The following is a 114015-nucleotide window of genomic DNA, read 5'->3' on the forward strand; positions in this document are numbered from 1 at the left end:
CCGGACGTCGTCGTCACCGCCAGCGAACCGCCGAACGCCGCGCCCAGCGCCGCGCCGATGCCGGCGATCTCGTCCTCCGCCTGGAAGGTCCGCACACCGAAGTTCTTGTGCTTGGACAGCTCGTGCAGGATGTCGGAGGCCGGGGTGATCGGGTACGACCCGAGGAACAACGGCAGATCCGCCTGGCGCGACGCGGTGACCAGGCCGTAGGCCAGCGCCAGGTTCCCGGAGATGTTCCGGTACGTGCCGACCGGGAAAGCGGTCGTCGCCGGGGCGATCTCGTACGAGACGGCGAAGTCCTCGGTCGTCTCGCCGAAGTTCCAGCCCGCCCGGAAGGCCACCAGGTTGGCTTTCATGACCTCGGGCTTGCGGGCGAACTTCTGCTGGAGGAATCTCTCCGTGCCCTCGGTCGGCCGGTGGTACATCCACGACAAGAGGCCGAGCGCGAACATGTTCTTGCTGCGCTCGGCCTCTTTGCGGCTGAGGTCGAATTCCTTGAGTGCCTCCACGGTCAGCGTGGTCAGCGGCACCGGGTGGAGGCTGTAGCCGTCGAGTGAGCCGTCCTCCAGGGGCGAGGTCGCGTAGCCGACCTTCTGCATCGCCCGTTTGGTGAACTCGTCCGTGTTGACGATGATCTCCGCGCCGCGCGGCAGATCCCCGATGTTCGCCTTCAACGCGGCCGGGTTCATCGCGACCAGCACGTTCGGCGCGTCACCCGGGGTGAGGATGTCGTGGTCGGCGAAGTGCAACTGGAACGACGAAACCCCCGGCAGAGTGCCTGCGGGGGCCCGGATCTCGGCGGGGAAGTTCGGCAGGGTGGACAGATCGTTGCCGAAGGACGCTGTCTCCGACGTGAACCGGTCACCGGTGAGCTGCATACCGTCACCCGAGTCCCCCGCGAACCGGATGATCACCCGATCCAGGCGCCGTACGGATTTCACACCGCCCGGCTTGCGCTGCTCTCCCACGACGGTTCCGTCGGCCTGTTCCGTTGTCCTGCTGACCTGGCTGGTCACTGAACTGGACCTCCTTCGAGGCGGCTGTCCGGGCGTGGCCGTCCCACGGACCATCCCGCAATCAACCCTACGTCGGTTAGGGTCGCCTTCCCGTGCCTGCTCGCATGCTGGACGGAGTTCTGAGACGACCTGTCGCCCTGACTTGTCACGATTTTCCCTCCCCCTGGCCGCCTTCCGGTGCCGACACGGTGCCGTCGGCCCGTCAGGAGTTCAGATAGGTCAGAACGGCCAGAACACGCCGGTGGTCACCGTCGCTCTGGGAGAGGCCGAGCTTGAGGAAGATGTTGCTGACGTGCTTCTCGACGGCTCCGTCGCTCACGACCAGCTGGCGCGCGATCGCCGAGTTCGTCCGCCCCTCGGCCATCAGCCCCAGAACCTCCCGCTCCCGCGGGGTGAGGCCCGCAAGGACGTCCTGCTTCCGGCTCCGCCCGAGCAACTGTGCGACGACCTCCGGATCGAGCGCCGTACCGCCCTCGGCGACCCGCACCACGGCGTCCACGAACTCCCGCACCTCGGCGACCCGGTCCTTCAGCAGATACCCCACGCCCCGGCTGGAACCGGCCAGCAGTTCGGTGGCGTAGCGCTCCTCCACGTACTGCGACAGCACCAGCACCCCGAGCCCCGGATGTGCCTTCCGCAGCCGTACAGCGGCCCGCACGCCCTCGTCGGTGTGTGTCGGCGGCATGCGCACATCCGCGACGACGACGTCCGGCAGCGCATCCTGCGCGTCCAGCTCGGCGATGGTCTTGACCAGCGCCTCCGCGTCCCCGACGCCCGCGACGACGTCGTGCCCCCGGTCGGTCAACAGCCGGGTCAGTCCCTCCCTGAGCAGCACGGAATCCTCGGCGATGACCACCCGCACCCTGTCCTCCACGATCTCCCGGCCCCCCACCCCGTCCGGCGTACATGCCTGCCCTGTCCGAAAGTCCAGCATTCCAGCATTCGGATCGGAGCGCGTGCGGGTAACGAGACGGGGCGCACCAAATCAGGCCGCGGGGTCCTCCCTCCCACCAGCCCGTCCGGCGTCTGAGGACGACGACCGGCCGGCACCACATTCCAGCCCGTCCGGCGTTTGAGGACAACGACCGGCCGGCACCACATTCCAGCCCGTCCGGCGTCTGAGGACGACGACCGGCCGGCACCACATTCCAGCCCGTCCGGCGTTTGAGGACGAGGCCTCAGGCCGAAGCGGGGGTTCGGGGGCGGCAGCCGCCCGAAACGGGCGGCCGAAGCAGGGGGTCGAAGGGGGCCCACCCCCTGGAGGACGGGACGGGTAGGGGCGGCGGGGGCGAGAACCCGCCCTCAGCCCCGCCAGGGCAGCTCCGCCGTCACCCGCGTAGGCCCGCCCACCGGCGAGTCCACCACCAGGATCCCGTCGACCGCGTCCAGCCGCTCGGCCAGCCCCGCCAGCCCCGACCCCCTCGCCGTGTCCGCACCCCCCACCCCGTCGTCGAGGACCTGCAGCATCAACCGGTCCTCACTCCGCCACACATCCACCGACGCCTCACGCGCCCGCGCGTGCTTGCTGATGTTCTGGAGCAGCTCGGACACCGTGAAGTACGCGATCCCCTCGATCGCCGCCGCCGGCCGCTCCGCCAGGTCGACCTCCACCCGCACCGGCACCGTGCACCGCGAGGCCACCGAGGACAGCGCCGCATCCAGCCCCCGGTCGGTCAGCACGGCCGGATGGATCCCGCGGGCCAGGTCCCGCAACTCCTGCAGCGCGGTCTTCACCTCACCGTGCGCCTCGTCCACCATCCGCGCCGCGACCTGCGGATCCTCCCGCAGCTTCTCCTTTGCCAGCCCCAGATCCATGGCCAGCGCCACCAGCCGCGCCTGCGCCCCGTCGTGCAGATCCCGCTCGATCCGCCGCAGGTCGGCGGCGGCCGTGTCCACGACGACCCCCCGGTCCGACTCCAGCTCCACCACCCGCGACGCCAGCTTCGACGGTCCCAGCAACCCGTTCACCATCACCCTGTCCACCAGCGTCAGCGCCCGGACGATCCACGGCGTGGCCAGCGTGAACAGCAGTCCCACCAGCGCGGTCACGGTGATCTCGAACGGGTTGTCGAGGTAGATGCTGTGGTGCGCGTCGCTGTACAGCTGGATCCCGCCCTGCCCGGCCCACATCGGGAACACCCAGAACCACAGGGGATACGTCAGCAGGGCCCAGCCGTACGCCCAGAAGTTGAGGGCGACGACGAAGGAGAACATCGACCAGGGGAACTGCAGGACCGCGTACAGCAGATGACGCCAGGACGTGCCGCTCTTCAGCACCGCGCCGATCCAGGCGAAGAACCCCGGCTTACGCATCCGCAGCGGCTCCGGGTCGGCCACCTCCAGCTTCAGCAGCCCACGCGCGCGTGCCCGTTCCAGCGCTCCGAAGCCGCGGCACCCGGCGAGGGCCACCGCCAGCAGCGGGATCCCGATGAACGTCACCAGCAGACCCACGCCCAGGGACAGCATCGTCACGGTCCACACGAACAGCGTGACGCCGACCGGCAGGCCCAGCAGGACATAGCCGAACTCACGCCAGCTGCGCGCCTCGAACGGCGCCCGCAACACCGCCGGCACCCGATGCCGACGCTCGCCGTACGGCTCGTAGCCGTATCCGTGGTCCTGCCCGTACCCGTACTCGTGTCCGTACTCCGTGGCCATCGGCGCCGTCCCCTCCTGTCCTGTCCAGCCCTGCTCTGCCTCATGGGCTTCGTCGGCCTGCCCTGCCGTATCTCCACCCTGCTGCACCGCAGGTCCACGGACCATGGAGTCCGTCGGCGTCTCGAACGGGGGGTTTTCCCCACCCTCCCGGCGCTGCCCTACGCCCGGTCGCGCCAGGGCAGCTCCGCGGTGACCGTCGTGGGACCGCCGGCCGGTGAGTCGACGACGAACAGGCCGTCGACCGCGCCCAGCCGGTCCGCGAGCCCGCGCATCCCGGAGCCGCCGTCCAGACTCGCCCCGCCGCGCCCGTCGTCCCGTACCTGGATCAGCAGCCGGTCGTCGGCCCGCCACACGTCCACCGAGGCGGTACGCGCCCCGCTGTGCTTGCTGATGTTCTGGAGCAGCTCGGAGACGGTGAAGTAGGCGATGCCCTCGATGGCGGGTGCCGGTCTGGAGGGCAGGTCGGCGGTCACCTGGACCGGCACCGTGCAGCGGGAGGCGACCGACGACAGCGCCGCGTCCAGCCCCCGGTCGGTCAGCACCGCCGGGTGGATGCCCCGGGCGAGATCCCTGAGCTCCTGAAGCGCCAGCTTCACCTCGCCGTGCGCCTCCTCGACCATCGCGGCGGCCGCGTCGGGATCCTCCAGCAGCTTCTCCTTCGCCAGACCGAGCCCCATCGCCAGATTGACGAGCCGGGCCTGCGCGCCGTCGTGCAGATCCCGCTCGATGCGCCGCAGGTCGGCGGCGGCCGTGTCCACGACCACCCCCCGGTCCGACTCCAGTTCGGCGATACGGCGCTCCAGCTCGTCGGAGGGCGACAGCAGCCCGCGGACCATCGCCCGGTCCACGTTCGCCAGCCCACGCGCGAGGAACGGCAGCACCGGCCACAGCACGAACAGCGAGACCAGCGTGATGCAGAAGGTGAGGACGCCCCACGGCAGCCGGATGAAGTCGTACAGCAGCGTCCGCCAGCCCACCGGGTCCTTCAACGTCATCCACAGCCGCCCGGTGCCCGCACCGCGCCTGGTCCACGGCAGCGGGGTCGGCTCCTCCACCCGCACCCCGAGCAGCGCACGCGCGCGTGCCCGCTCCAGCTTCCCCAGCTGCCGAGCGCCCAGCAGGGTCGCGGCGAGCAGGGGAATGCCGATCACCGTCAGTGTCAGCACACCGCTCACCCACACCGTCGTGACGACGTAGACGAAGCCGAACAGCGACATCGGCAGGTTCAGCAGGAGGTGCGCGATCTCCTTCCAGGTGTGACCGTCGAGGGCGAAGCGCACGGGCGGCAGTCGTTCGCGGTCCTCTTCGCCGTCGGCGAGGCTGAGGGATCGGGGTGCGGGTGCGGTCATATGCGCCAGCGTGCCGTGTGCCGTGGCGCGACGCCATGGAGTTCCCCGCCGGGCCGCCCCTGGGGAAAACCCCACCAGCCGACTCCGGTCTTTGTGTCTCCACCGGGTCCCCCGTGTGACGGGCTGCTTACCGTGTCTTTATCAGGGCCTAGACTCCCGTGCGTACAGATCGTCGAATCAAGAGTTGACTGAGGTCACGGCATCGGGCCGGGCCGGGCCGGGTCGGGCCTGTGGTCTGTCGAGGGAGTGAGGGACGGGCGATGCGGGAGACGGTGGGTGGTGAGCCGACCGTGGCCGTCGCGGCGGGCTACTTCGCGTCCTACTCGGTCGTGGGACTGCTGGCACTGGTCGGCGTGGTCTTCGTCGCCGTCGCCTTCGGCGCCGGCCGGCTGCTGCGCCCGGTGGTCCCCACGCCCGAGAAACTCCTCACCTACGAGTGCGGTGTCGACCCCGTCGGCGAGGGCTGGGCCCACACCCAGGTCCGCTACTACGTCTACGCCTTCCTCTACGTCATCTTCGCCGTCGACTCGATCTTCCTGTTCCCCTGGGCGACGGTCTTCGCCGCCCCCGGCTACGGCGCGACCACGCTCGTGGAGATGTTCGTCTTCCTCGGCTTCCTCGCCGTCGGCCTGCTGTACGCATACAAGAAGGGCGTCCTGACATGGACGTGACGCCGGACGCGACCGCGTCGGAACCTGTTCTGCTGCCGGAGCCGAAAAGGCTGGGCACGCTCGCCCGCCTCGCCCCCGAACCGATGAAGGTCGTCCTCAACTGGGGCCGCCGCTACTCGCTCTGGGTCTTCAACTTCGGTCTCGCCTGCTGCGCGATCGAGTTCATCGCCGCGTCGATGGCCCGCCACGACTTCATCCGCCTCGGCGTGATCCCTTTCGCGCCGGGCCCCCGCCAGGCGGACCTGATGGTGGTCTCGGGCACGGTCACGGACAAGATGGCCCCGGCGGTCAAGCGCCTGTACGAGCAGATGCCCGAACCGAAGTACGTCATCTCCTTCGGCGCCTGCTCGAACTGCGGCGGCCCCTACTGGGACTCCTACTCCGTCACCAAGGGCGTCGACCAGATCATCCCCGTGGACGTCTACGTCCCCGGCTGCCCGCCGCGCCCCGAGGCGCTCCTCCAGGGCATCCTCAAACTCCAGGAGAAGATCGCGGCGGAATCCCTGGGCGAGCGCTACGGCACCCCCCGCCCGTCCGCCGCGGCTCTCCAGAGCGGCCTGGTCCGGCCACCGGCCCCCACGGGGGCCGCGGGTGAAGGGGACGCGCGATGACGGCCCCGGCCGGCTGGCTGCCGGCTCCCGTCGAGGAACTCTTCGGCACGGACGCCACCGCCGACGAGTCCTACGACGTCCTGACGGTCGACGTTCCTCCCTCGTCCTGGCTCGCCGCCCTGGAGATCGCCCGTACGGCCCTCTCCTGCACCTACTTCGACTGGCTGAGCGCGGTCGACGAACCCGGCACCGGCTTCCGCGTCTGTGCCCACGTCGTCGCCCTCGCCCCGGTCCGCCGCCTGCTCCTGCGCACGACCGTCCCGCACACCGCGCCCGAACTCCCGTCCGCCGTCGGCGTCTACGCGGGCGCCCGCTGGCACGAACGCGAGACCCACGAGATGTTCGGCGTCCGCTTCACTGGCCACCCCGGACTTGACCACCTCCTCCTCCCGGAGACCTTCGAAGGCCATCCCCTCCGCAAGGACTTCGTGCTCGCCGCCCGCGTCGCCAAGGCCTGGCCCGGTGCCAAGGAACCGGGCGAGTCCGACCATGGCGGCCCCAAGCGCCGCCAGATGCTCCCTCCAGGCGTCCCCGACCCGAACGAGTGGGGCCCCCTCAAGGGCCAACTCCCGCCTGCCCCCGCCCGCCCGGCCCGCACCGCAGCAGGCCGCGCAGCCGGCGAACGCCCGCCCCGTGCGGCCGGCGACCGCCCGGTGCGCCGCTCACGCACAGCCGCGGAGGGCTCGACGAGCCAGGCGACCGAGGCAGCCGAGGCAGCCGAGACGACCGGGGCGACCGGGGCCGCTGAGCCGACCACGACGTCGGGTGCGGCGAGGCCGACGGCCGCTCCGCGCAGGGCACGGAGTGCGGGCGAGGGGTCCGCTTCGCAGCGGACAGCCTCCGGTGCGGAGGACGCGTCCGCTCAGGACATCGCTCAGGACATCGCTCAGGACATCGCTGAGGAGACCGCCGCGGAAGGCGCCGACGTGCAGGGGCCCACTCCGGCGGCGGGGCCGTCGGCTGCTCCCCGGGGGCCACGCCGGACGCGTACTGCCTCGGGCGGCTCCGCTTCCCAGCGTGCGCAGGAGACGGAATCGCCGGCGGTGCCGGCCACCCCGGCCCGCCCCGCAACCCCCCGCAGTTCGGACGCGCCGTGGCACCACGCCCGTCCGGCCTTCGACGAACCGGAGGCCGGGAAGCCACGCGGGACGACGGCCGACCCGACGGAGGAAACCGGGACCGGGACCCGGGCCGAGGAGTCGGGGGCGGTGTCGGGTTCGGGTTCGGCCGAGTCGAGCCCCACCCCGCCCGAAGAGCCTGGGTCGAACCCCGCCGAGCCTGCCGCACCCGAGGACTCCGGCCCTGAACCGTCAGCCCCGGAGGCCCCGGAGGCCCCGGAGGCCCCGGAGGCCCCGGAGGCCCCGGAGGCCCCGGAGGCCCCGGAGGCCCCGGAGGCCCCGGAGGCCCCGGAGGCCCTGGAGGCCCTGGAGGCCCCGGTCTCCAAGGTCCCGCCGGAGACTTCGGCATCCAAGGCCCCCGCCGCCCCTGAGCCCACCCCCGAAGCCCCGACCCCCGACGACACCGCTCCTGAACGCCCCGCCCGCCACGACGACCCCCCAGGAGGCCCGCAGTGAACGACGCTCTGGACGTCGCCCTGCGACTCCTCGTCGTGTTCGTCGTCTTCCTCACCTTCCCTCTGATCGTCGGTCAGACCGAGCACAAGGTGATGGCCCATATGCAGGGCCGCCTCGGCCCGATGTACGCCGGTGGTTTCCACGGCTGGGCCCAGCTGATCGCCGACGGCGTGAAGTTCGCGCAGAAGGAGGACGTGGTCCCGGCCGGCGCGGACCGCCGTGTCTTCCAGCTGGCCCCCGCGGTGGCCCTCCTGCCGTATCTGCTCGTGCTGCTCGCCATCCCGATCGGCCCAGGAGAGGGCGCGGTCGGCCAGGTCCTGGACGCGGGTGTGTTCTTCGTACTGGCCGTGATGGGCGTCGGCGTCCTCGGCTCCCTCATGGCCGGCTGGGCGAGCGCCAACAAGTTCTCCCTCCTCGGCGGCCTGCGCACCGCCGCCCAGCTCCTCGCCTACGAACTCCCGATGCTGCTCGCCGCCGCCTCCGTGGCGATGGCGGCCGGCACCGTCTCCCTGCCGGGCATCGTCGGCTCCTTCCACTGGTGGTGGCTGCCCTGGCAGATCACCGGCGGCCTGGTCTTCTTCGTCGCCGGCCTCGCGGAACTCCAGCGGCCCCCGTTCGACATGCCCGTCGCCGACTCGGAGATCATCTTCGGCGCGTACACCGAGTACACGGGTCTGCGCTTCGCCCTGTTCCTGCTCGCCGAGTACGCCGGGATCGTCGTCCTGTGCGGCCTGACCACCGTCCTCTTCCTGGGCGGCTGGCACGGCCCGTGGGGTGCCGACGGCCTCGGCTGGCTGTGGACCCTCCTGAAGACGGCGCTCCTCGCCTTCGTCGTGATCTGGCTCCGCGTGACCTACCCCCGGCTGCGCGAGGACCAGTTGCAGAAGTTCTCCTGGACCCTTCTCGTCCCCCTCTCTCTCGCCCAGATCGCCCTCACCGGCATCGTCAAGGTGGTGATCTCCTAGTGGCCCCCATCCCTGGCTCAGGCCTCGCCAAGGGTCTGGCCGTCACCCTGCGCACGATGACCCGGAAGTCGGTCACCGAGCAGTACCCGGACGCCCTTCCCGACCTCCCGCCCCGCACCCGCGGTGTGATCGGGCTGTTCGAGGAGAACTGCACGGTCTGCATGCTCTGCGCCCGGGAGTGTCCCGACTGGTGCATCTACATCGACTCCCACAAGGAGACCGTCCCGGCGGCGGTCCCGGGCGGCCGTGAACGCAGCCGCAACGTCCTGGACCGCTTCGCCATCGACTTCTCCCTGTGCATGTACTGCGGTATCTGCATCGAGGTGTGTCCTTTCGACGCCCTGTTCTGGTCCCCGGAGTTCGAGTACGCCGAGACCGACATCCGCGAACTCACCCACGAGCGAGACAAGCTCCGCGAGTGGATGTGGACGGTCCCGGCCCCGCCCGCCCTCGACCCCGGCGCGGAGGAACCGAAGGAGATCGCCGCCGCCCGCAAGTCCGCCGAGAAGCTCGCCGCCGCCCAGGCCGCCCAGGCTGAGCAGGCCGGCGACCGGGTCGAGCCGGGGGAGGAGGAGACGTGAGCCCGCTCGCCCAGGCGCCGCACGGCTTCCTGTCCCCGACCGGTGTGGAGATCGCCTTCTTTCTCGTCGGCCTGGTCACCTTCGGCGCCGCCGTCGTCACGGTCACCACCCGCCAGCTGGTGCACGCCGCCCTGTGGCTGGTGGTCGCCCTCGGCGGGCTCGCCATCGAATACCTCCTGCTCACCGCCGAGTTCATCGCCTGGGTGCAGGTCCTCATCTACGTGGGTTCCGTCGTCGTCCTCCTTCTCTTCGGTCTGATGCTCACCAAGGCCCCGATCGGCCGCTCCCCGGACGCCGACTCCGGAAACCGCTGGGTCGCGCTGGCCGTCGCCATGACCGCCGCGGCCGCTCTGGTCTGGGTGGTCGTGGACGCCTTCCGTGCCACCTGGATCGACCTGGACGGCGCCGCCGCCGGCTCGACGAAGGTCACCGGCGCGAGCCTCTTCCAGAACTGGGTCCTGCCCTTCGAGGCCCTCTCCGTCCTCCTCCTGGCGGCCCTGGTCGGCGCGATCGTCCTGTCCCGGAAGGCGAAGGCGGAGTCGGCCCCGCCCCCTGTGAACGGCCGGGCCGTCACGCAGAGTTCCCCCTCCGTCACGGATTCCGGGATTCACCCGATCGAGGAGGAAAGCGATCAGGAGAACGGGTGGGAACCCGAGCAGGAGTCCGAGCAGGAAGGCGCCCGCTGATGCACCTCGCCTATCCGGCGGTTCTCTCCGCTCTCCTCTTCTGCACGGGCCTGTACGGCGTCCTCGCCCGCCGCAACGCGATCCTTGTCCTGATGTCGGTCGAGCTGATGCTCAACGCCGTCAACCTCAACCTCGTCGCCTTCGACGTCTGGCTGAGCAAGGCCGCCCGGGACACCCTGCACTCCGGCCAGGCCCTGACCCTGTTCACCATCGCCATCGCCGCCGCCGAGATCGGCATCGGCCTGGCGATCGTCCTCGCCGTCTACCGCAACCGCGGAACCTCCGACATCGACCGGCTCCGCGACACCGCCGAGAGCCACGAGGACGGCACGCCCTCGGCCGGAGCGTCCGACGAGAAGGCTGAGGCCACCGAGTGACCACGACCACCCTCGCCGTCCTCGTTCCCCTCCTGCCGTTCCTCGGTGCCGCCGGCGGCCTGCTCCTGGGGCGCACCGCCCCCAGGTTCGTCCGCCCGCTGGCGGTCCTGCCGACGCTCACCGCGCTGGCCCTCGCCTGCACGGTCGCCGCCGACCAGGGCGGCGGCCAGGCCGTGGACGCCCACACCGAGCTCACTCCGACCGGCTCCGTCCCGATCGAACTCGCCCTGCACATCGACGGCTTCGCCGCCCTCGTCGCGGTCCTGGTCGCCTTCGTCGCCACCTGCGTGCAGATCTACTCCACCGGCTACCTCCGCGACGACCCGCGCTACCCCTCGTACGCCGCGCTCGTCTCCCTGTTCACCTCCGCGATGCTGCTGGTCGTCTACTCCGGCGACCTGATCGTGCTGCTGGTCGGCTGGGAAGTCATGGGCATCTGCTCCTACTTCCTGGTCGGCCACTACTGGGAGACCCCCGAGGCACGTGCCGCCTCCGTCAAGGCCTTCCTGGTCACCAAGCTCGGTGACGTGCCGTTCCTGATCGGCCTGTTCGCGCTGGCCACCGACGCCGGGTCGTTCCGCATCACCACGGTCCTCAGCACCGTCGCGAACGGCGGGCTGCACCATCCCACCCTGGTCGGCCTGCTGCTCCTGTGCGGCGTGGCCGGCAAGTCCGCGCAGTTCCCGCTGCACACCTGGCTCCCCGACGCGATGGCCGGCCCGACCCCGGTCTCCGCGCTGATCCACGCCGCGACGATGGTCGCCGCCGGTGTCTACTTCGTCGCCCGTCTCCTTCCAGTCTTCGAGGCCAGTGCGGCCGTGATGGTCGTCCTCGCCGCCATGGGCGCCGTCACGATGGTCGGTTCGGCCCTCGCCGCGCTCGCCCAGGACGACATCAAGCGCGTCCTCGCCTACTCGACGATCGGCCAGCTCGGCTACATGACCGGCGCCCTCGCCGTCGGCGACCGCGGTGCCGCCGTCTTCCACCTCCTGTCCCACGGCGCCTTCAAGGCGCTGCTGTTCCTCGCGGCCGGCGTGATCATCCACGCCGCCGGCACCAACTCGCTGGCCGTCATGTCCCGCACCTCCGGCCTGCGCGACCGCGTCCCGGACGCCTACTGGACGATGACCGTGGCCCTCCTCGCGCTCGCCGCGATCCCGCCCTTCAGCGGCTTCTTCTCCAAGGAGTCCGTCCTCGGCGCCGCCGAGCACGCCGCCACCGGCCACACCGAGCACGCCCCCGGCAGCGCCGGCTGGATCGTCCTGGTCGCGGGCCTGGCCACCGCCCTGCTCACCGCCGCGTACGCGACCCGGCTGTGGCTGCTGACCTTCCGGGGACGGGGGGCCGAGGCACCGGACCACGGCAGGCAGCCGCTGTCCATGACCGTGGTCCTGTGGGTCCTGGCCGTGCCGTCCCTCGCGTTCGGCGGGTTCGCCTACCGGTCGCTGCCCGGCTGGTTCGACGGCCGCGCCCTCACCCCGACCCTCACCACCTCGATCCTCGGCACCGGCCTCGCGCTCGTCGGCGGACTCGTCACCTACGGCGCCTGGCAGCGCACCAGGACGCTGGCCGCCCGCGCTCCGCTGGGTGCCGTCGCCGCCCACCCGGAGGGCGACGCCGGACTGGTCGAGGCCGAGGCCATCGCGGCCCACAAGCCCGCGTTCGGCGACGTGGCCTACGCCCCCGACCCGGCGGACCCCGGCCGGCTGCTGCTCGGACCACTGCACCGGCACGCGGCCGAAGGCTTCCACCTGGACGCCGTCTACGACGTGCTGTTCGTCCGCCCGGTCCTGGCCGCAGCGAGCCTCGTCCAGTTCCTCGACCGCGAGGTCGTCGACACCTACGTCCGTGGGGCAGGAGCACTTCCCCGCCTGCTCGGCGCCGCCGTACGGCGCGCCCAGACCGGCAACGTCCAGACCTATGTGAGCGCGCTGCTCGCCGGCACCGTCGTCCTGGCGGTCGCCGTCCTCCTCGTCGCCACGGGAGTGTGAGCAGGCGTGATCGATATCAGCGAGTCCGTGATGCAGTTCCTTCTGGCATTGATCGTCGTCGGCCCGCTTCTCGGCGCCGTCGCCGCCCTCCTGCCCGCCCCGCCCGGGCTGCAGGGAAAGTCGCCCGAACAGGCCGTACTCCGCCACGGCGTGACCGTGACCGGCGCGATCCTCGTCGCCGCGATCGTCCTCGCGCTCGGCTTCGACCAGGACCATCCGTCGAGGATGCAGGCCACGACCGACATCAGCTGGATCCCCGCACTCGACGTGCGCCTCCACCTCGGCATCGACGGCATCTCCCTCCCCCTTGTGGTCCTGACCGCGCTCCTGACCTTCCTCTGCGCGCTCTACTCGTACTTCAACCCGCCCGCGGGCGGGTCCCCGAAGGCCTTCGTCGCCCTGCTGCTCGTCCTGGAGTCCGGCACACTCGCGAGCTTCGCCGTCCTCGACCTGCTGCTGTTCTTCCTCGCCTTCGAGACGGTGCTCATCCCGATGTACTTCCTCATCGCCCGCTGGGGCGGCGAGGGGCGGACCCGGGCCGCCTGGAAGTTCATCCTCTTCACGCTGCTCGGGTCCGTCGTCATGCTGCTCGGCCTGCTCCTGATCGGAATCAAGGCGGGCACGTTCGACATGGTGGCACTCGCCACTGACAACGGCCGGTCGCTGACCGCATCCGTGCAGGTCATCGCCGTTCTGGCGATCGGGATCGGGCTCGCGGTCAAGACCCCGATGTGGCCCCTGCACAGCTGGCTGCCGGACGCCCACACCGCCGCGCCGACCGTCGGCTCCGTGCTGCTCGCCGGTGTCCTGCTGAAAATGGGCACGTACGGGTTCGTCCGGATCCTGCTGCCGGTCGCGCCGGACGGCTTCCGCACCTTCGCGCCCTACCTCGCCGCCTTCGCCGTCGTGGGGATCATCTACGGGTCCCTGGCCTGCCTGAACCTGGCCAAACGGGGAGCGAAGGGCGACCTCAAACGGCTGATCGCCTACTCCTCCGTCGGCCACATGGGCTTCGTCCTGCTCGGCATCGCCACCATGACCCCGACCGGCGTCAACGGCGCCCTGTTCGCCAACATCGCCCACGGCCTCATCACCGGCCTGCTGTTCTTCCTGGTCGGAGGGCTGAAGGAGCGCACCGGGACGACCGACCTGGACACCCTGGCCGAGGAGACGGGCGCCGCGCTCTACGGCAAGGCACCGCGCCTCGGCGGACTGCTCGCGTTCGCCGCCGTCGCCTCGCTCGGGCTGCCGGGACTCGCCGGGTTCTGGGGCGAGATGCTGGCCCTGTTCGGCGCGTTCGAACCCGCAGCCGGCCTCAGCCGCCCGGCCTTCCTGACCTTCATGGCGATCGCCGCCTTCGGCACCCTGCTGACAGCCGCGTACATGCTGGCCGTGGTCCGCCGCGTCTGCATGGGCGCCGCATCCCAGGAAGTGCCGAAGCTCGCGGACGTCCGCAGCTACGAGTTCGCGGCCTGGACCCCGCTCGTCGCCCTCACCGTCGTCGCCGGACTCTGGCCGAGGGCCCTGCTCGGCCTGACCGACCCGGCCGTGCAGCAACTCCTCGCAGGAGGCACCCGATGAGCGCCCTGGCCCAGCCGCCGGCCGCGAACCTCGTCCAGTCCGTCGACTGGCTCGCCATCGCCCCGCCCACCCTCACCGCGGTCGTCGGCCTGGTCGTCCTGGTCGCCGACCTGTTCGTACCCGAAGCCAGGAAGCCGCTCCTCGGCCGGCTCTCGGTCGCCGGACTCGCCGCGTCTGCCCTCCTGCTGCTCCCGCTCCTCGGCCACGACCGCAGCACCTTCTGCCTGACGGGCACCACGCGCGCGTGCAGCTACACAGCCGACCGGTTCACCCTGGTCGTGCAGTTCCTCGTCCTCGGCGGCGCCCTGCTCACAGCCCTGTTGTCCGTCACCACCCTGAAGGACGGCAGCCGCCGCTACCCGCAGGGCGAGTTCTGGTTCCTGCTGCTCTCCTCGGCCGCCGGCGCCGCCCTGCTCCCCGCCGCCCGCGACCTCGCCACCCTGGTCGTCGCCCTGGAAGTCGCCTCCCTGCCCGCCTTCGCCCTCGTCGGCATCCGGCACGGCGACAAGAGGTCCTCCGAAGCGGCCCTGAAGTTCTTCCTGTCATCGGTGACCGCCACCGCCGTCAGCCTCCTGGGCATCAGCTTCGTGTACGCCACCACCGGCAGCCTCTACCTCACCCAGGTCGCCGACCGGATCCAGCACGTCGACGGACAGCTGCACACGCTCGCCCAGACGGGCGTCGTCCTCACCCTTGTGGGTTTCGCGTTCAAGACGGCCGCCGTCCCCTTCCACTTCTGGGTCCCCGACACCTACGTCGGCGCCCCGCTCCCGATCGCCGCCTATCTGTCGGTCGTCGGCAAGGCCGTCGGCTTCTCCGGCCTGATCCTGGTCACCGTTGTCGCCTTCCCGTCGTACGCCGACGTCTGGGGACCCGCGCTCGCGGCCCTGGCCGCGCTCACCATGAGCGTCGGCAACGTGGCGGCCCTGCGCCAGCAGGCCACGCGCGCGTACAGCGCGGTACGACTGCTCGCCTGGTCGTCGGTGGGCCAGGCCGGCTATCTGCTGGTGCCGATCGCAGCCGCCGGATACGCCGAGGACGCCCAGAAGGCCGTCGGCTCCACCGTCGCCTACGCCCTCATGTACGCCGCCGTGAACCTCGGCGCCTTCGCGGTGGCCGCCGCCGTCGCCCGTACCGCGCGGCTCAACCGCATCTCCGACTACCGCGGCCTGTACGCCAGGAACCCACTCACGGCACTGCTCCTGGCGTTCTTCCTGCTGTGCCTCGCCGGACTCCCGCCCGGCATCGTCGGCCTGTTCGCGAAGGTCACCGTCTTCTCGGCGGCCGTCGGCGCCGGCCTCGGCTGGCTCGCCGTCGTCATGGCCGTCAACGTCGTGATCGCCCTCTACTACTACCTCCAGTGGACGGCCCTGCTGTTCCGCGCCCCCGAGGGCGAGCCCGCCAGGCACCACCTCCCCGCCCCTCTCACGGCCGCGCTCGCCCTCACCGGCACCCTCGGGGTCGTCCTCTCCGGGGCGCCGCAACTGGTGCTCCGCTTCGCCGCCTCCGGCCTGTTCTGACGCCCCGCACGCGCGCGTGCGGACCCTCCGCGCGCCCGGTGCGGCTCTCACCCGGACGGCTCACGCGGCGCACAGCGGACACAAGGGAACTAGTGGCCGTCGCCTGGCGTTGACCAGTGCGGGAGGGTCCACTGGACGTGACACCACGACACCGGTGGCATCGCAGATCGGAAGGCAGCACCGCAGGCAAAGGGTTCCCCTGCCGCATGACTTGGAGGGCGTACCGTGCACCGCCGGCACAACGGGCTCAGGACCGCAGTTCTCCTCGGGGGACTGTCGGCACTCATCATCGTCATCGGCAGCTTCTTCGGCCGAACGGGTCTGATCGTCGCGGTCCTCGTCGCCCTCGGCACGAACGCGTACGCGTACTGGAACAGCGACAAACTGGCGCTACGCGCGATGCGCGCGCGCCCCGTGAGCGAGTTCGAGGCCCCGGCCCTGTACCGGATGGTCCGCGAGCTCTCCACCCAGGCCCGGCAGCCCATGCCCCGCCTGTACATCTCCCCGACGGAGGCACCGAACGCCTTCGCCACGGGCCGCAATCCGCGCAACGCCGCCGTGTGCTGCACGGAGGGCATCCTGCGCATCCTGGACGAGCGGGAACTGCGCGGCGTCATCGGCCATGAACTCAGTCACGTCTACAACCGGGACATCCTCATCTCTTCGGTCGCCGGCGCCCTCGCCTCGGTGATCATGTTCCTTGTCAACTTCGCCTGGCTCATCCCGGTCGGCCGTTCGGACGACGACGACGGCCCCGGCTTCCTCGGCCTGCTGCTGATCATGATCCTGGGGCCGCTCGCCGCCAGCCTCATCCAGCTCGCCATCAGCCGCTCCCGGGAGTACGAGGCGGACGCCTCCGGAGCCCAGCTCACCGGTGACCCGCTCGCCCTCGCCAGCGCCCTGCGCAAGCTGGACGTCGGCACCAAACAGCTCCCGCTGCCCCCCGAGCCCCGGATCGAGACCGCGAGCCACATGATGATCGCGAACCCCTTCCGTCCGGGTCAGGGGCTGTCGAAGATGTTCTCGACGCACCCGCCGATGGCGGAACGGATCGCCCGCCTGGAGAAGATGGCGGGCCGCCCGCAGTGAAGACCGTCTTGAACGTCAGTCACTCCTGCAGACCTGCCCCCGCCCGGTCGGTGAGTGCCCGGGTGAGTTCGGCGTCGTACTGATCGGCGGCAAAACAAAACGCCGGGGGCCGCACCTTGTCCGTGGGAACCTGCCAGTCGGACCACTCCACAACCCCGCCGTGACGCTGCACGAACACCGACAGGTAGCCACAGCATCCGCCCGTGCAGTCGGGTTCGCCGAGCACGACACGTCGCCCCTCGCCAGTCGCCCAGAGGGCACCGTGACCGTCGGTGGGCAGCGCATCCGCCACGAACGGGCCGCGGCCGCCCTCTCCGACCGCCTCCGCCACCACTTCCTCGCCGTCGATCCGGAACTGCAACCGGGCAGCCCAACGGGGTCCCGGTGGCAACGTACTGACCTCAAGCCGATTGAACACCCGAGCACCCTATGCGGGACCTGGCCGCCACAGGTCCCTTCCTACGATCGGGTGCTCCGTCCCGGTGGCCCTCAGCGGCCGCCGAAACCCTGGTCCGTCGGTACGACTTCGCGTCCCAAAGGCATGAGGGAGATCGGGATGAGCTTCAGGTTGGCCCACCCGAACGGGATCCCGATGATCGACAGGAACAGCGGGATGCTCGTGATCAGGTGGGCCAGAGCCAGCCACCATCCTGCGAAGATCACCCAGATCACGTTGCCGATGAAGGACCCGGCACCGGCGTCCGGCCGTTCCACCGTGGTCCGTCCGAACGGCCACAGGACGTAGCCGGCGATACGCAGGGACGCGATGCCGAACGGGATGGTGATGATCAAGACGAAGCAGATCAGTGCTGCGATCAGGTAGCCGAGCGCCATCCAGAAGCCGCAGAAGACGAGCCACAGGATGTTGAGCAGCAGGTTGAACACCTTCATGGTCGGTACCCTCTCCAGGTCACTCCGTCGGCATGCCTGCTGCCACAAGTATCAGCCGGTCAGGCGCCCGGGCGGAAGCGCAGCGCCCTTGTGGCGTGATTGGGAACGTCCTGAGACGATCTTCTTCGGCACGGCTGCCTTTCGCCTTCCGTTCGGCATCGCGGACTTCAGGCCGATCCAGGTCTCCCTGCCCCAACCCGGCGCCTCCGGCTCACGAGTTGTCCACAGGTCGGAGCGCCGGTGGGAGGCTGTCCACAGGCCGGCGCGATTGTCAGTGGCGGCCTGCATCATGAAGCCATGACCGAGTTCGAGCAGTTGCTGACACGGGTGACCGTACAGGCCCGCAACTCCCGTCCGTGGGGCTGGCCTTCGCTCCCCGCGCCGGTCGACGCCGCCACGCTCGACCGCGCCGGTCGGACCCTGGGCTTCCCGCTCCCACCCCTCCTCGCCGCGCTCTACGAGCAGGTGGGCGACGGCGGTTTCGGCCCGTCGTACGGCCTGCTGCCCCTGCTCGATTCCGCGCCCTCGGGAGAACCGGCCGCCGTCACCCAGTACCTCACCAACCGCGAGTACGGCCGCAAGAACCCGGACTGGCCCTGGCCCGAGGGCGTCCTGCCGATATCCCACTGGGGCTGCGGCATGTACGCGTGCGTGGACTGCCGGACCCCGCAGGCCACGGTCCTGCTCTACGAGCCCAACGCCGACGACGCCGACGGCGCCTGGTTCGTGGACGCGCCCAGTCTCACCGACTGGCTGCACGTCTGGCTGGAGGGCTCGGGCTGGTACGAGGAGACCGACGAGGGCACCGATCTGGCACCCTGGGCCGACTTCCGGACACGCACGGCCCCGGAGCAGGCCTGCTGAGAGACGGGGGTTCCCGAGCGCGACAGCCGCCGTCCCAAGCGGTAGCTCGCGGGCGCCGTCGTCGTTGCGGCCGGCGCGTCTATCGGGCGGCCACCCACCGTCGTACGGCGTATGCCGCCGCACCCACCGCCAGTACGGCCACCCCCGCGATCACCGAGGCCACCGGCAGCGCGAACGCGAGGATCACGCACCCGAGCAGTCCGGCCACCGGAACCACCCGCGCCCGCGGCGCCGGATCCAGTGTCCACGCCGAGGCGTTGGCCACGGCGTAGTACGCCAGGACACCGAAGGAGGAGAAGCCGATGGCACCCCGGACGTCCGCGGTCGCCGCCACCACGGCGACCACCGCGCCCACGGCCAGCTCCGCGCGGTGCGGGACCTGGAAACGCGGGTGCACGGCGGCCAGCGCCGGAGGCAGATGGCCGTCGCGGGCCATGGCCAGCGTCGTCCGCGACACCCCCAGGATCAGGGCCAGCAGCGAGCCGAGCGCGGCCACCGCGGCCCCCACCCGCACCACGGGCACCAGCCCAGGGACCCCGGCCGCCCGCACCGCGTCGGCCAGCGGCGCGGCCGCCCGCCCGAGCCCGTCCGTGCCCAGCACCGAGAGCGCGGCCACCGCAACGCACGCGTACACCACCAGCGTGATCCCCAGGGCCAGCGGGATCGCACGCGGAATGGTGCGCGCCGGGTCCCGTACCTCCTCGCCCAGGGTCGCGATCCGCGCGTACCCGGCGAACGCGAAGAACAGCAGGCCGGCCGCCTGAAGCACCCCGCCCACGCCCGACGACAGCCCGATGTCCAGCCGCCCCGCGTCCGCCGCCCCGGACGTCAGGCACACGACCACCACGGAAGCGAGGACCGCCAGCACCACGGCCACGATCACCCGCGTCAGCCAGGCCGACTTCTGGATGCCGCCGTAGTTCACAGCGGTCAGCGCCACCACGGCGGCGACCGCCACCGCGTGCGCCTGCCCCGGCCAGACGTAAGCACCCACGGTGAGCGCCATCGCCGCGCAGGACGCCGTCTTGCCGACGACGAACGCCCAGCCCGCGAGGTACCCCCAGAAGGCGCCGAGCCGCTCCCGCCCGTACACGTAGGTGCCGCCCGACTGCGGGTACCGGGCGGCCAGGCGCGCCGAGGACATGGCGTTGCAGTAGGCGACCAGGGCGGCGACGGCCAGCCCGGGAAGCAGCCCCGACCCGGCCGTACGGGCCGCGGGGCCCAGGGCGGAGAACACGCCGGCACCGACCATCGAACCGAGGCCGACGATCACCGCGTCTCGCACGCCCAGCGTGCGCCGCAGAACGGAAGGGGAGGAAGCCACCCGCCGCACCCTACTGATCACTGCAACCGTGCGGTATCGCCCAGGCGTCCTCGTCATCGACAGGGAACGAACACACGCGCGACGGACACATGCGGACGGCTCGGACGGTCCGGACGGCCCGTCCGGCGCGACCTGTTCCGGCACAGCCGGCCCGGATCGAAATCACAGGGCCGGAACAGTGCGAACACAGCGCGGAAGGGCAGGTTCAGGTCATGGGCATCATCAGCTGGATCATCCTGGGACTGTTGGCCGGCGCCATCGCCAAGTTCCTGCTGCCGGGACGCGACCCGGGCGGCTTCATCGGCACGACCCTCATCGGCATCGTGGGTGCGTTCCTCGGCGGCTGGATATCGGCCCGCTGGCTGGACCACCCGATCACCAAGAACTTCTACGACGGCGCGACCTGGGTGGCGGCGATCGGCGGCGCGCTGGTCCTGCTGATCGCCTACCGCGTCCTGTTCGGCAACTCGCGCGACTGAGCGCCCTCGGCCGGAGCCGACGCACGAGAAGGGCGGGCACGGCGCGGTGCCCGCCCTTCTCGTGCTTCGAAGGCGCTGCCTACCGGTAGTTCACGAACTGGAGCGCGAAGTCGAAGTCCTGGCCCTTCAGGAGCGCGATCACGGCCTGGAGGTCGTCGCGGCTCTTGGAGCTGACACGCAGTTCGTCGCCCTGGACCTGGGCCTTCACACCCTTGGGGCCCTCGTCGCGGATGATCTTCGCGACCTTCTTCGCGTTCTCCTGGGAGATGCCCTCCTCGATCGACGCGAAGATCTTGTACTCCTTGCCGGAGAGCTGCGGCTCACCCGCGTCCAGCGCCTTCAGCGAGATGCCACGCTTGATCAGCTTCGACTGGAAGACGTCGAGGATCGCCTTGACCCGCTCCTCGGAATTCGCCTGCATCAGGATCTTCTCGCCGGACCAGGCGATCGAGGCGCCCACGCCCTTGAAGTCGTAGCGCTGCGAGACCTCCTTGGCGGCCTGGTTGAGGGCGTTGTCGACCTCCTGCCGCTCGACCTTCGAGACGATGTCGAAACTGGAGTCGGCCATGTCCTGTGGCTCCTTGTATCGGGGGGCGTAACGGGATGCGTTCCGGCGCGCGGCGGCGGCCGTCCAGCCCGGGGTGGGGACCGGTCCGCATCCGCACCAGCCTAGCCATCCCGCGTCCCGCGAGCGGCGATCAATCGGGTGGCGGAGCACCCCGGTGGATCGGGTATTGTTTACGTCGTTGCCAGGGAGCACCGCCGAAAAGCGGATCGACCTGGTGGCGAAACCCCGGCGGTGTGCCCGAGCGGCCAAAGGGAGCAGACTGTAAATCTGCCGGCTCAGCCTTCCCAGGTTCGAATCCTGGCGCCGCCACACGGGAACGAAGGGCCCGTGACCTGCGATCAAGCAGGTCACGGGCCCTTCGTCATACCCGTGCGTACGCCTCGGCGTGGACCGAGCCGTGTGGACGCGGGGGCGTGATGAAGATCATGTAGGTGCTTCGTCGGTGCGGCGGCCGGGCAGTGGTCCGTCGGGGGTGTGCCGCGTCGGGGCACACTGAACACATGTCCTCCCGACGCAGATCCTGCCCGGTGTGCCGCCGTGAAATCGCCGTCGTCGCGGGCCGTTTCGCGCGGCACGACCCGCCCGGGGCCCGTGGGGCCGGGGAACTCGTCTCCTGCTCCGGGTCGCGTCAGCAGGCCCGGCTCGGGGCCGTACCGCCCTCGTTGGACGGTTACGTCGTGCCGGAGTTCCCCGGTCAGCTGCCGCTGTTCTGAGAACTCAGTTACCGGCCACCGACTTCACGGCCACCGAGACCGGCGTCGACCCGCCGATCAGCTCCAGGGTCAGGCCGGCCGTCGCCGAGGTGTCCACCAACTCCGCCAGTACGGCGGCGACGTCGTCGCGCGTGACCGCACCGCGGCCCGTGTGCGCCTCGAGCCGCACCAGACCGGTGCCCGGAGCGTCCGTCAGCGAACCGGGGCGCAGGATCGTCCAGTCCAGGGCGCTCTGCCGGGTCACATACGCGTCGGCCTCGCCCTTGGCCCGCAGATACACGTCGAAGACACCCTCGCCCCGGTGCGCCGGATCCGCGCCCATCGAAGAGACGACCACGAAACGGCGTACGCCCGCGCGCACGGCCGCGTCCGCGAACAACACCGCCGCGCCCTTGTCCACCGTCTCCTTGCGGGCCGTACCGCTGCCCGGGCCCGCGCCCGCCGCGAACACCGCCGCGTCCGCCCCCTGCAGATGCGCGGCGACCTCCTCGAGCGACGCCGACTCCAGGTCCAGCAGCACCGGTTCGGCGCCGGCCGTCCGCAGGTCGTCGGCCTGCTCGGCCCTCCGGATGATCCCCGCGACCTCGTCCCCGCGCGCGGAGAGCAGCCGCTCCAGCCGCAACGCGATCTGACCATGACCACCAGCGATGACAATGCGCATGTTTCAGACCGTACGCCCGAAGCCCCGCATCCGCTGCACGACTTCATGCGCCCCACACGCCCGGGTGGTTCCGCCGGGCGCGCCGGTCCGGTTCGAGCGCGCTGCGGCGATCCCCCGCTCCCTGCCGCGCGCTCCCGCGCCCCGGCCTGTGCGTCGGGGCCCGTGCTCCCGCGCCCCTCAGGACAACTCTCCCCGCCCCTGCCGCGGCAACCCCAGTTCCGCTGCCACCGCCGAGTTGCAGTACTCACGGACCGCGCTCGTGCGTGCCACCACGCGCCCCCGGTGCACCACGATCCGGCTGTAGGCGAGGGAGAGCGCGCCGGCCAGGTGGTCACCGCGTACCGCGAGGAGTTCGGCGGGGAAGCCGGCCTCGACGCGGACCTCGGGAAGGCCGAGGGCGGCGCGGGCGGCGGCGCTGACGGCGTCGTAGGCGTCCTCGGGGCGCAGGCCGTGCCGGGAGGCCAAGAGGTAGGCCGCCTCCAGGGGGTCGCCGCGGCCGACAGGGTTCGACAGGTCGCGCAGGGCACCGCTGCCGGCGGCGATCCGCACCCCGGCCGCGCGCAGCAGCCGTACCGGAGCCGTGCCGCGGCGGTCCACGGAGCCGCAGCCGCCCTGGGGCAGGCACACCACCGTGATGCCGGCCGCGGCGAGCTGGTCCGCGACCCGCGCCGCCACCTCGGCGGGCAGGCGCGCGAGCCCGGCGCACGGTCCGAGGGTCACGCCGGGGCGCATGCCGCCCGCCATCGCCGCGAGCCTTGCCAGCCTGGCCGGGTCGAGGGCGTCCGTGTGCAGGTCGACCGGACAGCCGTGCTCGGAGGCCACCTCCAGGACCGCCTCCACGTAGCCCGTGGGGTCGGGGTCCAGGTCCGGGCAGCCGCCCACCACGGAAGCGCCCATCTTCGCGGCGTCCCGCAGTATCGCGAGTCCGTCGGCGCCGGCGATCCCGGTCAGCACGCGCGGCATCGCGACCGCCGTGAGCTCCGCGAGCCCGCGCAGCGAACGGCGCACCTGGAGGACGGCGGCAAGGGCGCCGAGCCCCTGGACGTCCCCCACGCGCACGTGCGCGCGTACCGCCGTCGCGCCGTGCCCGAGCTGCAGCAGGGCCGCCTCGGTGGCGCGGCGCTGGACGTCCTCGGGTTCGTACGAGACGGGGCCGTCGTGCTCGGCGGAGAGTGCGGTGTCGCCGTGGGCGTGCGGTTCGGCCGGGGCCGGGAGGAGGAGGTAGCCGGTCAGGTCCACGCGCGTGCCAGCCGTGCGGGCCGGGCCCGGTGCCAGGCTGCCGGCCGTACCGACCGCCTCGATGCGTCCGCAGCCCAGCCGTACGTCCACGGCCCGGCCGTCGGTGAGCCGTGCCCCGCAGAGCAGAAGCGCGGCGGGGTCGGGCTGGCCCGAGGAACCCTGCGGGTTGGACGACGACGAGGGCGGCTGCGGCTGGCTGTCGGGCATCGCGCTCCATGAAGGTCGGTCCAGGCATTGGACTCAAGATCACGCAGAGTGAGTCGAGCCTAGGGTGGCGAGCCGCGTGGGGCGGGGAGGAGCGCAATAGTCGTACCGGAGCCGTCGGACCTGCGGGGAACGGTCCGGCACGCGCGCGTGGGGAGTGCCGGAAGGGGCCCGGGGGGCCGTCGTGAGCCGTGCGGAAGGGACCGGGAAGGGCGGCGGGAAACGGATTTGGGCGAACGGCGGCCGAGCGTGTAATGTCTTCATCGCTCGCCCCAATAGCTCAGTCGGCAGAGCGTCTCCATGGTAAGGAGAAGGTCTACGGTTCGATTCCGTATTGGGGCTCTGGTGTGAGAGGTTCCCGTCGCGAGGCGGGGGCCGATCTCATCAAAGCGGTGTAGCTCAGTCGGTAGAGCAAGCGGCTCATAATCGCTGTGTCACCGGTTCAAGTCCGGTCACCGCTACTGACAGTAGCCGATTGCGGGGTCGGTCCTTCGATCGGCTACTCTTTCTTGCGTTGAATCAGTCCATCCGTTCGTCTTAGGAGCACTCACGTGGCTGCCACCGACGTCCGCCCGAAGATCACGCTGGCCTGCGTGGAGTGCAAGGAGCGGAACTACATCACCAAGAAGAACCGGCGTAACAACCCGGACCGTCTTGAGATGAAGAAGCACTGCCCGCGTTGCAACGCGCACACCGCGCACCGCGAAACGCGATAACAAACAGGCTCGTCCGTGAGGCCGTCCCCGACTCGGGGGCGGCCTCACGGCGTTTCGGCCGATGCCTTCCCGCTAGTTTGTGGGACAGCACAGCAGACATCAGGAGGTGCCGGGCCAATGGCGCTCGACCAGTCCTTCGTGGGACGGACCTACCCACCCACCGAGCCCTACGAGGTGGGCCGGGAGAAGATCCGTGAGTTCGCCGAGGCGGTGGGTGACACCAATCCCGTGTACACGGACCCGGAGGCCGCCAAGGCGCTCGGCTATTCCGATGTGATCGCCCCGCCGACTTTTGTTTTCTCGATCACCTTCCGTGCGGCCGGCCAGGTCGTCGAGGACCCGCAGCTCGGCCTGGACTACAGCCGGGTGGTGCACGGGGACCAGAAGTTCGCCTACCGGCGTCCGGTGCGTGCCGGCGACCGGCTGACCGTGACCTCGACCATCGAGGCCGTCAAGTCCCTCGCGGGCAACGACGTGATCGACATCCGCGGTGACGTCCACGACGAGGCGGGCGAGCTCGTGGTGAGCGCCCTGACCAAGCTGGTGGCCCGCGCGGCCGACGAAGAAGGCGGGGCGTGAGGATCCGATGACGTCGAAGATCGCGTACGAGGACGTCGAGGTCGGCACCGAACTGCCGGCGCAGACCTTCCCCGTGACCCGCGCCACGCTGGTGCGGTACGCGGGCGCCTCCGGGGACTTCAACCCGATCCACTGGAACGAGAAGTTCGCCAAGGAGGTCGGACTGCCGGACGTCATCGCCCACGGCATGTTCACCATGGCCGAGGCGATCCGTGTGGTCACCGACTGGACCGGCGACCCGGGCGCGGTCGTCGACTACGGCGTCCGCTTCACCAAGCCCGTCGTCGTCCCGAACGACGACCAGGGCGCCCTGATCGAGGTCAGTGGCAAGGTCGCGGCCAAGCTCGACGACAACACCGTGCGCGTCGACCTGACGGCGATGAGCGCCGGGCAGAAGGTGCTGGGCATGTCACGGGCGGTCGTTCGGCTGGGCTGAGTCCCGGTCACGATCGGGTAAGGGGCGCTCCGCAGTGCGGGCGCCCCTTACGCGTCGTGGGAGGACACGTCGTGGAAGCACTCCGCGGGCGGGGCTTGACTTAGTTAGTAATTGAGCACTAACTTCGTCTCATGGTCAGGATGAGTGCTGAGGAGAGGCGCGAGAGCGTCATCCGCGCGGCGATCGCCGAGTTCGCGCAGAGGGGCTACTACGGCACCTCCACCGAGGCGATCGCCAAGCGGGTCGGTGTCTCGCAGCCGTATCTCTTCCGGCTCTTCCCGGGCAAGAAGGCGATCTTCGCCGCGGCTTCGCAGCGCTGCATCGACGACATGCGGCAGGCCTTCGAGGAGGCGGCCGAGGGGCTCAAGGGCGAGGAGGCCCTGCGCGCCATGGGTGAGGCGTACGTGCGGCTGATCCAGGAGCGGCCGGAGCGGCTCCAGATGCAGATGCAGACGTACATCACCGTCGCGGCCGCGGAGGCGGAGGGCGAGCACGAGTTCGGCGAGCTGGTGCGGGCGGGCTGGACGCGGCTCTGGGACGCCGTCCATCTGTTCTCGGGGGTCGATGTCGAGGCCACCACGGCGTTCCTGGCCAAGGGGATGCTCATCAACACCTACGCGGCCATGGGGTTTCCGCCCGAACACCGGGTCTGGCAGGGGATGTTCCCGGACGCCAGGGCCACGGGGCGGCTGGAGAAGTGCGGCGACGAATGAGGGGGCGCTTCGCCGTCCCCGGCCCGGGGCTTTTCCTGCGCCAGAAAATTAGTGATCAATAACTAATCAGTGCAGACCACGCTTCTGGGGGAGCGATGTCAGAAGAAACCGCACGTCGTGGGGGCGCCGGATGGGCGCTCGTCATCACCAGCGTCGCCGGGTTCATGGCGGCCCTCGACAACCTCGTCGTCACCACCGCCCTGCCCTCCATCCGCAAGGACCTCGGCGGAGCCCTTGACGACCTCGAATGGACCGTGAGCGCCTACACGCTCACCTTCGCCGTCCTGCTGATGTTCGGCGCCGCCCTGGGTGACCGTTTCGGCCGGCGCCGGCTCTTCCTCGCCGGGCTCACCGTCTTCACCGGCGCCTCCGCCGCCGCGGCCATGGCGCCCGGCATCGACTCCCTGATCGCCGCCCGCGCGGTGCAGGGCGTCGGCGCGGCCATCATGATGCCGCTCACCCTCACCCTGCTGACGGCCGCCGTGCCCGAGGCCAGGCGCGGGATGGCGTACGGCATCTGGGGCGCCGTCAACGGGCTCGCGGTCGCCTCCGGGCCGCTCATCGGCGGCAGCCTCACCGAACACGTGTCCTGGCATTGGATCTTCTGGCTGAACGTACCGCTCGGCCTCGCCCTGCTGCCGCTCGCCCGCCTCCGCCTCGCCGAGTCCCACGGCACCGGCGCCCCGCTCGACGTCCCCGGCACCCTGCTCGCCAGCGGCGGCCTCTTCGGGATCGTCTACGGCCTGGTGCGCGGCCCCGCCGACGGCTGGACCAGCCCGCTCGTGCTCACCGGGCTGTTCGCGGGAGCCGCCCTGCTCGTCGGCTTCGTCATCCACGGCAGCCGCGCCAAGAACCCCATGCTGCCGATGCGGCTCTTCCGCTCCCGCGCGTTCTCCGGGATCAACGCGGCCAGCCTGCTGATGTTCCTCGGGATGTTCGGGTCGATCTTTCTGCTCAGCCAGTACATGCAGGGCGTGCTCGGCTACTCGCCCACCGAGGCGGGCCTCAGGATGCTGCCCTGGACCGGCATGCCGATGATCGTCGCGCCGATCGCCGGGATCCTCTCCGACCGCATAGGCGGCCGCCCGGTCGTCGCGGCCGGGCTGTTCCTGCAGGCCGCCGGGCTCGGCTACCTGGCCTCCGTCGTCACCGCCGACGCCTCCTACGGCGCCCAGCTGCCCGGCCTGATCGTCAGCGGCATCGGCATGGCCCTGTACTTCGCCCCGGCCGCCAACCTGGTGATGTCGGCCGTACGTCCGCAGGAACAGGGCATCGCCTCCGGCGCCAACAACGCGCTGCGCGAGGTCGGCGGCGCGCTCGGTGTCGCGGTCATGTCGTCGATCTTCTCCGCCCAGGGCGGCTACGAGAGCGCCCAGAGCTTCGTGGACGGGCTGAAGCCCGCCCTGGTCACCGGTGCGGCCGTGGTGGCCCTCGCCGGGTTCGCCGCCCTGGCCATCCCCGGCCGGCGGCGCGCCGCGCGGCTCGTGACCGAGGGGGAGCCGGCCCCGGCGCTGGAGACCGTGGGCGGCTGACGACAGCTGACGGCAACGCACGCGTGGGGCCCCGTTCCGGTGTGGACGGGGCCCCACGCGTGCGTGCCGCACGTGGCGGCCGGGCCGGTGGCGTCTCGTAGTCTTGGGCGCGTGCAGGAACTCCACGACGCCCCCCTCGCCCCCCTCACCACCTTCCGGCTCGGCGGTCCCGCCACCCGGCTGGTCACCGCGACCACCGACGCCGAGGTGATCGCTGCCGTCCGCGCGGCCGACGGCAGCGGGACGCCGCTGCTGGTCATCGGCGGCGGATCGAACCTGGTCATCGGCGACAAGGGCTTCGACGGCACCGCCCTGCGGATCGCCACCACCGGTTTCGAACTGCGCGGCACGACGCTGGAGCTGGCGGCCGGCGAGGTGTGGACCGACGCGGTCGCCCGCACCGTCGAGGCGGGCCTCGCGGGCATCGAGTGCCTCGCCGGGATCCCGGGGTCCGCGGGGGCCACGCCCATCCAGAACGTGGGGGCGTACGGGCAGGAGGTCTCCGCCACCGTCACCGAGGTCGTCGCGTACGACCGGCGGACCGGCGAGACGGTGACGCTGGCCAACGAGGAGTGCGCGTTCTCGTACCGGCACAGCCGGTTCAAGGCCGACCCCGAGCGGTACGTCGTCCTGCGCGTCCGGTTCGGGCTCGAGGACGCGGGCGGTCTTTCGGCGCCGGTGCGGTACGCGGAGGCCGCGCGGGCGCTCGGGGTGGAGCCGGGTGACCGGGTGCCGCTCGCCGACGCCCGCGAGACCGTGCTCAAGCTGCGTGCCGGGAAGGGGATGGTGCTGGATCCCGAGGACCACGACACCTGGTCGGCGGGGTCCTTCTTCACCAACCCGATCCTCACCGAGGAGCAGTTCGCCGCCTTCCACGCGCGCGTGCGGGAACGGTTGGGCGACGCCACCGAGCCGCCCGCCTACCCCGCCGGGGACGGACGTACCAAGACCTCGGCAGCCTGGCTGATCGACAAGGCCGGGTTCACCAAGGGGTACGGCAGCGGCGCGGCCCGGATCTCCACGAAGCACACACTGGCGCTGACCAACCGCGGCGGGGCCACGACCGAGGATCTGCTGGAGCTGGCGCGTGAGGTCGTCGCCGGGGTCCGGGAGGCCTTCGGCGTGACCCTGGTCAACGAGCCGGTGACCGTCGGCGTCAGCCTCTAGAGAGACAGGCGCGAGGCCGCAGGCTCGCCGGTGGCTCAGTACGCCACCCCCACCCCCTGCTTCACCGTCCCCGCGTCCTCGATCATCGCCAGCATCGCGTGGGCCACGTCCGCCCGCGCGATGAAGCGTCCCTTGCGCGGGAAGCCGCCCACCACCGTGCGGTAGGTACCGGTCAACGGCTTGTCCTGCAGACGCGGCGGGCGTACCGAGGTCCAGTCGGTGCCGCTGCGGGCCAGCTCGGCCTCCATCTCGCGCAGGTCGTCGTAGACCGGCTTGAGGACGGTGGAGACCAGACCGCGCATGGTGCGGTCCAGGAGGCCGTCGTCCGGTTCCGGACCCACCGGCGCGGCGCTGACCACCAGCAGCCGTCGTACGGCCTCCGCGTCCATGGCGGCCAGGACCGTACGGGTCAGCCGGGCGGCGACGCCGGCGTCTCTCCGGCCGCGCGGGCCCAGGCCGGACAGGACCGCGTTCCGTCCGGTCAGCGCCGGGCGGATCACCTCCGGGTCGGTGAGGTCCGCGCGGACCACCTCCAGGCCCGAGCCGGTCACGGTCAGCCGGGCGGGGGCGCGGACGACCGCTGTGACCCGGTGGCCGGACGCCAGCGCCTGACGGACGATCTCCCGGCCGATCCCGCCGGTCGCGCCGAACACAGTGAGATTCATGACTGCTCCCGTTCCAGCACAGCAATGGTGGTGGGTGAGTGTTCACTCACCCCTGCGCCCCTCTAGAGTGGGTAAGTATTCACTCACCAGTCAAGGCCCTTAGGGGAAGTCCGTCGAAGCCGCTGGAAGGGGCATGTGATCCTTGGATGCCATGGAGCAGAAACCGGCCCGCGTCCGCATCCTCGACGCCGCTCACGAGCTGATGCGCACCGTCGGCCTCGCCCGCGCCACCACCAAGGAGATCGCCAGGGCGGCCGGCTGCTCCGAGGCAGCCCTCTACAAGTACTTCCCCAGCAAGGAAGAGCTGTTCGTGCACGTCCTCACCGAGCGGCTCCCGCGGCTCCTCCCGCTGCTGGGCGAGCTCACCGTCGAACCCGGCCGGGGCAGCCTGCAGGACAACCTCACGCAGATCGCCCGTCAGGCCGCCCTCTTCTACGAGGAGAGCTTCCCGATCACCGCGTCCCTGTACGCCGAGCAGCAGCTCAAGCGGAAGCTCGACGACACGCTGCGCACCATCGGCGCGGGACCGCATGTGCCGATGGTGGCCCTGGACGGCTATCTGAGCGCCGAGAAGGCGCACGGCCGGATCCGGCCCGACGCCGACACGTCCGCGGCCGCCGCCCTGCTCCTCGGCGCCTGTGTGCAGCGCGTCTTCTCCTACGAGGCGACGGCGACCGGCGAGCGCCCGCCGGTGGACACGTTCGCCGCCCGCATCGCCCGCACCCTGCTCGGCGGGCTCTCCGGCGCCGAGGAGCCCGCCCGCCCGTGACGGGAGTCAGGACACCGGGGCGACCAGCCAGGCGTCGATGTCCGCCAGGAGCCCGGCCTTCACGTCCTCCGGAGCCGCCGACCCCCGTACCGACTGGCGGGCCAGTTCCGCCAGCTCGGCGTCCGTGAAGGCGTGGTGCACGCGCGCGATGTCGTACTGCGCGGCGAGCCGGGAGCCGAACAGCAGCGGGTCGTCGGCGCCCAGGGCCATCGGGACGCCCGCCTCGAAGAGGGTGCGCAGAGGGACGTCCTCGGGCTTCTCGTAGACACCCAGGGCCACGTTGGAGGCCGGGCACACCTCGCAGGTGATCTCCCGGTCCGCCAGGCGCTTGAGCAGCCTCGGGTCCTCCGCCGCCCGGACGCCGTGCCCGATCCGGGAGGCGTGCAGGTCGTCCAGGCAGTCCCGGACCGACGCCGGGCCGGTCAGCTCGCCGCCGTGCGGGGCCGCCAGCAGGCCGCCCTCGCGCGCGATGTGGAACGCCCGGTCGAAGTCCCGCGCCATGCCGCGCCGCTCGTCGTTCGACAGCCCGAAGCCGACCACACCCCGGTCCGCGTACCGGACGGCGAGGCGGGCCAGCGTGCGCGCGTCCAGGGGGTGCTTCATACGGTTCGCGGCCACCAGGACGCGCATGCCGAGGCCGGTCTCCCGGGAGGTCGTCTCCACCGCGTCCAGGATGATCTCCAGGGCCGGGATCAGACCGCCGAGGCGCGGGGCGTACGACGTCGGGTCCACCTGGATCTCCAGCCAGCGCGAACCGTCCTTCAGGTCCTCCTCGGCGGCCTCCCGGACCAGGCGCCGGATGTCCTCGGGCTCTCTCAGGCAGGAGCGCGCAGCGTCGTACAGGCGCTGGAAGCGGAACCAGCCCCGTTCGTCGGTGGCCCGCAGCCTCGGTGGTTCGCCGCTGGTCAGGGCGTCGGTCAGTGCCTCGGGGAGGCGTACGCCGTACTTGTCGGCCAGTTCCAGGACGGTTCCCGGCCGCATCGAACCGGTGAAGTGCAGATGCAGATGAGCTTTCGGCAGCTCAGAGACATCACGTACGTGCTCCATCCCAGGATCCTGCCGTACGCGGCTGCCGTACCGGTAGCGGATTCCCCGTTAGTGGCCTTGCTCGCACACGAGAACGCCCATCAGAACTCCCACGAGAACGCCATGAGAATGGGCCGCCTCCCCGGAGGGAGACGGCCCGTACGCGCGCGTGCAGCGCGAAGAGGCGCCAGGCGTCAGTCCTTCGCCTCGGCCAGCAGCTTCTGCATCCGGCTCACGCCCTCGACGAGGTCCTCGTCACCCAGCGCGTACGACAGGCGCAGGTAGCCGGGCGTGCCGAAGGCCTCGCCGGGGACGACCGCGACCTCGGCCTCCTCGAGGATCAGCGCGGCCAGCTCGACCGAGTCCTGCGGGCGCTTCCCGCGGATCTCCTTGCCGAGCAGGGCCTTGACCGACGGGTAGGCGTAGAACGCGCCCTCGGGCTCGGGGCAGACCACGCCGTCGATCTCGTTGAGCATCCGCACGATCGTCTGGCGGCGCCGGTCGAAGGCCTCGCGCATCTTCGCGACGGCCTCCAGGTCGCCGGTGACGGCGGCGAGGGCGGCGACCTGCGCCACGTTGGAGACGTTGGAGGTGGCGTGCGACTGGAGGTTCGTGGCCGCCTTGACGACGTCCTTGGGGCCGATGACCCAGCCGACCCGCCAGCCGGTCATGGCGTACGTCTTCGCCACGCCGTTGACGACGATGCACTTGTCGCGCAGCTCGGGCAGGATCGCCGGCAGCGAGGTGAACTTCGCGTCGCCGTAGACCAGGTGCTCGTAGATCTCGTCCGTGAGGACCCACAGACCGTGCTCGACGGCCCAGCGGCCGATCGCCTCGGTCTCGGCCTCGCTGTAGACGGCGCCGGTCGGGTTGGACGGGGAGACGAAGAGCACGACCTTCGTCTTCTCGGTGCGGGCCGCCTCCAGCTGCTCCACGGAGACGCGGTAGCCGGTGGTCTCGTCCGCGACGACCTCGACCGGGACACCGCCGGCCAGACGGATCGACTCCGGGTACGTCGTCCAGTACGGAGCGGGGACGATCACCTCGTCGCCCGGGTCGAGGATCGCGGCGAAGGCCTCGTAGATGGCCTGCTTGCCGCCGTTGGTGACCAGGACCTGGGAGGCGTCGACCTCGTAGCCGGAGTCGCGCAGCGTCTTCGCGGCGATCGCGGCCTTCAGCTCGGGCAGACCGCCGGCCGGGGTGTAGCGGTGGTACTTCGGGTTCTTGCAGGCCTCGATGGCGGCCTCGACGATGTAGTCCGGCGTCGGGAAGTCGGGCTCACCGGCGCCGAAGCCGATCACCGGGCGCCCGGCGGCCTTGAGGGCCTTGGCCTTGGCGTCCACGGCGAGGGTGGCGGACTCGGAGATCGCGCCGACTCGGGCGGAGACCCGGCGCTCGGTGGGAGGGGTTGCAGCGCTCATGGGGCCCATCGTTTCAGACCGGAAACCTGCCCGGCACGCCGGTTTCACGGACTGAACAACTACGGGCCGAACCATGAACAAGCGTGCGGATCCGCCCCCGGGCCAGGACGATCTTCTCTACGGTCGGCCCGGACTGCCGCTTTCTGTTCGACGCGGCGCCGCGGACCACGTACACTCTCCACTCGTTGGCCTTCAGCGGCCGTGCCTGAGCCGGTGCACACCGAGCACCCGGTCGGATGCGGTACGTTGGGGACACAGCAAAGGGTCGTAGCTCAATTGGTAGAGCACCGGTCTCCAAAACCGGCGGTTGGGGGTTCAAGTCCCTCCGGCCCTGCTACACACACCGCCAGGATGTGTGCGCATGTACGTACAAGCATTGCACCGCCGTGCGGCTCCAGAAACCGGGCGCGGCACGGCCATGACCCGGGACCAGGTGAGGACGAATGACGGACGCCGTGGGCTCCATCGACACGCCTGATGCCGATGAGGTGCAGGAGTCCAAGAAGAAGGGCCGCAAGGGCGGCAAGCGTGCCAAGAAGGGCCCGCTGAAGCGTCTTGCCACTTTCTACCGCCAGATCATCGCGGAGCTCCGCAAGGTCGTCTGGCCGACTCGAAACCAGCTGACGTCGTACACCACCGTGGTGATCTTCTTCGTCGCCATCATGATCGCTCTGGTGACCGTGATTGACTATGGACTCAACCACGCGGCCAAGTACGTCTTCGGCTGAGCACAGAGCGAAGGGCGCCGTGGTACCGGCGCCCGTTTTCGCATGTTCCACCCCTATGTATCCAGGAAGAAGCAGCCATCGTGTCTGACCCGAACCTGAACGACGCCGTCGAGGCCGTCGAGCCCGAAGAGGCCGTCGAAGACGAGCTGGACATCGTCGAGGGCGCGGACGAGCAGGACGAGTTCGAGGCTGCCGAGGCCGAACTGGGGGAGCCGGCCGAGGAGACCGCGGTCCACGTCGAGGGCGAGGGCGCGGCGGAGGACGAGGAAGCCGACGAGACCGATGAGGTCGAAGAGGTCCTCGAGGAAGAGCCCGCCGAGCCGGTCGACCCCGTCCAGGCGCTGCGCGAGGAGCTCCGTCTGCTCCCCGGCGAGTGGTACGTCATCCACACGTACGCCGGCTACGAGAACCGCGTGAAGACCAACCTGGAGCAGCGCGCCGTCTCGCTGAACGTCGAGGACTACATCTTCCAGGCCGAGGTGCCGCAGGAAGAGGTCGTCCAGATCAAGAACGGCGACCGCAAGACCATCAAGCAGAACAAGCTGCCCGGTTACGTGCTGGTCCGCATGGACCTGACCAACGAGTCGTGGGGTGTCGTCCGCAACACCCCCGGCGTCACGGGCTTCGTCGGCAACGCGTACGACCCGTACCCGCTGACCCTGGACGAGATCGTCAAGATGCTCGCGCCGGAGGCCGAGGAGAAGGCGGCACGCGAGGCGGCGGAGGCCGAGGGCAAGCCGGTGCCGCAGCGCAAGGTCGAGGTCCAGGTGCTGGACTTCGAGGTGGGCGACTCGGTGACGGTGACCGACGGTCCGTTCGCCACGCTGCAGGCGACGATCAACGAGATCAACCCGGACTCCAAGAAGGTCAAGGGTCTGGTGGAGATCTTCGGGCGTGAGACGCCGGTGGAGCTTTCGTTCGACCAGATTCAGAAGAACTGAGTCGGTCGTTCGTCGGCTGCGGGCCGGTGGGGGTTGTTCGCGCCCGCGCGGCGGAGCCGCATGTCAGATGCGGCCCCGCGCCCCTAAGTAAGACAGGTCAGGGTTGGCCCCACAGCGGACCCCCTGACCTGTTCGTTTTTGGCCGCGCATCCATACCCGTTATCGTTGTGCGGTATGCCTGCATCCAGGAGAGAAACCTGGCGCAGGCAGGACCCGGATGAAAGGACCCGGAGAGCTATGCCTCCCAAGAAGAAGAAGGTCACGGGGCTCATCAAGCTCCAGATCAACGCCGGTGCGGCGAACCCGGCCCCGCCGGTCGGCCCCGCGCTCGGCCAGCACGGCGTCAACATCATGGAGTTCTGCAAGGCCTACAACGCCGCGACCGAGTCGCAGCGCGGTTGGGTCATCCCGGTGGAGATCACGGTCTACGAGGACCGCTCCTTCACCTTCGTCACCAAGACCCCGCCGGCCGCGAAGATGATCCTCAAGGCCGCCGGTGTCGAGAAGGGCTCCGGCGAGCCCCACAAGACCAAGGTCGCCAAGATCACCCAGGAGCAGGTCCGGGAGATCGCCCAGACCAAGCTTCCCGACCTGAACGCCAACGACCTGGACGCCGCCGCGAAGATCATCGCCGGTACCGCACGTTCCATGGGCGTCACGGTCGAGGGCTGAACCCCACCTTCGTAGAACCACCGTGGTAGGGCCTGCTCGGCCCGTACACCACGACTCCTTCAGAACACACAGGAGCAAGTTGTGAGCAAGCGCAGCAAGGCTCTCCGCGCTGCGGACGAGAAGATCGACCGGGAGAAGCTGTACGCCCCGCTCGAGGCCGTCCGTCTCGCCAAGGAGACCTCCACGACCAAGTTCGACGGCACCGTCGAGGTCGCCTTCCGCCTGGGTGTCGACCCGCGCAAGGCCGACCAGATGGTCCGTGGCACCGTGAACCTCCCGCACGGCACCGGTAAGACCGCCCGGGTCCTGGTCTTCGCGACCGGTGACCGTGCCGAGGCCGCACGCGCCGCGGGCGCCGACATCGTCGGCGCCGACGAACTGATCGACGAGGTGTCGAAGGGCCGTCTGGACTTCGACGCCGTCGTCGCCACCCCGGACCTCATGGGCAAGGTCGGCCGCCTCGGCCGTGTCCTCGGCCCGCGTGGTCTGATGCCGAACCCGAAGACCGGCACCGTGACCCCGGACACCGCCAAGGCTGTGACCGAGATCAAGGGCGGCAAGATCGAGTTCCGCGTCGACAAGCACTCGAACCTGCACTTCATCATCGGCAAGACGTCCTTCGACGACGACAAGCTGGTGGAGAACTACGGCGCGGCGCTGGAGGAGATCCTCCGTCTGAAGCCGTCCGCCGCCAAGGGCCGCTACATCAAGAAGGCCGCGGTCAGCACCACCATGGGCCCCGGCATCCCGGTCGACCCGAACCGCACCCGCAACCTCCTCACCGAGGAGGACCCGGCCGCCGTCTGAGCCCCGCGCTCGGTCCGGTAGCCGCGTCAGGGACGCGACACCACCAGGACGGGCCCCGCAACCCTTTCGGTTGCGGGGCCCGTCCTGCTGTTTGTGCGACTCCCGGCGCGTCGTCGGTGCCCTGGGTTAGCGTCGGGGGACAGGAGCTTCATGGGGGTGGGCGGGATGAAGAGCCGGCGGGTGCGCCGTACGGCCGTCTCGATCGCGATGGCGGCCGCGCTGACCGGAGTGGCCGCCTGCAGCTCCGCGGGGGGCTCCGGGGGCTCCGGTCAGGAGGACCGGGCCGCCGCCCGCGCCGCGACCGGGGTCGGCCCCGTCGCGGCGCTGCGCTCCGCGGAGAAGACCACCGAGAACGCCGACTCCGCCCGGGTCCGCTCCACCACCACCATGGGCTCCCTGCTGTCCATGACGACGGACGGCAGCCTCGCCTGGGACGACGTCATCTCCGGCACCGTCACCATCACCTACACCGGCGGCAGCACGGCCGAGCTGATGCGAAGGCTCGGTACGACGTCGATGGAGGCCCGCTATCTGCCCGACGCCTACTACGCGAAGATGAGTGACACGTTCGCCGCGCAGACGGGCGGCAAGCACTGGATCCGGTACGGGTACGGCGACCTGGCCTCCGTCGCGGGCAGCTCGGGGGCCCTGCTCAAGGACCAGATGCAGAACACCACGCCCAACAAGTCGGTGCAGATGCTGCTGGCCTCGGGCGACGTGCAGAAGGTCGGAGAGGAGAAGGTCGACGGCCAGGCCACCACCCACTACGCGGGCACGGTGGACGTGACCGGCCTGGCCGGCCTGGCCGGTCGGAGCAGCGGCCTCACGGCGAGCCGGCTGGCCGCCCTGAAGAAGCAGCTCACCCAGGCCGGCGTCAGCACCGAGACCGTCGACATCTGGGTCAACGACCAGGACCTGCTGGTCAAGAAGACCGAGAAGGCCGCCACGGCGAACGGCACGATGAGCCAGACCGCGCACTACAGCGACTATGGCGTGAAGGTCAGCGCCCAGAAGCCCCCGGCCGGCGACACCGAGGACTTCAAGACGCTCCTCACGAACCAGGGCGCGACCGGGCTGACCTCCTGAGCAGCCGACCTCCTGAGCTGCTGACCTCCTGAGCAGTCAGCCTCCTGAGCAGTCAGCCTCCTGAGCCGCCGGCCGACCCCGGAACCGCCGGGCTGCTCCTGTGGGCTGCCACCGGCCGGGGACCGATTTGCTCGACAGTGCACCGGTCCCGTACTCTCCTACAGAAGCCAAAGACCGCTGGTCGTTGCCGTGTGCTCGCGAGAGTGTGCGGTGGCCGAAGGATCCGCTGAACCGCGGACGACCCGCGCAGGTGACTGTGGAAGTGCTCCCGGAGACGCATGCATCGCGTGTGTGACTTCGGTCGAGCAACGCCCCGTGCGCCTGCGCCGGGGCGTTTCGTTTTCCCCAGCCCCTTCCGAGCGGTCCTCATCACCCGGAAGGAGGCCGACGCTCTATGGCAAGGCCCGACAAGGCTGCCGCGGTAGCCGAGCTGACGGAGCAGTTCCGCAGCTCGAACGCCGCCGTGCTGACCGAGTACCGGGGTCTCACCGTGGCGCAGCTCAAGACGCTGCGCCGGTCGCTCGGTGAGAACGCCCAGTACGCCGTGGTGAAGAACACGCTGACCAAGATTGCGGCCAACGAGGCCGGGATCACGACGCTCGACGACCTGTTCAACGGTCCGACGGCGGTCGCCTTCGTCACCGGTGACCCGGTGGAGTCGGCGAAGGGTCTTCGTGACTTCGCCAAGGACAACCCGAACCTCGTCATCAAGGGCGGTGTCCTTGACGGCAAGGCGCTGTCCGCCGACGAGATCAAGAAGCTTGCGGACCTCGAGTCCCGCGAGGTTCTGCTCGCCAAGCTGGCGGGCGCCCTGAAGGGCAAGCAGACGCAGGCTGCTCAGGTCTTCCAGGCGCTCCCGTCGAAGCTCGTCCGCACCGTGGACGCGCTTCGCGCCAAGCAGGACGAGCAGGGCGGTGCCGAGTAACTCGGCTCGCGAAATGACCGCCGCCTGAGGCAGCCCGCCGAAGGCAACGGTCGTAGCGGGCCGAACGTACGCCCGCCAGACATGTACATACGGCACCAGCCGAATTAGTGGAAGGAAAGCCATCGTGGCTCTCACCCAGGACGAACTGCTCGCCGAGTTCGAGGGCATGACCCTCATCCAGCTCTCCGAGTTCGTGAAGGCGTTCGAGGAGAAGTTCGACGTCACCGCCGCCGCCGCGGTCGCCGTCGCGGGCCCGGCCGGCCCGGCCGCCCCCGCCGAGGCCGTCGAGGAGAAGGACGAGTTCGACGTCATCCTCACCGGCGCCGGCGACAAGAAGATCCAGGTCATCAAGGTCGTGCGTGAGCTGACCTCGCTCGGCCTGAAGGAGGCCAAGGACCTGGTGGACGGCGCCCCGAAGCCCGTCCTCGAGAAGGTCGCCAAGGACGCCGCCGAGAAGGCCGCCGAGTCCCTCAAGGGCGCCGGCGCCTCCGTCGAGGTCAAGTAACACCTCCGAGGTCGACCAAGACCTCTGTGCGCTGAAACACCCCCTCGGGGGCTGTAACGCGCAGACCGCGAAGAGCGATCATCCATCCGGGTGGTCGCTCTTCGGCGTTCCTGGAAGGCCGACCACGGTTACCTTGCACCCGCCCCGGCGGGAGGTATGGTGATCTTCGTCGTGTCACCGGGCGCACCGGGTTTGCGCAGGGGGGCCTTGACGAACCGCACGCAGCGCGCAATTCTCAGGACGCGTCGCCAGAACGGTCCGAATCCGAGGCATGGATCGGCGACGAAGAGGGCAGTATCAACGTGCGTTGAGGGCAGGCATGACGCAGGCGTTGACGATGAAGAGGGTCTCAGAAAATGGGGACTGGACATCAGTGTGCCAAGTGGCTACACTGACCCTTTGCGCTGCCTGTTAGCCTTCCCCTGCCCGTCACCAGGGGTCTGCCCTCACCCGAATGCCGACGACCGAACCTCCTCTGAACTGGGGTTTCTGTCTCTGTGTCCGGGAAGGGACCGGGGAGCGCGTAGTGAGTCCGAGCCCTCGGAAGGACCCCCTCTTGGCCGCCTCGCGCACTGCCTCGAACGCGAATATGAACAACGGCGCCAGCACCGCCCCGCTGCGCATCTCCTTTGCAAAGATCAAGGAGCCTCTTGAGGTTCCCAACCTGCTCGCGCTGCAGACCGAGAGCTTCGACTGGCTGCTCGGCAACACCGCCTGGCAGAGTCGGGTCGAGGAGGCTCTGGAGTCCGGTCAGGACGTCCCCACCAAGTCCGGTCTGGAGGAGATCTTCGAGGAGATCTCCCCGATCGAGGACTTCTCCGGGTCGATGTCGCTGACGTTCCGCGACCACCGCTTCGAGCCGCCGAAGAACAGCATCGACGAGTGCAAGGAGCGCGACTTCACGTACGCCGCCCCGCTCTTCGTCACGGCCGAGTTCACCAACAACGAGACCGGTGAGATCAAGTCCCAGACGGTCTTCATGGGCGACTTCCCGCTCATGACGAACAAGGGCACCTTCGTCATCAACGGCACCGAGCGTGTCGTGGTGTCGCAGCTGGTCCGTTCGCCCGGTGTCTACTTCGACTCGTCGATCGACAAGACGTCCGACAAGGACATCTTCTCCGCCAAGATCATCCCTTCCCGGGGTGCCTGGCTGGAGATGGAGATCGACAAGCGCGACATGGTCGGTGTCCGTATCGACCGCAAGCGCAAGCAGTCCGTGACCGTCCTCCTGAAGGCGCTCGGCTGGACCACCGAGCAGATCCTCGAGGAGTTCGGCGAGTACGAGTCGATGCGCGCCACCCTGGAGAAGGACCACACCCAGGGCCAGGACGACGCGCTGCTCGACATCTACCGCAAGCTGCGTCCGGGCGAGCCCCCCACGCGCGAGGCCGCGCAGACGCTGCTCGAGAACCTGTACTTCAACCCGAAGCGTTACGACCTGGCCAAGGTCGGCCGCTACAAGGTCAACAAGAAGCTGGGCGCGGACGCCCCGCTGGACGCCGGTGTGCTGACCGTCGAGGACGTCATCTCGACGATCAAGTACCTGGTCAAGCTGCACGCGGGCGAGACCGAGACGGTCGGCGACAGCGGTGGCACGATCGTCGTCGAGACCGACGACATCGACCACTTCGGCAACCGTCGTCTGCGCAGCGTCGGCGAGCTCATCCAGAACCAGGTCCGTACCGGTCTGGCCCGTATGGAGCGCGTCGTCCGCGAGCGCATGACCACCCAGGACGTCGAGGCGATCACGCCGCAGACCCTGATCAACATCCGGCCGGTCGTCGCCTCCATCAAGGAGTTCTTCGGCACCAGCCAGCTGTCCCAGTTCATGGACCAGAACAACCCGCTGTCGGGTCTCACCCACAAGCGCCGTCTGTCGGCTCTTGGCCCGGGTGGTCTCTCCCGTGAGCGGGCCGGCTTCGAGGTCCGTGACGTGCACCCGTCGCACTACGGCCGCATGTGCCCGATCGAGACCCCCGAAGGCCCGAACATCGGCCTGATCGGCTCGCTCGCCTCCTACGGCCGGGTCAACGCGTTCGGTTTCGTCGAGACGCCGTATCGCAAGGTCGTCGACGGCCAGGTCACCGACGAGGTGGACTACCTGACCGCCGACGAGGAGGACCGCTTCGTCATCGCGCAGGCCAACGCCGGCCTCAACGACGACATGCGTTTCTCCGAGGCCCGCGTGCTGGTCCGCCGCCGTGGCGGCGAGGTCGACTACGTCGCCGGTGACGACGTGGACTACATGGACGTCTCGCCGCGCCAGATGGTGTCGGTCGCGACCGCCATGATCCCGTTCCTCGAGCACGACGACGCCAACCGTGCCCTCATGGGCGCGAACATGATGCGCCAGGCCGTGCCGCTGATCAAGAGCGAGTCCCCGCTCGTCGGCACCGGCATGGAGTACCGCTCCGCGGTCGACGCCGGCGACGTGGTCAAGGCCGAGAAGGCCGGTGTGGTCCAGGAGGTCTCCGCGGACTACATCACCACCGCCAACGACGACGGCACGTACATCACCTACCGCCTGGCCAAGTTCGCCCGGTCCAACCAGGGCACCTCGGTCAACCAGAAGGTCATCGTGCTGGAGGGCGACCGGGTCGTCGAGGGCCAGGTCCTCGCCGACGGTCCCGCCACCCAGAACGGCGAGATGGCGCTCGGCAAGAACCTGCTCGTGGCGTTCATGCCGTGGGAGGGTCACAACTACGAGGACGCGATCATCCTGTCGCAGCGCCTCGTGCAGGACGACGTCCTCTCCTCGATCCACATCGAGGAGCACGAGGTCGACGCCCGTGACACCAAGCTCGGCCCCGAGGAGATCACCCGGGACATCCCGAACGTCTCCGAGGAGGTCCTCGCCGACCTCGACGAGCGCGGCATCATCCGCATCGGCGCCGAGGTCATCGCCGGTGACATCCTCGTCGGCAAGGTCACCCCGAAGGGTGAGACCGAGCTGACGCCGGAGGAGCGCCTGCTGCGCGCGATCTTCGGTGAGAAGGCCCGTGAGGTCCGTGACACCTCGCTGAAGGTGCCGCACGGCGAGACCGGCAAGGTCATCGGCGTGCGCGTCTTCGACCGCGAGGAGGGCGACGAGCTGCCGCCGGGCGTGAACCAGCTGGTCCGCGTCTACGTCGCGCAGAAGCGCAAGATCACCGACGGTGACAAGCTCGCCGGCCGCCACGGCAACAAGGGTGTCATCTCCAAGATCCTGCCGATCGAGGACATGCCGTTCCTGGAGGACGGCACCCCGGTCGACATCATCCTGAACCCCCTGGGTGTGCCGTCCCGAATGAACCCGGGACAGGTCCTGGAGATCCACCTCGGCTGGCTCGCCAGCCGCGGCTGGGACGTCTCCGGCCTCGCCGACGACTGGGCCCAGCGGCTCCAGGCCATCGGCGCCGACCAGGTCGCCCCGCGCACCAACGTCGCGACCCCGGTCTTCGACGGTGCCCGCGAGGACGAGCTGGCGGGTCTGCTGCAGCACACCATCCCGAACCGCGACGGCGACCGCCTGGTGCAGCCGACCGGCAAGGCGCGGCTGTTCGACGGCCGCTCGGGTGAGCCGTTCCCGGACCCGATCTCCATCGGCTACATGTACATCCTGAAGCTGCACCACCTGGTCGACGACAAGCTGCACGCCCGGTCGACCGGCCCGTACTCGATGATCACCCAGCAGCCGCTGGGTGGTAAGGCCCAGTTCGGTGGCCAGCGGTTCGGCGAGATGGAGGTGTGGGCGCTGGAGGCTTACGGCGCCGCGTACGCCCTCCAGGAGCTGCTGACCATCAAGTCCGACGACGTCACCGGCCGCGTGAAGGTCTACGAGGCCATCGTCAAGGGCGAGAACATCCCCGAGCCCGGCATCCCCGAGTCCTTCAAGGTCCTCATCAAGGAGATGCAGTCGCTCTGCCTGAACGTGGAGGTGCTGTCCAGCGACGGTATGTCCATCGAGATGCGTGACACCGACGAGGACGTCTTCCGCGCTGCGGAGGAGCTCGGCATTGACCTGTCCCGGCGCGAGCCGAGCAGCGTCGAAGAGGTCTGACGGGAGTCCGGCGGGCCCTGAGGAATCAGGGCCCCGCCGACCCCCAGGCCCCCGTTTCAGACCACAGACTTACAACCCTGAGAGGGATTGACGCATAGTGCTCGACGTCAACTTCTTCGATGAGCTCCGGATCGGCCTGGCCACGGCTGACGACATCCGTCAGTGGAGCCACGGCGAGGTCAAGAAGCCCGAGACGATCAACTACCGCACCCTCAAGCCGGAAAAGGACGGGCTCTTCTGCGAGAAGATCTTCGGCCCCACCCGGGACTGGGAGTGCTACTGCGGCAAGTACAAGCGTGTCCGCTTCAAGGGCATCATCTGTGAGCGCTGCGGCGTCGAGGTGACCCGCGCCAAGGTGCGCCGTGAGCGGATGGGCCACATCGAGCTGGCCGCGCCCGTCACGCACATCTGGTACTTCAAGGGTGTCCCGTCGCGCCTCGGCTACCTGCTGGACCTGGCGCCCAAGGACCTCGAGAAGGTCATCTACTTCGCGGCGTACATGATCACGTTCGTCGACGAGGAGCGCCGTACCCGCGACCTGCCCTCCCTGGAGGCGCACGTCTCCGTGGAGCGCCAGCAGGTCGAGAACCGCCGGGACGCCGACCTGGAGGCCCGTGCCAAGAAGCTGGAAAGCGACCTGGCCGAGCTGGAGGCCGAGGGCGCCAAGGCCGACGTGCGCCGCAAGGTGCGCGAGGGTGCCGAGCGTGAGATGAAGCAGCTGCGCGACCGTTCGCAGCGCGAGATCGACCGCCTCGACGAGGTCTGGACCCGGTTCAAGAACCTCAAGGTCCAGGACCTGGAGGGCGACGAGCTCCTCTACCGCGAGCTGCGTGACCGCTTCGGCACGTACTTCGACGGTTCGATGGGTGCCGCGGCGCTGCAGAAGCGCCTGGAGTCCTTCGACCTCGACGAGGAGGCCGAGAAGCTCCGCGAGATCATCCGCACCGGCAAGGGCCAGAAGAAGACCCGTGCGCTCAAGCGCCTGAAGGTCGTCTCCGCGTTCCTGCAGACCAGCAACAGCCCCAAGGGCATGGTGCTCGACTGCGTGCCGGTCATCCCGCCGGACCTCCGCCCGATGGTGCAGCTGGACGGTGGCCGCTTCGCGACCTCCGACCTGAACGACCTGTACCGCCGTGTGATCAACCGCAACAACCGCCTGAAGCGGCTTCTCGACCTCGGCGCGCCCGAGATCATCGTGAACAACGAGAAGCGCATGCTCCAGGAGGCCGTGGACGCCCTCTTCGACAACGGTCGTCGTGGTCGCCCGGTCACCGGTCCCGGCAACCGCCCGCTGAAGTCCCTGAGCGACATGCTCAAGGGCAAGCAGGGTCGTTTCCGTCAGAACCTGCTCGGCAAGCGAGTCGACTACTCGGCGCGTTCCGTCATCGTCGTCGGCCCGCAGCTGAAGCTGCACCAGTGCGGTCTGCCCAAGGCCATGGCGCTGGAGCTCTTCAAGCCGTTCGTGATGAAGCGCCTGGTCGACCTGAACCACGCGCAGAACATCAAGTCCGCCAAGCGCATGGTGGAGCGCGGCCGCACCGTCGTGTACGACGTCCTCGAAGAGGTCATCGCCGAGCACCCGGTGCTGCTGAACCGTGCGCCCACCCTGCACCGCCTCGGCATCCAGGCCTTCGAGCCGCAGCTGGTCGAGGGCAAGGCCATCCAGATCCACCCGCTCGTCTGCACCGCGTTCAACGCGGACTTCGACGGTGACCAGATGGCCGTGCACCTGCCGCTGTCCGCGGAGGCGCAGGCCGAGGCCCGCATCCTGATGCTGTCCTCGAACAACATCCTCAAGCCCGCCGACGGCCGTCCGGTGACGATGCCGACCCAGGACATGGTCCTCGGTCTGTTCTTCCTCACCACCGACTCCGAGATGCGGGACGTCAAGGGCGAGGGCCGGTCCTTCGGCTCCGCGGCCGAGGCGATCATGGCGTTCGACGCGGGCGAGCTCTCGCTCCAGTCGAAGGTCGACATCCGCTTCCCGGTGGGCACCATCCCGCCGCGCGGCTGGACCCCGCCGGCCGTCGAGGAGGGCGAGCCGGAGTACCAGACGGGCGACAGCTTCCGGCTGCGTACGACGCTGGGCCGCGCGCTCTTCAACGAGCTGCTGCCCGAGGACTACCCGTTCGTCGACTACGAGGTCGGCAAGAAGCAGCTCTCCGAGATCGTCAACGACCTCGCCGAGCGCTACCCGAAGGTCATCGTGGCGGCGACGCTCGACAACCTGAAGGCGGCCGGCTTCTACTGGGCCACCCGTTCCGGTGTCACCGTGGCCATCTCCGACGTCGTCGTTCCCGAGGCGAAGAAGGAGATCGTCAAGGGTTACGAGGCGCAGGACGAGAAGGTCCAGAAGCAGTACGAGCGCGGTCTGATCACCAAGGACGAGCGCACGCAGGAGCTCATCGCGATCTGGACCAAGGCGACCAACGAGGTCGCCGAGGCGATGAACGACAACTTCCCGAAGACCAACCCGATCTTCATGATGGTGAACTCGGGTGCACGAGGCAACATGATGCAGATGCGTCAGATCGCCGGTATGCGTGGTCTGGTGTCGAACGCGAAGAACGAGACGATCCCGCGTCCGATCAAGGCGTCGTTCCGCGAGGGTCTGTCGGTGCTGGAGTACTTCATCTCCACGCACGGTGCCCGTAAGGGTCTGGCGGACACCGCTCTGCGTACCGCCGACTCGGGTTACCTCACCCGTCGTCTGGTCGACGTCTCCCAGGACGTCATCATCCGCGAGGAGGACTGCGGCACCGAGCGCGGCCTCAAGCTGCACATCGCGGAGGTCGGCGCGGACGGCGTGCTGCGCAAGGCGGACAACGTCGAGACGTCCGTGTACGCGCGCTGCCTCGCCGAGGACATCGTGGTCGACGGTCAGGTCCTGGCCCCGGCCGGCACCGACCTCGGTGACGTGCTCATCGACGAGCTGGTGGCCCGTGGCGTCGCGGAGGTCAAGACCCGTTCGGTCCTGACCTGCGAGTCCGCCGTCGGCACCTGCGCCATGTGCTACGGCCGTTCGCTGGCCACCGGCAAGCTGGTCGACATCGGTGAGGCGGTCGGCATCATCGCCGCCCAGTCCATCGGTGAGCCCGGTACCCAGCTGACGATGCGTACCTTCCACACCGGTGGTGTGGCCGGTGACGACATCACCCAGGGTCTGCCGCGTGTCGTCGAGCTCTTCGAGGCCCGTACCCCGAAGGGTGTCGCCCCGATCTCCGAGGCCCAGGGCCGGGTGCGGATCGAGGAGACCGAGAAGACCAAGAAGATCGTCGTCACCCCGGACGACGGCAGCGACGAGATGGCCTACCCCATCTCCAAGCGCGCCCGTCTCCTGGTCAGCGAGGGCGAGCACGTCGAGGTGGGCCAGAAGCTCACCGTGGGTGCCACCAACCCGCACGACGTGCTGCGCATCCTGGGTCAGCGTGCCGTCCAGGTCCACCTGGTCGGCGAGGTCCAGAAGGTGTACAACTCGCAGGGTGTGTCGATCCACGACAAGCACATCGAGATCATCATCCGGCAGATGCTGCGCCGTGTGACGATCATCGAGTCCGGCGACGCCGAGCTGCTGCCCGGCGAGCTGGTCGAGCGCTCGAAGTTCGAGCACGAGAACCGTCGTGTGGTCCAGGAGGGCGGTCACCCGGCTTCGGGTCGTCCGCAGCTCATGGGTATCACCAAGGCCTCGCTGGCGACGGAGTCCTGGCTGTCGGCCGCCTCCTTCCAGGAGACGACCCGAGTCCTGACGGACGCGGCGATCAACGCCAAGTCCGACAGCCTCATCGGCCTCAAGGAGAACGTCATCATCGGTAAGCTCATCCCGGCCGGTACGGGTCTGTCCCGCTACCGCAACATCCGGGTCGAGCCGACCGAGGAGGCGAAGGCCGCGATGTACTCGGCCGTCGGCTACGACGACATCGACTACTCGCCGTTCGGCACCGGCTCCGGCCAGGCCGTTCCGCTGGAGGACTACGACTACGGTCCGTACAACCAGTAGTAGTTGGTTCTGAAGGGCGGTCACCCCGTTTCGTACGGGGTGGCCGCCCTTCGGCGTGTTCCGACTCTGCACACGGAGCCGATCCGAATCGTGGGAACAACGATTAATAATCATGGCGAGGCGGCCAATATTGATCATGTTTCACCATTGAGCGGTGAATTTATCCGCTGAGGCAGCGTAAAAGCTACGGTATTAATCCCGTCCATGAATCGTTCAACTGTGAGGGATAGATGCCTACCGCCGAGTCGAACCCGAGCGATTTTCCGGCTCCTCGTCGCTGGACGCAGCGATCGAGTTCCATCCCCTGGGTTCCCGGCAACGTGGACCAAATGGTCCCGAACTTGTGTGGGCTGTTGCGGGACGTCGAGCGAGACGGGGAGGTGGAAAGGGCGTTCACCTGGCCCGCCACCGGTGCCGGAACGACAATCAAGGCGGCCGTCCACGGCCTTGGATCCTGTGGACTCATCGTGAAAGCAGGGGACACGCTGAGCCTGACGCGGGAAGCCCGTTTCTTCCTCGATGGTGAGGATGCCGACTACTTGGCCGCAGTCCTTCATGCGAACGTACGGTTCATGGGAGAGATGCTGAGGGGTATTGGTTCGGGACGGAGCCATGCCGAACTCAACGAGGTGGCCGAGAATTCATATGGTTTGAAGTGGGGCACTCTCGACCAGGTACGCCGACGTTCGAGTTGGTTCCGGGCCCTCGGTCTTGCGGAGCTGTGGAGTCACAGTAACCAGGTGGTGCTGACCGATCGCGGCCATTCTCTGTGTACCGCTCTCCAGTTGGCGCAGACCAATGAAATCCCGGGTTTCGCAGACTTGCATCAGAAAACACCCGAGCTGAAACCCGCAGGGCCTCTTGCGCTCGCGGAAACGGCGGCTCTCGACCAGAACGTGCTGGTCAACCGAAAGCCGCAGTGGGGATACCTCGCCGGCGGCGGGTCGCTGGATAACTTCCGGATTCTTACGGATCTGGCGTTCCCTCGCACGACCAAAGACGACTATATTCGACAATGCGCTGAACAATTCACCGTCAAGGAATCTTCGGCCGAGCAGACACTGTGGACGCTCCGGGCCCTGAACATCCTCGAACAGGTCGGCATGCACACCTTCGCCCCTACGCCGGTGGCCGTCGAGTGGCTCGAGTCCGGGAACCCGCTTGACCTGGTGCGCATCCTGCATTCCAAGGTCGCGTTGGTCGGCGAGGTCCTGTCGGCTCTCTACGAGGAGTCGGACACCGGCGCGATCCTACGCTGGCTGACTCTCGGGTTCCCCGCCCATCGGCTCTCTCGTGGGGAGCTGACGCGGCGGCTCGCCATTCTGAACGACGCGGAACTCGTCGAGCGCATCGGCCACACACGGTACCGGATCACCCCCCTGGGGGAACTGTTCCACGATGCTCTTCCATGCCTGGAGCCAGCCGGATCCCACCACTCATCATCTCGGGCGATCGAGGAAGCCGGGCCGTCCGAAGCCTCGGCCGCGGAGATTGTCAACCATGGGCAGGAAGTCCTTGACGCCGCCGTCGACAGCGCCAATCCCCGACGGTTCGAAGAAGCCGTTGCCACATCCTTTCGTCTGCTGGGGCTGAACGTCGAACAGTACGGTGGGCCCGGAAAGACAGACCTGGTCGTGGTCTTCTGGATCTCGCCCACCAAGCGGTGCCGTGTGACGGTCGAGGTCAAGACGGACTCGGCCGGTGTGGTCCATGAAAATGACATCAAATTCGACGCTCTGGAGGAGCACCGGAAGATTCATGATGCGGAGCGGGTCATCGTGGTCGGCCCCGACTTCGGGGGGCGACTTCCGCAATGGGCCATGAGTAAAAGCATCCCTCTGATCTCCGCCGGCAACATCGCCGAGTGGATCAGTCGCTCTCGGCGTGCGCGGCTCTTTCCCCAGGAGCTGTTCTACCTCATCTTCTCCGAGTCCGCGGACTCTGTCTGGACATCCGTCGCGCGGAATCTCGACGCCATCCGCCAGGTCACCAGCGCTCTCTGGGAGAGCGGGAACGACGAGAACGACATCGAATTCAGCGGAGGTGCGCTGACCGTTCGCGACATCTGGCGTATGAGCAAGGGGACCGAGAAAAACCCCCTCAGCCCCAGTGAGATCGAGGATGCGCTCGCCCTGCTGAGTAATCCGCTGCTGGCGGCGTGTACCAGTATGAAGAACGGCGAATTCACCTCGACAGCGCCACTCCATCTCGTCGCGGCCCGCCTGCGCACCTTCGCCGACGTCCTGGAGGACGGCCTGCCCCTGATCACCGGAGGGCCCGACGTGGACCGTCACGCGCCCCCGCCGGAGCCGGAAGAAGCCGAGGCGCGGAATTCGGGCAGGGCCGTTCCCGAAGTCGTCCCGGAACAGGTGCGGCGTTGGGCCAAGGCGAACGGACGGCCGGTCAGCTCCAAAGGGCGCCTGCCGAACAGCCTCGTCGCCGAATATCTGGCCGGGGTCGACACCACCTGAACGCCGCTCGCTATGGAATCCCCAACTCGAAGATCACGTAGTGCGCGTACCACCCCGACGCCACCGCCGCCGTGGAGAAGAACACCACCAGGCTCGGCCACCTCAGCCGGGCCATCGCCGCCGCCGGGGCCAGGAGCAGCGGGAAGACGGGGAGCAGATAGCGCGGGGTGTTGCCGAACATCTGCTGGGTGCCGAGGATCGTCACGATCGAGGCGAGGGTGTACGCCGTCAGTACCAGCGGTGGCCGTTTCCGCAGCAGGAGCGCGACGAGGAACGGCAGCGCCAGCACCACCTGCACGGCGATCAGGTCCGGGACCGCGTAGGCGAAGAGGTAGTCGCCGTGCCCCACCGCCACGTTCCGCAGCACGTCCAGGGTGTACGCGCCGAAGTCGAAGTAGTGGGCCCAGGCCTCGCGCTGGAGCGAGAAATACGCGCCCAGGTCCCCCATCGACCAGCCGACCCAGGCGATGTAGGTGAGCAGGCCGAGGGGTGCGGCGATCGCCGCGTACAGCGGGGCCGCGACGCCCTGCTCGCGCCGCCCGTCCCGCCGTACCACCGTCACCAGGGCCGCCAGGCCGACCGCGCCGATCAGTACGGCCGCCGTGGGACGGCTCAGGCCGGAGAGGAAGGCGAGCAGGCCCGCCGTCACCCAGCGGCGTCTCATCACGGCGTGGCAGGTCCAGGCGGCGATCGCCACGAACAGGGACTCCGTGTAGACCGCCCACTCGACGCCGGCGGCGGGGGCCACGGCCCACAGGCCGGCCGCGATGGTGCCGGCCCGGGCGCCGGCGAGCAGCGAGAGCACGGCGTAGATGCCGGCCGCCGCGACGAAGGAGCAGAGGACGGAGACGAGGATCGCCGCGCCGTACAGGCCGAGGCCGGTGACTTCCGAGACGGCGCGGACCAGACCCGGGTACAGGGGGAAGAACGCGACCGAGTTCTGCTCGGCGCTGAACTGGCCGCCCGGGGCCAGGGGCCGGAGCGGCTCGGGGTGGTAGCCCTTCTGCGCGACCTGGAGGTACCACCAGCCGTCCCAGGTGGACAGGACGTCCCACCAGTGGGCGCCGCCGCCGAAGCGGGGGTCCTTGTCGCGGTAGTCACCGGCGGACGTCAGCAGCCAGGCGAAGACGAGGAGGCCGGTGAGCTTGGCGGCGCCGTAGAGGGCGAGGGGCGGGAGGTAGGGGCGGGCGGCCGGGGGCAGGCGGGTACGCGGCGGTCTTTCGGTGGTCGGCGCGGTGTTGCTCTGAGCTGCGCTCATGCGTGTGCTGCCTCCCAAAAAAAGCGCGCCGTGCGCAGTGCCGCGCGTGGTTGTCGGGCGGTTGCAGGCCCGTGGTGGCTGGTCGCGCGGTTCTCCGCGCCCCTGACGGGGCGCTCAAGCGAGCCCCTGATCAGAAGATCTGATCAGCGTCGCACAGCCGTCGAACCGATCCCCGACACCCCGCGCCGTCTTCCGTTCGCGTCTCGTTCGTCTCCGTGGTATATCGGAAGGCGCCCCAAAACCCCAGCTCACGCCCCCCGCAACCGGTCCCCCTCCTTTTGTTTTGACCGGAGTCATTGCGCTGGGTACGCTCAGACCTTGTGCCTGGGGTGTGCCCTGATCCTCGTGCGTGCCTTCAAACCGCACCGGAGTGACGAAGCGGCCACCGCGATCCGCGCCCCTTCTGCCTCGCGGCAGGAGTTCACGGAATCCGACACACCCGACCGCGTGGGTCGGCGACGTTCCAGGTTAGCTTCACCAATCGGCACACAGAAACCGGAGAAGTAGTGCCTACGATCCAGCAGCTGGTCCGCAAGGGCCGGCAGGACAAGGTCGAGAAGAACAAGACGCCCGCACTCGAGGGGTCCCCTCAGCGTCGTGGCGTCTGCACGCGTGTGTTCACGACCACCCCGAAGAAGCCGAACTCGGCCCTGCGTAAGGTCGCGCGTGTGCGTCTGACCAGCGGGATCGAGGTCACCGCTTACATTCCGGGTGAGGGACACAACCTGCAGGAGCACTCCATCGTGCTCGTGCGCGGCGGCCGTGTGAAGGACCTGCCGGGTGTTCGCTACAAGATCATCCGTGGCTCGCTCGACACCCAGGGTGTCAAGAACCGCAAGCAGGCCCGCAGCCGCTACGGCGCCAAGAAGGAGAAGTAAGAATGCCTCGTAAGGGCCCCGCCCCGAAGCGCCCGGTCATCATCGACCCGGTTTACGGCTCCCCTCTGGTGACCTCCCTGATCAACAAGGTGCTGCTGAACGGCAAGCGCTCCACCGCCGAGCGCATCGTCTACGGCGCCATGGAGGGCCTGCGCGACAAGACCGGCAACGACCCGGTCATCACGCTCAAGCGCGCTCTCGAGAACATCAAGCCGACGCTTGAGGTCAAGTCCCGCCGTGTCGGTGGCGCCACCTACCAGGTCCCGGTCGAGGTCAAGCCCGGCCGTGCCAACACCCTGGCGCTGCGCTGGCTGGTCGGTTACTCCCGCGCCCGTCGCGAGAAGACCATGACCGAGCGTCTGCTCAACGAGCTTCTCGACGCTTCGAACGGCCTCGGTGCGGCCGTCAAGAAGCGCGAGGACACGCACAAGATGGCCGAGTCCAACAAGGCCTTCGCGCACTACCGCTGGTAGTCGCTACCCCCATCGAGACCGAGAGAAGACCGAAGCCTTATGGCTACCACTTCACTTGACCTGGCCAAGGTCCGCAACATCGGGATCATGGCCCACATCGACGCGGGCAAGACGACCACCACCGAGCGGATCCTGTTCTACACCGGTGTGTCGTACAAGATCGGTGAGGTCCACGACGGCGCTGCCACCATGGACTGGATGGAGCAGGAGCAGGAGCGTGGCATCACGATCACCTCTGCTGCCACCACCTGTCACTGGCCGCTGGAAGACGTCGACCACACCATCAACATCATCGACACCCCGGGCCACGTCGACTTCACCGTCGAGGTGGAGCGTTCGCTGCGCGTGCTCGACGGTGCCGTGACGGTGTTCGACGGCGTCGCCGGTGTCGAGCCGCAGTCCGAGACGGTGTGGCGTCAGGCGGACCGCTACGGCGTTCCGCGTATCTGCTTCGTCAACAAGCTCGACCGGACCGGTGCCGAGTTCCACCGCTGCGTCGACATGATCTCTGACCGCCTCGGCGCTCAGCCGATCGTCATGCAGCTCCCCATCGGTGCCGAGGCCGACTTCCAGGGCGTCGTGGACCTCGTCCGCATGAAGGCGCTCGTGTGGTCCGCCGAGGCCACCAAGGGCGAGATGTACGACGTCGTCGACATCCCGGCCACCCACACCGAGGCTGCCGAGGAGTACCGCGGCAAGCTGCTCGAGGCCGTGGCCGAGAACGACGAAGAGATCATGGAGCTGTACCTGGAGGGCGAGGAGCCCTCCGAGGAGCAGCTGTACGCCGCGATCCGTCGTATCACCATCGCGTCCGGCAAGTCCGACGGCACCACCGTCACCCCGGTGTTCTGCGGTACCGCGTTCAAGAACAAGGGCGTTCAGCCCCTGCTCGACGCGGTCGTGCGCTACCTCCCCTCCCCGCTCGACGTCGAGGCCATCGAGGGCCACGCCGTGAACGACCCGGAGGAGGTCGTCAAGCGCAAGCCGTCCGACGACGAGCCGCTGTCCGCGCTGGCGTTCAAGATCATGAGCGACCCGCACCTCGGCAAGCTCACCTTCGTCCGGGTCTACTCGGGCCGCCTGGAGTCCGGCACCGCCGTGCTGAACTCCGTCAAGGGCAAGAAGGAGCGCATCGGCAAGATCTACCGCATGCACGCGAACAAGCGTGAGGAGATCGAGTCGGTGGGCGCCGGCGACATCATCGCCGTCATGGGTCTCAAGCAGACCACGACCGGTGAGACGCTGTGCGACGACAAGGCCCCGGTGATCCTGGAGTCCATGGACTTCCCGGCTCCGGTCATCCAGGTCGCCATCGAGCCCAAGTCGAAGGGCGACCAGGAGAAGCTGGGCGTCGCGATCCAGCGCCTGGCCGAGGAGGACCCGTCCTTCCAGGTCCACTCGGACGAGGAGACCGGCCAGACCATCATCGGTGGCATGGGCGAGCTGCACCTCGAGGTGCTGGTCGACCGTATGCGCCGTGAGTTCAAGGTCGAGGCCAACGTCGGCAAGCCGCAGGTGGCGTACCGCGAGACGATCCGCAAGGCCGTCGAGCGCGTCGACTACACCCACAAGAAGCAGACCGGTGGTACCGGTCAGTTCGCGAAGGTGCAGATCGGCATCGAGCCGCTCGAGGGTGGCGACACCTCGTACGAGTTCGTGAACAAGGTGACCGGTGGCCGCATCCCGAAGGAGTACATCCCTTCGGTGGACGCCGGTGCGCAGGAGGCCATGCAGTTCGGCATCCTCGCCGGTTACGAGATGACCGGTGTCCGCGTGATCCTGCACGACGGTGCCTACCACGAGGTCGACTCCTCCGAGCTCGCCTTCAAGATCGCCGGCTCGCAGGCCTTCAAGGAGGCCGCGCGCAAGGCGTCCCCCGTGCTCCTTGAGCCGATGATGGCCGTCGAGGTCACCACGCCCGAGGACTACATGGGTGAGGTCATCGGCGACATCAACTCCCGCCGTGGTCAGATCCAGGCCATGGAGGAGCGGGCCGGTGCCCGCGTCGTGAAGGGCCTCGTGCCCCTCTCGGAGATGTTCGGTTACGTCGGCGACCTGCGCAGCAAGACGTCCGGCCGGGCCAGCTACTCCATGCAGTTCGACTCCTACGCCGAGGTTCCGCGGAACGTCGCCGAGGAGATCATCGCGAAGGCCAAGGGCGAGTAGGTACCGCGTTTAACGCGGCGCGCACACACGCCTTAGGCTTGACCCCGGAGCCTCACGGGTCGTTCCTCCGCATTCGTGGCGGAACGACCCGGGGCCCGGGACCCAACAGCAAAGATCACCTGGCGCCGACTGAACCCAGGCGTACAGAACCACTCCACAGGAGGACCCCAGTGGCGAAGGCGAAGTTCGAGCGGACTAAGCCGCACGTCAACATCGGCACCATCGGTCACATCGACCACGGTAAGACGACCCTCACGGCCGCCATTACCAAGGTGCTGCACGACGCGTACCCGGACCTGAACGAGGCGACCGCGTTCGACAACATCGACAAGGCGCCCGAGGAGCGTCAGCGCGGTATCACCATCTCCATCGCGCACGTCGAGTACCAGACGGAGACCCGTCACTACGCGCACGTCGACTGCCCCGGTCACGCGGACTACATCAAGAACATGATCACGGGTGCCGCGCAGATGGACGGCGCGATCCTGGTCGTGGCCGCCACCGACGGCCCGATGCCGCAGACCAAGGAGCACGTGCTCCTGGCCCGCCAGGTCGGCGTTCCGTACATCGTGGTCGCCCTGAACAAGGCCGACATGGTGGACGACGAGGAGATCATGGAGCTCGTCGAGCTCGAGGTCCGTGAGCTCCTGTCCGAGTACGAGTTCCCGGGCGACGACCTGCCGGTCGTCCGCGTCTCCGCGCTGAAGGCGCTGGAGGGCGACGCCGAGTGGACGCAGTCCGTGCTCGACCTCATGACCGCCGTCGACGAGAACATCCCGCAGCCCGAGCGTGACGTCGACAAGCCGTTCCTGATGCCGATCGAGGACGTCTTCACGATCACCGGTCGTGGCACCGTCGTCACCGGTCGTATCGAGCGTGGTGTCCTCAAGGTCAACGAGACCGTCGACATCATCGGCATCAAGACCGAGAAGACCACCACCACGGTCACCGGCATCGAGATGTTCCGCAAGCTGCTCGACGAGGGCCAGGCCGGTGAGAACGTCGGTCTGCTGCTCCGTGGCATCAAGCGCGAGGACGTCGAGCGCGGCCAGGTCATCATCAAGCCGGGCTCGGTCACCCCGCACACCGAGTTCGAGGCGCAGGCCTACATCCTCTCCAAGGACGAGGGTGGCCGCCACACGCCGTTCTTCAACAACTACCGTCCGCAGTTCTACTTCCGTACGACGGACGTGACCGGCGTCGTGACCCTCCCCGAGGGCACCGAGATGGTCATGCCGGGTGACAACACCGAGATGAAGGTGGAGCTCATCCAGCCCGTCGCCATGGAAGAGGGCCTGAAGTTCGCCATCCGCGAGGGTGGCCGCACGGTCGGCGCCGGCCAGGTCACCAAGATCAACAAGTGATCTTGGCCCGCAAGGGCTGACCAGGCAGGTCTGAAGGGGCCCGTACGACTTCGGTCGTACGGGCCTCTTCGCTGCTTCGGCAGGAACTCACTGCATGTTCTGCACGGGCGGATGGTCGTACGACGCCTCGCACACGTACACCTGGAGGCTGTAGCCGCGCCCGATGGCGATCTGCGTGTCCAGCGCCGGTCCGAGGAAGTGGTAACCGGTGTATCCCGCGTCCTCCACCGGTGCCCAGCTGCCGCTGCCGCCGTCCCACTCGGTGCCGTCGATCGTGAGCAGGGGCCGCACCCCGGCGCCGCACTCGGCGCAGGCCATGGGGAACGGGTCGGAGAAACTCCAGGGCGCGTGTCCCCCGAGCTTCCATCCCGGGGCGACGGCCAGGTCGTACTGGTAGCAGACCTCCGGCTCCTCGTCCTCGCCCTCGACGCCCTCCTCCCACTCGTGGATCCGGTCCGCCAGCTCCTGAGGCAGCTCGTGCGGGGCCGGGTACTCGGTGACGGTCTCGGGGTGCAGCACACACGGCTCGGGCAGATAGTCGTCGCTGCCGATGACGGCGGGCCGCGGGGGAGCGGCGAGCGCGGTCACGACATCGGCGGCCCGGCGCCAACGCAGCTCGACCCTCGGCGAGTAGTCGTCCTCGGGATGGTCGAAGGCGCACCACAGCACCTGGAGCAGATCGGCGCCCTCGGGCCGGGGCAGTGTCGGCACATCCGCGGCACGTATCTGCGCGACCGGCACCAGCGGCACTGGCCCGTCCAGGGCTGCCCGGTACGGCGTGGTCCCCCGGTCGACCAGCGCGCGCTCCTCCTCGGTCAGCAGGTCGGCGCCCTCGGCGCGCGGCCGGGCCCAGGCCTCGCGCAGGACACGCCGGCCGACGTGGACGTCGTCCGGCGCCACACCGTGCTGCCAGGGACCCGCATGCTCCGGACAGGTCGGCCACGGCTCTTCGGCCGGCCACAGCAGGGGCCCGCCGACGGAACTGCCGGCCGCGGTGGGCGCACCGGCGCGGGGATGCAGACGGACGGCGGTGCGGGCGAGCGGAGCCAGTTCGGGGAAGACCGCGGTGATGTCCAGGGGGCGGGGCGGCGTCGTACGGGTCGTCATGGCCGGAGGCTACCGGCCCGGTCTGACAGCACCGCCTCGAAAGTATTCGTCGCGTACGACCCGTTCCCCCCAGGGGCCCCTCGCTCCACTATTTGTCATGCCGCTGACCAAATTCGGGTGGAGGGCTGAGGCATGTCCGTGCGTCGTAGGACCGTCCTGGGTGCGGGGCTGGCCGCCGTGCCCGTACTCTCGTCCGGCGTCGCGTGGGCCGGGGACGACGGCGCACCGAGGGCGACCGACCCCGGCGCGTACATCTCCTTCACCGGCGGGGCGTTCTCGCTGGTCGGCGCCCCGGTCGTGGTGAGCGCCGACGACCACCCCGGAGTCGTCCGGGTGGTGGGCGACCTCCGTGACGACATCGAGCGGGTGACAGGCGTACGGCCGGCCGCGACGATCGCCCGCCGAGCGGTCCTCGTCGGCACGATCGGCCGCAGCCCGCTGATCGACGCCCTGGTGGCGTCCGGCAAGCTGGACGTGACGGGGATCCGGGGCCGCTGGGAGACCTCGCTCCAGGCGGTCGTCGACCACCCCATGCCCGGTGTGGACAAGGCGTTCGTCATCGCGGGCAGCGACCCGCGCGGCACGATCTTCGGGGCCTACGACGTCTCGTACGGGATCGGCGTCTCGCCCTGGCACTGGTGGGACGACGTCCCCCCGGTCCACCGCGACCAGGTGTGGGTGCTCCCCGGCAGGTTCACGCAGGGCACGCCGGCGGTGAAGTACCGCGGCTTCTTCGTCAACGACGAGAACCCGGCGCTCGGCACCTGGGCCCCGGCGTACTTCGGCCCCGGCAAGGCCCCGGGCTATCCCGGCGGCTTCAACGCCGACTTCTACGCGAAGGTCTTCGAGGTCCTGCTGCGGCTGAAGGGCAACTACCTCTGGCCCGCCGTCTGGGGCCGGGCGTTCGCGGAGGACGACCCGGCGAACCACCGCACGGCGTCGGCCTACGGTGTTGTCATGGGCACGTCCCACGAGGCGCCCATGATGCGGGGGATCGAGGAGTGGAACCGCCACGCGGCCGGCGGCACCGACCCCTACGGAGGCACGGGCGAGTGGTCCTACCTCCGCAACGCCGAGGCCATCCGCGCCTACTGGCGGGCCGGCATCCAGCGCATGGTCGACGAGGGCATCGAGGGCGTGGTCACCCTCGGCATGCGCGGCAACGGCGACACCGGCCTCCCCGACGGCGACGGCATCGAACTGATGCAGGAGATCATCGCGGCGCAACGCCAGATCATCGAGGAGGTGACGGGAAAGCCGGCCGCCGAGACCCCCCAGGTGTGGACCCTGTACAAGGAGGTCCAGCGCTACTGGGACCGCGGGCTGCGCGCCCCCGAAGACGTCACGGTGGTGCTGACGGACGACAACTGGGGCAACATCCGCAAGCACCCCTCGCCCGAGGAGCCGCGCGATGGCGGTTACGGCCTCTACTACCACTTCGACTACGTCGGAGCGGGCCGCAACTACAAGTGGGTCGACACCGCGAACCTCCGCAACGTCTGGGACCAGCTCCACCAGGCGCACGCCTATGGCAACCACGGCCTGTGGGTGGCCAACGTGGGCGACCTGAAGGGGAACGAGCTCCCGACGGAGTTCTTCCTCGACTACGCCTGGAACCCGGACCGCTGGACCTTCGACCGGCTGGGCGAGTGGGAGCGCAGATACGCCCGCCAGAACTTCGGCGCGGAGGCGGCGCCGGAGATCGCCGAACTTCTTGCCGCGTACGGCCGGTTGCAGGCGCGCCGTAAGCCGGAGCTGCTCAACCGCCGCATCACTCTCTCCGGCGCCGGCGAGGTGGTCTACGACGACCGGCAGACGCCCTTCTACTTCGGCCACGACGAGCTGGAGCGGGTGGCGGAGGAGTGGCGGGACCTGGGGAGACGGGCGAAGCGGATCGCCCGGCGGCTCCCGGCGGCCGTCCAGGACGCGTGGTTCGAGCTGGTCGGTTACGAGGTGACGGCGACCGCGAACCTGTACGCGCTGCGCGAGGCCGAGTTCACGAACCTGCTCTACGCCCGCCAGGGCAGGGCCGCGACGAACGACCTGGCGGCGCAGGCGGAACAGGGCCTGGCGGCCGATCTCGCCCTTGCCGAGCGCTTCAACACCCAGGTGGCGGGCGGCAAGTGGCAGGGCTTCCAGACCCAGCCGCACATCGACTACGGGGACGTGGACCGGTACGGCCCCAACGCGCCCTGGCAGCAACCGGAGAAGGACAACGTGGCCCTCCCGGACGTGCTCTTCCCGGCGGTACGGCGGATCGAGGTGCCGGAGGCGGCCGGACTGGGAGTGTCGGTGGACCCCGACGCGGGGTCCATGACCCTGCCGCCGTTCAGCCCCTACCAGACCAGGCCGCAGCAGTACGTCGAGATCTTCAACCGGGGCCGTACGCCCTTCGACTACCGGGTGTCGGTGTCGGCGCCGTGGCTGACGGTGGACCGTCCCCGTGGCCGGGTGACGGACCAGGTGCGGGTGGTGGTGCGGGTGGACTGGTCCCGGGCCCCGGCCGGCCGTGCGGAGGCGACGCTGACGGTGAGCGGGGCGGGGGAGTCGGTGACGGTGGGGTGCGTCGCCGAGCGGCCGTCTCCTCGTGGGCTGCGGGGGTTCGTGGAGGCGGGCGGCTATGTGGCGGTCGAAGCGGAGCACTACGACCGCGCGGTCGGCGAGTGGCGCCGGCTGGACGGGATCGGCCGCACCGGGGCGGGGATGACGGCGTGGCCGGTGACGGGCGGCCGGGGCGACTCCCCGGACTCCTGGCCCCGGCTGGAGTACCAGGTCAGCCTGGTGTCGGACGGCGAGGTGACGGCGTGGGCGTACCTGTCCCCCCGCAACCCGGCGCTGCCGACGGGCACCGGTCTGCGCTACGCCCTGTCCTTCGACGACGAGGCGCCCCGGCCCGTCGACATCACGGCCGGCGCGGACGACGGCCTCCTGAACGCGGTCTGGGCCCGCAACACCTCCGACAACGTGAACCGCACGGCGACTCGGCACACCGTGGGATCCGGCGTCCACCGCCTGACGTTCTGGTCGGTGGACCCCACGGTGGTGGTGCAGCGGCTGGTACTCGACACGGGCGGCCTCACGCCGACGTATCTGGGGCCGCTGGAGAGCCGGCGGCTGTAGTGGCCGCCGGCTCCGCGGGACCCAGGGCTCAGCCGAAGGCGAGCTTTCCTGTCCAACTGCCGATCACCGTGGTGTAGCCGCCGATCGCAGCCTTACCGCCGAAGTAGAGGCGCACGCTGCCGCTGCTCATGTGGGCGTACAGGTCGGGGATCCCATCGGCGTTGACGTCCGGGACGGCGAAGAAGCGCGGCACGTCGGTGCTGGACCAGCCGCTCGCCGCGTATTCGGCGTCGAAGCCATCACCACTCGCCGCCGCGGTGGCGAGGGAGAGGACGTCGACGCCGGTGCCGGCCGAGTTGGCCTTGCCCTTGCGCAGGAGCAGCCGTCCGGAGTCCGAGCGGTAGATCATGTCCGGGATGCCGTCACCGCTGATGTCGGCGACCGTGACGAGGTCCCGGGTGGTCCAGGCGCTGCCGGTGTTCAGCAGCGTGGCACCGGCGAAGGAGCCGCCGGTGTAGCCGGTGAAGGCCCAGTACTGGGTGCCGGAGGTCATGAACAGGTCCGGCTGGCCGTCGCCTGTCACGTCCCCGGCGGCCAGGATCTGATCGAAGGCGGACGGGTCGGGGACGTTGACGCTCGCCCCGCTGGTGTCCGTGCCCTTGGACGGCAGCAGGATCGGCAGCCGGGCGCAGGTGTTGAAGCCGCCGAAGCCGTCACCGGGGTAGACGTAGAGCTTGCCGTCGCCCATGCGGGCGATCAGGTCCTGGAGTCCGTCGCCCGGGTAGTAGTCGCCGGTATGGGTGATCAGCGCCCCCTTCCAGCTGAGGTCGGAGGAGGTGCAGCCGTCGGTGTAGGCGGTGTTCTTGGTGACCTTGCCGTAGGACGGGTTCATTCCGACGAACAGGTCGCCGTCCTTGCCCGAGGGGTAGTCGCGCAGGGTGTACGAGGGGTTCCCGTTGTCGTCCGTGGACTCGTTGACGGTCAGCAGGTCGGGCTTGTCGTCACCGGTGAGGTCGGCGGCGGACTCGTCACGGTCGCTCGGGCTGACGAAGATCCGGTAGGAGTTCGGGGCGGCCGATTCGTTGCCGGCAGCGTCCACGGCCTTGACGTACAGGACGGCGATACCCGCGAGCGGTGGTGTGACAGAGGCGACCGCTGTGTACGAATTTGTCTTCACCACCTCGCCCGATGTGGTGGTGCAACTGGTGCCGTCGCCCACGGTGGCGGTCTTGTCGTAGGTGGTGTTGTTCCAGCTGTAGACGTACTTCGAGGCCCGGTCCCACGGAAGGTTCCAGAAGGACATGCAGCCGGAGTGGCCGAAGGTGGTCCTGGACCACTGGTCCTCGCCGCTGTCGTTGTCGACGTCGGCCTCGTCGAAGTCGTCGGACGAGACGATCGGGGTCTTGGGGGCGACCGTGTCGATCTTGAAGTAGCAGGTGTAGCTCGTGGCGGACGTGCCGCCGCTGCCGCCCGTGTCGTCCTTGACGTACACGTTCCAGGAGTACGTCCCGTCCTTGAGGACGTAGTCGCCGCTGCTGTTGGTGTTGTCGAACGTGTAGCTCGTCGTGCTCTTGCCGGAAGCGGACGCCTCACGGTTGTAGACCGTGCCGGTTCCCACGTTCTTCAACGTCACGTGCATGACGTCGAGGTCGTCCTGGCCGTCCGGGTCGGAGGTGGCTGCCGAGAATACGATCTGGTCGTTCCCGCCGATCGTCACGTAGGGCGAACTGGTGGTGCACTTGCCCGGGCTCATCTTGAGCTTGGTCGGCTTGTTGGGCTTGGTGTTGAAGGTGACGTCGATGTTCGGGCCCGCGTTGTCGTTCGTGGCCTGGAACTTCTTCCACGCGTACTGGTCGTCCTCGTTCGAGGCCTGGATGCCGAGGGTCCAGTGATTCAGGCTGTGGTCGGCCGCGTACTGAGCCGCGCTCTCGACGTCGAAGGTCGTGTTCCCGGCCGCGCATCTCTTCTCGTAGCCCTTCGCGTACGACTTGGTGTCGAGGCGGGCCGTCCAGCCGGGCTGGTTGGACCAGCTGGTCTTCTTGTCGATGTCACCTGTCCGCCACACCTCGACGTCCTTCTTGGTGCAGGACCAGGAGTAGGTCTCCTTCATGTTCAGGGTGGCCTCGGTGACGTCCGTGGTGCGCACCTTCTCCGGCCACTCCATGGTGAAGAAGGAGCGGCTGGTGCCGTAGGTGTCGGACTCGTAGCCGGCGCGCGCCTCGTTGGTGCCCTTGTTGAAGCCGCGGCCGTTGAAGAAGGTCGCGGTGTTCCAGCTGCCGCGCTTGTAGACGGTCGTCCAGTTACCCGCGTCCGTGTTGGTGTTCGGGTCGATGAACACCGGGTACCTGGTGCTCGCCTTCGTCAGCATTTCCTGGTCGGGCGTGATGGTGATGGTGCCGTTGTCCGCGAGCGTGGGATCGATGCGGGACGAATGGGTGCCGGGCTGCGGACCTGCGAGACCGGGCAACTCCTGGTCGATGGCGGTGACGGACGGGACGACGACCGAGTCCTCGTCGCCGGCCGGTTCGGTGGTCGCCGGGTCGGCACCGGCTCCCGCAGCCGCGCTGTCGCTCGCGGCCGGGGAAGCGGTGGCGTCGCCGTCGGTTTCCGTGGTCGCGGTCGGTCCGGGGGTGGCGTCGGCGAAGTCCGAGTCGGCGTTCTGGTCGTCCTCGATGTCCCGGCGAGCGGTGTCCGACGCGTCGCCGCCGGCGGTGGCAGTCGGCTCGGCGGAGGAGCCCGGCGTGGTGCTCGGTGTCGGGTCCGGGTCGTCCTGGCCGCCGTCGGGGTGGGTCAGGTTGTCGGTGGCGGCTTCCTTGCCCGCCGAGTCCCACATGAGCAGGGTCGGGGTGGCCGCCACGTCGTTGCCGTCGGCGTCGTAGGCGTGGACGGAGCCGCTGCGCGAGTCCAGCTTCATCGTCAGGTCCGGGGAGGACAGGCCGTACGAGATGGTCTTCAGCGCGGGATTGGCCGCCGCCTGGGCCGACTTGACGACCAGTACCTCGGAGAAGCCGCCGTCGTTCGCGGCGACGACCAGGTCGACGCCGGGGAGTACCTCGCGGTACAGCGCCTCGTTGCTCTCGACCTCGGGGGCGGGCAGGGTGCCCGGCCAGGTGAGGTTGATGATGTGGCCGGCGGTGGTGAGGGTGACGAGGGTGCTGGTCGGGTCGTCGGCCGCGGAGTCCGCGCGATAGGCAGCGGGGTGGACGTAAGAAGCCTTATTCGCACGGGACTTGGTGGCCTTCCCCCTCGTGCCGCCCGAGAACACCACCGGAGTGGTCGTGGCTGTCGTGGCCCAGTTCCCGTCGGTCGTGCGGCGCAGCGTCGGGTCGATCGCTCTCCACTTGCCGTCGACCTTCGTGCGTACCGGTGAGACGTGGATGCGGGTGGTGAGGGTGTGGTCGGGGTTGGCCCAGGTGGTGGTCTTCGCGGTGCGGGCGGTGACCACCTCGACGGACCTGCCGGTGCGCTTGGCGAGGGCGCGGGCCTCGGTCTCCGTGCGGGGGTGCGGTGTCGCCTCATGCTTCGCGGTGCCGTTGCCGCTGTCGTGGTCGGGGAGCAGCACCCAGGCGGTCGCGGCGGCCACGATCAGGGCCAACAACCCGGCGAGCAGGCGCATGTGGCGGTGGCTCAGGCTGCCTGGCCATGAAGCGGAGGACACCTAACCGTTTCCCCTCTGACGGTGGCGACAAGCGAACGGCCCTCCGCACGCGCACGTTGATGGTCTTTTGACGAGGCATGGGGGGTCCGTGTGCAGATCATGGAGGGATGGGGTGTGCAGGACAAGGTCCTTTGGGGCCGGGGCAGGCGTCTGCGCAGGTCGGACGGGCTTATTCCGCCCTTAAGTGCCTGCAATCTGAGCCCAGTTGGGCAATATTGTCATGCTACCGTCAGTGATCAATCCCACACGCAGTCGAACACTCTGGCGCAGAACTCAACGACTGATCAATAATCCCCGCTGTTTTCTCCTTACTTTCTCCATACCTCTTCACGCGGCTCTTCTTACGTTCGACGGCTTCGTCCGTTTTGCCGACCGGGTGACTTCCCGGCCGTGCCCACCGGGGGGTTCCTTTCGTGTTCGGTCGATCACGTCCGCGCTGGCATCGCGGGATCCGCCGCGCGATGGCGCCCGGCGGTGTCCTGCTGCTCTCCCTCGCCCTCTCCATAGGCATGTTGGACAGCCAGGCCTTCGCCGAGCCGCCGCCGGACGACGACGTCGCCTCGATGGTGGACGTCCCAGCCACCGACCCTGTGGGCGGCGCCGACCAGTCCCTGGACGGATACGCCCGCCAGTACGCGATCGACCCGGCCCAGGACGACACCGACCCGCCGGACGGCACCACCACCATCCCGGCCGCGGGCCCCGACGGCACCGCCGACATCACCCCGGAGAAGCTGGCCGCCGCCGACGACGGACTGGTCCAGGTCGACGGCGGTGTCCCGGTGAAGATCGGCGCCGCCTCGGACGACGCGGCCCAGCAGCCCACCGGCACCTGGTCGGTGAACGTGCTCGACCAGTCCGCCACCGCCGCGACCGGCGTCAGCGGTCTGCTGATGCAGATCACCACCAGCGACGACACTCCGGCCCCGGCTCGCGTCCAGATCGACTACACCGCCTTCAAGAACTACTTCGGCGCCCAGTGGTCCGACCGGCTCCAGCTGGTCCGTTACCCCGAGTGCTTCCTCACCCAGCCCGACAACGAGGCGTGCGCCACCCCGGAGCCCCTCGACAACACGGCCGACCTGCAGGCCGACACGACGACCACGGACGCGGACGGCAACGAGACCACCGACCTGGGTGAGACCAAGGTCGACGCGACCCTGGACCTGTCCACCCCGATGGCGGCCGACACCGCCACCGGCACGACCACCGCCGACGCCGCCGCGGCCCTGAGCAAGGGCAGCGTCCAGCCGGCGGTCTGGCACGGCGCGGCCACCAGGGCGATGGCGGCCGCCGCCTCCGCCGGGGCCGGCGGGGTTCTCGGCACGACCGACACCGGTAGCGGCCCTGGCGGCTCCTTCCGGGCGACACCGCTCTCCTCCGCGGGCAGCTGGGCGGCCGGCTCGTCCTCGGGTGGCTTCTCCTACACCTACGGCATCGACACCCCGCCGGTCTCGGCCGGTCCGACGCCGACGATCGCGTTCTCGTACAACTCCCAGGCGGTGGACGGCAAGACGTCCGCCGCCAACCCGCAGACCTCGTGGATCGGCGAGGGCTGGTCGTACGAACCCGGGCACATCGAGCGGTCGTACCGGGGCTGCGCTCAGGACCAGGACGGGGACGACGCCAACAACAAGGGCAAGAGCAAGAAGACGGGCGATCTCTGCTGGGCGTCGTCGAACGCGGTGATGACCCTCGGCGGCACCACCGTCGAGCTGGTCCGCAGCGACAGCACCGGAGAGTGGCACCCGAAGGCGGACGACGGCACCAGGGTCGAACTCAAGACCGGCGCGGACAACGGCGATGGCGGCGGTGACGACGACAAGGGCGAGTACTGGATCGCCACCACCCGCGACGGCACCCAGTACTACTTCGGCCTGGACAAGGTCGGCCACGGCCACGCCGACACCGACTCGGTCTCCACCGTCCCCGTCTTCGGCAACGACCCGAAGGAACCGTGCCACGCGGACGCCTTCAAGGACTCCTCCTGCAACCAGGCCTGGGCGTGGCAGCTCGACGAGGTCGTCGACCTGCACGGCAACGCCATGGTGATCACCTACCAGCAGGAGGAGAACTACTACGCCAAGAACAAGTCGACCAAGGAGAACGTCAAGTACGACCGGGGTTCCTACCCGCTGACCATCGAGTACGGCCTGAACAAGGACGCCCTGGGCGCGGTCCCGGCCGCCAAGGTCGAGTTCAAGGCCGACGAGCGCTGCCTGAACGCGAACAACGGCAAGTGCGATAAGAACGACTTCACCACCGACGACCCGGAGAAGTACCGCGTCTGGTACGACACTCCGCGCACGCTTCTCTGCAAGTCGGACACGGCTAAGCAGTGCCCGACCTTCCCGTCCTTCTGGACCCGCAAGCGTCTGGAGAAGATCGTCACCTGGGCCCACCGGGACGGGACCAGCACCCTCTACCCGATCGACGAGTGGACGTTGAGCCAGGCCTTCAACAAGGGCTGGTACCAGACCTCGCCGGGCATGTGGCTGTCCAGCATCCAGCACGGTGCCTACGACACCGACACCACTGACCCGGACGACGTGCCGAGCGCGTCCTCGACCCTGCCCGCCGTCGTCTTCGACGGCACCGCGCTGCCCAACCGGGTGCGCGCCGACAGCAAGGACGAGGAACTCACCTACATCCACCCGCGCATCACCGGCATCACCGACGAGAACGGCAAGAAGACGGTCGTCGACTACAACAAGGGCTGCACCTACGCACCCGCGACAACCGACATCGCCGACAACACGGCCGCCTGCTACCCGGTGCACTGGTCGCCCGACGAGAGCGTCGAGAACCCGCCGCTGGCCTGGTTCGACAAGTACACGGTCGCCCGCGTGACCGAGCAGGACACGGTCGTCAGCACGTCCGCCCTCGCCTCACCGGACCTGGTCACCACCTACACCTACGGGGGCGGCGGCTACTGGGCGAAGAGCGACGCGGAGTTCACCAAGCCCTCGCAGCGCACCCACAGCGACTGGCGCGGCTACGCCTCCGTCACCACGCAGGTGGGCGACCCCGACGGTCCCGCCGCCACCCGCTCCAAGTCGACCGCGTACTACCTGCGCGGCTCCGGCAGGACCCTGAAGGACGACACCGGAGCCACCCTCAGCTCCGACGACGTGGACGAATACGCCGGCCAGGCCGCCGAGACCGTCACCTACGTGTCCTCCGAAGCCGCGGCGGCCGTACACAGCCGGGTGATCATGGTCCCCGGTGCCACCACGGAGACCGCCCGCCGCAAGCGCACCGACGACACCGACCTGGTCGCCCGCCGCTCCTACATCCGCCGCGTCGACGACCTCACCGCCTACGACGGCAAGTGGCGAGGCACCCGCACCACCACGACGGTCGACGACAACGGTCTGGCCAAGCTCAGCGAGGTCTCGACCGTCACCCTGTCGTCCCCCGGCGACACGACCCCGGCGATCGCCGGCACCACCTGCACACTCACCACCTTCGCCAACGACGCGTCGGCCAACCTCTACGGTCTGCCCAAGCGGGTCCTGACCACGGCCACCGACTGCGACGGCGTCACCACCGCGGCCACCGACAAGGTCGTCTCCGACGTCACCACCGGCTACAACGCGGCCGGCGACGCCACCAGCGAGAAGACCCTGAACGGCGACGGCACCGCGAGCGTCACCAGCTCCGTCACCGAGTACGACTCCTACGGCCGCGCCACGAAGGTCAGCGACGGCGCCAGCCCCGCCCACGAGACGAGGACGGTGTACAACCCGGGCAGCAGCCCGTACGTCGTCACCGGCACCACGGTCACCAACGCCAAGAGCCAGGCGACCATCACCACCCTCGACCCGGCACGCGGCCTGACGCTCACCACCGAGAATCCCAACCACAACATCACCCGCTACGCCTACGACCAGCTCGGCCGCCTGACCACGGGCTGGCTCCCGGGTGACGACGATGCCCTGCCGTCGACGAGGATCAGCTACGCCCTCGGTGCCAAGACCCCCACGAGCGTCACCACCAGCACACTGCGCGACAACGGCACCTACAGCGACTCGGTCACCTTCTACGACGGCATGATGCGCACCGTCCAGACCCAGTCGCCGGACGCCACCGGCCTCGGCCGCATCGTCACCTCGGTCCGCTACGACGACCACGGCAACGCGGCCCGCACGGACAACGGCTACTACGTCCTGGGCCTCCCGGCGAAGTCCTGGTATCTGCCGACCAGTCAGCAGCCGATCCCCAACTCGACGAAGGCGACCTACGACGGCCTCGGCCGCCCGGTCAAGACGACCACCCTGCACCACAACGCCGAGTTCTCGTCCGCCACCAGCACCTACAGCGACACCGACGCCTCGGTCACCGTCGTCCCGCCCACCGGCGCCACCGCAACCAAGACGATCGGCGACGCCCTCGGCCGCGCGGTCAAGCAGATCACCTACACCAACGCCGACCGCTCGGCGAGCACGTACACCGAGACGACGTACGACCCCCTCGGCAACATCACCCAGGTCAAGGACAAGTCCGGCCGCGTCTGGTCCTGGACCTACGACTCCCGCCACCGCGTCCTGACCAGCACCGATCCCGACTCCGGCACCAGCCGCACCTGGTACGACGACCAGGATCACGTCACCCAGACCAAGGACGCCACGGGGAAGGTCCTGCACTACCGCTACGACGCGCTCGGCCGCAAGCTGTCCATGACCGTGGGCTCGGCGAGCCTGCCCACGGTGGAGTGGACGTACGACACGGAGGCCAACGGCATCGGCCTGCCGGCCACCTCCGTCCGCCACACGACCCCCGGCTCCGCCGCCGGTGACATCGTCACCGAGGCGACGGGCTACACGGAGCGGGGGCAGCTCACCGGCAAGACGGTCACGATCCCCGCGATCAGCGGCCAGACCAACAACGTCTCCGGCTCCTACCACTGGTCGTACACGTACACCCCCACCGGCAACGTCCAGTCGACGACCCTGCCCGCCACCCCCGGCGGCATGACGACCGCCGAGAAGGTCATCACCCGCTACAACGCCCAGGACCTGCCGATCTCCACGTCCGGCTGGGACTGGTACACGACGGGTGCGATCTACAACCCGTACGGCCAGATCACCCGCTCCACGACGGGCAAGAACCCGTACCGGGTCTGGACGAGCGCCCTCTACGACGAACCCACCGGCCTGCTCCTGCACTCCTACGCGGCCACCCAGACGGCGAAGGGCCTGGTCTCGCAGACGGCCTACGCCTACGACCAGGCGGGCAACACCAGCCTGGTGGCGACGGGTTCGACCGCCGGATCGACCACGACCTGGGACAACCAGTGCTTCACGTACGACGCCCGCGGTCAGCTGGTCGAGGCGTGGACGGGCGCGACGGCGAAGCAGTGCACGGACTCGTCGGGCACCACGTGGAAGGCCACGGACTCCTCGGCGACGGCCGCCGGCGGCGTGGGCGCCACCCCGTCGGCCTCGACCATCACCACGGGCACGGCGACGTACGGCGCCCTCTCCTACTGGCAGTCGTACCGCTACGACGACCTGGGCAACCGCACGACGGTCACGAACCACAGCACCCAGCGAACGTCGTCGGGTGACCTGAACACCGCCCTGGACGGCTCGACCTCGTACGCCTACGGCGACACCGGCCAGCCGGACACCCTGACCGGCTGGACGGAGAAGTCGGTCACGCCGGCGGACTCGGGGACCAAGACGGTCACCGAAGTGAACTCCGCGACCTACGACGACGCCGGGCGTACCGACACCCGCACGATCAACGGTGACTCGCAGTCGTTCGTGTACGACGGCGAAGGCCTGCTGACGTCCGTCTCCGGCTTCGGCGCGGGCAAGGGCGCCATCAGCGGACCCGGCGGCCTGTGCCTGGACGATGCCGGCTCCCTCACGGCCGACGGCACCGCGATCCAGATCTACACCTGCAACGGCACCACCGCCCAGAAGTTCAGTGCCAACGGCGGCAAGCTCACGGTCCTGGGCAAGTGCGCCACGGCCGCGGGCACCGCGTCGGGTTCGGCGGTCACTCTCCAGACGTGCGTCCCAGACGCGACGGCACAGTCCTTCGTGCTCCGCACGGACGGCACGTTCTACAACGCGGCGTCCAAGCTGTGCCTCAACGCCCCCGCCACCACCGCGGGCACCGACCTGACCCTGGCGGCCTGCACGGCGAGCGCGTCGACGCAGAAGTTCACGATCGCGGCGACCACGTCCTACCTCTACGACGCGGACGGCAACCGGATCGCGAAGACCACCGGCGGCTGGACGACCCTCTTCCTCGGCGAGACCGAGGTGATGGGTTCCCAGACGACCACGGCCACCAAGGCGATGCGCAGCTACGCCCAGGCCGGCGCCCCGACGGTGGTCCGCTACACCTCAAGCGCCACCTCCGCCCACACCCTGGCCGCCCAGATCACCAACACCCAGGGCACGGGCACGGTCCAGATCAAGCTGGCGTCCGGGATGGCGGTCTCCTCCCGGTCCTACGACGCGTGGGGCAACCTGCGCGGCGACCTGGCCGGCGCGGCGGCCTGGGCGGGCTCGCGGACGTACATCGGCGGGGACGACGAGTCGAGCACGGGCCTGATCCATCTGGGCGCGAGGGACTACGACCCCGTAACGGGCCGCTTCACGACCATCGACCCGGTCATCGACTTCTCCGACCTCCTCCAACTGGGCGGGTACGCCTACGCGGACAACAGCCCCGTGACCAAGGCGGACCCGAACGGCGAGTTCTGGGGCTTCTCCCAGATCGCCCACGCGGCGTGGAAGGCGACCAAGGTCGTCGCACACGTGGCGTACGAGTACTCGGGCGTCGCGGACATCGTCAGCTGCGCCACCAACCCCTCCCTCGGCTCCTGCCTGATGGCGGCGGCGACGATCGTGATCACGGTCGCGACCTTCGGCGAGGGCGGCCTGGCCCTGGCGGCCGCGAGGGGCGCGATGCGTTTCGGCGGCGGGGTACTGGCGCGGGGCGCGGAACAGGCGGCCGTGAAGACCGCCGAGAAGACGGTCGTCGACACGGCGGCGAAGGCCGTCGAGAAGAAGGTCGTGAAGACCGCCGAGGAGAAGGCGGCGAAGGCGGTCGAGAAGAAGACCGCGAAGTCGGCGGAGGAATCGGCAGCGAAGACAGCGGAGAAGGACGCGGGCAAGGCCACCGAGAAGGAAGGCGACACGGCCAAGGCCTCCGACGAGGGTGCGGACGCCGCCGAGTCGTCCGGCAAGTGCAACAGCTTCACCCCGGACACGAAGGTCCTGCTGGCGAACGGCAAGACGAAGGCCATCAAGGACCTGAAGCCCGGCGACAAGGTGAAGTCGACGGACCCGGTCCTGGGCGGTCTCGGCACCCAGACGGTCACGGCCACCATCAAGGGCCACGGCACCAAGCACCTGGTCCGCCTCACCCTGGCCAACGGCAAGTCCATCACGGCGACGGACGGCCACCCGATCTGGCTCCCGAAGCTGCACCGTTGGGCCAAGGCGAAGGAACTCCGCCCGACCGACTGGCTGCAGACGTCCGCCGGCACGTACATCCAGATCACGGCGGTACGGGCGTGGACCCAGAGGGCTACGGTCAACAATCTGACCGTCTCCAGTACGCACACGTACTATGTGCTGGCCGGCCAGACGCCTGTCCTGGTCCACAACTGTCCAACGGGAGCCGACGAAGAGCCCGTAAAACTCTATCGCTCGCCTCAGAAGGGGAATCGGGCGTCGGAGGCACGAGGTCTGAACCCTGCGAATCACACGGACGTGGATGTCAACGGTAATAGCTTTGCCTATCTGGGCGACTCGGAGTCCGTAGTCCGGCAGTACGCGGGCCAAGGGGTCTACGAGGATGGGTATCACATCTTCACGATGAAGCCGGGTTTCCTTGACGAGTTTCATCCGAGTGCGTACAGGCGCTTTCATGACAAGGACGGCGGACTGCAGTGGATTATCGACGTTGAGGATATTGAGGACTTCAATTCCTTCATCGACCATTCGAAGACGGAATGGGTTCCTTGGGAACATGGTGTCGACTTCTAGAGTGGTGGCGGGATGAGCAGCCGGGAGTTGTGGCAGCGCTGTGGACTTGTGCAGTTCCAAAGAGTGCGCTGCGTGGTTACGGCTCATAGGGGCCGCTTCGGCATCGACGTGAAGATCGTCGAGCCGGACACCGATCTAGCCGCTTTTATCGACTTCGTGATGCTGAGTGATGGAAGGCATCTCAGGGCGGACGAGTTCCCGGATGTCGGTTCTCAACTCGATGCCATCGCAATCGACTTCATGCCGAACGGCGAACTGCGCCTATCCGCAAGGCCGTCCGATCTGGAGTGACGAGGGCACGCGAGCCCTCGTCCATCATGCACCGCTGAAACCTGTGTCAGGAGCAAGATGCCCACCCGTAGTACCTCCCTCGAAGTCAGCACGGTCGCCGCAACAGCCTGCGCAGCGTTCGCGGCGAGCCTGGCACTCGCTCTCCCGTCCACCGCAACCGCGGCCACTCCCGCCACCTACGCCGACGACTTCAACGGTGACGGTTACCGCGACTACGTGACCGGAGACAGCGGCTCGTTCACGGTCACGTACGGGGCAGCGGACGGGCCCGGTGCCACCACCAGGACGTTCACCCAGAACAGTCCGGGCATACCGGGGGCGTCAGGTGGCAGCACCGACGCTTTCGGTGAGTCGTTGGCGACTGCCGACTTCAACAGCGACGGGTTTGCCGACGTCGCTGTGGCCGACAAGACGGAGAAGGCGGCCGGCAAGGCCGAAGCCGGTGCTGTCACGATCGTATGGGGCTCGAAGGTGGGCCTTGCGTCGAGCGCGACCCGCCTACCGCTCACATCCCCCCACGCACACTACGAGTTCGGTTGGTCGATCGCGGCCGGCGACTTCAACGGAGACGGCAAACCCGACCTGGCGGTCGCCGACATCGACAAGGTCTACGTATACCGGGGTGGCTTCTCCAAGGCGGGCCATACGGGAAGCGTCACTCAGTACAGCCCAAGTCGCACTGTCACCAAGGTTTTCGAGCCGACAGTGCTGATCGCCGGGAAGGTCACCAAGGACAGAGCCACCGACTTGTACGTGCTGGGGCAGGGTGAGAAGAACGGCCACATGACGCAGGCCGCGTGGTTCCTGAAGGGCGGCTCCGCGCTGAAGTCCGGGACGTTCACGACGTACGACAAGACTTCGCCGGACTGGAAACCGAGCGGAGTCATCGCCGACTTCGACAAGAACGGCTACGGCGACCTCGCGGTCAGCGACATCCCGTACAACAACCACGCGGGCTCTGTGGTCGTGCTGCGGGGCGGACCCAAGGGAGCCGCGAGTTCCTATCGCCTGACGCAGTCCACCGCCGGCGTCGCCACCGCCGCGGCCAAGGACGAGCAGTTCGGCCACTCCGTCTCGGCGGGTGACAGCAACCGGGACGGCTATCCGGACCTCGCCGTCGGCGTGCCGTACGAGAATGTGGGGCGCTCGAAGGAGGCGGGTGGTGTGCACGTGCTCCGGGGCGGCCGGAAGGGGCTGACCGGCGCGGGCTCGCAGTGGTTCACTCGCGCTATGGCGGGCGTGCCGGGCAATGCCGTTCAGTACGCGTCCTTCGGTATCCATGTCCGCCTGCGTGACGTGAACCGTGATGGCTACTCCGACCTCCTGGTCTCCGATCAGTACGAGAACTACGACACCAGCGTTCTTCTCCCGGCAGGCGCGAAGGGTGTCGTGACGTCCGGCAGCCGTGAACTGTCCGTTCGGGCCGACTTCCCGCAGTGACCGGCCACCGGGGAGCACGGACGTCGGCCCCGTAACGTCACGATGACAGCCTTCCAGCCACACGTGATCGGCGCTTCCGTCCCTGACCGTGGCGGATGGCGAGTGGCCCCGGCGATCCGGCAGGTCGGGGCGGGGCAGCTTCAGTCCCGCGGCGCGAAGAGCAGGTTGCGGGTGTGCGGCGGCCGGGGTTCGTTCCAGGGGACCAGCGTGCCGTCGTGCTCGGCGATCCAGTGGACGTCGTAGCCGAGGGGGTCGAACTCGGCGATGAGGTCGTCGAGGGCGGCGTCGACCAGGGCCTCCATGACGAGGGTCGGCCGGTCGCGCTTCAGGACCTGGCGGGCGCCGCGGAGCACCGACATCTCGTGGCCCTCCACGTCGATCTTGACGAGGTCCAGCCTGGTCTCGGCGAATACCTCGTCGAGGGTGAGCAGTTGGATGCGCTTCTGCTGGGCGTCAGGGGCGGCGCCGCCCTCCAGCGTCGAGCCGGTGGAGAGCAGGTTCCCTGAGAAACGGACGCTGATGTCCGCCCAGCCGGGTTCGCTGGAGACACCGGCCTGGTGGAGCTTGACGTTCTGCACGCCGTTGGAGCGGACGTTCACCGAGAGCCGGGCGTGGATCTGGTCGACCGGCTCGAAGGAGTGCACCTTCGCCTTCGGGTTGGCATGCGCGGCGATCATCGAGAAGTAGCCGACGTGAGCGCCGACGTCCGCGATCGTCGAGCTTTGCGCCGCCAGCCGGGACCAGGTGGCGAGCGTGCCGGGCTCGTAGCCGAACGTCCCGTTCCACAGGGTGTCCATGGCCACCGCATCGTCGTTCACGCAGAACATCACGAACGGCGGACAGTACGGCGACTCGATCTCCACGTAGCCCCGGTAGGGGAACTTCTTGCGGTGCACGCGGATGATGTCCCCGGTGGCGACCGGCCTGACCGACGGTGCGTGGGCCAGCATGCGGGCGTTGGCGGCTTCGACCTCGGAAATACGCATTGGGTGATGGTAAAGCCGAGGTCAGAAAATGTCACAGGGTTTCGAAATGATCAGAAAGGGCAGCGCACAGGTTTTTGTGGGTGGCATTTATGGAGCTTGTTCATTTCGAATAACCTGGAATTAACCCGCTCTTTCGCTCGGGCTGTCTACCCCTCTGTGTCTGCGAAGAGTTCGGCCGTGGTGGTGGCCGTGGCGGCGCGGGTGAGCCAGGTGGTGAGGGTGTCGTGGTCGTCGCAGGTGGTGATGCGGTCGCGGGCTTCCTCGTTGACGTCGATGCCGCGGCCGCTGAGGACGACGAGGAGGGCTTCGGAGAGGCCCTCGGAGAGGCCTTCGGCGCGCAGGGCCTGGGCCGTCTGGGACTGGAAGATGGAGAGGTCGACGGCCATGAGATGCCTCCAAAGGTCCGCGGCGGGCGTTTTGCCCAGGCCTTGTTCGGTGAGCTCGATGTAGATGCTCGCGGTGTCTTCGTCGTCGGCCTGCAGGCCCTTCAGGGCGGCTGCCAGTGCCTTCAGTATGGCATCGGACTCAGGCGCGCGGCTGTGCAGCGCGGAGGACAGCACGGCGAGGGAGATGTCCTTGGCGGCCGCTTCCGGCGTGTCGATGACGGGCACGGTGTCCGGGCCCAGGACGAGTGGGCGCAGGGTGAGGGTGGGCCACTGCGGGGGACCGAGGTTGACCTGCCGCGCCGCCCAGGAGGCCGTGTTCCTGTCCTGGCAGACGACCAGCAGTACCGCCGGCATCTTGTACTTGGCGTAGAGATACGCCAGGTAATAGGCCCAGCTGGCGGGCTTGTCGGCGTCCTGACCTCCCTGGGCCTCCACGGCGAGCAGGAAGCTGCCGTCCTTCACCGTGTCGAGGCGGAGGAGGGTGTCGACGCGGCGTTCCAGGGGGCGGTTCTCCGTCAGGTCCGTGGGAAACGGCGACGCCGAGACCGGATCGCTGAAGGAGACGCCGAGCGCCCTTACGGCTCGGGGGAAGAGCCCCGGATCCTGCTGGAAGATCCGGTGCATCGCTTCGTGCGGGGAGCTGACCATGAGGAGGGCTCGGGACCTCTCGGCGTGGGGATTGGGCTGGTCATGCCGCTCTCGTTAGCGGCTGGTGGGTGCGGCAGTCCCGGCAACGGCCGGGTTGCGCCGCGCGGAACGGGCGGTCGCAGCCGTCGCAGTCCTGGAAGGGGAGCGGACGCGGCGGGGCGGGCGGGGGCGGCGGTGGCAGGTACTCCGTGAGGCGGTGGGCCAGGAGGCCCGCCGGGTGGAGGAGCGGCTCGGCCGGGAGGCAGGACGTGAGGGCGCGGCGTACGGCTTCGGGCGAGGCGCCGCGCTCCAGCCAGGCGTCGACGGCCGGGGCGAGCCGTCGTACCTCGCGTTCGGGGAGGAGGAGACGTGGGTCGTCGTGGTGGAGGCGGGAGAGGAGGGTGGTGGCCGCGCGCCGCGGGTCGGGGGTGCTGCGCGTGGGTTCCGGCAGAGGTGGTTTCGGCGGGCGCGGCGGCGATGCCGGTGCCGGGGGATGCGTCCGATCGGGGGCGGGCACCGGTGGCGCTGGCGGTACGGGTGGCGGCGTAACCTCTCGTACCTCCTCCGCCCCCGTCGGCCGGTTGTACGACACCGTCCGTGCGACCACTCGGCCGTTCGGCAGCCGCTCGCGCGTCCGGGACAGGTAACCGTGGGCTTCCAGTTCGCGCAGCGCCGCCGCGATCCGCACCTCGCCCTCCGGGAAACGCGCGGTCAGCGACTTGATGTCCACGCGGGCGCCGGTCGGCAGCGACTGGATGTGGCCGGCGAGGCCGATCGCGGTGAGGGAGAGTTCGCGGTGCTGGAGAAGGCGGTTGTCGACCACCGTGTACCGAGTGGTGAGCCGGACGTTGAGATGGGTCACCCCGTACGAGGGGTTCGCCCCGGGAACGGCTGACCGGGCGCGCGAGGGCGCGCTAGTGTGCTCTGCATCCATCGGGAAGTTGCAGTCTTCCTAGGTGGTCAGGCCCTCGATCGGGATCGCTAGTCCCGGCCGGGGGCCGTCGTATGTACGGGGGTGGCCGTCTGCGTGCTCGCACGGTCACCCGGTGTTGTCGCGGCGAGCATATGCCGGGCAACCGGCACCGAATCCAGCCCAGTTGGCCATGTTCACTCCGGAGGGTGACGGGCGGCGGCGGGGAGGCGGGTGGGGTTGGGGAGGGGGATTTCCCTGGGGTTTTTAACTACCTGGCGGCGGGCGTCACCGTCTCGCGGCGGACCGCGTGACGGTCAGTTCGGCCCAGACGGTCTTGCGGGGGCGGGGTCCGAGGGAGACGCCCCAGCGGTCGGCGAGGGCCTCGACGATCACCAGTCCGCGGCCGGTCTCGTCCTCCTCGGAGGGGAGGTGCAGGCGGGGGCGGCGCTCCTCGCCGGTGTCCGTGACCTCGATGCGGACCGTGTTCCCGACGACGTACATCAACAACCGGAAACCCCGGCCCGCCGTCCGCCCGTGCGTCGCCGCGTTGGCCGCCAGTTCCGCGACGACGTGCGCCGCGTCCTCCGACGGCAGCCCCCACGACCGCAGTTGCTCGGTCGCCAGCAGCCGCGCCAGCCGCGCTCCTCTGCGCGTGGGCGACAGCAGCACGCTGTAGTTGCGGATCGGGCAGGCGAGGGGGGTGGAGATTTCCTGATTCACGTCACTCAGCGTGGCCGCCCATGCCTACCGTGAACAGTGACGGAGTCGTTGCGTACGGTCACTGTCCGCTGCTTGTCCGGTGCTGTCCGGGCTGTCGGACACGGGCGTACGGGTAGGGCGTCGTCGAGGCACGGTCGTACGACGGAGGGGTGCGGGATGAGCGTGGAAGGCGCGGTGACGCGGCTCAGGAGCGAGGCGGACGAGCCGGGTTGGGAGGTGGATCCCGATGACGAGTGGGGCGTCGCGGTCATTGCGACCGTCGGGCGGCAGCTGAAGCTGCGGCGGGAGGCGGTGGGGATGCGGGCCGCCGAGTTCGGGGTGGCGGTCGGGTACGGCGAGGACATGGTCTACAAGATCGAGGGTGGGAAGCGGATTCCCCGGCCGGAGTATCTGGACCGGGCGGACGAGGTGCTGGGGGCGGAGGGGCTGCTCTCGGCGATGAAGGAGGACGTACGGCGGGTCCGGTATCCCAAGAAGGTGCGTGACCTGGCGCAGCTGGAGGCGAGGGCGGTCGAGCTCCAGCTCTACGACCCGCTCAACATCCACGGGTTGTTGCAGACCCCTGAGTACGCGCGCGGGCTGCTCCTGATGCGTCGCCCGGCGTACACCGGGGACGAGGTGGAGCGGTTCATCGCCGCGCGCGTGGCCCGCAAGGCCGTCTTCGAGCGGGACCCGGCGCCCGAACTCAGTTTCGTTCTGGAGGAGTGGACGCTCCGGCGTCCGCTCGGCGGGCGGACGGTGCTCCGTCAGCAGCTGGAACACCTGCTGGAGGTGGCGCAGTTGCGGAACGTCGAGCTTCAGGTGATGCCGATGGATCGTGAGGAGCACGCGGGGCTGGCCGGCGGAATCGAGGTGCTGAAGTCCGAGGACGGCTCGGCGGTGGGGCGTTCGGTAGCAGTGGCCAACGGCCGACCGGTGTCCGATGCGAAGCAGCTCCGTATCCTTGAACTGCGGTATGGCATCATCCGGGCGCAGGCGCTCACGCCGCGTGAGTCGACGGCCTTCATCGAACAACTGCTGGGGGAGACATGATCCGCAAGACCACGGCCGAGGACGCCTCCGGTCTGACGTGGTTCAAGAGCAGCTACAGCAGCAGCAGTGAAGGCGACTCCTGCGTCGAAGTCGCCTTCAGCCCCGCCACCGTCCACATCCGCGACTCCAAGAACACCGCGACCCCCTCCCGCGGTCCCCACCTCACCTTCCCGCCCGCCACTTGGACGGCCTTCCTCTCCCACACGGCGGCCGCCGGGGAGTGAGGTACGCCCGCAGGTACGCCCGCGAGTTGTTCGCGCCGCTGGGGGCGGTCGTCGCCGTGGGCGCGCTGAACGCCACCGGCACGTGGTCGTTCGCGGATGTCTCGGTCGGCGCGTTCCTGGCGGGCAGGCGGCGAGAGTGGGACCGCCTCTTCGCCACCGTCTGCTCGCTCTGCGCCTTCGACCGTGGGGAAGCCCAGGCGACCGCCGACGCGATGGGCTACTTCCGGGACTACGACCTGTCCGCGCCGCTCCTCGTCCTCTGGTCCGCCGGAGTGACGGGGACCGAGAGCCTCCACGATCCTTCGCCCTCGGTCGTACGTCGCATGTGCCGCATGGCGGCCGACCTCCAACTGGCCGAGGTCCTCCACACGTTGCTGGCGGTGGCCCTCGATGCCGGTAGGGACGCGGCCACGGGCGCACCCCAGGTCATCGAAATCCTCACGGCCGCCTGCGCCCTGGCGGATCCGGCCGGGAACGTCACCCCGCACCACGTCCACCGAATGTGGCGAGTCGCCCGCCTGCCGTCGGTGCTCCGCCCGGACTCACCCACGCAGGACCACATCAAGGCAGGGTTCCGGTCGTACGACGGGACGCTGGAGGAACTGCTCGGCGGCAGCCCGCCGGAGCGCGGTTACCGGTACGTCGGCCCTGCCGAACTCGCCGTTACGGCACGGCAGTCCGCGGCCGCCACTGGTATCCGGATCGCGTCCGTGGCCGACTTCGAGTCGTGGGCCGGACGGCAGGCCTCGACGGAGCTGGCCGAGCCGTTCACGTACGTAGTCGGCACCGACGGGCTGCTACGGCTGGCGCCCCGCCGTAGCGAACACGTGGCCTGCGCGGGTGGAGCGGCCGTACTCGGTGCCGGGGAGATCGCCTTCGTACGCGAGGCCGGTCGCTGGACGGTGAGCGAGGTCAGCAACCAGTCGACGGGCTACTGCCCCGACGTCACGTCCTGGCCTGCGGTGGCCCGCGCACTCGACGGCATCCCGCTCGGCCGCCCCACCGCCTTCACCCACGAGGTGGTGTTCCGCCGCTGCCCGGCCTGCGCGGAGCACAACATCGTCCGCGAGGCCGACTTCGTCTGCGTCTTCTGCGGGGGTGAACTGCCGGATGCGTGGAACATCGCGGACGATACCGACCGATCAGGTCGCCCGTGAGGCGTCGAAGCGGATCTCCGCCGCCGGAGCCACCGTGACCGACCGCCCCGCGTACTGGATCACGGAGAAGATCTCGTTGTTGTGCGCGACGATCTGCGCAGCGGTCGGCTGAGCGCCGGCCGTGCGCTCCGTCGTGGTGTGGCCGTCGGCGACGAGGACGAGGTCGTAGCCGTGGGAGAGGGCGCTGCGGCTGGTGGAGTCGACGCAGTAGTCGGAGGCGTAGCCGGTGACGACCAGACGGTGCACGGCGAGTCCGGCCAGGACCTCGCCGAGCGCCGTGCCGAGGAAGGAGTCCGCGCTGTCCTTGTCGAGGACGATGTCCCTCGGCCGAGGCGTCAGCGTCGGATGGACTTCGAGCCACTCCGCGGGCACCTGGTCGAACCGCTGCCGCAGGTAGACCACCGGTACCCCCGCCGCACGGGCCCGGTCCGCCAGCTCGGCGACCGTCCCCAGGCAGGCCTCGCCGTCGTGGGCGTCCTTCAGCAGCGCACGCTGCATGTCGATGACGAGCAGTGCGGTGTCCGGCATGCCGTGACTCTGTCCCCGGGGAGCGCGGACTACTCCGCCTTGTTCCCGCCACCACCCTGTTGCTGCTGACCCTCCGGCCGCACCGCGTCCTTCGCCTTCTTCGCGAGGTCGTCGTCCAGCTTCTTGAACTCGCGGACCACGGTGTCGGACATGTCAGCGAGGGAGTCGATCTGCTTGGTGATGTCCTCGCGGCCGTCGTGCCAGTTGGACTCGAAGTCGTCGAGGGCGTCGTAAACGGTGCCGCTGCCGACGTCGTCCTTGTAGGACTCGAACATCTTCTTGGTGTGGTTGAGGCGTTCCTTGATGGAGCGCAGCTTGCGGCCGTAGTCCTCAAGCTCGCTCAGCGGTATGGCGAGATCGCTCTTGTCGTTCCCCACGTGACCGTCCCCCGTTCGCGCGTCTCGTAGTCTGGGCCGCACCGTATATCAGATCATCGGGGGAGGGGTGGCGTACAGCATGGCCCGCTACATGGAGACGCTGACCATCGAGCGCGGCGGTTTTCGGATCAAGGTGCCTGAGTCGTGGTGGGAGTTCGACGTACGGCCGGAGTCGCGGGACGACTCGATCCGGCGGATGGTGAACGAACGCGTCGCCCAGCACCCGGAGCTGGCGCAGTACCGGGACACGTACGTCGGCTTCCTGCGCAAGTCCGCGGCCGACGCCTGGAAGTCGGGCGCGATGTACTGCGGCTGCATGGCGGAGAGCTTCGGCGGCGACACCCCGATCACCGGGTCGGTCACGGTGTCGCTGGTCGGCGGCCGAACCCGCGAGGGCGCGCCGCTCTCCAACGACCCTGCCGCCATCGCCGCCCAGCTCGCCCCCAAGGAGGCCCACCGGGAGGGCGACTCCTGGCGCAAGGTGACGACGGTCGACATCCCCGGCGTGGGTCCCGCCGCCCGGACCTACGGCATCGAGGACATCCCGATCCCCGAGGACAGCCTGGGCCGCACCATCCGCGCCGTCCTGATGCAGACCTTCATCCCGGTCCCCGGCCAGGAGGGCAAGGTCGCCCTGGTGGCCGGCAGCAGCCAGGTCCTCGACCTCGCCGACTCGTTCTTCGACATCTTCGACGCGATCACGTCGACGTTCCGCTTCGCGGACTGAGCCTTTGCGGTGGGAGACGCGCTGGCGGACCGGCGCGGGTCTGCTGGGGCTCGCCGACCCCGCGGAGTGGGACGCCGCGTTCGAGCGCGGCGAGGACCATCTCGGTACGGCGGTGATCGGGCTGGCGTTCCACTGCCCGCTGGAGGAGGCGTCGCCCCGGATCGTCTAGGTGGTGGGGTTCCCGCACGGCCTCCAGCGGACGAACGCCTTCGTCGCGGCCGGGCACGCGGCACGGCTCAACCGGCGGCTGACCCCGGAACTCTTCGCGGCCTTGCGGGCGGAAGGCCGCGGCGGCGTGGCGGAGCACCGCCGCGGCCGCGTGGCGGAGCACCCCATCAGGGACGCCCTCACCTTCGTGCCGTACCGGGACCTGCCGCCCTGGTTCAAGCGCCGATTGGGTGTACGTGACGGTGCGCAACAAGCTGGAGTGCTGGTGACTGCGCTCCGTGGACGCTGTCGAAGACGGTCGGCGGATCCTGCGTGGCCGCCACCGCTGAACGGACGGAGACACGTTGACGACTGCACGAGAAGAGCTGCTGGGACTCGTACCGCCGCCGACGGATGCGGCCGTGGACGCCGTGGACTGGGAGCGAGTGGAGGACGAACTCGGTGTCCGCCTGCCCGACGACTACAAGTGGCTGTCGGAACGGTACGGGTCAGGTGGCTTCGACGACTTCATGCACATCCTGCATCCGCGTTCGCAGTTCTGGCCGACCCGCCTCGTCGACGCCGCCGAGCGCGCCGCCGAACTGCTGGAGCAGATGCCGGAGGGGCTGCGGAAGAGAGTCCCGCACAGGATCGATCACCTGCTGGCGGTCGGGAAGACCGACAACGGAGACACGATCTACTGGGTCACTGAACCCGAGGCAGCCCCCAACGAATGGGCCGTCACGGCGAACGGGGCGCGCAACACCAAATGGCCCCACTTCGTAGGCGGAATCGTGGAGTTCCTAGTGGCCGTCCTTTCCGGCGCAACCCGCATGGACGTGTTCCCCGGCGACTTCCCCAGCGCCCGTCCGGCCTTCGTACCGGATCCGGATCCGGACCCGGCCTTCGTACCGGATCCGGATCCGGACACCGTCCGTCGCCGGCCGAAGGAGCGGCGGACCGACCACCCGACGCAGGGAGGGATACGAGGGTGAGAACCGAGGAATTTCTCGTGGAACTCGACGACGGGATGCTGGAGTTCTTCCGGCACATCGCCGAAGTGCTGGTGACCGGGTTCGGAATCTGTCCCGGAGAGGAGGCTGCGCGGGTCAACGCGGCGTACGAAGGCGCCGAAATAGAACCCTATCCGGATCTCATGTGCCATGAGTTTCCCGAGTTCTGGGCCTACCGGCTCTACTTCAAGCCCCAGGAGGGGCGGACGCCGCACGGAGATCCCGAAGAGGACCTGTCCGGCTGGAACGTGCGTCCGGCGCCACCGAAGGATTCACACTTCTGGACCATCAGCGACGGTCCCGGCACCTGACAGCCCGGCCCATGGCCCAGCCCGCGCGCCAGTCTTCACCTCGAACGGTCGTTCCTTGTAAGTTCGCGTGTGCACAGGTTTGTTGACGGGGCGTACGCGACGGGGGTTGCGGGATCATGGCGGGGTACCGACCGGCGGACTGGCATCCACTCGACCTCGACAGGGACCCGACCCCCGGCGACCCCCAGCGGGTCCGCACCCTCGCCGCACAGCTGCATTCCTTCGCGGACGACGTCTCCGACGCGCTCCGTCTGGTCAAGGGCATGGCCGGTGAGGACACCCTCCTGCAGTGGGCCGGGAAGTCGGCCGAGGTGTTCAAGGAGCAGTTCAAGGACGTCCCGAAGAACCTGAAGAAGCTGAAGAAGTCCTACGAGCTGTGCGGGGACGCCCTCGCGGACTACTGGCCGAAGCTGGAGCGGGCGCAGGCGCTTGCCGACAAGGCCCTGGTCAAGGCGAAGGAGGCGCAGTCGGACCTGTCCTCCGCCAAGTCCCGGCTCTCCTCCGCCGATTCCTGGGTCACCCGGGCCACCAAGGAAGCCGACAAGTACAAGGACGACCCCACCGGCAGCAAGTCCAGCGCCGACAAGCCCGACGAGGGCAAGGTGCGGGCCGCCACCAGGGACGTGCAGAGCGCCAAGTCCGCGCACACCCAGGCCCAGTCGGACGTCACCAGCGCCCAGAACGCCCTCGACGCCGCGAAGAAGATGGCCGAGGACGCGCGGAAGATGCGCGACGACGCGGCCGGTGAGGCGAAGCGGAAGATCGACGAGGCGTCGGACGCCGGGATCCCGAACCGGCACTGGTGGCAGGACGTCGGCCACTGGTTCGAGGACAACTGGGACACCATCGTCACCGTCTGCAAAGTCGTCGTCGCCGTCGTCGGGATCATCGCGATGATCATCGGCGGGCCCATCCTAGGCGCGATCGTCCTCGTCGCCGCCCTCGTCGTCCTCGCCGACACCCTCTACAAATACTCCAAAGGCCAAGCGTCCCTGTGGGACGTGGCGTTCGCCGCGCTGGACTGTATACCCGGTGGCAAGGGCATCACGTCGCTCGGCAAACTCGCCAAAGGACTCAAGGAACTGAAGAACGCCAAGGGCGGAATGAAGGCGTTGGCTGGAGGGCTGCGCGGCCTCAAGTCCGCCCGCGGATTGCTCGCGGAAGGCTCAAAGGGCGCCTACAGCAGGCTGAAAGCCCTGATCAAAGGATGCGGCGACCCGGTCGACCCGGCCACGGGCCATATGTACCTGGCGCAGACCGATGTCGCCTTGCCGGGAACCCTGGCCCTCGACTTCACCCGTCGCGCCTCGTCGGGTTGCCGCTCGGGCCGGTGGTTCGGGCCCAGTTGGTCCTCCACTGTCGACCAGCGGCTCGAAATCGACGAGCAAGGGGTCGTGTTCGTCACCGAGGACGGCATGCTGCTGGCCTATCCGCATCCCGAGGGGCCTGCGGTTTCCGTAACTCCTGAGAGCGGCCCCACCTGGCCACTGGTCCGGCTGGACACGGGCGGGTACCTCATCACCGAACCGCTCACGGGTATCAGCCGCCGCTTCGCCGCCCCTGCGCGTGGCGTGGCGCTCGTGGAGCGCATAGCTGACCGTAACCACAACACCATCGATTTCGACTACGACTACGAGGGTGCCCCTCAGGCCATTCGGCACTCCGGTGGGTATCACCTCAAGCTCACCGTCGAAGACGGGCGCGTCACCGCGCTGGGACTGGCCGGGGCGGGCGAAGACGGGCGAGACGTCAGGGTCAGGCGCTACGGCTACACCTCGGGGAACCTCACCGAAGTCGCCGACTCGGCAGGTATGCCGACGCGATTCACCTACGACGAGCGGCAGCGCATCACGTCGTGGCAGGACACGAACCTCCGTCGCTATGCGTACACCTACGACGAGCAGGACCGGTGCATCGCCCAAGGCGGTGAGGCCGGGCACATGACCAACACCTTCGCCTACGACCAGGAGGCCGCCTCTGCCTGGCCCGGTTGCCGTATCACGGAGGTCACGAGCGCGGACGGTGCCACCAGCCGTTTCGTCGTCGACGAGCGATGCCTCGTCATCGCCGAGATCGATCCGCTGGGCGGCATGGTGCGCACCGGCTACGACACCCACCAGCACGTCACCTCGACGACGGACCAGCTCGGTCACACCACGCGGATCAGCGTCAACGAGCTGGGGCGTCCGGTCGCGATCACCGGGCCCGACGGTGCCACGGTCCGTTACGAGTACAGCGATCTCCATCTCACCACGCGCGTGAACCTGCCGGGCGGCACTTCATGGCGGTACTCCTACGACGAACGCGGCAACTGCACGTCGATCACCGATCCAGGCGGGGCGACCTCGCACAGCACCTACACACCGGAAGGCCATCCCCTCACCGTCACCGATCCTCTGGGCCGCACGACCACAGTGCGTTGCGATCGTGCGGGCATGCCTCTCGAAGTCACCGACCAGTCGGGCGGCACCGGCTGGGAACGCGACGCGTTCGGGAATCCCGTCACCATCACAGACGAGTTGGGGCACACCACGCGACTGGCCTGGTCGACGGAGGGCCGGCTTCTTCGCCGTGTCACACCGGACGGGGCGGTGGAGGAGTGGGGCTACGACGGTGAGGGCAACTGCACAAGCCACACAGACCAGTTGGGGCAGGTGTCCCGTTCCGACTACACCCACTTCGACCTGCTCGCGGCCCGCACCGGCCCGGACGGGGCTCGTCATCAGTTCTCCTATGACGCATCCCTGCGCCTGGTCCGCGTCACCAACCCACTTGGTATGACCTGGAGCTACGACTACGACCAGGCCGGTCGTCTGATATCGGAGACCGACTTCGACGGCCGCGTTCTCACGTACACCTACGACGCTGCCGGGCGCCTCGTTTCCCGCACCGACGCACTCGGCCAGACCATCACCTTCACATACGACGTTCTTGGCCAGCTGATACGCAAGGACTCGTGCGGGGCCGTCACCACGTGGGCGTACGACCGACTCGGCAACCTCATGCACGCCGCCGGTCCCGACTCCGCCCTCACCCTTGAGCGCGACAGCGCCGGCCGTCTCCTGGCCGAGACGGTCAACGGACGGACTGTGACCTATTCCTATGACGCGGCGGGGCAGCTTGCGGGCCGTGTCACTCCATCCGGTGCCACGAGCAGCCGTACCTACGCCGAATCAGGGCTGCTCACCCGTCTCGTCGCCTCCGGGCGAGTCATCGAATTCGAGCACGACCCGGCGGGCCGAGAGGTGACGCGGCGCATCGGCGCCGCCGCGACCCTAGTCCAGGCGTTCGACGAGGTGGGGCGCCTGACCAACCAGACGGTCACGGGCACTGACATCCGTCCCGTCCTGCACCGGTCTTTCGCCTACCAGGCCGACGGGAATCTGACCGGGGTCGAGGGCCCGGTCCTCGGAAGCCGTCGCTTTGATCTGGACGCGGCCGGGCGGGTGACCGCGGTGCGGGCCGAGAACTGGACCGAGACCTACGCCTACGACAGTGCCGGTAACCAGACGCACGCAGGCTGGCCCGACACCCACCCCGGGTACGAAGCCACCGGAGACCGCGCCTACCGCGGCACTCGTCTTAGGCGGGCCGGGAAGGTCCGCTACGAACATGACGACCTCGGCCGGGTGACCCTGCGGCAGAAGACGCGCCTGTCCCGGAAGCCCGACACCTGGCGCTACACCTGGGATGCCGAGGACCGGCTCGTCTCGGTCGTCACACCCGACGGCACACGCTGGCGGTACACGTATGACCCGCTGGGGCGCAGGACGGCAAAACTGCGCCTCGCCGACGACGGTGTCACCGTGGTCGAACGGGTTGATTTCACCTGGGACGGCACGGCTCTCTGCGAACAGACCACCACGTCGACCTCACTCGACACCTCGGTCACCCTCACCTGGGACCACCACGGCCTGGCTCCGATAGCCCAGACGGAGCGGATGTCGGCCGCGGACGCACCCCAGGACGAGATCGATTCCCGCTTCTTCGCCATCGTCACCGATGTCGTCGGCACTCCGACCGAACTCGTCGACGAAGCCGGGAACATCGCCGGGCGGGCCCGCAGCACCCTGTGGGGTGTCACCGCGTGGGCGGCGGACAGCACTGCCTACACGCCGCTCCGCTTTCCGGGCCAGTACCACGACCCGGAAACGGGCCTGCACTACAACTGCTTTCGTCACTACGACCCTGAGACGGCTCTCTACCTCACTCAGGATCCGCTCGGACTGGAACCGGCCCCCAATCCCGTCGCGTACGTGCATAATCCGCACACATGGGTCGATCCTCTTGGTCTCACCCCCTGCGCGATCGCGGCCCGGAAGACCGCGACGGAGCTTCGCAATTCCCCGGGCATGGTCACCGGAGGCGACCGGCTTCCGGATATCACCGGCAAGTGGTTGCGGGGCAGCCAGGGAAATGCGGGGAGAATTCCGGGCCAGGTGGCCCGAGGGCTGCAAGGGCGCGAGTTCAAGAGCTTCGACCACTTTAGGGCGGCTTTTTGGGAAGAGGTCTCGAAAAATCCGGAACTGGCCGGACAGTTCAAGAAGTCCGGTCAGACGGCCATGGCCGAGGGGAAGGCACCCTTCACTGCCCTCGATCAGGCCATTCCGGGTCAGGGCCGTTACGTGCTGCATCACGTTCAACCCATCGGGCGAGGTGGCGGCGTATACGACCTCGACAACCTGGTGGTTGTGACACCGCGATACCATAAGGAGGTCCTGGACGGTGGTTACCATTTCGGCAGTTGATAGGCTCGGGACGAGAGGGTGAATTGCGTGATCTCGAAAACGCGTGAAGAACTCATTCGGATGGTTCAGCAGCTCATCGACGCACATCTGCCCGAGGCGGAGGAAGACGCGTTGGTTGAGGAACTGAAACAGAGTGTGCCGCACCCTCGGGTGACCGACTTGATCTACTACTCGGACCAAGATCTCACGGCTGAGGAAGTGGTGGACCGGGCGCTCGCCTACCGGCCGATCGAGTTGTGAGCCAGGCATTTCTCCCGACCTCGCGCGGAGCGATGGTGTCCCTGGCCGACCCGGTCACCCCACAAGGAACGGTGGATCTGCAGTCCACCGTCACCGCGTTCCCGCGGGCCACGCCGATCGACGGCCTCGATCGTGCCTGGACGTGGCGTCTGAACCCGGCGCTGAACTTCGCGGGAGCGCTGACCGGCGACGGCACCCGGCTTCTCCAGATGAACCAGATACGCCGGCACGACGACGCGCTCGCGCGTGCGGTCCTGGCCTTCGCCCGCGCGCACGAGCCGGAGCTGATCGCCGAGGGGCGCTTCCTGACCTGCGTCGGCGGCTTCGAGGCGCTCGGATACGCCTTCGACGCCGTCGCGGCCGTCGTGCCCGGGGTGCACGGCCACCACCGGGTCCAGAACCCCGACCTCGCGCCTGTGACCACCATCGTCTTCCCCGCGTACCGGTGCGAGTTCTCGGGGCAGGAGACGCTGGAGGAGGCGGAGACCAGGTACCACAAGATGCTGGCCACCGCGGACGTCGGACGTGGTCCCATGCCGTTCCTGAAGATGCGCTTCGACAACCCCCGTACCGGTGGAGGCAGCAACAACCCGGGGCGTGCCCTGGCCCGGCCCGAGGTCCTGCTGGCCGAGATCGCGGAGCTGAGGAACGCTCCCGGCGGGTTCGTGGAGTACGAGAACCACGCTGGTGACGTAGGGCGTGTGGAATGGGACCGGAATGCCACGTGGGTGCTCACGGATGCGTCCGGGAGGCGGGAGTTGGGGCTCGACGACCTGCTGCCCCTGGTGGCGGAGAGCCTGTGCTGACCGTCTGGCCTCCCCCGGGAGAGGAAAGAGTGTCCTGGCGATCGCCGAGGACGGCGCGGTCTACACGGGCATGGATTCGGTCTCGCTGCGGGCGGCCACCCCCGACGAGGCCCCGGAAAAGCTCACCAGACCGGTCCGCCCCGAAGCGCTGTACTGATCACGGCTCGGACCCGGGGCGCGCTCGGCCACCCCGGCCGTACCACCTCACCCACACGACCGCCTCCTGGCACTGGGACGACATGACCTCTGACCAGACCTCCGCGGCCGTGTACCGCTTTCTGGCCGACCTTAAGAATCTGAGGACGCTGCGCCTCCGCGATTCGTTGATCGATCTCAAGCGCCGGCAGTTCCAGGGACCGCAGGTCGCTCTGCCGGACGTGTTCGAGGCCGAGTGGACCGGTGACCCCAAGGCGCGCAAGGCCGAGTTCGCCTCCGACTATCCGGGTGCGCCGATCCTGAGCCGGCGTCTCGTCGACCGGGTCGGGCAGGAGCGGCTGGAGCAGGCCGGGCGGCTGGTCCCCGTCCGTACACCGGGCCCCGACCCGGACGAGTACGCCCTGTACGTGGTGGAGCCTCTCGTGGACTGCGTGGACACTCGCAGGTCGGACCGGCCGAAGAAGGCCACCGGGGAGATGAGGAAGATGGTCTTCCGTCCGGAGGCGGTGCCTGCCGAGTTGCCGGCGTTCCGGGTTCCGCAGTTCCCTGTCGCGGTGTGCTGGACCGGCTGGATGCGTGATCTGCTGGGCGAGATCCTCGGAGACCATCTGGAGGCCCGCCTGCTGTGGTCACCGGAGCCCTCGGCCGCTCCACACCCCGATCCGTGGGGGTTGTGATCCCGGCACACGCAGCGCTCCCGATCGGCCGGTCCTCTGGCTTGTATGGATGGTGACGCGATGTCTGGCATGTCCCGACGGGGCCCGGCGGTCTACCGGCTTCTGCCGAGCCTGAGCGACTACGAGACGCTGCGTCTGGACGGGACGGACCAGAGCCGGCTCATGCGCTGGCAGCGTCTGGGCGGCGAAGAGGAGCGACCCACCTGGCTGCGTGCCGAATGGCTGGACGACGACGGCACTCCCAGGAGTGAGTTCCCCAGCGGCAGTCCCGGAGCGCCCGTGCTCAGCCGCCGTCTGGCCGAGGGGTTCGGGGACGAACTGCTGTCGGCCGGGAACCTGGTACCCGTCGAGATCCGCAACGGCAAGGGCGACGACTACGTCCTGTACCTCGTCGATCAGGTGGTCGACTGCCTCGATCAGCGCAGGTCGTCCAAGCCGAAGCGGAACGGCGAGATCAAGAAGCCCGTGTACCGTCCCGAGGCCCTGCCGACCCGGCTGCCTGCGTTCCGCCTGCTGCAGTTCCCCCGTGGAACGGCTGGGCCGTCGACCGGCTGCTCGACCTCACGGGGGACCAGATCGAGGCTCGTCTGACCTGGTCCGAGGACCCCGCGGCCAAGCCTCACCCCGACCCCTGGGGATTCTGATCGCGCCCTGTCCGACGCCGAGCGTCAGCGCAGGGTCGGTACCCCGCCCCCCTCGGCCCGCGTCAGTGTGACTCCGGTCAGACCGCGCAGTCGGCGCTCCGCGAGAGCCGCGAGCTGGCCGGCGCCCGGCGGGGCGGAGCCCAGACCGATGGCGTAGCGGACCGGGTTCGTGGTGAAGGGGCGGGGCCAGGCGTGGCAGTCGGGGACCGACGTGGAGAGGTCGCTGAGGAGGGCTCGCATCCTGCCCCGCACCCGGCCCTCGTCCGCGTCCCGGCCCACGGTCAGGACCGCCCAGGCCGCGTGGCGGCGGTGGAGCGGGGGCGGGGCGAGGAGTTCGGCCCGGGGATAGGGGTCCGCGGTTCCTTCCAGCAACTCCCAAGCGCGGAACAGCTCCTGGGCCACCAGGTCACGCATGCCCGCCGTCACCTGGTCGGTGCAGGGACGTACGGGGGCGGAGGGGGTCGTGACGGTGAGGGGGAGGAGGGGCTGGGTCGGATCGGGTGTCCGGCCCACCGGTTCCCGCCAGTCCCAGGCCGCCCAGGTCGCGAAGAAGTGCCGTAGGAGATCGCCCGGCGCGAGGTCGCCGGCCTCGGCCGTGGTGCGGGCGGCCAGGACGGACCAGGCCAGGCCCGGCAGGCCTCCGAACGGCGCCGAGTCCAGGCCCCGGGCCTTCGCCCACGCCTTGACCTGCGTGGCCAGCCGGGCGAAGGCAGGCCCGCGCCCGCCCACCGAGGCCAGCACCGCGTCGGCGTCGCTCACCGCGCTGAGCGCGATCGCGGCCTCCTCGCCCAGCTCGGTCCGGCGTGAAACCGCCTCCGCGGGGTCCGTCGAACCTGTGGTGACCACGACCAGGTCCACGTCCAGCCCGTCGATCCGCAACCGCAGACCGGGTACGCGGGCCCCGACCACCTCGCGCACGTCCGTCGCCTCGGGGAGAGCCGCCGCCCACCGTGCCCTTATGGCGGGGAGCCCGACCGTGCCGGGCAGCACCGCCACCAGGTCCAGGTCCGCACCGGGCAGCGCGCAGCCCATCCGCCGGGAGCCGACGACGTGTACGACGGCCTCGGGGAACGCGTCCTCGGTGCGGCGGGTGGTCTCCTCGGCCACCCGCGCCACCGTGTCCTCGTCCTCCGCCCCGCCCCGCGCGGCCTCCTCCGCCCACCGCACCTCGCCCGTCCCCAGCGTCACCGTGGCCCGGACCCGCATCGGCTCGTCCCCGCGCCGCGAGAGCAGTGCCAGCTCGCCGACCCTGACCGGCATCGGGGCGAGCCGGGCCGCGCAAGCGGTGGCCAGGGTGTTCGGGTCGGTGGTGCGGCCCAGGCTCAGGTGAGGGGAGAAGCCCGGGTGGCGGCCGGAGCAGCGGGGGAAGTGGCGCAGGAGGGTGCGGTGCAGGTCGGCCCAGGGCTCCTCACCCGCGGCGGCGGGGTCGAGCCAGACGGTCGCGTCGTCCCGGTGGCCGAACCACTGCACCCCCTCCAGCCGGGCGTCGAAGGGAGCGGTCGCGGCCGTCGCGAGCACCGCCGCCGCCCGCTCGAAGGCGTGTTCCGGTACGAATCCGAAGAGCAGGTTCACATGCGGGGGCCAGCGGTGGATCTGCGGGTCGTGGTCCCGGCGGATCTCCTGGAGCGGGGCCCACAGCTCCTCGGGCGGGAGCCACGCCAGCGCCGTGCGGGGCGTCGGTCCTTCGGCAAGGGACTCCGGGGCGTCCGTCCCCGGAGCGCCCACCGCGAGCTCGGCCAGGACACCGTAATGATCGGAGATGTACGTCCCCTCCGCCGACGGCACGTCACCGCGGAGTCCGGCGTGCCGTACCCGCAGCCCTTCCCCGCGCAGCAGCACCCGGTCCAGCCGCGAGGCCCGGCCCGTCAGTGACGAGATCGCGGCCAGCGGATTGCCGCCCGGGTCGAAGGTCGGGGTGGTGTCGTCGGCTCCGTGCGCCTCGCTCCACGCGTCCCGCAGGCCCAGCGTCAGCTGCGGTGTGCCGCCGCCGTCGTTGAAGTCGCCCATCAGGACCAGCTCGGCGTCCACGCCCGCGAGCCCCTCGGCGATGAGGGTGAGTTCCGTCGTGCGCCGGTCGGCGCCGCTCTCGGAGTGGTCGCTGCTCAGATGGGTCGCCGCGATGACCACGGGCCGTCCGCCCGCCTCCACCACAAGGGCGGTCACCGCCTTGTGCGGGCCCAGTTCGTGGTGCGCGGCCTCGATGACGGGGAGCCGGCTCAGGAGCAGCAGACCGCACGCGTCGACATCCCGCCCGCGCGGGTCCGTGCCCAGGGTCCAGCCCGCCCGCACCCACTCCTCGCCCAGCAGCAGGGCGAGGAGTTCCGCCTCGACCTCCTGCAACGCGATCACGTCCACATCCGCTTCGCGCAGGGCCCGCGACAGGAGAGGTCTGCGCCTCGCGGTGTCGATGCGGTCGCCGTCGTACCGGTCCCAGAGCGTGTTCCAGGTCAGTACCCGCACACCCCCGGACGCCCGCACACCCCCGGACGTGTCCCCCCGCCGCGAGGGCACGGCCCCCCAGTCCGCGCCGTCCCACGCGTACGGCGTACGTGCCGTGAAGAACGGCGCCCTGAGCAGCCGGGCCTCCCGGACCCGCCCTGCCTCCGTCGCGTCGATCCGGTCCGCCCCCGTGGCCCGGTCCCACACCACCTCGCCGTCGGCCTCGATGAACAGCACCCGGTGCCAGGGGATCTCGCCCCCGGGCACGAACGCGGGCAGCGGGACACGCTTGGGCGCGGCGCCGCGCCGGCGGACGCCCAGGACGAAGCGGGCCGGGTCGAAACGCGTGTCCCAGCGCACCCGGTGATAGATCTCCTCGCTCGTACGCACGCGTCACACCTCTTCCTCGACGGTCCCGGCCGCCCCGATGTACCAGGTCCGATGAGCGTCGCCGGGATACGGCGGGACGAAGCGCCGCAGCTGGCCGGTGAGCACGTCGGGCGGCACCGGGTGCTCGCGGCGGGCGTTGCGCCGTACCAGCTCGTCCTCGTCGACCAGGACCACGGCGTGCGTGATCAGGGCGTCACGGCGGTGGGCGATCCCGTGCACCAGCGAGCGCTGCTGCTTGGTGAGGGACGTGGCGTCCCACACCACGGTCCCGCCGCCTGCCAGGGCCCTCTCCAGCCGGCCGAGCCCCTCGCGGAGGACCTCGCCGTTGGCCCGCTGGTCGGCGCGTGAGCCGCGCGCCTCGCGCAGGTCGTCCAGGGAGACGTACGCGTCCACGCCCGGGAGCCCCCGTGCGAAGGTGCTCTTGCCGCTGCCGGCCGGACCGACCGTCTGCACCAGCTTCGGGAACGCGCCGGACCGCCAGCGCCAGGTCGCGGCCACGGCCTCGTCGGCACTGCCGATCCGCCCCAGCGCGTACGCCTCCCGGGCCTCGGCCCGGCACCGCGCGGCCGCGTCCGCCGGCAGCCCGGCGAACGCCTCCCGCAGCCCGAGGCTCCGCACGTCCTCGGCGTGCAGCGCCGACCACTCCACCTGCTCGCGTGCCGCGTCCGTGTGCGCGGTGGCCCGGGCGACCGCATGCAGCAGACCCAGGTCGGCGGCGTACGACAGGCGCACCAGACCGGCCCGCCGGTCCTCGTCCGGATACGGCCGGTGCAGCGCCGGGTGCAGCCCCACGAGGTCGGCGACCCGGCGGGCGAGCGGTATGCCGGCCACCCTGGCGAGCCGCGCCGCCAGCCGCCCCCGCCGCACCCCGTGCAGCAGCGCGGCCAGGACGCCGGCCAGCAGGTCGTCCCCGGACCGCCCCGCCGGATCGAAGCGGCCGACGGCCCGTGCGTCCCCCTCGCCGGGCAGCCCCACGGCCTCCTCCAGCGCCCGCACGTCGACGGCCGCTCCCGACCGCACCGCCCACAGGGCCGCGCCGGCCCCGAGCCCGTTCTCGACGACGGCCGCGTGCATCCAGTGCGTGTCCGTCCGCACGTGCCCCGCCCGCACCCACTTGGCCACGCGCTCCCCGAACTCCTGTGCGCCGAACCCGTCCGCGACCCGGACGACGTATCCCTCCTGCCGTTCGGGATCCAGCCGCGGAGCGCGCAGTGCCCGCTCGTCGAACACGCCGCGCCACAGCACCCGGGGAACGGGGACGCCGAGCCCGCGCAGGAAGACCACCGTCCGGTCCCAGTCCAGGCAGCTGCCCTCGCCGTCCCACACCGAGAAGCCGTAGAAGTAGCTCTCCAGGTCGTCGTACGCGATCGAGTGCCGGGCGAACATGTTCTCCCCGCACACCCGCCACCCGTCCGGGATCGCGTGGCCGATCCGGGCCTGGAGTGCCTTGACCCAGGTGCGGGAGGGGTGATGGGCCGAGTCCAGCGAACGGGCGTGCAGGCCGTCGGCGTAAAGGGTGGTGTTCTCGCCGTCGAGTTTCTCGGTCACGACGACCTCGCGGCCGCGCAGGCCGGACAGATCGGTGATCCGGAGGTCGTCGGCGGTCGCGCCGGGCGACCAGGGCAGATGCCGGGTCCGTGGATAGTGCGTACGCATGGTGAACGTCCCCCGTGACAGCCGTTGTGCCTGCTCAGCGTAGGGAGTGGGGGTGGCGGGGGGCGAGCGGATTACGCTGCGGCCGGGACCGGCCGAGCCCCTCGGGAACGTCGCTGCGGAGGGTCCCGGTTTGACCTGCGTCACTCCGGGGGTATGCTCCCCGGCCCGATTGGCCAGCCCCCCGCCCTCTATGGCAGACTGTCCGAGTTGCTCGGTCGAGTGTTGATGCTGCGCGCCTCCCGCCGGGAGGACCGGAAGCGAGTCCCACAGTACTCGTCGTCCTAACTGCCATTACGGCAGCACTGGGGCGGACGTACGGGAATCTTTCGGGAAGTGCGGTGCGGCACCGGCCAGGCACCCGGTGGGCCTTCCGCCCCCGGCTTGCGGTTCCGGAAGGGCCGTGTGCATTCCCCGCAGGGATGTTCGAACAAGGGGCATCTGTGTCAGCGGGAGCGCGACACGCCCGACCGCGTGGGTCGGAGAAGAGAAGCAGTCACCGGGTTCCAGAGCGTGCAGAGAAGGACTACTGAGTAGCCATGGCGGGACAGAAGATCCGCATCCGGCTCAAGGCCTACGACCACGAGGTCATCGACTCCTCGGCGAAGAAGATCGTCGAGACGGTGACCCGCACTGGTGCGTCGGTCGCGGGCCCGGTGCCGCTGCCCACTGAGAAGAACGTGTACTGCGTCATCAAGTCGCCGCACAAGTACAAGGACTCGCGCGAGCACTTCGAGATGCGCACCCACAAGCGCCTGATCGACATCCTCGACCCGACCCCCAAGACCGTTGACTCTCTGATGCGACTCGACCTCCCGGCCGGTGTCGACATCGAGATCAAGCTCTGAGGCCGGTGATCTGAGAATGGCTAAGCAGATCAAGGGCATCCTGGGCGAGAAGCTCGGCATGACGCAGGTGTGGGACGAGAACAACCGTGTTGTTCCGGTCACCGTCGTCAAGGCCGGCCCCAACGTCGTCACCCAGGTCCGTACCAACGACGTCGACGGCTACGAGTCGGTCCAGATCGCCTTCGGCGAGATCGACCCGCGCAAGGTGAACAAGCCCCTCAAGGGCCACTTCGCCAAGGCCGACGTCACCCCCCGCCGTCACCTCGTCGAGATCCGTACGGCCGACGCCTCCGAGTACACCCTCGGTCAGGAAGTCACCGCCGAGGTCTTCGAGGCCGGCGTGAAGGTCGACGTCACCGGCAAGAGCAAGGGCAAGGGCTTCGCCGGTGTCATGAAGCGTCACAACTTCAAGGGCCTCGGCGCCGGTCACGGCACCCAGCGCAAGCACCGCTCGCCCGGTTCCATCGGTGGCTGCGCCACCCCGGGCCGCGTGTTCAAGGGCCTCCGCATGGCGGGTCGCATGGGCAACGAGCGTGTCACCACCCAGAACCTGACCGTCCACGCCGTTGACGCGGAGAAGGGTCTGCTGCTCATCAAGGGCGCGGTTCCCGGTCCGAACGGCGGCCTCGTCCTGGTCCGCACCGCGGCCAAGGGGGCCTGAGGTAACCGATGAGCACTGTTGACATCCTTTCGCCTGCCGGCGAGAAGACCGGTAGCGTCGAGCTCCCCGCGGAGATCTTCGGCGTGGAGAAGGTCAGCATCCCGCTGATCCACCAGGTCGTCGTCGCGCAGAACGCGGCCGCCCGTCAGGGCACGCACAAGACGAAGACCCGTGGCGAGGTCCGTGGTGGCGGCAAGAAGCCGTACCGCCAGAAGGGCACCGGCCGCGCCCGTCAGGGCTCGACCCGCGCGCCGCAGTTCGCCGGCGGTGGCGTCGTCCACGGCCCGCAGCCGCGTGACTACTCGCAGCGCACCCCGAAGAAGATGAAGGCTGCCGCCCTGCGGCACGCCCTCACCGACCGGGCGCGCCACAACCGCATCCACGTCGTCACCGGCGTGGTCGAGGGCGAGACCCCCAGCACCAAGGCCGCTCGCACGCTGTTCGGCAAGATCTCGGAGCGCAAGAACCTGCTCCTGGTCGTCGACCGCGCCGACGAGGCCGCGTGGCTGTCCGCCCGCAACCTGCCCCAGGTCCACATCCTGGAGCCGGGCCAGCTGAACACGTACGACGTGATCGTCTCGGACGACGTGGTCTTCACCCAGGCCGCTCTCGAGTCCTTCGTCGCCGGCCCGAAGGCCAACGACACCGAAGGGACCGAGGTCTGATGGCTACCCGTCACCCGAGCATCGCCTCGAAGGCCGCCAAGGCCGCCAAGGCCGCGCGCGTCGCCAAGGCGAAGCGCCACGCCACCGAGGGCAAGAACACCGTCGAGACCCCGCTGAGCAAGTCGTACACGGACCCCCGTGACGTGCTGCTGAAGCCGGTCGTCTCGGAGAAGAGCTACGCGCTCCTGGACGAGAACAAGTACACGTTCATCGTCGCCCCGGACGCCAACAAGACCCAGATCAAGCAGGCCGTCCAGGCGGTCTTCTCGGTCAAGGTCACCGGGGTCAACACCCTCAACCGCCAGGGCAAGCGCAAGCGCACCAGGACCGGTTTCGGTCAGCGCGCGGGCTCCAAGCGCGCGATCGTGACCCTCGCCGAGGGCGACCGTATCGACATCTTCGGCGGTCCGACCGCGTAAGCGGGTCGGATCGTCCGATATCGGACGAGGACTGAGAAATGGGAATCCGCAAGTACAAGCCGACTACGCCGGGCCGTCGTGGCGCCAGCGTCGCCGACTTCGTCGAGGTCACGCGGTCCACGCCGGAGAAGTCGCTGGTCCGCCCGCTGCACAGCAAGGGCGGCCGTAACAACGCCGGTCGTGTGACCGTTCGCCACCAGGGTGGCGGACACAAGCGCGCCTACCGAGTGATCGACTTCCGTCGTCACGACAAGGACGGCGTGCCGGCGAAGGTCGCGCACATCGAGTACGACCCCAACCGCACCGCGCGCATCGCGCTGCTGCACTACGCCGACGGCGAGAAGCGCTACATCCTCGCCCCGCGCAACCTGCAGCAGGGCGACACCGTGGAGAACGGTCCCGGGGCCGACATCAAGCCGGGCAACAACCTGGCCCTCCGCAACATCCCGGTCGGTACCACGGTCCACGCGATCGAGCTCCGTCCCGGCGGTGGCGCCAAGTTCGCCCGCTCCGCGGGTGCCTCGGTGCAGCTGCTCGCCCGTGAGGGCGCCATGGCGACCCTCCGTATGCCGTCCGGCGAGATCCGCATGGTGGACGCGCGCTGCCGCGCCACCGTCGGTGAGGTCGGCAACGCCGAGCAGTCGAACATCAACTGGGGCAAGGCCGGCCGCAAGCGGTGGCTGGGCGTCCGCCCGACCGTCCGTGGTGTCGTCATGAACCCGGTCGACCACCCGCACGGTGGTGGTGAGGGCCGGACGTCCGGTGGTCGTCACCCCGTGTCCCCGTGGGGCAAGAAGGAAGGTCGTACTCGTTCGCCCAAGAAGGCGTCGAACAAGTACATCGTCCGCCGCCGCAAGACGAACAAGAAGCGTTAAGGACTGGTTGAGATGCCTCGTAGCTTGAAGAAGGGGCCCTTCGTCGACGACCACCTGATCAAGAAGGTGGACGCCCAGAACGAAGCCGGCACCAAGAACGTCATCAAGACCTGGTCCCGCCGCTCGATGATCGTCCCGGCCATGCTGGGTCACACTCTCGCGGTGCACAACGGCAAGACCCACATCCCGGTGTTCGTCACCGAGTCGATGGTCGGTCACAAGCTCGGCGAGTTCTCGCCGACGCGCACCTTCCGGGGTCACGTCAAGGAAGACCGGAAGTCGAAGCGCCGCTAGTAGAGCGGATCGCATTCAGACACGTAAGTAACTGAGAGGGACAACCATGGAAGCCAGGGCCCAGGCGCGGTACATCCGCGTTACGCCCATGAAGGCCCGCCGCGTGGTGGACCTTATCCGTGGCATGGATGCCACGGAGGCTCAGGCTGTTCTGCGATTCGCTCCGCAGGCAGCCTCCGTGCCGGTCGGCAAGGTGCTCGACAGCGCCATCGCCAACGCCGCGCACAACTACGACCACACCGACGCCGACAGCCTCTTCATCTCCGAGGCGTACGTCGACGAGGGTCCGACCCTGAAGCGGTTCCGTCCGCGTGCTCAGGGCCGTGCCTACCGGATCCGCAAGCGGACCAGCCACATCACCGTGGTCGTCAGCAGCAAGGAAGGAACCCGGTAATGGGCCAGAAGGTTAACCCGCATGGGTTCCGGCTCGGTGTCACCACGGACTTCAAGTCCCGGTGGTACGCCGACAAGCTGTACAAGGACTACGTCAAGGAAGACGTCGCCATCCGTCGGATGATGACGTCCGGCATGGAGCGCGCCGGCATCTCGAAGGTGGAGATCGAGCGCACCCGTGACCGTGTGCGTGTGGACATCCACACCGCGCGTCCGGGCATCGTGATCGGCCGCCGTGGCGCCGAGGCCGACCGCATCCGCGGCGACCTCGAGAAGCTCACGGGCAAGCAGGTCCAGCTGAACATCCTCGAGGTCAAGAACCCCGAGACGGACGCTCAGCTCGTGGCCCAGGCCGTCGCCGAGCAGCTCTCCTCCCGCGTCTCCTTCCGCCGTGCCATGCGCAAGAGCATGCAGTCGGCGATGAAGGCCGGCGCCAAGGGCATCAAGATCCAGTGCGGTGGCCGCCTCGGCGGCGCCGAGATGTCCCGCTCGGAGTTCTACCGCGAGGGCCGTGTGCCCCTGCACACGCTCCGCGCGAACGTGGACTACGGCTTCTTCGAGGCCAAGACGACCTTCGGCCGTATCGGTGTGAAGGTCTGGATCTACAAGGGCGACGTCAAGAACATCGCCGAGGTCCGCGCCGAGAACGCCGCTGCCCGCGCCGGCAACCGCCCGGCCCGTGGTGGTGGCGCTGGTGACCGCCCGGCCCGTGGTGGCCGTGGTGGCGAGCGGCGCGGTCGCAAGCCGCAGCAGGCTCCCGCTGCCGAGGCCCCCCAGGCCGAGGCCGCCGCCGCTCCGGCTGCTGAGAGCACCGGAACGGAGGCCTGACCGACATGCTGATCCCCCGTAGGGTCAAGCACCGCAAGCAGCACCACCCGAAGCGCCGCGGTGAGGCCAAGGGTGGTACGACGGTCGCGTTCGGCGAGTACGGCATCCAGGCCCTCACGCCGGCGTACGTGACCAACCGCCAGATCGAGGCGGCTCGTATCGCGATGACCCGCCACATCAAGCGTGGCGGCAAGGTCTGGATCAACATCTACCCGGACCGCCCGCTGACGAAGAAGCCTGCCGAGACCCGCATGGGTTCCGGTAAGGGTTCTCCGGAGTGGTGGATCGCGAACGTGCACCCGGGCCGGGTCATGTTCGAGCTGTCCTACCCCAACGAGAAGATCGCCCGTGAGGCCCTGACTCGCGCAGCCCACAAGCTGCCGATGAAGTGCCGGATCGTCAAGCGCGAGGCAGGTGAAGCGTGATGTCGGCCGGTACCAAGGCGTCCGAGCTGCGCGAGCTGGGCAACGAGGAGCTTCTGGGCAAGCTCCGCGAGGCCAAGGAAGAGCTGTTCAACCTCCGCTTCCAGGCGGCGACGGGTCAGCTCGAGAACCATGGCCGTCTGAAGGCGGTCCGCAAGGACATCGCGCGGATCTACACCCTGATGCGCGAGCGTGAGCTGGGCATCGAAACGGTGGAGAACGCCTGATGAGCGAGAGCAACGTGACTGAGAACACTGAGGCGCGCGGTAGCTTCCGCAAGACCCGCGAGGGTCTCGTCGTCAGCGACAAGATGGACAAGACCGTCGTCGTCGCCGTCGAGGACCGCGTCAAGCACGCGCTGTACGGCAAGGTCATCCGCCGTACGAACAAGCTCAAGGCGCACGACGAGCAGAACGCCGCGGGCGTCGGCGACCGTGTCCTCCTCATGGAGACCCGGCCGCTGTCCGCGACGAAGCGCTGGCGCGTCGTCGAGATCCTCGAGAAGGCCAAGTAAGTCTCCTGCGGGGCATCCCTCGCAGGACAGTTCCGCCAGGCTCCGGGGGCCGTTCCTCTGAACGGCCCCCGGGGAACCGGCAGACAAACAGGAGATAGACGTGATCCAGCAGGAGTCGCGACTGCGCGTCGCCGACAACACTGGTGCGAAGGAAATCCTTTGCATCCGTGTGCTCGGTGGCTCCGGTCGCCGCTACGCGGGCATCGGTGACGTCATCGTCGCCACCGTCAAGGACGCGATCCCCGGTGGCAACGTGAAGAAGGGTGACGTCGTCAAGGCGGTCATCGTTCGCACCGTCAAGGAGCGCCGCCGTCCGGACGGCTCGTACATCCGCTTCGACGAGAACGCCGCCGTCATTCTGAAGAACGACGGCGACCCTCGCGGCACCCGCATCTTCGGCCCGGTCGGCCGTGAGCTGCGCGAGAAGAAGTTCATGAAGATCATCTCGCTCGCGCCGGAGGTGCTGTAAGCATGAAGATCAAGAAGGGCGACCTGGTCCAGGTCATCACCGGTAAGGACAAGGGCAAGCAGGGCAAGGTCATCGCGGCCTACCCCCGCGAGGACCGCGTCCTGGTCGAGGGTGTCAACCGGGTCAAGAAGCACACCAAGGCCGGTCCGACCGCTCGCGGTTCCCAGGCCGGCGGCATCGTCACGACCGAGGCGCCGATCCACGTCTCCAACGTCCAGCTGGTCGTTGAGAAGGACGGCAACAAGGTCGTCACGCGTGTCGGTTACCGCTTCGACGACGAAGGCAACAAGATCCGCGTTGCCAAGCGGACGGGTGAGGACATCTGATGGCTACCACCACTGCTCCGCGTCTGAAGCTGAAGTACCGCGAGGAGATCGCGGGCAAGCTGCGTGACGAGTTCAAGTACGAGAACGTCATGCAGATCCCCGGTCTCGTCAAGATCGTGGTCAACATGGGTGTCGGCGACGCCGCCCGTGACTCGAAGCTGATCGAGGGCGCGATCCGCGACCTGACCACCATCACCGGTCAGAAGCCGGCCGTCACCAAGGCCCGCAAGTCCATCGCGCAGTTCAAGCTGCGTGAGGGTCAGCCGATCGGTGCCCACGTCACGCTCCGTGGCGACCGCATGTGGGAGTTCCTGGACCGCACCCTGTCGCTCGCGCTGCCGCGCATCCGCGACTTCCGCGGCCTGTCCCCCAAGCAGTTCGACGGCCGTGGCAACTACACCTTCGGTCTCACGGAGCAGGTCATGTTCCACGAGATCGACCAGGACAAGATCGACCGTACCCGGGGTATGGACATCACCGTGGTGACCACGGCGACCAACGACGCTGAGGGCCGCGCGCTCCTTCGTCACCTCGGCTTCCCGTTCAAGGAGGCGTGAGCGAGATGGCGAAGAAGGCTCTGATTGCCAAGGCTGCTCGCAAGCCCAAGTTCGGTGTGCGTGGCTACACGCGCTGCCAGCGCTGCGGCCGTCCGCACTCCGTGTACCGCAAGTTCGGCCTCTGCCGCGTGTGCCTTCGTGAGATGGCTCACCGTGGCGAGCTGCCGGGCGTGACCAAGAGCTCCTGGTAATCCCCCCTTTTAGGGATTTCAGAGGCTCTCGGTAAGCAATGGGCGTGTCAGGCGCCCACCCCTTCATGGCTTAGGCTTGGAGGGTTGGGCGCCTGACGGTCGCCCGTACGACTTACTACGCCGTAGGTCCACCGCGCCGCACCCGTCCCGTCTCGGATCGGGGAGAGGGATGGCGCACCAGGAAACCCCGGCGAGAGAGGCCGAAGGCCAATTCATGACCATGACTGATCCGATCGCAGACATGCTTACGCGTCTGCGGAACGCGAACTCGGCATACCACGACTCCGTGACGATGCCGGCATCGAAGATCAAGTCGCACATCGCGGAGATCCTCCAGCAGGAGGGCTTCATCACGGGCTGGAAGGTCGAGGACGCCGAGGTCGGCAAGAACCTCGTCCTGGACCTGAAGTTCGGTCCCAACCGTGAGCGCTCCATCGCGGGCATCAAGCGGATCTCCAAGCCCGGTCTCCGGGTGTACGCGAAGTCCACCAACCTGCCGAAGGTGCTCGGCGGCCTCGGCGTGGCGATCATCTCCACGTCGCACGGGCTCCTCACCGACAAGCAGGCCGGCAAGAAGGGCGTAGGCGGAGAAGTCCTCGCCTACGTCTGGTAGCAGAAGGGAACGGAGGAAACAGCTATGTCGCGCATCGGCAAGCTCCCCATCGCGGTTCCCGCCGGCGTGGACGTCACCATCGACGGCCGCACGGTGAAGGTCAAGGGCCCCAAGGGCGAGCTGACCCACACCATCGTGGCTCCGATCGACATCGCCAAGGGCGAGGACGGCACTCTCGCGGTGACCCGCCCCAACGACGAGCGTCAGAGCAAGGCCCTGCACGGCCTGTCCCGCACGCTGGTGGCGAACATGATCACCGGCGTGACCCAGGGTTACGTGAAGAAGCTCGAAATCAGCGGTGTCGGTTACCGCGTGACCGCCAAGGGCTCGAACCTCGAGTTCGCGCTCGGTTACAGCCACCCGATCCTGGTCGAGGCCCCCGAGGGCATCACCTTCAAGGTCGAGGCTCCGACCCGTTTCTCGGTCGAGGGCATCGACAAGCAGAAGGTCGGCGAGGTCGCGGCCAACATCCGCAAGCTGCGCAAGCCCGACCCGTACAAGGCCAAGGGCGTCAAGTACGAGGGCGAAGTCATCCGCCGCAAGGTCGGAAAGGCGGGTAAGTAAGCCATGGCATACGGGCAGAAGATCCTCAAGGGCGACGCCTACAAGCGCGCCGCGATCAAGCGCCGTCACATCCGGATCCGCAAGCGGATCGCCGGTACGGCGGAGCGTCCCCGTCTGGTCGTGACCCGCTCCAACCGCCACATCGTGGCGCAGGTGATCGACGACCTCAAGGGCCACACCCTGGCTTCCGCGTCCACGCTGGACGCGTCGGTCCGTGGTGGCGAGGGCGACAAGTCCGCGCAGGCCAAGCAGGTCGGCGCCCTGGTCGCCGAGCGTGCCAAGGCCGCCGGTGTCGAGGCCGTGGTGTTCGACCGTGGTGGTAACCAGTACGCCGGCCGCATCGCGGCTCTGGCGGACGCCGCCCGCGAGGCCGGGCTCAAGTTCTGAGCCGCTTGTAGCTAGCGGAAAGAGAGAGGTAATCCAATGGCTGGACCCCAGCGCCGCGGTGGCGGTGCCGGTGGCGGCGAGCGGCGGGACCGGAAGGGCCGTGACGGCGGCGCTGCTGCCGCCGAGAAGACCGCGTACGTTGAGCGCGTCGTCGCGATCAACCGCGTCGCCAAGGTTGTGAAGGGTGGTCGTCGCTTCAGCTTCACCGCGCTGGTCGTGGTGGGCGACGGTGACGGCACCGTGGGTGTCGGTTACGGCAAGGCCAAGGAGGTGCCGGCCGCCATCGCCAAGGGCGTTGAGGAGGCCAAGAAGCACTTCTTCAAGGTCCCGCGTATCCAGGGCACCATCCCGCACCCGATCCAGGGTGAGAAGGCTGCCGGCGTCGTTCTCCTCAAGCCGGCCTCGCCGGGTACCGGTGTTATCGCCGGTGGTCCCGTGCGTGCCGTCCTGGAGTGCGCCGGTATCCACGACGTGCTGTCGAAGTCGCTCGGCTCCGACAACGCGATCAACATCGTGCACGCGACCGTGGAGGCCCTGAAGGGCCTGCAGCGTCCCGAGGAGATCGCGGCCCGCCGCGGTCTGCCCCTCGAGGACGTCGCCCCCGCGGCTCTGCTCCGTGCGCGTGCCGGGGCGGGTGCGTAATCATGGCGCAGCTCAAGATCACGCAGGTCAAGTCCTACATCGGCAGCAAGCAGAACCACCGTGACACCCTGCGTTCCCTTGGTCTCAAGGGCATCAACACGCAGGTCGTCAAGGAGGACCGCCCCGAGTTCCGCGGCATGGTGCACACCGTCCGCCACCTCGTGACGGTCGAGGAGGTCGACTGATCATGGCGGAGCAGAACCCGCTCAAGATCCACAACCTCCGTCCGGCCCCGGGCGCCAAGACCGCCAAGACCCGTGTCGGTCGTGGTGAGGCGTCGAAGGGTAAGACGGCTGGTCGTGGTACCAAGGGTACGAAGGCCCGTTACCAGGTTCCGGAGCGCTTCGAGGGTGGCCAGATGCCGCTCCACATGCGCCTCCCGAAGCTGAAGGGCTTCAAGAACCCGTTCAAGACCGAGTACCAGGTCGTGAACCTCGACAAGCTGGCCGCGCTGTACCCGGAGGGTGGCGAGGTCACCGTCGAGGGTCTCGTCGCCAAGGGTGCCGTTCGCAAGAACAGCCTCGTCAAGGTCCTCGGCCAGGGTGAGGTCTCCGTGGCGCTGCAGGTGACGGTCGACGCCGTCTCCGGCTCCGCCAAGGAGAAGATCACCGCCGCCGGCGGCACCGTCACCGAGCTCGTCTGATCGTTTCGGGCGTCTCGATGACGTAAGCATTTCCCGACCGGGGATACCTCACAATGGGGTATCCCCGGTTGGTCGTTCCTCGGGGGGCAGTACGGCCGGTAAGGTGGCCAGCACTGTTCTTTTTCCCATTCGTCGAACCTCAAGACCGTCACCCTTGACGCACTTGCGCGGGGGTCGCAGGAGGCACCGTGCTCACCGCGTTCGCCCGGGCGTTCAGGACGCCCGACCTGCGCAAGAAGCTGCTCTTCACGCTGGGCATCATCGTGGTCTACCGGGTCGGTACGCACATCCCGATCCCGGGTGTGAACTACACGTCTGTGCAGCAGTGCGTGAAGGAGGCCTCGGGCAACCAGGGCCTCTTCGGCATGATCAACATGTTCAGCGGCGGCGCGCTGCTGCAGATCACGATCTTCGCGCTGGGCATCATGCCGTACATCACGGCCAGCATCATCCTTCAGCTGCTGACCGTGGTCATCCCGCGTCTGGAAGCCCTGAAGAAGGAGGGCCAGGCCGGTACGACGAAGATCACGCAGTACACCCGGTACCTGACGGTGGCCCTGGCCATCCTGCAGGGCACCGGCCTGGTCGCCACCGCGCGCAGCGGCGCGCTCTTCAACGGCTGCTCGGTCGCGTCCAGCATCGTCCCGGACCAGTCGATCTTCACGACGATCACCATGGTCGTCTGCATGACCGCCGGTACGGCCGTCGTCATGTGGCTCGGCGAGCTGATCACCGACCGCGGCATCGGCAACGGCATGTCGATCCTGATGTTCATCTCGATCGCCGCGACCTTCCCGTCCGCGCTGTGGGCCATCAAGAAGCAGGGCACGCTGGCCGACGGCTGGATCGAGTTCGGCTCGGTCATCGCGATCGGCCTGGTCATGGTCGGGCTCGTGGTCTTCGTCGAGCAGGCCCAGCGCCGCATCCCGGTGCAGTACGCGAAGCGCATGATCGGCCGCCGTTCCTACGGTGGTACGTCCACGTACATCCCGCTCAAGGTGAACCAGGCGGGTGTGATCCCGGTCATCTTCGCCTCGTCGCTGCTGTACATCCCGGCCCTCGTGGCGCAGTTCGCGGGTGGCAACTCGGGCTGGAAGACCTGGATCGAGCAGAACCTGACCAAGCAGGGCGACAGTCCGACGTACATCACCATGTACTTCCTGCTGATTGTTTTCTTCGCGTTCTTCTACGTGGCGATCTCCTTCAACCCCGAGGAAGTCGCCGACAACATGAAGAAGTATGGTGGCTTCATCCCGGGCATCCGGGCTGGCCGACCGACCGCTGAGTACCTGTCGTACGTGCTCAACCGGATCACCTGGCCGGGTTCGCTGTATTTGGGGCTGATCGCTCTCGTACCGACAGTGGCGTTGGTCGGCTTCGGGGCGAGCCAGAACTTCCCGTTCGGCGGGACCAGCATCCTGATCATCGTGGGTGTCGGTCTCGAGACGGTGAAGCAGATCGAGAGCCAGCTCCAGCAGCGCAATTACGAAGGGTTCCTCCGCTGATGCGTATCGTCCTCGTCGGGCCGCCGGGTGCCGGTAAGGGAACGCAGGCCGTCCGCCTCGCCGAGATGCTGGGCATTCCGCACATCTCCACGGGCGACCTGTTCCGCGCCAACATCAGTCAGCAGACCGATCTCGGCAAGCTCGCCAAGTCCTACATGGACGCCGGTGACCTCGTACCCGACGAGGTCACCATCGCCATGGCCAAGGACCGCATGGAGCAGCCGGACGCGGCGAACGGCTTCCTGCTGGACGGGTTCCCGCGCAACGTCTCGCAGGCCGAGGCGCTGGACCGGCTGCTGAGCGACGAGGGCATCGAGCTGGACGCCGTCCTGGACCTGGAGGTCCCGGAGGAGGAGGTCGTCAAGCGGATCGCCGGCCGGCGCGTCTGCCGCAACGACTCCTCGCACGTCTTCCACGTGACGTACAGCCCGCCGAAGCAGGAGGGCGTCTGCGACATCTGCGGCGGCGAGCTGTACCAGCGTGACGACGACTCCGAGGACACCGTCCGCACCCGGCTGGAGGTCTACCACACGCAGACCGAGCCGATCATCGACTACTACAAGGCGCAGGGGCTGGTCGTGACGATCTCCGCCCTGGGTCCGGTGGAGGAGATCACGCAGCGGGCGCTGGAGGCGCTGAAGCGCGAGAAGGCCGAGAACAACTAGATCGCGGTTCTTCCGGCCGCGGCGCCCTCCCCCGGACCTCGTCCGGGGATCCCCAGGGCGCCGCGGCCGTACTGTTGTACAGGTAACCCAGTCCACATGAGTGACGGAGAGTGCAGGCCGCCCATGGTGCAGATCAAGACCCCCGAGCAGATCGCCAAGATGCGTGCGGCGGGCCTGGTCGTAGCCGCCATCCACGCGGCGACCCACGAGGCCGCGGTTCCCGGCGCCACCACCAGGGACCTGGACGAGGTGGCCCGCAAGGTGCTCGCCGAGCACGGTGCCAAGCCGAACTTCCTCGGGTACGGCGGTTTCCCCGCGACGATCTGCACCTCGGTCAACGAGGTCGTGGTCCACGGCATCCCCTCCGACGAGGTCGTCCTGAAGGACGGCGACATCATCTCTGTCGACGCGGGCGCGATCGTCGACGGCTGGCACGGTGACGCCGCCTACACCGCCTTCGTGGGCTCGGGTCACGCCCCGGAGCTGATCGAGCTGTCCCGGGTGACCGAGGAGTCGATGTGGGCCGGCATCGCGGCCGTCAGGCAGGGCAACCGCCTGGTCGACGTCTCCCGGGCCATCGAGACCTACATCCGCCGCCAGCCGAAGCCCGGCGGCGGCCGCTACGGCATCATCGAGGACTACGGCGGCCACGGCATCGGCACCGAGATGCACATGGACCCGCACCTGCTGAACTACGTCGACCGCCGCCGCGGCAAGGGCCCCAAGCTCGTCTCCGGCTTCTGCCTGGCGATCGAGCCCATGGTCTCGCTGGGCACGCCGAGGACCGAGGTCCTGGAAGACGACTGGACGGTCATCACGACGGACGGCACCTGGTCCTCGCACTGGGAGCACTCCGTCGCCCTCACGGACGAGGGCCCGCTGGTGCTGACGGCTCCCGACGGGGGCCGGGCGAAGCTGGCGGAGCACGGGGTCACGGCGGCGCCCGACCCGCTGGGCTGAAGATCGCAAAGAGACCGCAAAGCTCCCAGCAAATCGATCTTTCGTTCGACTTCCGAGGATAAGATCATGAGCGACCGGCAGGGGGGCGGTCGCGCAGTGCTGCGCCTGCTTCCCTGTCATGCACATGATGAAAGGGAAAACGGTGGGTTCTACTCTGAAGCGAACGGTCGGCATCCTCGCGGGAGCGGCGGCTCTGGCCATCACGACCGGCACCGCGCCCGCGTTCGCATCCGCGGCCGGGTGTCACGGCGGCGCCTGCGTCCGGGTCGACGGCTCCGGCCTCAAGGTCAACTGGATCCAGGCCTACTCGGGCGACGAGACCTTCCACGGCAAGTTCAAGATCTACGCCGAGAAGATGGGGTACGTGAAGTACTCGCCGCTGACGACGTACTACAACAACGGCAACCACTTCACCTACTACCGGGTCGCGATCAACGCGAACTGGAAGGACGGCACCGACATCTGCGTCCAGGCCCTCCTGGACGGCACGCACGATGACGGCACCGCCTGCGAGACCGTCGAGAGGTAAGCCGAGCGGTAAGCCGAGAGGCAAGCAGTAGGACGCGGTCGGGGGAACGACCGCTCGCCCCGTCCGTCGCGCATAACGTGCCGACGGGCGGGGCATTGTCATGGGCAGGTGCGGAGCGCGAGCGAGTTCGTCTTTTTCAGGGCGCTGACGTAGACTGACTCGTCGGCTCTCGTGCACCCGCATGTCCGCATGCCCCTCGTGAGTCGATCAAGGTAGTCGATTCGAAGGGCGAAGCGTGGCCAAGAAGCAAGGTGCCATCGAGATCGAGGGCACTGTCGTCGAGTCTCTTCCGAACGCCATGTTCAAGGTCGAGCTCCAGAACGGCCACCAGGTCCTGGCACACATCAGCGGCAAGATGCGTATGCACTACATCCGCATCCTCCCTGACGACCGGGTCGTGGTGGAGCTGTCTCCGTACGACCTGACGCGTGGCCGGATCGTCTACCGATACAAGTAGATCTTGCCCACGTCCCGCGTGAGCGGGGCCGCCGGCAACTGACCCGGAGAACCTCAATCCCATGAAGGTCAAGCCGAGCGTCAAGAAGATCTGCGACAAGTGCAGGGTGATCCGCCGTCACGGTCGGGTCATGGTCATCTGCGAGAACCCGCGCCACAAGCAGCGCCAGGGCTGACGCACGACCGATCCCTCTGCACTCATCGCAGAGATTCGCGCGACGCAAGCTGAATATGTTCATACGCAGAATCCAGGCGCTGTGTGCCTGACACCCCCGGTTCGGAGGCCGGGGACCCAGTTCGTACCTGATACGGCGACTGGGAACCGGTTCTGCGGAAGACCTCCGAAGATCACCAGGAGCCATTGAATGGCACGCGTTTCCGGTGTTGACATCCCGCGCGAAAAGCGCGTGGAGGTCGCCCTCACCTACGTGTTCGGCATCGGCCGGACGCTCTCCCAGCAGACGCTGGCGGAGACCGGTATCGACCCGAACACCCGCGTCCGTGACCTGACCGAAGAGCAGCTGGTCGCGATCCGCGAGTACGTCGACAACAACATCAAGACCGAGGGTGACCTCCGTCGCGAGATCCAGGCCGACATCCGCCGCAAGGTCGAGATCGGCTGCTACCAGGGTCTCCGTCACCGTCGTGGTCTGCCCGTCCGCGGTCAGCGCACCAGCACCAACGCCCGCACCCGCAAGGGCCCGCGTCGCGCCATCGCCGGCAAGAAGAAGCCGGGCAAGAAGTAGTCCTCAGCGGACAACGCTTCATCAGCGGTCTTCGCTGTAGGACCGACCACCTCCCCGTAGGAGTTTGTAGATGCCCCCCAAGGGTCGTCAGGGCGCTGCCAAGAAGGTGCGCCGCAAGGAAAAGAAGAACGTCGCTCACGGCCACGCGCACATCAAGAGCACGTTCAACAACACGATCGTCTCCATCACGGACCCGTCCGGCAACGTGATCTCCTGGGCCTCCGCCGGCCACGTCGGCTTCAAGGGCTCCCGGAAGTCCACGCCGTTCGCCGCGCAGATGGCCGCCGAGTCGGCTGCCCGCCGCGCCCAGGAGCACGGCATGCGCAAGGTCGACGTGTTCGTGAAGGGCCCGGGTTCCGGTCGTGAGACCGCGATCCGCTCCCTGCAGGCCACGGGCCTCGAGGTCGGCTCCATCCAGGACGTCACCCCGACCCCGCACAACGGCTGCCGTCCGCCGAAGCGTCGTCGCGTCTGACTTCGCTTCGCAGGGCTGCCCGGGCGGTACGGCTCCGTAAGGGGCGTACCGCCCGTACCCTTGCAGTACCCGCGCTCTCACGGGTGCGGTTCCGTCGGGCGTCAAATAGCGGGCGTCCACGAAAGAAGGATCTGATCCACACATGCTGATCGCTCAGCGTCCCTCGTTGACCGAAGAGGTCGTCGACGAGTTCCGCTCCCGGTTCGTGATCGAGCCGCTGGAGCCGGGCTTCGGCTACACCCTCGGCAACTCCCTCCGTCGTACCCTCCTGTCCTCGATCCCGGGCGCTGCTGTCACCAGCATCCGGATCGACGGCGTGCTGCACGAGTTCACCACCGTGCCGGGCGTCAAGGAGGACGTCACCGACCTGATCCTCAACATCAAGCAGCTGGTCGTCTCCTCGGAGCACGACGAGCCTGTGGTGATGTACCTGCGCAAGCAGGGCCCGGGTCTGGTCACCGCCGCCGACATCGCGCCGCCGGCCGGTGTCGAGGTGCACAACCCCGACCTGGTCCTGGCCACGCTCAACGGCAAGGGCAAGCTGGAGATGGAGCTCACGGTCGAGCGTGGCCGCGGTTACGTCTCCGCCGTGCAGAACAAGCAGGTGGGCCAGGAGATCGGCCGCATTCCGGTCGACTCCATCTACTCGCCTGTGCTCAAGGTCACATACAAGGTCGAGGCGACCCGTGTCGAGCAGCGCACCGACTTCGACAAGCTGATCGTCGACGTCGAGACGAAGCAGGCGATGCGGCCGCGTGACGCCATGGCGTCGGCCGGCAAGACCCTGGTGGAGCTGTTCGGTCTCGCCCGCGAGCTGAACATCGACGCCGAGGGCATCGACATGGGCCCGTCCCCGACGGACGCCGCCCTGGCGGCCGACCTGGCGCTGCCGATCGAGGAGCTGGAGCTCACGGTCCGCTCCTACAACTGCCTCAAGCGCGAGGGCATCCACTCCGTGGGTGAGCTCGTGGCTCGTTCCGAGGCCGACCTGCTCGACATCCGCAACTTCGGTGCGAAGTCGATCGACGAGGTCAAGGCGAAGCTGGCCGGCATGGGCCTGGCCCTCAAGGACAGCCCGCCCGGATTCGACCCGACCGCCGCCGCGGACGCCTTCGGGGCCGATGACGACGTCGACGCCGGTTTCGTGGAGACTGAGCAGTACTGACAGCTCGGGCCTTCCGGTCCGTACTCGGGTGCGGGTGCGCTGTGGCTTGTCGCGCAGTTCCCCGCGCCCCTTCCGGGGCGCCCCTTCGGGGACGCCCCGGATCTCCGACAGACGACCGTCTGCTCGGATACTGACTCCGGTACCTGACACGGCCGGAGCAGACACACAGGAGAAGAACCATGCCGAAGCCCACCAAGGGTGCCCGTCTGGGCGGCAGCGCCGCGCACGAGAAGCTGCTCCTCGCGAACCTCGCGAAGTCGCTCTTCGAGCACGGCCGTATCACCACCACCGAGGCGAAGGCCCGCCGCCTGCGCCCGTACGCCGAGCGTCTGGTCACCAAGGCGAAGAAGGGCGACCTTCACAACCGCCGTCAGGTGCTCCAGGTGATCACGGACAAGAGCATCGTGCACACGCTCTTCACCGAGATCGGCCCGCGCTACGAGAACCGTCCCGGTGGCTACACCCGCATCACCAAGATCGGTAACCGCCGTGGCGACAACGCGCCCATGGCTGTCATCGAGCTGGTCGAGGCGCTGACGGTCGCCCAGCAGGCGACGGGTGAGGCCGAGGCCGCCACCAAGCGTGCGGTCAAGGAGGCCGAGGAGGCCAAGGTCGAGGAGACCAAGGCCGACGAGGCTCCGGCCGACGAGGCTGCCGAGGAGTCCAAGGAGGCGTAAGCCGTCCTTTGGCTGCCGGTCCGTTGTGGCTGGTCGCGCAGTTCCCCGCGCCCCTTCGGGGGCGCGTCAGTGGGCCCGTTCCTTTCGAGGGGCGGGCCCGCTTTCTTGCCCTGAGAGGATTCCCCTGTGAGTGACGAAGTTCAGCCCGGCCGTGTGCGCATCCGTCTCGACCTGTCCTACGACGGCACCCACTTCCACGGCTGGGCCAAGCAGGCCGGTGGGAAGCGGACCGTGCAGGGGGAGATCGAGGACGCGCTGCGCACGGTGACACGGTCGAGGGAGACGACGTACGAGCTGACCGTCGCCGGCCGGACCGACGCCGGGGTGCACGCCCGCGGCCAGGTGGCGCATGTCGATCTGCCCGGGGAACTGTGGGCGGAGCAGGAGGAGAAGCTGCTCAAGCGGCTGGCCGGGCGGCTGCCCAAGGACGTGCGGGTGTGGTCGCTCACGGAGGCCCCCGCCGGTTTCAACGCCCGGTTCTCCGCGATCTGGCGCCGGTACGCGTACCGGGTCACCGACCACCCGGGGGGAGTGGACCCCCTGCTGCGCAACCACGTTCTGTGGCACGACTGGCCGCTGGACGTCGACGCGATGAACGAGGCGGCCGGCCGGCTGCTGGGGGAGCACGACTTCGCCGCGTACTGCAAGCGCCGGGAGGGGGCCACGACCATCCGGACGCTCCAGGAGCTGAGCCTTCGGCGGGGGACCGACGGGATCATCACGGCCACCGTGCGGGCCGACGCCTTCTGCCACAACATGGTGCGGTCCCTGATCGGCGCGCTGCTGTTCGTCGGGGACGGCCACCGCGGGCCGGAGTGGCCGGGAAAGGTGCTGGCCGCGGGGGTCAGGGACTCGGCCGTGCACGTCGTACGGCCGCACGGGCTGACGCTGGAGGAAGTCGGGTATCCGGCGGACGAGTTGCTGGCCGCGCGCAACAAGGAGGCGCGCAACAAGCGGTCGTTGCCGGGGTGCGGCGGATGCTGACAGGGAGCCCCGCCCTGGGCCGCCGGCCGAGGGCGGGACTCGCGGTCACTGCTTGACGGTGAAGTACTGCCAGGCGCCCCAGGTGCTGGGGTTGGTGGTGTCCCTGCTGCTGTGGACGTACTCCGCCGCGATGCGGAATCTGCTTCCCACGGAGCTGGTCAGGGACATCTTGTGGCGGCCGGCGCCGGCGGAACTCAGGGCCGCGCAGGAAGTGGTGGTCTGCGTGTGCCAGGCGCCGCTGTAGTAGCGCTGCACCCGGAAGAGGATGCACTGGCCGGCCTTGTTGGGCGTGACGGTGACGTCCAGTTGCTCCTTGGCGGTGTGGTGGTACACCCGGTAGAGGGTGCTGCCGTAGTGCGTGCTCGTGTAGTAGCCGGACAGCGTCTCCGAGAGCCGTACCTGGGTCTGCACACTGCGTGCGACGGTCTTGGGGGCGTACCGGTAGTCGCCGGCGAACACCGCGCTCAACGTGGTGTTGCGGGCGAGCTTGTAGGACCCGGCCAGGTTGCCGTTGCTGTCCACCGTCCCCGACTTCACCAGGACCGACGTGCCGCCGAACGGCTGGGCGTAGATCGCCACCGTACGCTTGTTGTACGTCGTGCCGAGGTGAGCGGTGATCTTCGCGGTCTGGCCGTACGCGTACGTCGCGTGGTCGGTCGCGATGGTCAGGGACGTGGCGGTCCGGGAGACCTGGACGGTGGCGCTGGTGCTGCCCGCCTGGTGCGAGACGTCGCCGCCATAGGTCACTTTGTACGTGTTGGCGCCGCCGATCTGCGGGGTGTCCGAGAACGTGAACGAACCGTCCGCGGCGACCTCGGCGTCGGCGAGTGCGGTGCCGGACGTGGCGGCGAGGTCGGTCTTCGTGACCTTGACGACCCCACCGGCGGCGAAGGGCGAGCCGGAGAGCTTGCCGGACACGGTCAGCTTCTGCGCGCGGGTGGACGTGGCCGGGGTCGTCAGACTGACGGTGGTGGTCAGTTTGGCCACCTGGACAAGGCTTGTGGCGCTCGCCGTCCCGTGCGTCGCGTCCCCCGCGTAGCTCGCGGCGTAGGTGTAGGTGCCCTCCGCCGGCGGGGTGTCGGCGAAGGTGAAGGAGCCGTCCGCCTGCGTCGTCACATCCGGCAGCGCTGTCCCGTTCCGCGTGATGTGCGCGACCTGGCCCGCGGGGAGCGCCGCGGTCGAGGTCAGGGTGCCGGTGACGGTCAGCGGCCGGCCGGGGACGCCGGTGCTCGGGGCGGTGAGGTGGAGGGAGGTGGCCGCAGGCGGTCCTTCGCTGATGACGGGACCGCTCACCGTCTGCACGTCGGAGCTGTCGGCGTTGGCCCCGGAGAAGGCGAGCAGCGCGGTGGAGGTCAGTGTCGGTGTCGCGTCCACCACCTGGGTCCCGTCGACCCAGACGTACACATGGCCGGTGGCCACCTGGACGTCGACCTGGTGCGTACCCTGGCGCAGTGAGGTGGTGAGCGGGACCACCGACGGGTAGGCGATCGTCGACGAGCCGGCCGAACTGCGGCCGACCCCCAGGAAGTTCTGCGCCTTCAGCGTCTGGTTCCAGCCGGTGCCGAGGGTGATCACTGTGCCCGGCCGCCCCGCGATGCCGAGGCCGTCACCGCTCCCGCCCAACGCCGAGGCCGAGTTCTGCGCCGGGTCGAGGAGAGCGAGCGTCATGCCCTTCCCGCCGGTGCCGGGCCCGAACTTCGCGGTGAACGTGGCCCGCAGGCCGTCGGTGCGCAACGGCTTGGTGTACACCGCCGAGCCCGCCTGGTTGCTGGTGGCCGGGGTCAGCTGGACGCCGCCGCCGTCGGCCTGCACCGCCGAGCCGTTGGTCTGCCACAGCCCGTCGGCGGTCGAGGTGGTCGTGGCCGTGCCGGTACCGGTGCCCTTGACCTGGACGTACATGGCGCCCTGTGCGTTGCCGTCGGTGTCGGTCCCGGTGCCGGTGACCTCGTAGGAGGCGGTCAGGTCCGCGGCGGTACGCGGAGTGAACGTCACGCTCTGCACCGCGGTCTGCTCGGGACCGATGACCAGGCCCTCCGACAGCTGCACCGGGCTGTTGAAGTCACCGGTCGGTGCCTTGGCCTTGGTCACCGTCACCGGGATGTTGCCGGTGTTGGTGATGGTGAA

General features: G+C 68.9%; 108 protein-coding genes and 4 tRNA genes (2 of these 112 cut by a window edge). 87 read left to right on the top strand and 25 right to left on the bottom strand.

Features of this window, described 5'->3' with window-relative positions; all coding sequences use genetic code 11:
• The 4 genes from ACFY0P_RS01090 to ACFY0P_RS01105 form a co-directional block, all read right to left on the bottom strand.
• Positions 1 to 1016, bottom strand: the 5' portion of a protein-coding gene (locus ACFY0P_RS01090) for a 2-oxoacid:acceptor oxidoreductase subunit alpha (RefSeq protein WP_388905917.1). 913 nt of this gene lie to the left of the window's left edge; the window shows 1016 of its 1929 coding nt (coding positions 1–1016); the start codon lies at positions 1014 to 1016; its stop codon lies off the left edge, out of view.
• 202 nt (positions 1017 to 1218) lie between these two features.
• Positions 1219 to 1878, bottom strand: coding sequence for a LuxR C-terminal-related transcriptional regulator (locus tag ACFY0P_RS01095; RefSeq protein WP_388907266.1), 660 nt, complete (start codon positions 1876 to 1878; stop codon positions 1219 to 1221).
• Between the two features lie 440 nt (positions 1879 to 2318).
• Positions 2319 to 3674, bottom strand: coding sequence for a sensor histidine kinase (locus ACFY0P_RS01100; RefSeq protein WP_388905919.1), 1356 nt, complete (start codon positions 3672 to 3674; stop codon positions 2319 to 2321).
• Positions 3675 to 3832: 158 nt separating this feature from the next.
• Positions 3833 to 5023 (bottom strand): sensor histidine kinase, encoded by a 1191-nt coding sequence (locus ACFY0P_RS01105; protein WP_388905921.1) that lies wholly within the window; start codon positions 5021 to 5023, stop codon positions 3833 to 3835.
• A gap of 260 nt (positions 5024 to 5283) precedes the next feature.
• Here ACFY0P_RS01105 and ACFY0P_RS01110 point away from each other — a divergent pair, with 260 nt between their 5' ends.
• From ACFY0P_RS01110 to htpX, 11 genes are all read left to right on the top strand, one after another.
• Positions 5284 to 5694 carry an NADH-quinone oxidoreductase subunit A gene (locus ACFY0P_RS01110; RefSeq protein ID WP_388905923.1) on the top strand — a complete coding sequence of 137 codons (411 nt, stop codon included), beginning with the start codon at positions 5284 to 5286 and terminating at the stop codon, positions 5692 to 5694.
• Positions 5685 to 6305, top strand: a complete 621-nt coding sequence (locus tag ACFY0P_RS01115; RefSeq protein ID WP_388905926.1) for an NADH-quinone oxidoreductase subunit B — start codon at positions 5685 to 5687, stop codon at positions 6303 to 6305. Before ACFY0P_RS01110 ends, ACFY0P_RS01115 begins: the two co-directional genes overlap by 10 nt.
• On the top strand, positions 6302 to 7879 hold the full coding sequence (locus ACFY0P_RS01120; RefSeq protein ID WP_388905928.1) for an NADH-quinone oxidoreductase subunit C: 1578 nt from the start codon (positions 6302 to 6304) through the stop codon (positions 7877 to 7879). Before ACFY0P_RS01115 ends, ACFY0P_RS01120 begins: the two co-directional genes overlap by 4 nt.
• On the top strand, positions 7876 to 8844 hold the full coding sequence (locus ACFY0P_RS01125) for a complex I subunit 1 family protein (RefSeq protein ID WP_217549043.1): 969 nt from the start codon (positions 7876 to 7878) through the stop codon (positions 8842 to 8844). The genes ACFY0P_RS01120 and ACFY0P_RS01125 overlap by 4 nt, the downstream gene beginning before the upstream one ends.
• The gene (locus ACFY0P_RS01130; RefSeq protein WP_388905930.1) at positions 8844 to 9425 is read left to right on the top strand and encodes a NuoI/complex I 23 kDa subunit family protein; all 582 of its coding nucleotides are present in this window, start codon (positions 8844 to 8846) and stop codon (positions 9423 to 9425) included. The genes ACFY0P_RS01125 and ACFY0P_RS01130 overlap by 1 nt, the downstream gene beginning before the upstream one ends.
• The gene (locus ACFY0P_RS01135) at positions 9422 to 10111 is read left to right on the top strand and encodes an NADH-quinone oxidoreductase subunit J (protein WP_388905932.1); all 690 of its coding nucleotides are present in this window, start codon (positions 9422 to 9424) and stop codon (positions 10109 to 10111) included. Before ACFY0P_RS01130 ends, ACFY0P_RS01135 begins: the two co-directional genes overlap by 4 nt.
• Complete coding sequence (gene nuoK, locus ACFY0P_RS01140) at positions 10111 to 10488, top strand: NADH-quinone oxidoreductase subunit NuoK (protein ID WP_388905936.1); 378 nt, start codon at positions 10111 to 10113, stop codon at positions 10486 to 10488. The genes ACFY0P_RS01135 and nuoK overlap by 1 nt, the downstream gene beginning before the upstream one ends.
• Positions 10485 to 12479, top strand: coding sequence for an NADH-quinone oxidoreductase subunit L (locus tag ACFY0P_RS01145; protein ID WP_388905938.1), 1995 nt, complete (start codon positions 10485 to 10487; stop codon positions 12477 to 12479). The genes nuoK and ACFY0P_RS01145 overlap by 4 nt, the downstream gene beginning before the upstream one ends.
• Positions 12480 to 12485: 6 nt before the next feature.
• Positions 12486 to 14060: an NADH-quinone oxidoreductase subunit M gene (locus ACFY0P_RS01150; protein ID WP_388905941.1), complete on the top strand. Its 1575-nt coding sequence runs from the start codon at positions 12486 to 12488 to the stop codon at positions 14058 to 14060.
• Positions 14057 to 15580 carry an NADH-quinone oxidoreductase subunit N gene (locus tag ACFY0P_RS01155; RefSeq protein ID WP_388905944.1) on the top strand — a complete coding sequence of 508 codons (1524 nt, stop codon included), beginning with the start codon at positions 14057 to 14059 and terminating at the stop codon, positions 15578 to 15580. Before ACFY0P_RS01150 ends, ACFY0P_RS01155 begins: the two co-directional genes overlap by 4 nt.
• A gap of 225 nt (positions 15581 to 15805) precedes the next feature.
• The gene (gene htpX, locus ACFY0P_RS01160; RefSeq protein WP_388905947.1) at positions 15806 to 16669 is read left to right on the top strand and encodes a zinc metalloprotease HtpX; all 864 of its coding nucleotides are present in this window, start codon (positions 15806 to 15808) and stop codon (positions 16667 to 16669) included.
• A gap of 19 nt (positions 16670 to 16688) precedes the next feature.
• Here the strand turns inward: htpX and ACFY0P_RS01165 are convergent, their stop codons facing one another.
• Entirely contained in the window at positions 16689 to 17030 is a 342-nt protein-coding gene (locus ACFY0P_RS01165) for a hypothetical protein (RefSeq protein WP_388905949.1), read from the bottom strand.
• 128 nt (positions 17031 to 17158) lie between these two features.
• Entirely contained in the window at positions 17159 to 17560 is a 402-nt protein-coding gene (locus tag ACFY0P_RS01170) for a YccF domain-containing protein (RefSeq protein ID WP_388905951.1), read from the bottom strand.
• A 297-nt stretch (positions 17561 to 17857) separates the two neighbouring features.
• Between ACFY0P_RS01170 and ACFY0P_RS01175 the strand changes: the two genes are divergently transcribed.
• Positions 17858 to 18424: an SMI1/KNR4 family protein gene (locus tag ACFY0P_RS01175; RefSeq protein WP_388905953.1), complete on the top strand. Its 567-nt coding sequence runs from the start codon at positions 17858 to 17860 to the stop codon at positions 18422 to 18424.
• Between the two features lie 79 nt (positions 18425 to 18503).
• Here the strand turns inward: ACFY0P_RS01175 and ACFY0P_RS01180 are convergent, their stop codons facing one another.
• The gene (locus tag ACFY0P_RS01180) at positions 18504 to 19805 is read right to left on the bottom strand and encodes an APC family permease (RefSeq protein ID WP_388905956.1); all 1302 of its coding nucleotides are present in this window, start codon (positions 19803 to 19805) and stop codon (positions 18504 to 18506) included.
• Between the two features lie 155 nt (positions 19806 to 19960).
• Between ACFY0P_RS01180 and ACFY0P_RS01185 the strand changes: the two genes are divergently transcribed.
• A complete protein-coding gene (locus tag ACFY0P_RS01185) occupies positions 19961 to 20227 on the top strand; it encodes a GlsB/YeaQ/YmgE family stress response membrane protein (protein ID WP_388905959.1) in 267 nt (88 codons plus the stop codon).
• 79 nt (positions 20228 to 20306) lie between these two features.
• Here the strand turns inward: ACFY0P_RS01185 and ACFY0P_RS01190 are convergent, their stop codons facing one another.
• Entirely contained in the window at positions 20307 to 20795 is a 489-nt protein-coding gene (locus ACFY0P_RS01190; RefSeq protein WP_234534004.1) for a YajQ family cyclic di-GMP-binding protein, read from the bottom strand.
• 227 nt (positions 20796 to 21022) lie between these two features.
• On the opposite strand from ACFY0P_RS01190, the gene ACFY0P_RS01195 reads away from it, so the two are divergent.
• Positions 21023 to 21104, top strand: a tRNA-Tyr gene (locus tag ACFY0P_RS01195).
• Between the two features lie 191 nt (positions 21105 to 21295).
• Positions 21296 to 21508 carry a hypothetical protein gene (locus tag ACFY0P_RS01200; RefSeq protein WP_388905962.1) on the top strand — a complete coding sequence of 71 codons (213 nt, stop codon included), beginning with the start codon at positions 21296 to 21298 and terminating at the stop codon, positions 21506 to 21508.
• A 4-nt stretch (positions 21509 to 21512) separates the two neighbouring features.
• On the opposite strand, the gene ACFY0P_RS01205 is transcribed toward ACFY0P_RS01200, so the two are convergent.
• Positions 21513 to 22169, bottom strand: a complete 657-nt coding sequence (locus tag ACFY0P_RS01205) for an SDR family oxidoreductase (RefSeq protein WP_388905964.1) — start codon at positions 22167 to 22169, stop codon at positions 21513 to 21515.
• 177 nt (positions 22170 to 22346) lie between these two features.
• Complete coding sequence (locus tag ACFY0P_RS01210; protein WP_388905966.1) at positions 22347 to 23615, bottom strand: hydrolase; 1269 nt, start codon at positions 23613 to 23615, stop codon at positions 22347 to 22349.
• Between the two features lie 266 nt (positions 23616 to 23881).
• On the opposite strand from ACFY0P_RS01210, the gene ACFY0P_RS01215 reads away from it, so the two are divergent.
• From ACFY0P_RS01215 to ACFY0P_RS01250, 8 genes are all read left to right on the top strand, one after another.
• A tRNA-Thr gene (locus tag ACFY0P_RS01215) sits at positions 23882 to 23954 on the top strand.
• A 46-nt stretch (positions 23955 to 24000) separates the two neighbouring features.
• Positions 24001 to 24073 (top strand) — tRNA-Met (locus ACFY0P_RS01220).
• A gap of 90 nt (positions 24074 to 24163) precedes the next feature.
• The gene (rpmG, locus tag ACFY0P_RS01225; RefSeq protein ID WP_003948671.1) at positions 24164 to 24328 is read left to right on the top strand and encodes a 50S ribosomal protein L33; all 165 of its coding nucleotides are present in this window, start codon (positions 24164 to 24166) and stop codon (positions 24326 to 24328) included.
• Positions 24329 to 24445: 117 nt separating this feature from the next.
• The gene (locus tag ACFY0P_RS01230) at positions 24446 to 24907 is read left to right on the top strand and encodes a MaoC family dehydratase N-terminal domain-containing protein (protein ID WP_388905968.1); all 462 of its coding nucleotides are present in this window, start codon (positions 24446 to 24448) and stop codon (positions 24905 to 24907) included.
• A 7-nt stretch (positions 24908 to 24914) separates the two neighbouring features.
• Complete coding sequence (locus ACFY0P_RS01235; protein WP_388905970.1) at positions 24915 to 25343, top strand: MaoC family dehydratase; 429 nt, start codon at positions 24915 to 24917, stop codon at positions 25341 to 25343.
• 131 nt (positions 25344 to 25474) lie between these two features.
• Positions 25475 to 26056 (top strand): TetR/AcrR family transcriptional regulator, encoded by a 582-nt coding sequence (locus ACFY0P_RS01240; protein ID WP_388905972.1) that lies wholly within the window; start codon positions 25475 to 25477, stop codon positions 26054 to 26056.
• A 95-nt stretch (positions 26057 to 26151) separates the two neighbouring features.
• Positions 26152 to 27588 carry a DHA2 family efflux MFS transporter permease subunit gene (locus tag ACFY0P_RS01245; RefSeq protein ID WP_388905975.1) on the top strand — a complete coding sequence of 479 codons (1437 nt, stop codon included), beginning with the start codon at positions 26152 to 26154 and terminating at the stop codon, positions 27586 to 27588.
• Between the two features lie 111 nt (positions 27589 to 27699).
• A complete protein-coding gene (locus tag ACFY0P_RS01250) occupies positions 27700 to 28755 on the top strand; it encodes a UDP-N-acetylmuramate dehydrogenase (protein WP_388905977.1) in 1056 nt (351 codons plus the stop codon).
• A 35-nt stretch (positions 28756 to 28790) separates the two neighbouring features.
• Here the strand turns inward: ACFY0P_RS01250 and ACFY0P_RS01255 are convergent, their stop codons facing one another.
• Positions 28791 to 29420: an NAD(P)-dependent oxidoreductase gene (locus tag ACFY0P_RS01255; RefSeq protein ID WP_388905980.1), complete on the bottom strand. Its 630-nt coding sequence runs from the start codon at positions 29418 to 29420 to the stop codon at positions 28791 to 28793.
• Positions 29421 to 29571: 151 nt separating this feature from the next.
• Between ACFY0P_RS01255 and ACFY0P_RS01260 the strand changes: the two genes are divergently transcribed.
• Positions 29572 to 30189 carry a helix-turn-helix domain-containing protein gene (locus ACFY0P_RS01260; protein WP_388905982.1) on the top strand — a complete coding sequence of 206 codons (618 nt, stop codon included), beginning with the start codon at positions 29572 to 29574 and terminating at the stop codon, positions 30187 to 30189.
• Positions 30190 to 30195: 6 nt separating this feature from the next.
• Here ACFY0P_RS01260 and ACFY0P_RS01265 read toward each other — a convergent pair whose 3' ends face one another.
• Both ACFY0P_RS01265 and ACFY0P_RS01270 read right to left on the bottom strand, forming a co-directional pair.
• Positions 30196 to 31236: an adenosine deaminase gene (locus tag ACFY0P_RS01265; protein WP_388905984.1), complete on the bottom strand. Its 1041-nt coding sequence runs from the start codon at positions 31234 to 31236 to the stop codon at positions 30196 to 30198.
• A gap of 173 nt (positions 31237 to 31409) precedes the next feature.
• Entirely contained in the window at positions 31410 to 32636 is a 1227-nt protein-coding gene (locus ACFY0P_RS01270) for a pyridoxal phosphate-dependent aminotransferase (RefSeq protein WP_388905986.1), read from the bottom strand.
• Positions 32637 to 32897: 261 nt separating this feature from the next.
• Here ACFY0P_RS01270 and ACFY0P_RS01275 point away from each other — a divergent pair.
• The 11 genes from ACFY0P_RS01275 (at position 32898) to ACFY0P_RS01325 (ending at position 48810) form a co-directional block, all read left to right on the top strand.
• Positions 32898 to 32970, top strand: a tRNA-Trp gene (locus ACFY0P_RS01275).
• A 109-nt stretch (positions 32971 to 33079) separates the two neighbouring features.
• Positions 33080 to 33364, top strand: coding sequence for a preprotein translocase subunit SecE (gene secE / locus ACFY0P_RS01280; protein ID WP_093499675.1), 285 nt, complete (start codon positions 33080 to 33082; stop codon positions 33362 to 33364).
• Between the two features lie 80 nt (positions 33365 to 33444).
• Complete coding sequence (gene nusG / locus ACFY0P_RS01285) at positions 33445 to 34305, top strand: transcription termination/antitermination protein NusG (protein WP_388905988.1); 861 nt, start codon at positions 33445 to 33447, stop codon at positions 34303 to 34305.
• A 237-nt stretch (positions 34306 to 34542) separates the two neighbouring features.
• The gene (gene rplK, locus ACFY0P_RS01290) at positions 34543 to 34977 is read left to right on the top strand and encodes a 50S ribosomal protein L11 (RefSeq protein ID WP_388905990.1); all 435 of its coding nucleotides are present in this window, start codon (positions 34543 to 34545) and stop codon (positions 34975 to 34977) included.
• An 81-nt stretch (positions 34978 to 35058) separates the two neighbouring features.
• Entirely contained in the window at positions 35059 to 35784 is a 726-nt protein-coding gene (gene rplA, locus ACFY0P_RS01295; protein ID WP_351487233.1) for a 50S ribosomal protein L1, read from the top strand.
• A 165-nt stretch (positions 35785 to 35949) separates the two neighbouring features.
• Positions 35950 to 36870 carry a hypothetical protein gene (locus ACFY0P_RS01300; RefSeq protein ID WP_388905993.1) on the top strand — a complete coding sequence of 307 codons (921 nt, stop codon included), beginning with the start codon at positions 35950 to 35952 and terminating at the stop codon, positions 36868 to 36870.
• A 394-nt stretch (positions 36871 to 37264) separates the two neighbouring features.
• Positions 37265 to 37795 carry a 50S ribosomal protein L10 gene (gene rplJ / locus ACFY0P_RS01305; RefSeq protein WP_009330729.1) on the top strand — a complete coding sequence of 177 codons (531 nt, stop codon included), beginning with the start codon at positions 37265 to 37267 and terminating at the stop codon, positions 37793 to 37795.
• A gap of 121 nt (positions 37796 to 37916) precedes the next feature.
• Complete coding sequence (gene rplL, locus ACFY0P_RS01310) at positions 37917 to 38300, top strand: 50S ribosomal protein L7/L12 (protein ID WP_351487370.1); 384 nt, start codon at positions 37917 to 37919, stop codon at positions 38298 to 38300.
• Between the two features lie 556 nt (positions 38301 to 38856).
• Complete coding sequence (gene rpoB, locus ACFY0P_RS01315; protein ID WP_351957568.1) at positions 38857 to 42342, top strand: DNA-directed RNA polymerase subunit beta; 3486 nt, start codon at positions 38857 to 38859, stop codon at positions 42340 to 42342.
• 97 nt (positions 42343 to 42439) lie between these two features.
• Entirely contained in the window at positions 42440 to 46339 is a 3900-nt protein-coding gene (locus tag ACFY0P_RS01320; protein WP_388905996.1) for a DNA-directed RNA polymerase subunit beta', read from the top strand.
• Positions 46340 to 46569: 230 nt separating this feature from the next.
• Positions 46570 to 48810 carry a hypothetical protein gene (locus ACFY0P_RS01325; RefSeq protein WP_388905999.1) on the top strand — a complete coding sequence of 747 codons (2241 nt, stop codon included), beginning with the start codon at positions 46570 to 46572 and terminating at the stop codon, positions 48808 to 48810.
• Between the two features lie 10 nt (positions 48811 to 48820).
• Here the strand turns inward: ACFY0P_RS01325 and ACFY0P_RS01330 are convergent, their stop codons facing one another.
• Positions 48821 to 50068, bottom strand: coding sequence for a hypothetical protein (locus tag ACFY0P_RS01330; protein ID WP_388906001.1), 1248 nt, complete (start codon positions 50066 to 50068; stop codon positions 48821 to 48823).
• Between the two features lie 506 nt (positions 50069 to 50574).
• Between ACFY0P_RS01330 and rpsL the strand changes: the two genes are divergently transcribed.
• The 4 genes from rpsL (at position 50575) to tuf (ending at position 54949) form a co-directional block, all read left to right on the top strand.
• Positions 50575 to 50946, top strand: coding sequence for a 30S ribosomal protein S12 (gene rpsL, locus ACFY0P_RS01335; RefSeq protein WP_003948652.1), 372 nt, complete (start codon positions 50575 to 50577; stop codon positions 50944 to 50946).
• Between the two features lie 2 nt (positions 50947 to 50948).
• Complete coding sequence (rpsG, locus tag ACFY0P_RS01340; RefSeq protein WP_009330725.1) at positions 50949 to 51419, top strand: 30S ribosomal protein S7; 471 nt, start codon at positions 50949 to 50951, stop codon at positions 51417 to 51419.
• Between the two features lie 39 nt (positions 51420 to 51458).
• Complete coding sequence (fusA, locus tag ACFY0P_RS01345) at positions 51459 to 53585, top strand: elongation factor G (RefSeq protein WP_388906004.1); 2127 nt, start codon at positions 51459 to 51461, stop codon at positions 53583 to 53585.
• Between the two features lie 170 nt (positions 53586 to 53755).
• Entirely contained in the window at positions 53756 to 54949 is a 1194-nt protein-coding gene (tuf, locus tag ACFY0P_RS01350) for an elongation factor Tu (RefSeq protein ID WP_093499665.1), read from the top strand.
• An 87-nt stretch (positions 54950 to 55036) separates the two neighbouring features.
• On the opposite strand, the gene ACFY0P_RS01355 is transcribed toward tuf, so the two are convergent.
• Positions 55037 to 56056, bottom strand: coding sequence for a hypothetical protein (locus ACFY0P_RS01355; protein ID WP_388906006.1), 1020 nt, complete (start codon positions 56054 to 56056; stop codon positions 55037 to 55039).
• 132 nt (positions 56057 to 56188) lie between these two features.
• On the opposite strand from ACFY0P_RS01355, the gene ACFY0P_RS01360 reads away from it, so the two are divergent.
• Positions 56189 to 59176 carry a glycosyl hydrolase 115 family protein gene (locus tag ACFY0P_RS01360; protein ID WP_388906008.1) on the top strand — a complete coding sequence of 996 codons (2988 nt, stop codon included), beginning with the start codon at positions 56189 to 56191 and terminating at the stop codon, positions 59174 to 59176.
• Between the two features lie 28 nt (positions 59177 to 59204).
• Here ACFY0P_RS01360 and ACFY0P_RS01365 read toward each other — a convergent pair whose 3' ends face one another.
• Positions 59205 to 62732 (bottom strand): FG-GAP repeat domain-containing protein, encoded by a 3528-nt coding sequence (locus ACFY0P_RS01365; RefSeq protein ID WP_388906010.1) that lies wholly within the window; start codon positions 62730 to 62732, stop codon positions 59205 to 59207.
• A 503-nt stretch (positions 62733 to 63235) separates the two neighbouring features.
• Between ACFY0P_RS01365 and ACFY0P_RS01370 the strand changes: the two genes are divergently transcribed.
• Genes ACFY0P_RS01370 through ACFY0P_RS01380 form a run of 3 tightly spaced genes read left to right on the top strand, consistent with a single transcriptional unit; the run spans position 63236 to position 72517 of the window.
• Positions 63236 to 70786, top strand: coding sequence for a ricin-type beta-trefoil lectin domain protein (locus ACFY0P_RS01370; RefSeq protein WP_388906012.1), 7551 nt, complete (start codon positions 63236 to 63238; stop codon positions 70784 to 70786).
• Positions 70787 to 70798: 12 nt separating this feature from the next.
• The gene (locus ACFY0P_RS01375) at positions 70799 to 71077 is read left to right on the top strand and encodes a hypothetical protein (RefSeq protein ID WP_388906014.1); all 279 of its coding nucleotides are present in this window, start codon (positions 70799 to 70801) and stop codon (positions 71075 to 71077) included.
• Positions 71078 to 71134: 57 nt separating this feature from the next.
• Positions 71135 to 72517: an FG-GAP and VCBS repeat-containing protein gene (locus ACFY0P_RS01380; protein WP_388906017.1), complete on the top strand. Its 1383-nt coding sequence runs from the start codon at positions 71135 to 71137 to the stop codon at positions 72515 to 72517.
• 140 nt (positions 72518 to 72657) lie between these two features.
• Here ACFY0P_RS01380 and ACFY0P_RS01385 read toward each other — a convergent pair whose 3' ends face one another.
• The 4 genes from ACFY0P_RS01385 to ACFY0P_RS01400 all read right to left on the bottom strand — a co-directional run bounded on the left by ACFY0P_RS01385 (position 72658) and on the right by ACFY0P_RS01400 (position 76149).
• On the bottom strand, positions 72658 to 73503 hold the full coding sequence (locus ACFY0P_RS01385) for an FkbM family methyltransferase (RefSeq protein ID WP_388906019.1): 846 nt from the start codon (positions 73501 to 73503) through the stop codon (positions 72658 to 72660).
• Positions 73504 to 73649: 146 nt separating this feature from the next.
• Complete coding sequence (locus ACFY0P_RS01390; RefSeq protein WP_388906021.1) at positions 73650 to 74537, bottom strand: hypothetical protein; 888 nt, start codon at positions 74535 to 74537, stop codon at positions 73650 to 73652.
• A gap of 40 nt (positions 74538 to 74577) precedes the next feature.
• The gene (locus ACFY0P_RS01395; RefSeq protein WP_388906023.1) at positions 74578 to 75378 is read right to left on the bottom strand and encodes a helix-turn-helix domain-containing protein; all 801 of its coding nucleotides are present in this window, start codon (positions 75376 to 75378) and stop codon (positions 74578 to 74580) included.
• 336 nt (positions 75379 to 75714) lie between these two features.
• Positions 75715 to 76149: an ATP-binding protein gene (locus tag ACFY0P_RS01400; protein WP_388906025.1), complete on the bottom strand. Its 435-nt coding sequence runs from the start codon at positions 76147 to 76149 to the stop codon at positions 75715 to 75717.
• Positions 76150 to 76305: 156 nt separating this feature from the next.
• Between ACFY0P_RS01400 and ACFY0P_RS01405 the strand changes: the two genes are divergently transcribed.
• From ACFY0P_RS01405 to ACFY0P_RS01415, 3 genes are all read left to right on the top strand, one after another.
• Positions 76306 to 77181: a helix-turn-helix domain-containing protein gene (locus ACFY0P_RS01405; RefSeq protein WP_388906027.1), complete on the top strand. Its 876-nt coding sequence runs from the start codon at positions 76306 to 76308 to the stop codon at positions 77179 to 77181.
• The gene (locus tag ACFY0P_RS01410) at positions 77178 to 77405 is read left to right on the top strand and encodes a DUF397 domain-containing protein (protein ID WP_388906029.1); all 228 of its coding nucleotides are present in this window, start codon (positions 77178 to 77180) and stop codon (positions 77403 to 77405) included. The genes ACFY0P_RS01405 and ACFY0P_RS01410 overlap by 4 nt, the downstream gene beginning before the upstream one ends.
• A gap of 602 nt (positions 77406 to 78007) precedes the next feature.
• Positions 78008 to 78562, top strand: coding sequence for a hypothetical protein (locus ACFY0P_RS01415; protein WP_388907268.1), 555 nt, complete (start codon positions 78008 to 78010; stop codon positions 78560 to 78562).
• Here the strand turns inward: ACFY0P_RS01415 and ACFY0P_RS01420 are convergent.
• Both ACFY0P_RS01420 and ACFY0P_RS01425 read right to left on the bottom strand, forming a co-directional pair.
• On the bottom strand, positions 78548 to 79090 hold the full coding sequence (locus ACFY0P_RS01420) for an isochorismatase family protein (protein WP_388906031.1): 543 nt from the start codon (positions 79088 to 79090) through the stop codon (positions 78548 to 78550). The two genes, ACFY0P_RS01415 and ACFY0P_RS01420, sit on opposite strands and share 15 nt — an antisense overlap.
• Before the next feature lie 29 nt (positions 79091 to 79119).
• Entirely contained in the window at positions 79120 to 79467 is a 348-nt protein-coding gene (locus ACFY0P_RS01425) for a hypothetical protein (protein WP_388906033.1), read from the bottom strand.
• A gap of 79 nt (positions 79468 to 79546) precedes the next feature.
• Between ACFY0P_RS01425 and ACFY0P_RS01430 the strand changes: the two genes are divergently transcribed.
• From ACFY0P_RS01430 to ACFY0P_RS01470, 9 genes are all read left to right on the top strand, one after another.
• Complete coding sequence (locus ACFY0P_RS01430; RefSeq protein WP_388907270.1) at positions 79547 to 80194, top strand: hypothetical protein; 648 nt, start codon at positions 79547 to 79549, stop codon at positions 80192 to 80194.
• A 4-nt stretch (positions 80195 to 80198) separates the two neighbouring features.
• Positions 80199 to 80363, top strand: coding sequence for a hypothetical protein (locus tag ACFY0P_RS01435; RefSeq protein ID WP_388906035.1), 165 nt, complete (start codon positions 80199 to 80201; stop codon positions 80361 to 80363).
• A 343-nt stretch (positions 80364 to 80706) separates the two neighbouring features.
• Positions 80707 to 81336, top strand: coding sequence for an SMI1/KNR4 family protein (locus ACFY0P_RS01440; protein WP_388906037.1), 630 nt, complete (start codon positions 80707 to 80709; stop codon positions 81334 to 81336).
• Positions 81337 to 81353: 17 nt separating this feature from the next.
• Complete coding sequence (locus tag ACFY0P_RS01445) at positions 81354 to 81665, top strand: hypothetical protein (protein WP_388906039.1); 312 nt, start codon at positions 81354 to 81356, stop codon at positions 81663 to 81665.
• 116 nt (positions 81666 to 81781) lie between these two features.
• A complete protein-coding gene (locus ACFY0P_RS01450) occupies positions 81782 to 86413 on the top strand; it encodes a DUF6531 domain-containing protein (protein ID WP_388906041.1) in 4632 nt (1543 codons plus the stop codon).
• A gap of 27 nt (positions 86414 to 86440) precedes the next feature.
• Positions 86441 to 86653, top strand: coding sequence for a bacteriocin immunity protein (locus ACFY0P_RS01455; protein WP_388906043.1), 213 nt, complete (start codon positions 86441 to 86443; stop codon positions 86651 to 86653).
• A 71-nt stretch (positions 86654 to 86724) separates the two neighbouring features.
• Entirely contained in the window at positions 86725 to 87459 is a 735-nt protein-coding gene (locus ACFY0P_RS01460) for a hypothetical protein (RefSeq protein ID WP_388906045.1), read from the top strand.
• A 239-nt stretch (positions 87460 to 87698) separates the two neighbouring features.
• A complete protein-coding gene (locus tag ACFY0P_RS01465) occupies positions 87699 to 88292 on the top strand; it encodes a hypothetical protein (protein WP_388906048.1) in 594 nt (197 codons plus the stop codon).
• A gap of 60 nt (positions 88293 to 88352) precedes the next feature.
• Positions 88353 to 88883 carry a hypothetical protein gene (locus tag ACFY0P_RS01470; protein ID WP_388906050.1) on the top strand — a complete coding sequence of 177 codons (531 nt, stop codon included), beginning with the start codon at positions 88353 to 88355 and terminating at the stop codon, positions 88881 to 88883.
• A 77-nt stretch (positions 88884 to 88960) separates the two neighbouring features.
• Here ACFY0P_RS01470 and ACFY0P_RS01475 read toward each other — a convergent pair whose 3' ends face one another.
• Complete coding sequence (locus tag ACFY0P_RS01475) at positions 88961 to 91765, bottom strand: poly(A) polymerase (RefSeq protein WP_388906053.1); 2805 nt, start codon at positions 91763 to 91765, stop codon at positions 88961 to 88963.
• A gap of 3 nt (positions 91766 to 91768) precedes the next feature.
• On the bottom strand, positions 91769 to 93421 hold the full coding sequence (locus ACFY0P_RS01480; protein ID WP_388906056.1) for an RNA ligase family protein: 1653 nt from the start codon (positions 93419 to 93421) through the stop codon (positions 91769 to 91771).
• 536 nt (positions 93422 to 93957) lie between these two features.
• Between ACFY0P_RS01480 and rpsJ the strand changes: the two genes are divergently transcribed.
• The 32 genes from rpsJ (at position 93958) to truA (ending at position 111891) form a co-directional block, all read left to right on the top strand.
• A complete protein-coding gene (gene rpsJ, locus ACFY0P_RS01485; RefSeq protein ID WP_003948644.1) occupies positions 93958 to 94266 on the top strand; it encodes a 30S ribosomal protein S10 in 309 nt (102 codons plus the stop codon).
• Between the two features lie 16 nt (positions 94267 to 94282).
• Complete coding sequence (rplC, locus tag ACFY0P_RS01490; protein WP_062706771.1) at positions 94283 to 94927, top strand: 50S ribosomal protein L3; 645 nt, start codon at positions 94283 to 94285, stop codon at positions 94925 to 94927.
• A gap of 8 nt (positions 94928 to 94935) precedes the next feature.
• Complete coding sequence (gene rplD / locus ACFY0P_RS01495; RefSeq protein ID WP_388906059.1) at positions 94936 to 95592, top strand: 50S ribosomal protein L4; 657 nt, start codon at positions 94936 to 94938, stop codon at positions 95590 to 95592.
• The gene (gene rplW, locus ACFY0P_RS01500; protein ID WP_388906061.1) at positions 95592 to 96011 is read left to right on the top strand and encodes a 50S ribosomal protein L23; all 420 of its coding nucleotides are present in this window, start codon (positions 95592 to 95594) and stop codon (positions 96009 to 96011) included. The genes rplD and rplW overlap by 1 nt, the downstream gene beginning before the upstream one ends.
• 38 nt (positions 96012 to 96049) lie before the next feature.
• Positions 96050 to 96886 (top strand): 50S ribosomal protein L2, encoded by an 837-nt coding sequence (gene rplB, locus ACFY0P_RS01505; protein ID WP_093499642.1) that lies wholly within the window; start codon positions 96050 to 96052, stop codon positions 96884 to 96886.
• Positions 96887 to 96898: 12 nt separating this feature from the next.
• A complete protein-coding gene (rpsS, locus tag ACFY0P_RS01510) occupies positions 96899 to 97180 on the top strand; it encodes a 30S ribosomal protein S19 (protein WP_023547380.1) in 282 nt (93 codons plus the stop codon).
• 46 nt (positions 97181 to 97226) lie between these two features.
• The gene (gene rplV / locus ACFY0P_RS01515) at positions 97227 to 97574 is read left to right on the top strand and encodes a 50S ribosomal protein L22 (RefSeq protein WP_003974262.1); all 348 of its coding nucleotides are present in this window, start codon (positions 97227 to 97229) and stop codon (positions 97572 to 97574) included.
• Positions 97574 to 98401, top strand: coding sequence for a 30S ribosomal protein S3 (rpsC, locus tag ACFY0P_RS01520; RefSeq protein WP_093499641.1), 828 nt, complete (start codon positions 97574 to 97576; stop codon positions 98399 to 98401). The genes rplV and rpsC overlap by 1 nt, the downstream gene beginning before the upstream one ends.
• Positions 98402 to 98406: 5 nt before the next feature.
• Positions 98407 to 98826: a 50S ribosomal protein L16 gene (rplP, locus tag ACFY0P_RS01525; RefSeq protein WP_030788270.1), complete on the top strand. Its 420-nt coding sequence runs from the start codon at positions 98407 to 98409 to the stop codon at positions 98824 to 98826.
• Complete coding sequence (rpmC, locus tag ACFY0P_RS01530; protein ID WP_018564811.1) at positions 98826 to 99050, top strand: 50S ribosomal protein L29; 225 nt, start codon at positions 98826 to 98828, stop codon at positions 99048 to 99050. Before rplP ends, rpmC begins: the two co-directional genes overlap by 1 nt.
• Positions 99050 to 99337, top strand: a complete 288-nt coding sequence (gene rpsQ / locus ACFY0P_RS01535; RefSeq protein ID WP_189268843.1) for a 30S ribosomal protein S17 — start codon at positions 99050 to 99052, stop codon at positions 99335 to 99337. The genes rpmC and rpsQ overlap by 1 nt, the downstream gene beginning before the upstream one ends.
• A 100-nt stretch (positions 99338 to 99437) precedes the next feature.
• The gene (rplN, locus tag ACFY0P_RS01540) at positions 99438 to 99806 is read left to right on the top strand and encodes a 50S ribosomal protein L14 (protein ID WP_003998823.1); all 369 of its coding nucleotides are present in this window, start codon (positions 99438 to 99440) and stop codon (positions 99804 to 99806) included.
• 2 nt (positions 99807 to 99808) lie between these two features.
• The gene (gene rplX, locus ACFY0P_RS01545) at positions 99809 to 100132 is read left to right on the top strand and encodes a 50S ribosomal protein L24 (protein ID WP_030671805.1); all 324 of its coding nucleotides are present in this window, start codon (positions 99809 to 99811) and stop codon (positions 100130 to 100132) included.
• Positions 100132 to 100689, top strand: coding sequence for a 50S ribosomal protein L5 (gene rplE, locus ACFY0P_RS01550; protein WP_093499638.1), 558 nt, complete (start codon positions 100132 to 100134; stop codon positions 100687 to 100689). Before rplX ends, rplE begins: the two co-directional genes overlap by 1 nt.
• Before the next feature lie 5 nt (positions 100690 to 100694).
• Entirely contained in the window at positions 100695 to 100880 is a 186-nt protein-coding gene (locus ACFY0P_RS01555) for a type Z 30S ribosomal protein S14 (RefSeq protein ID WP_003948630.1), read from the top strand.
• A 214-nt stretch (positions 100881 to 101094) separates the two neighbouring features.
• Complete coding sequence (gene rpsH / locus ACFY0P_RS01560) at positions 101095 to 101493, top strand: 30S ribosomal protein S8 (protein ID WP_030420829.1); 399 nt, start codon at positions 101095 to 101097, stop codon at positions 101491 to 101493.
• Positions 101494 to 101517: 24 nt separating this feature from the next.
• Complete coding sequence (rplF, locus tag ACFY0P_RS01565; protein ID WP_093499637.1) at positions 101518 to 102057, top strand: 50S ribosomal protein L6; 540 nt, start codon at positions 101518 to 101520, stop codon at positions 102055 to 102057.
• Between the two features lie 3 nt (positions 102058 to 102060).
• Positions 102061 to 102444: a 50S ribosomal protein L18 gene (rplR, locus tag ACFY0P_RS01570; protein WP_030860987.1), complete on the top strand. Its 384-nt coding sequence runs from the start codon at positions 102061 to 102063 to the stop codon at positions 102442 to 102444.
• Between the two features lie 36 nt (positions 102445 to 102480).
• The gene (gene rpsE / locus ACFY0P_RS01575; RefSeq protein ID WP_009190144.1) at positions 102481 to 103086 is read left to right on the top strand and encodes a 30S ribosomal protein S5; all 606 of its coding nucleotides are present in this window, start codon (positions 102481 to 102483) and stop codon (positions 103084 to 103086) included.
• Between the two features lie 2 nt (positions 103087 to 103088).
• Positions 103089 to 103271 (top strand): 50S ribosomal protein L30, encoded by a 183-nt coding sequence (rpmD, locus tag ACFY0P_RS01580; RefSeq protein ID WP_003974250.1) that lies wholly within the window; start codon positions 103089 to 103091, stop codon positions 103269 to 103271.
• Positions 103272 to 103273: 2 nt separating this feature from the next.
• Positions 103274 to 103729 (top strand): 50S ribosomal protein L15, encoded by a 456-nt coding sequence (rplO, locus tag ACFY0P_RS01585; protein WP_030745257.1) that lies wholly within the window; start codon positions 103274 to 103276, stop codon positions 103727 to 103729.
• Between the two features lie 188 nt (positions 103730 to 103917).
• On the top strand, positions 103918 to 105234 hold the full coding sequence (gene secY / locus ACFY0P_RS01590) for a preprotein translocase subunit SecY (protein WP_388906066.1): 1317 nt from the start codon (positions 103918 to 103920) through the stop codon (positions 105232 to 105234).
• Entirely contained in the window at positions 105234 to 105899 is a 666-nt protein-coding gene (locus tag ACFY0P_RS01595; RefSeq protein ID WP_388906068.1) for an adenylate kinase, read from the top strand. The genes secY and ACFY0P_RS01595 overlap by 1 nt, the downstream gene beginning before the upstream one ends.
• A 123-nt stretch (positions 105900 to 106022) precedes the next feature.
• A complete protein-coding gene (gene map / locus ACFY0P_RS01600; RefSeq protein ID WP_388907272.1) occupies positions 106023 to 106859 on the top strand; it encodes a type I methionyl aminopeptidase in 837 nt (278 codons plus the stop codon).
• Between the two features lie 142 nt (positions 106860 to 107001).
• On the top strand, positions 107002 to 107388 hold the full coding sequence (locus ACFY0P_RS01605) for a hypothetical protein (RefSeq protein ID WP_388906070.1): 387 nt from the start codon (positions 107002 to 107004) through the stop codon (positions 107386 to 107388).
• Between the two features lie 235 nt (positions 107389 to 107623).
• A complete protein-coding gene (infA, locus tag ACFY0P_RS01610) occupies positions 107624 to 107845 on the top strand; it encodes a translation initiation factor IF-1 (RefSeq protein WP_003948620.1) in 222 nt (73 codons plus the stop codon).
• Positions 107846 to 107906: 61 nt separating this feature from the next.
• On the top strand, positions 107907 to 108020 hold the full coding sequence (gene rpmJ, locus ACFY0P_RS01615; protein WP_003998809.1) for a 50S ribosomal protein L36: 114 nt from the start codon (positions 107907 to 107909) through the stop codon (positions 108018 to 108020).
• A gap of 189 nt (positions 108021 to 108209) precedes the next feature.
• The gene (rpsM, locus tag ACFY0P_RS01620) at positions 108210 to 108590 is read left to right on the top strand and encodes a 30S ribosomal protein S13 (RefSeq protein WP_031167100.1); all 381 of its coding nucleotides are present in this window, start codon (positions 108210 to 108212) and stop codon (positions 108588 to 108590) included.
• 70 nt (positions 108591 to 108660) lie between these two features.
• A complete protein-coding gene (gene rpsK, locus ACFY0P_RS01625) occupies positions 108661 to 109065 on the top strand; it encodes a 30S ribosomal protein S11 (RefSeq protein WP_003956432.1) in 405 nt (134 codons plus the stop codon).
• Between the two features lie 142 nt (positions 109066 to 109207).
• On the top strand, positions 109208 to 110230 hold the full coding sequence (locus ACFY0P_RS01630; protein ID WP_019055532.1) for a DNA-directed RNA polymerase subunit alpha: 1023 nt from the start codon (positions 109208 to 109210) through the stop codon (positions 110228 to 110230).
• Between the two features lie 179 nt (positions 110231 to 110409).
• Positions 110410 to 110907 (top strand): 50S ribosomal protein L17, encoded by a 498-nt coding sequence (gene rplQ / locus ACFY0P_RS01635; protein WP_388906072.1) that lies wholly within the window; start codon positions 110410 to 110412, stop codon positions 110905 to 110907.
• Between the two features lie 126 nt (positions 110908 to 111033).
• The gene (truA, locus tag ACFY0P_RS01640; RefSeq protein WP_388906075.1) at positions 111034 to 111891 is read left to right on the top strand and encodes a tRNA pseudouridine(38-40) synthase TruA; all 858 of its coding nucleotides are present in this window, start codon (positions 111034 to 111036) and stop codon (positions 111889 to 111891) included.
• Positions 111892 to 111936: 45 nt separating this feature from the next.
• On the opposite strand, the gene ACFY0P_RS01645 is transcribed toward truA, so the two are convergent.
• Positions 111937 to 114015 carry the final stretch of a choice-of-anchor D domain-containing protein gene (locus ACFY0P_RS01645; protein WP_388906077.1) on the bottom strand. The gene runs 2256 nt beyond the window's last position, so only the last 2079 of its 4335 coding nucleotides appear in the window; its start codon lies off the right edge, out of view — the gene reads right to left on this strand; it ends in the stop codon at positions 111937 to 111939.

Source organism: Streptomyces sp. NPDC001714 (assembly GCF_042892755.1).
Taxonomy (GTDB): Bacteria; Actinomycetota; Actinomycetes; order Streptomycetales; family Streptomycetaceae; genus Streptomyces.

Excerpts from the sequence above, each read along its gene's own strand:
- ACFY0P_RS01405 (WP_388906027.1), top strand. The coding sequence starts at position 76,306 with ATGAGCGTGGAAGGCGCGGTGACGCGGCTCAGGAGCGAGGCGGACGAG.
- ACFY0P_RS01185 (WP_388905959.1), top strand. The coding sequence starts at position 19,961 with ATGGGCATCATCAGCTGGATCATCCTGGGACTGTTGGCCGGCGCCATC.
- ACFY0P_RS01430 (WP_388907270.1), top strand. The coding sequence starts at position 79,547 with ATGGCCCGCTACATGGAGACGCTGACCATCGAGCGCGGCGGTTTTCGG.
- ACFY0P_RS01325 (WP_388905999.1), top strand. The coding sequence starts at position 46,570 with ATGCCTACCGCCGAGTCGAACCCGAGCGATTTTCCGGCTCCTCGTCGC.
- ACFY0P_RS01355 (WP_388906006.1), bottom strand. The coding sequence starts at position 56,056 with ATGACGACCCGTACGACGCCGCCCCGCCCCCTGGACATCACCGCGGTC.
- rplE (WP_093499638.1), top strand. The coding sequence starts at position 100,132 with ATGGCTACCACCACTGCTCCGCGTCTGAAGCTGAAGTACCGCGAGGAG.
- rplF (WP_093499637.1), top strand. The coding sequence starts at position 101,518 with ATGTCGCGCATCGGCAAGCTCCCCATCGCGGTTCCCGCCGGCGTGGAC.
- rpsG (WP_009330725.1), top strand. The coding sequence starts at position 50,949 with ATGCCTCGTAAGGGCCCCGCCCCGAAGCGCCCGGTCATCATCGACCCG.
- ACFY0P_RS01240 (WP_388905972.1), top strand. The coding sequence starts at position 25,475 with ATGGTCAGGATGAGTGCTGAGGAGAGGCGCGAGAGCGTCATCCGCGCG.
- ACFY0P_RS01595 (WP_388906068.1), top strand. The coding sequence starts at position 105,234 with ATGCGTATCGTCCTCGTCGGGCCGCCGGGTGCCGGTAAGGGAACGCAG.
- map (WP_388907272.1), top strand. The coding sequence starts at position 106,023 with ATGGTGCAGATCAAGACCCCCGAGCAGATCGCCAAGATGCGTGCGGCG.
- ACFY0P_RS01270 (WP_388905986.1), bottom strand. The coding sequence starts at position 32,636 with ATGAGCGCTGCAACCCCTCCCACCGAGCGCCGGGTCTCCGCCCGAGTC.
- ACFY0P_RS01180 (WP_388905956.1), bottom strand. The coding sequence starts at position 19,805 with ATGACGAGGACGCCTGGGCGATACCGCACGGTTGCAGTGATCAGTAGG.
- ACFY0P_RS01630 (WP_019055532.1), top strand. The coding sequence starts at position 109,208 with ATGCTGATCGCTCAGCGTCCCTCGTTGACCGAAGAGGTCGTCGACGAG.
- rpsJ (WP_003948644.1), top strand. The coding sequence starts at position 93,958 with ATGGCGGGACAGAAGATCCGCATCCGGCTCAAGGCCTACGACCACGAG.
- rplR (WP_030860987.1), top strand. The coding sequence starts at position 102,061 with ATGGCATACGGGCAGAAGATCCTCAAGGGCGACGCCTACAAGCGCGCC.
- ACFY0P_RS01360 (WP_388906008.1), top strand. The coding sequence starts at position 56,189 with ATGTCCGTGCGTCGTAGGACCGTCCTGGGTGCGGGGCTGGCCGCCGTG.
- rpmD (WP_003974250.1), top strand. The coding sequence starts at position 103,089 with ATGGCGCAGCTCAAGATCACGCAGGTCAAGTCCTACATCGGCAGCAAG.
- ACFY0P_RS01465 (WP_388906048.1), top strand. The coding sequence starts at position 87,699 with ATGACCTCTGACCAGACCTCCGCGGCCGTGTACCGCTTTCTGGCCGAC.
- secE (WP_093499675.1), top strand. The coding sequence starts at position 33,080 with ATGACGGACGCCGTGGGCTCCATCGACACGCCTGATGCCGATGAGGTG.
- ACFY0P_RS01110 (WP_388905923.1), top strand. The coding sequence starts at position 5,284 with ATGCGGGAGACGGTGGGTGGTGAGCCGACCGTGGCCGTCGCGGCGGGC.
- ACFY0P_RS01410 (WP_388906029.1), top strand. The coding sequence starts at position 77,178 with ATGATCCGCAAGACCACGGCCGAGGACGCCTCCGGTCTGACGTGGTTC.
- ACFY0P_RS01175 (WP_388905953.1), top strand. The coding sequence starts at position 17,858 with ATGACCGAGTTCGAGCAGTTGCTGACACGGGTGACCGTACAGGCCCGC.
- rplQ (WP_388906072.1), top strand. The coding sequence starts at position 110,410 with ATGCCGAAGCCCACCAAGGGTGCCCGTCTGGGCGGCAGCGCCGCGCAC.
- rpsC (WP_093499641.1), top strand. The coding sequence starts at position 97,574 with ATGGGCCAGAAGGTTAACCCGCATGGGTTCCGGCTCGGTGTCACCACG.
- rpmJ (WP_003998809.1), top strand. The coding sequence starts at position 107,907 with ATGAAGGTCAAGCCGAGCGTCAAGAAGATCTGCGACAAGTGCAGGGTG.
- ACFY0P_RS01255 (WP_388905980.1), bottom strand. The coding sequence starts at position 29,420 with ATGAATCTCACTGTGTTCGGCGCGACCGGCGGGATCGGCCGGGAGATC.
- rpsQ (WP_189268843.1), top strand. The coding sequence starts at position 99,050 with ATGAGCGAGAGCAACGTGACTGAGAACACTGAGGCGCGCGGTAGCTTC.
- rplB (WP_093499642.1), top strand. The coding sequence starts at position 96,050 with ATGGGAATCCGCAAGTACAAGCCGACTACGCCGGGCCGTCGTGGCGCC.
- ACFY0P_RS01230 (WP_388905968.1), top strand. The coding sequence starts at position 24,446 with ATGGCGCTCGACCAGTCCTTCGTGGGACGGACCTACCCACCCACCGAG.
- ACFY0P_RS01375 (WP_388906014.1), top strand. The coding sequence starts at position 70,799 with ATGAGCAGCCGGGAGTTGTGGCAGCGCTGTGGACTTGTGCAGTTCCAA.
- ACFY0P_RS01205 (WP_388905964.1), bottom strand. The coding sequence starts at position 22,169 with ATGCGCATTGTCATCGCTGGTGGTCATGGTCAGATCGCGTTGCGGCTG.
- ACFY0P_RS01450 (WP_388906041.1), top strand. The coding sequence starts at position 81,782 with ATGGCGGGGTACCGACCGGCGGACTGGCATCCACTCGACCTCGACAGG.
- rplO (WP_030745257.1), top strand. The coding sequence starts at position 103,274 with ATGGCGGAGCAGAACCCGCTCAAGATCCACAACCTCCGTCCGGCCCCG.
- rpmC (WP_018564811.1), top strand. The coding sequence starts at position 98,826 with ATGTCGGCCGGTACCAAGGCGTCCGAGCTGCGCGAGCTGGGCAACGAG.
- rplC (WP_062706771.1), top strand. The coding sequence starts at position 94,283 with ATGGCTAAGCAGATCAAGGGCATCCTGGGCGAGAAGCTCGGCATGACG.
- rpsE (WP_009190144.1), top strand. The coding sequence starts at position 102,481 with ATGGCTGGACCCCAGCGCCGCGGTGGCGGTGCCGGTGGCGGCGAGCGG.
- ACFY0P_RS01265 (WP_388905984.1), bottom strand. The coding sequence starts at position 31,236 with ATGGAGCACGTACGTGATGTCTCTGAGCTGCCGAAAGCTCATCTGCAT.
- ACFY0P_RS01155 (WP_388905944.1), top strand. The coding sequence starts at position 14,057 with ATGAGCGCCCTGGCCCAGCCGCCGGCCGCGAACCTCGTCCAGTCCGTC.
- rplW (WP_388906061.1), top strand. The coding sequence starts at position 95,592 with ATGGCTACCCGTCACCCGAGCATCGCCTCGAAGGCCGCCAAGGCCGCC.
- rpsH (WP_030420829.1), top strand. The coding sequence starts at position 101,095 with ATGACCATGACTGATCCGATCGCAGACATGCTTACGCGTCTGCGGAAC.
- ACFY0P_RS01190 (WP_234534004.1), bottom strand. The coding sequence starts at position 20,795 with ATGGCCGACTCCAGTTTCGACATCGTCTCGAAGGTCGAGCGGCAGGAG.
- rplX (WP_030671805.1), top strand. The coding sequence starts at position 99,809 with ATGAAGATCAAGAAGGGCGACCTGGTCCAGGTCATCACCGGTAAGGAC.
- ACFY0P_RS01385 (WP_388906019.1), bottom strand. The coding sequence starts at position 73,503 with ATGCGTATTTCCGAGGTCGAAGCCGCCAACGCCCGCATGCTGGCCCAC.
- ACFY0P_RS01100 (WP_388905919.1), bottom strand. The coding sequence starts at position 3,674 with ATGGCCACGGAGTACGGACACGAGTACGGGTACGGGCAGGACCACGGA.
- ACFY0P_RS01260 (WP_388905982.1), top strand. The coding sequence starts at position 29,572 with ATGGAGCAGAAACCGGCCCGCGTCCGCATCCTCGACGCCGCTCACGAG.
- ACFY0P_RS01555 (WP_003948630.1), top strand. The coding sequence starts at position 100,695 with ATGGCGAAGAAGGCTCTGATTGCCAAGGCTGCTCGCAAGCCCAAGTTC.
- rpsK (WP_003956432.1), top strand. The coding sequence starts at position 108,661 with ATGCCCCCCAAGGGTCGTCAGGGCGCTGCCAAGAAGGTGCGCCGCAAG.
- ACFY0P_RS01390 (WP_388906021.1), bottom strand. The coding sequence starts at position 74,537 with ATGGTCAGCTCCCCGCACGAAGCGATGCACCGGATCTTCCAGCAGGAT.
- ACFY0P_RS01105 (WP_388905921.1), bottom strand. The coding sequence starts at position 5,023 with ATGACCGCACCCGCACCCCGATCCCTCAGCCTCGCCGACGGCGAAGAG.
- ACFY0P_RS01200 (WP_388905962.1), top strand. The coding sequence starts at position 21,296 with ATGTCCTCCCGACGCAGATCCTGCCCGGTGTGCCGCCGTGAAATCGCC.
- ACFY0P_RS01480 (WP_388906056.1), bottom strand. The coding sequence starts at position 93,421 with ATGCGTACGCACTATCCACGGACCCGGCATCTGCCCTGGTCGCCCGGC.
- rplV (WP_003974262.1), top strand. The coding sequence starts at position 97,227 with ATGGAAGCCAGGGCCCAGGCGCGGTACATCCGCGTTACGCCCATGAAG.
- rplD (WP_388906059.1), top strand. The coding sequence starts at position 94,936 with ATGAGCACTGTTGACATCCTTTCGCCTGCCGGCGAGAAGACCGGTAGC.
- rpsM (WP_031167100.1), top strand. The coding sequence starts at position 108,210 with ATGGCACGCGTTTCCGGTGTTGACATCCCGCGCGAAAAGCGCGTGGAG.
- nuoK (WP_388905936.1), top strand. The coding sequence starts at position 10,111 with ATGCACCTCGCCTATCCGGCGGTTCTCTCCGCTCTCCTCTTCTGCACG.
- ACFY0P_RS01470 (WP_388906050.1), top strand. The coding sequence starts at position 88,353 with ATGTCTGGCATGTCCCGACGGGGCCCGGCGGTCTACCGGCTTCTGCCG.
- ACFY0P_RS01235 (WP_388905970.1), top strand. The coding sequence starts at position 24,915 with ATGACGTCGAAGATCGCGTACGAGGACGTCGAGGTCGGCACCGAACTG.
- rplP (WP_030788270.1), top strand. The coding sequence starts at position 98,407 with ATGCTGATCCCCCGTAGGGTCAAGCACCGCAAGCAGCACCACCCGAAG.
- ACFY0P_RS01300 (WP_388905993.1), top strand. The coding sequence starts at position 35,950 with ATGAAGAGCCGGCGGGTGCGCCGTACGGCCGTCTCGATCGCGATGGCG.
- ACFY0P_RS01120 (WP_388905928.1), top strand. The coding sequence starts at position 6,302 with ATGACGGCCCCGGCCGGCTGGCTGCCGGCTCCCGTCGAGGAACTCTTC.
- rplJ (WP_009330729.1), top strand. The coding sequence starts at position 37,265 with ATGGCAAGGCCCGACAAGGCTGCCGCGGTAGCCGAGCTGACGGAGCAG.
- rplK (WP_388905990.1), top strand. The coding sequence starts at position 34,543 with ATGCCTCCCAAGAAGAAGAAGGTCACGGGGCTCATCAAGCTCCAGATC.
- ACFY0P_RS01170 (WP_388905951.1), bottom strand. The coding sequence starts at position 17,560 with ATGAAGGTGTTCAACCTGCTGCTCAACATCCTGTGGCTCGTCTTCTGC.
- ACFY0P_RS01380 (WP_388906017.1), top strand. The coding sequence starts at position 71,135 with ATGCCCACCCGTAGTACCTCCCTCGAAGTCAGCACGGTCGCCGCAACA.
- fusA (WP_388906004.1), top strand. The coding sequence starts at position 51,459 with ATGGCTACCACTTCACTTGACCTGGCCAAGGTCCGCAACATCGGGATC.
- ACFY0P_RS01210 (WP_388905966.1), bottom strand. The coding sequence starts at position 23,615 with ATGCCCGACAGCCAGCCGCAGCCGCCCTCGTCGTCGTCCAACCCGCAG.
- ACFY0P_RS01370 (WP_388906012.1), top strand. The coding sequence starts at position 63,236 with ATGGCGCCCGGCGGTGTCCTGCTGCTCTCCCTCGCCCTCTCCATAGGC.
- ACFY0P_RS01420 (WP_388906031.1), bottom strand. The coding sequence starts at position 79,090 with ATGCCGGACACCGCACTGCTCGTCATCGACATGCAGCGTGCGCTGCTG.
- ACFY0P_RS01245 (WP_388905975.1), top strand. The coding sequence starts at position 26,152 with ATGTCAGAAGAAACCGCACGTCGTGGGGGCGCCGGATGGGCGCTCGTC.
- rpsS (WP_023547380.1), top strand. The coding sequence starts at position 96,899 with ATGCCTCGTAGCTTGAAGAAGGGGCCCTTCGTCGACGACCACCTGATC.
- ACFY0P_RS01115 (WP_388905926.1), top strand. The coding sequence starts at position 5,685 with ATGGACGTGACGCCGGACGCGACCGCGTCGGAACCTGTTCTGCTGCCG.
- ACFY0P_RS01330 (WP_388906001.1), bottom strand. The coding sequence starts at position 50,068 with ATGAGCGCAGCTCAGAGCAACACCGCGCCGACCACCGAAAGACCGCCG.
- ACFY0P_RS01365 (WP_388906010.1), bottom strand. The coding sequence starts at position 62,732 with ATGCGCCTGCTCGCCGGGTTGTTGGCCCTGATCGTGGCCGCCGCGACC.